101 protein-coding genes (2 of these 101 only partly in view) are annotated in these 115,343 nt (G+C 34.8%); 69 read left to right on the forward strand and 32 right to left on the reverse strand.

The window, feature by feature from the left end:
- Positions 1-784 carry the 3' end of an oligoendopeptidase F gene (gene pepF, locus NCCP28_RS05990; RefSeq protein WP_248560499.1) on the forward strand. The gene continues 1,034 nt to the left of window position 1, outside the view, so 784 of the gene's 1,818 nt are visible here — the last part of the coding sequence; its start codon lies beyond the left edge, outside the window; its stop codon occupies positions 782-784.
- A 349-nt stretch (positions 785-1,133) separates the two neighbouring features.
- On the opposite strand, the gene NCCP28_RS05995 is transcribed toward pepF, so the two are convergent.
- The 4 genes from NCCP28_RS05995 to NCCP28_RS06010 all read right to left on the reverse strand — a co-directional run bounded on the left by NCCP28_RS05995 (position 1,134) and on the right by NCCP28_RS06010 (position 3,994).
- Positions 1,134-2,006, reverse strand: a complete 873-nt coding sequence (locus tag NCCP28_RS05995; RefSeq protein WP_248561099.1) for a ClpXP adapter SpxH family protein — start codon at positions 2,004-2,006, stop codon at positions 1,134-1,136.
- The gene (locus NCCP28_RS06000; RefSeq protein ID WP_248560500.1) at positions 2,006-2,413 is read right to left on the reverse strand and encodes a globin domain-containing protein; all 408 of its coding nucleotides are present in this window, start codon (positions 2,411-2,413) and stop codon (positions 2,006-2,008) included. Before NCCP28_RS06000 ends, NCCP28_RS05995 begins: the two co-directional genes overlap by 1 nt.
- A 316-nt stretch (positions 2,414-2,729) precedes the next feature.
- On the reverse strand, positions 2,730-3,365 hold the full coding sequence (locus tag NCCP28_RS06005; protein WP_248560501.1) for a lytic transglycosylase domain-containing protein: 636 nt from the start codon (positions 3,363-3,365) through the stop codon (positions 2,730-2,732).
- Positions 3,366-3,409: 44 nt separating this feature from the next.
- Positions 3,410-3,994: a CYTH domain-containing protein gene (locus NCCP28_RS06010; RefSeq protein ID WP_248560502.1), complete on the reverse strand. Its 585-nt coding sequence runs from the start codon at positions 3,992-3,994 to the stop codon at positions 3,410-3,412.
- 157 nt (positions 3,995-4,151) lie between these two features.
- Between NCCP28_RS06010 and NCCP28_RS06015 the strand changes: the two genes are divergently transcribed.
- The 4 genes from NCCP28_RS06015 to NCCP28_RS06030 all read left to right on the forward strand — a co-directional run bounded on the left by NCCP28_RS06015 (position 4,152) and on the right by NCCP28_RS06030 (position 7,129).
- Entirely contained in the window at positions 4,152-4,526 is a 375-nt protein-coding gene (locus NCCP28_RS06015; RefSeq protein WP_248560503.1) for a UPF0738 family protein, read from the forward strand.
- Between the two features lie 70 nt (positions 4,527-4,596).
- Positions 4,597-5,226 (forward strand): GTP diphosphokinase, encoded by a 630-nt coding sequence (yjbM, locus tag NCCP28_RS06020; RefSeq protein ID WP_282579527.1) that lies wholly within the window; start codon positions 4,597-4,599, stop codon positions 5,224-5,226.
- Positions 5,227-5,433: 207 nt separating this feature from the next.
- Positions 5,434-6,228 (forward strand): NAD kinase, encoded by a 795-nt coding sequence (locus NCCP28_RS06025; RefSeq protein ID WP_248560504.1) that lies wholly within the window; start codon positions 5,434-5,436, stop codon positions 6,226-6,228.
- 25 nt (positions 6,229-6,253) lie between these two features.
- On the forward strand, positions 6,254-7,129 hold the full coding sequence (locus NCCP28_RS06030) for an RluA family pseudouridine synthase (RefSeq protein WP_248561101.1): 876 nt from the start codon (positions 6,254-6,256) through the stop codon (positions 7,127-7,129).
- A 67-nt stretch (positions 7,130-7,196) separates the two neighbouring features.
- Here the strand turns inward: NCCP28_RS06030 and prpE are convergent, their stop codons facing one another.
- Positions 7,197-7,934: a bis(5'-nucleosyl)-tetraphosphatase PrpE gene (prpE, locus tag NCCP28_RS06035; RefSeq protein WP_248560505.1), complete on the reverse strand. Its 738-nt coding sequence runs from the start codon at positions 7,932-7,934 to the stop codon at positions 7,197-7,199.
- 276 nt (positions 7,935-8,210) lie between these two features.
- Here prpE and mgtE point away from each other — a divergent pair, with 276 nt between their 5' ends.
- The 4 genes from mgtE (at position 8,211) to NCCP28_RS06055 (ending at position 13,216) form a co-directional block, all read left to right on the forward strand.
- Positions 8,211-9,581, forward strand: coding sequence for a magnesium transporter (gene mgtE / locus NCCP28_RS06040; protein ID WP_248560506.1), 1,371 nt, complete (start codon positions 8,211-8,213; stop codon positions 9,579-9,581).
- Positions 9,582-9,681: 100 nt separating this feature from the next.
- Entirely contained in the window at positions 9,682-11,502 is a 1,821-nt protein-coding gene (locus NCCP28_RS06045) for a monovalent cation:proton antiporter family protein (protein WP_248561102.1), read from the forward strand.
- A 201-nt stretch (positions 11,503-11,703) separates the two neighbouring features.
- The gene (gene fabI, locus NCCP28_RS06050) at positions 11,704-12,477 is read left to right on the forward strand and encodes an enoyl-ACP reductase FabI (protein WP_248560507.1); all 774 of its coding nucleotides are present in this window, start codon (positions 11,704-11,706) and stop codon (positions 12,475-12,477) included.
- A gap of 190 nt (positions 12,478-12,667) precedes the next feature.
- Positions 12,668-13,216 carry a CotO family spore coat protein gene (locus NCCP28_RS06055; protein ID WP_248560508.1) on the forward strand — a complete coding sequence of 183 codons (549 nt, stop codon included), beginning with the start codon at positions 12,668-12,670 and terminating at the stop codon, positions 13,214-13,216.
- Between the two features lie 483 nt (positions 13,217-13,699).
- Here the strand turns inward: NCCP28_RS06055 and NCCP28_RS06060 are convergent, their stop codons facing one another.
- Positions 13,700-14,197 (reverse strand): CotY/CotZ family spore coat protein, encoded by a 498-nt coding sequence (locus NCCP28_RS06060; RefSeq protein ID WP_248560509.1) that lies wholly within the window; start codon positions 14,195-14,197, stop codon positions 13,700-13,702.
- 169 nt (positions 14,198-14,366) lie between these two features.
- On the opposite strand from NCCP28_RS06060, the gene NCCP28_RS06065 reads away from it, so the two are divergent.
- The 8 genes from NCCP28_RS06065 to spoVIF all read left to right on the forward strand — a co-directional run bounded on the left by NCCP28_RS06065 (position 14,367) and on the right by spoVIF (position 18,945).
- On the forward strand, positions 14,367-14,726 hold the full coding sequence (locus tag NCCP28_RS06065; RefSeq protein ID WP_248560510.1) for a DUF1360 domain-containing protein: 360 nt from the start codon (positions 14,367-14,369) through the stop codon (positions 14,724-14,726).
- Between the two features lie 406 nt (positions 14,727-15,132).
- Entirely contained in the window at positions 15,133-15,612 is a 480-nt protein-coding gene (locus NCCP28_RS06070) for a YhcN/YlaJ family sporulation lipoprotein (protein WP_248560511.1), read from the forward strand.
- Between the two features lie 13 nt (positions 15,613-15,625).
- Positions 15,626-16,105: a stage V sporulation protein AC gene (spoVAC, locus tag NCCP28_RS06075; protein ID WP_248560512.1), complete on the forward strand. Its 480-nt coding sequence runs from the start codon at positions 15,626-15,628 to the stop codon at positions 16,103-16,105.
- 1 nt (position 16,106) lies between these two features.
- Positions 16,107-17,126, forward strand: coding sequence for a stage V sporulation protein AD (gene spoVAD, locus NCCP28_RS06080; RefSeq protein WP_248560513.1), 1,020 nt, complete (start codon positions 16,107-16,109; stop codon positions 17,124-17,126).
- A 55-nt stretch (positions 17,127-17,181) separates the two neighbouring features.
- Positions 17,182-17,538, forward strand: coding sequence for a stage V sporulation protein AE (gene spoVAE, locus NCCP28_RS06085; RefSeq protein ID WP_248560514.1), 357 nt, complete (start codon positions 17,182-17,184; stop codon positions 17,536-17,538).
- A gap of 26 nt (positions 17,539-17,564) precedes the next feature.
- Complete coding sequence (locus NCCP28_RS06090; RefSeq protein ID WP_248560515.1) at positions 17,565-18,266, forward strand: DUF421 domain-containing protein; 702 nt, start codon at positions 17,565-17,567, stop codon at positions 18,264-18,266.
- A 100-nt stretch (positions 18,267-18,366) separates the two neighbouring features.
- Positions 18,367-18,486 (forward strand): YjcZ family sporulation protein, encoded by a 120-nt coding sequence (locus NCCP28_RS06095; RefSeq protein WP_248560516.1) that lies wholly within the window; start codon positions 18,367-18,369, stop codon positions 18,484-18,486.
- Between the two features lie 204 nt (positions 18,487-18,690).
- Positions 18,691-18,945, forward strand: a complete 255-nt coding sequence (gene spoVIF / locus NCCP28_RS06100) for a sporulation-specific transcription regulator SpoVIF (protein ID WP_248560517.1) — start codon at positions 18,691-18,693, stop codon at positions 18,943-18,945.
- Between the two features lie 587 nt (positions 18,946-19,532).
- Here the strand turns inward: spoVIF and NCCP28_RS06105 are convergent.
- Entirely contained in the window at positions 19,533-21,803 is a 2,271-nt protein-coding gene (locus NCCP28_RS06105) for a UvrD-helicase domain-containing protein (RefSeq protein WP_248560518.1), read from the reverse strand.
- A gap of 216 nt (positions 21,804-22,019) precedes the next feature.
- Between NCCP28_RS06105 and NCCP28_RS06110 the strand changes: the two genes are divergently transcribed.
- Positions 22,020-22,292, forward strand: coding sequence for a hypothetical protein (locus NCCP28_RS06110; RefSeq protein ID WP_248560519.1), 273 nt, complete (start codon positions 22,020-22,022; stop codon positions 22,290-22,292).
- 43 nt (positions 22,293-22,335) lie between these two features.
- Here the strand turns inward: NCCP28_RS06110 and NCCP28_RS06115 are convergent, their stop codons facing one another.
- The 4 genes from NCCP28_RS06115 to NCCP28_RS06130 form a co-directional block, all read right to left on the reverse strand.
- A complete protein-coding gene (locus NCCP28_RS06115; RefSeq protein ID WP_375709378.1) occupies positions 22,336-23,028 on the reverse strand; it encodes a DUF421 domain-containing protein in 693 nt (230 codons plus the stop codon).
- Between the two features lie 329 nt (positions 23,029-23,357).
- The gene (locus tag NCCP28_RS06120; RefSeq protein WP_248560520.1) at positions 23,358-23,786 is read right to left on the reverse strand and encodes a GNAT family N-acetyltransferase; all 429 of its coding nucleotides are present in this window, start codon (positions 23,784-23,786) and stop codon (positions 23,358-23,360) included.
- 7 nt (positions 23,787-23,793) lie between these two features.
- Entirely contained in the window at positions 23,794-24,309 is a 516-nt protein-coding gene (locus NCCP28_RS06125; protein WP_248560521.1) for a 2'-5' RNA ligase family protein, read from the reverse strand.
- A gap of 169 nt (positions 24,310-24,478) precedes the next feature.
- On the reverse strand, positions 24,479-25,204 hold the full coding sequence (locus NCCP28_RS06130) for an alpha/beta hydrolase (RefSeq protein ID WP_248560522.1): 726 nt from the start codon (positions 25,202-25,204) through the stop codon (positions 24,479-24,481).
- A gap of 372 nt (positions 25,205-25,576) precedes the next feature.
- Here NCCP28_RS06130 and NCCP28_RS06135 point away from each other — a divergent pair, with 372 nt between their 5' ends.
- From NCCP28_RS06135 to NCCP28_RS06155, 5 genes are all read left to right on the forward strand, one after another.
- Entirely contained in the window at positions 25,577-25,858 is a 282-nt protein-coding gene (locus tag NCCP28_RS06135; RefSeq protein ID WP_248560523.1) for a class II aldolase/adducin family protein, read from the forward strand.
- Positions 25,859-26,131: 273 nt separating this feature from the next.
- Complete coding sequence (locus tag NCCP28_RS06140; RefSeq protein WP_248561104.1) at positions 26,132-27,934, forward strand: anaerobic ribonucleoside triphosphate reductase; 1,803 nt, start codon at positions 26,132-26,134, stop codon at positions 27,932-27,934.
- Positions 27,931-28,416: an anaerobic ribonucleoside-triphosphate reductase activating protein gene (nrdG, locus tag NCCP28_RS06145; RefSeq protein ID WP_248560524.1), complete on the forward strand. Its 486-nt coding sequence runs from the start codon at positions 27,931-27,933 to the stop codon at positions 28,414-28,416. Before NCCP28_RS06140 ends, nrdG begins: the two co-directional genes overlap by 4 nt.
- 105 nt (positions 28,417-28,521) lie before the next feature.
- Positions 28,522-28,950 (forward strand): SRPBCC family protein, encoded by a 429-nt coding sequence (locus NCCP28_RS06150; RefSeq protein WP_248560525.1) that lies wholly within the window; start codon positions 28,522-28,524, stop codon positions 28,948-28,950.
- Entirely contained in the window at positions 28,943-29,269 is a 327-nt protein-coding gene (locus tag NCCP28_RS06155; RefSeq protein WP_248560526.1) for an ArsR/SmtB family transcription factor, read from the forward strand. The genes NCCP28_RS06150 and NCCP28_RS06155 overlap by 8 nt, the downstream gene beginning before the upstream one ends.
- 136 nt (positions 29,270-29,405) lie before the next feature.
- Here the strand turns inward: NCCP28_RS06155 and NCCP28_RS06160 are convergent, their stop codons facing one another.
- The 4 genes from NCCP28_RS06160 to NCCP28_RS06175 form a co-directional block, all read right to left on the reverse strand.
- Positions 29,406-29,924, reverse strand: a complete 519-nt coding sequence (locus NCCP28_RS06160; protein WP_248560527.1) for a DoxX family protein — start codon at positions 29,922-29,924, stop codon at positions 29,406-29,408.
- Between the two features lie 240 nt (positions 29,925-30,164).
- Entirely contained in the window at positions 30,165-32,006 is a 1,842-nt protein-coding gene (locus NCCP28_RS06165) for a DHA2 family efflux MFS transporter permease subunit (protein WP_248560528.1), read from the reverse strand.
- 8 nt (positions 32,007-32,014) lie between these two features.
- Entirely contained in the window at positions 32,015-32,665 is a 651-nt protein-coding gene (locus NCCP28_RS06170; protein WP_248560529.1) for an HlyD family secretion protein, read from the reverse strand.
- The gene (locus tag NCCP28_RS06175; RefSeq protein ID WP_248560530.1) at positions 32,665-33,114 is read right to left on the reverse strand and encodes a MarR family winged helix-turn-helix transcriptional regulator; all 450 of its coding nucleotides are present in this window, start codon (positions 33,112-33,114) and stop codon (positions 32,665-32,667) included. Before NCCP28_RS06175 ends, NCCP28_RS06170 begins: the two co-directional genes overlap by 1 nt.
- A 390-nt stretch (positions 33,115-33,504) precedes the next feature.
- Here NCCP28_RS06175 and NCCP28_RS06180 point away from each other — a divergent pair, with 390 nt between their 5' ends.
- A complete protein-coding gene (locus NCCP28_RS06180; protein ID WP_248560531.1) occupies positions 33,505-34,836 on the forward strand; it encodes a GntT/GntP/DsdX family permease in 1,332 nt (443 codons plus the stop codon).
- A 154-nt stretch (positions 34,837-34,990) separates the two neighbouring features.
- Here NCCP28_RS06180 and NCCP28_RS06185 read toward each other — a convergent pair whose 3' ends face one another.
- Positions 34,991-35,836 (reverse strand): MurR/RpiR family transcriptional regulator, encoded by an 846-nt coding sequence (locus tag NCCP28_RS06185; protein WP_248560532.1) that lies wholly within the window; start codon positions 35,834-35,836, stop codon positions 34,991-34,993.
- Positions 35,837-35,980: 144 nt separating this feature from the next.
- Between NCCP28_RS06185 and gnd the strand changes: the two genes are divergently transcribed.
- Positions 35,981-36,877, forward strand: a complete 897-nt coding sequence (gene gnd / locus NCCP28_RS06190; RefSeq protein ID WP_248560533.1) for a phosphogluconate dehydrogenase (NAD(+)-dependent, decarboxylating) — start codon at positions 35,981-35,983, stop codon at positions 36,875-36,877.
- Positions 36,878-37,472: 595 nt separating this feature from the next.
- On the opposite strand, the gene gntK is transcribed toward gnd, so the two are convergent.
- On the reverse strand, positions 37,473-39,017 hold the full coding sequence (gene gntK / locus NCCP28_RS06195) for a gluconokinase (RefSeq protein ID WP_248560534.1): 1,545 nt from the start codon (positions 39,015-39,017) through the stop codon (positions 37,473-37,475).
- 631 nt (positions 39,018-39,648) lie between these two features.
- Here gntK and NCCP28_RS06200 point away from each other — a divergent pair.
- The 6 genes from NCCP28_RS06200 (at position 39,649) to NCCP28_RS06225 (ending at position 46,556) form a co-directional block, all read left to right on the forward strand.
- Complete coding sequence (locus NCCP28_RS06200; protein ID WP_248560535.1) at positions 39,649-40,695, forward strand: LacI family DNA-binding transcriptional regulator; 1,047 nt, start codon at positions 39,649-39,651, stop codon at positions 40,693-40,695.
- Positions 40,696-40,818: 123 nt separating this feature from the next.
- Entirely contained in the window at positions 40,819-42,048 is a 1,230-nt protein-coding gene (locus NCCP28_RS06205; RefSeq protein ID WP_248560536.1) for an ABC transporter substrate-binding protein, read from the forward strand.
- 193 nt (positions 42,049-42,241) lie between these two features.
- Positions 42,242-43,078 carry a carbohydrate ABC transporter permease gene (locus NCCP28_RS06210; RefSeq protein ID WP_375709379.1) on the forward strand — a complete coding sequence of 279 codons (837 nt, stop codon included), beginning with the start codon at positions 42,242-42,244 and terminating at the stop codon, positions 43,076-43,078.
- Positions 43,078-43,896, forward strand: a complete 819-nt coding sequence (locus NCCP28_RS06215; protein WP_248560537.1) for a carbohydrate ABC transporter permease — start codon at positions 43,078-43,080, stop codon at positions 43,894-43,896. Before NCCP28_RS06210 ends, NCCP28_RS06215 begins: the two co-directional genes overlap by 1 nt.
- Positions 43,897-43,916: 20 nt before the next feature.
- Complete coding sequence (locus NCCP28_RS06220) at positions 43,917-46,106, forward strand: alpha-galactosidase (RefSeq protein ID WP_248561106.1); 2,190 nt, start codon at positions 43,917-43,919, stop codon at positions 46,104-46,106.
- A gap of 207 nt (positions 46,107-46,313) precedes the next feature.
- Complete coding sequence (locus tag NCCP28_RS06225) at positions 46,314-46,556, forward strand: hypothetical protein (RefSeq protein ID WP_248560538.1); 243 nt, start codon at positions 46,314-46,316, stop codon at positions 46,554-46,556.
- A gap of 37 nt (positions 46,557-46,593) precedes the next feature.
- Here the strand turns inward: NCCP28_RS06225 and NCCP28_RS06230 are convergent, their stop codons facing one another.
- Positions 46,594-47,463 (reverse strand): helix-turn-helix domain-containing protein, encoded by an 870-nt coding sequence (locus NCCP28_RS06230; protein WP_248560539.1) that lies wholly within the window; start codon positions 47,461-47,463, stop codon positions 46,594-46,596.
- Positions 47,464-47,824: 361 nt separating this feature from the next.
- Between NCCP28_RS06230 and NCCP28_RS06235 the strand changes: the two genes are divergently transcribed.
- From NCCP28_RS06235 to NCCP28_RS06260, 6 genes are all read left to right on the forward strand, one after another.
- Positions 47,825-49,015, forward strand: a complete 1,191-nt coding sequence (locus NCCP28_RS06235) for a galactokinase (protein ID WP_248560540.1) — start codon at positions 47,825-47,827, stop codon at positions 49,013-49,015.
- Between the two features lie 27 nt (positions 49,016-49,042).
- On the forward strand, positions 49,043-50,035 hold the full coding sequence (gene galE / locus NCCP28_RS06240; protein ID WP_248560541.1) for a UDP-glucose 4-epimerase GalE: 993 nt from the start codon (positions 49,043-49,045) through the stop codon (positions 50,033-50,035).
- A 55-nt stretch (positions 50,036-50,090) separates the two neighbouring features.
- Positions 50,091-51,611, forward strand: a complete 1,521-nt coding sequence (galT, locus tag NCCP28_RS06245; protein WP_248560542.1) for a UDP-glucose--hexose-1-phosphate uridylyltransferase — start codon at positions 50,091-50,093, stop codon at positions 51,609-51,611.
- Positions 51,612-52,166: 555 nt separating this feature from the next.
- A complete protein-coding gene (locus NCCP28_RS06250) occupies positions 52,167-55,145 on the forward strand; it encodes an EAL domain-containing protein (RefSeq protein WP_248560543.1) in 2,979 nt (992 codons plus the stop codon).
- 118 nt (positions 55,146-55,263) lie between these two features.
- The gene (locus tag NCCP28_RS06255; protein ID WP_248560544.1) at positions 55,264-57,600 is read left to right on the forward strand and encodes a PAS domain-containing protein; all 2,337 of its coding nucleotides are present in this window, start codon (positions 55,264-55,266) and stop codon (positions 57,598-57,600) included.
- Positions 57,579-58,079, forward strand: a complete 501-nt coding sequence (locus NCCP28_RS06260; protein WP_248560545.1) for a GGDEF domain-containing protein — start codon at positions 57,579-57,581, stop codon at positions 58,077-58,079. Before NCCP28_RS06255 ends, NCCP28_RS06260 begins: the two co-directional genes overlap by 22 nt.
- Before the next feature lie 108 nt (positions 58,080-58,187).
- Here NCCP28_RS06260 and NCCP28_RS06265 read toward each other — a convergent pair whose 3' ends face one another.
- The 5 genes from NCCP28_RS06265 to NCCP28_RS06285 form a co-directional block, all read right to left on the reverse strand.
- Positions 58,188-58,658 carry a hypothetical protein gene (locus NCCP28_RS06265; protein WP_248560546.1) on the reverse strand — a complete coding sequence of 157 codons (471 nt, stop codon included), beginning with the start codon at positions 58,656-58,658 and terminating at the stop codon, positions 58,188-58,190.
- A 48-nt stretch (positions 58,659-58,706) separates the two neighbouring features.
- A complete protein-coding gene (locus tag NCCP28_RS06270) occupies positions 58,707-59,198 on the reverse strand; it encodes a MarR family winged helix-turn-helix transcriptional regulator (RefSeq protein WP_248560547.1) in 492 nt (163 codons plus the stop codon).
- A gap of 217 nt (positions 59,199-59,415) precedes the next feature.
- A complete protein-coding gene (locus tag NCCP28_RS06275) occupies positions 59,416-61,020 on the reverse strand; it encodes a glycoside hydrolase family 43 protein (protein WP_248560548.1) in 1,605 nt (534 codons plus the stop codon).
- Between the two features lies 1 nt (position 61,021).
- Positions 61,022-62,365, reverse strand: coding sequence for a glycoside-pentoside-hexuronide (GPH):cation symporter (locus NCCP28_RS06280; protein WP_248561107.1), 1,344 nt, complete (start codon positions 62,363-62,365; stop codon positions 61,022-61,024).
- Positions 62,366-62,942: 577 nt separating this feature from the next.
- Positions 62,943-63,989, reverse strand: a complete 1,047-nt coding sequence (locus tag NCCP28_RS06285) for an aldose epimerase family protein (RefSeq protein ID WP_248560549.1) — start codon at positions 63,987-63,989, stop codon at positions 62,943-62,945.
- Between the two features lie 303 nt (positions 63,990-64,292).
- Here NCCP28_RS06285 and NCCP28_RS06290 point away from each other — a divergent pair, with 303 nt between their 5' ends.
- From NCCP28_RS06290 to NCCP28_RS06315, 6 genes are all read left to right on the forward strand, one after another.
- Positions 64,293-66,032 (forward strand): sensor histidine kinase, encoded by a 1,740-nt coding sequence (locus NCCP28_RS06290; protein ID WP_248560550.1) that lies wholly within the window; start codon positions 64,293-64,295, stop codon positions 66,030-66,032.
- On the forward strand, positions 66,033-66,806 hold the full coding sequence (locus tag NCCP28_RS06295; RefSeq protein ID WP_248560551.1) for a response regulator transcription factor: 774 nt from the start codon (positions 66,033-66,035) through the stop codon (positions 66,804-66,806).
- 121 nt (positions 66,807-66,927) lie between these two features.
- The gene (locus NCCP28_RS06300) at positions 66,928-68,244 is read left to right on the forward strand and encodes an extracellular solute-binding protein (protein WP_248560552.1); all 1,317 of its coding nucleotides are present in this window, start codon (positions 66,928-66,930) and stop codon (positions 68,242-68,244) included.
- A gap of 65 nt (positions 68,245-68,309) precedes the next feature.
- On the forward strand, positions 68,310-69,188 hold the full coding sequence (locus NCCP28_RS06305; protein WP_248560553.1) for a carbohydrate ABC transporter permease: 879 nt from the start codon (positions 68,310-68,312) through the stop codon (positions 69,186-69,188).
- 17 nt (positions 69,189-69,205) lie between these two features.
- Positions 69,206-70,102, forward strand: a complete 897-nt coding sequence (locus NCCP28_RS06310; RefSeq protein ID WP_248560554.1) for a carbohydrate ABC transporter permease — start codon at positions 69,206-69,208, stop codon at positions 70,100-70,102.
- A gap of 212 nt (positions 70,103-70,314) precedes the next feature.
- Positions 70,315-70,980 (forward strand): YesL family protein, encoded by a 666-nt coding sequence (locus tag NCCP28_RS06315; RefSeq protein WP_248560555.1) that lies wholly within the window; start codon positions 70,315-70,317, stop codon positions 70,978-70,980.
- 387 nt (positions 70,981-71,367) lie between these two features.
- Here NCCP28_RS06315 and NCCP28_RS06320 read toward each other — a convergent pair whose 3' ends face one another.
- Positions 71,368-72,543: an ROK family transcriptional regulator gene (locus NCCP28_RS06320; RefSeq protein ID WP_248560556.1), complete on the reverse strand. Its 1,176-nt coding sequence runs from the start codon at positions 72,541-72,543 to the stop codon at positions 71,368-71,370.
- Between the two features lie 472 nt (positions 72,544-73,015).
- Here NCCP28_RS06320 and xylA point away from each other — a divergent pair, with 472 nt between their 5' ends.
- From xylA to NCCP28_RS06335, 3 genes are all read left to right on the forward strand, one after another.
- Positions 73,016-74,347, forward strand: a complete 1,332-nt coding sequence (gene xylA / locus NCCP28_RS06325) for a xylose isomerase (RefSeq protein WP_248560557.1) — start codon at positions 73,016-73,018, stop codon at positions 74,345-74,347.
- A 93-nt stretch (positions 74,348-74,440) separates the two neighbouring features.
- Positions 74,441-75,940, forward strand: coding sequence for a xylulokinase (gene xylB, locus NCCP28_RS06330; protein WP_248561108.1), 1,500 nt, complete (start codon positions 74,441-74,443; stop codon positions 75,938-75,940).
- Between the two features lie 27 nt (positions 75,941-75,967).
- Positions 75,968-76,951, forward strand: coding sequence for an aldo/keto reductase (locus NCCP28_RS06335; RefSeq protein ID WP_248560558.1), 984 nt, complete (start codon positions 75,968-75,970; stop codon positions 76,949-76,951).
- A gap of 77 nt (positions 76,952-77,028) precedes the next feature.
- Here NCCP28_RS06335 and NCCP28_RS06340 read toward each other — a convergent pair whose 3' ends face one another.
- Entirely contained in the window at positions 77,029-78,594 is a 1,566-nt protein-coding gene (locus tag NCCP28_RS06340; protein WP_248560559.1) for a glycosyltransferase family 2 protein, read from the reverse strand.
- Positions 78,595-78,845: 251 nt separating this feature from the next.
- On the opposite strand from NCCP28_RS06340, the gene NCCP28_RS06345 reads away from it, so the two are divergent.
- The 7 genes from NCCP28_RS06345 (at position 78,846) to NCCP28_RS06375 (ending at position 86,415) form a co-directional block, all read left to right on the forward strand.
- Positions 78,846-79,841: a LacI family DNA-binding transcriptional regulator gene (locus tag NCCP28_RS06345; RefSeq protein ID WP_248560560.1), complete on the forward strand. Its 996-nt coding sequence runs from the start codon at positions 78,846-78,848 to the stop codon at positions 79,839-79,841.
- Positions 79,842-80,419: 578 nt separating this feature from the next.
- Entirely contained in the window at positions 80,420-81,625 is a 1,206-nt protein-coding gene (nagA, locus tag NCCP28_RS06350) for an N-acetylglucosamine-6-phosphate deacetylase (RefSeq protein ID WP_248561109.1), read from the forward strand.
- Positions 81,626-82,360: a glucosamine-6-phosphate deaminase gene (nagB, locus tag NCCP28_RS06355; protein WP_248560561.1), complete on the forward strand. Its 735-nt coding sequence runs from the start codon at positions 81,626-81,628 to the stop codon at positions 82,358-82,360.
- Complete coding sequence (locus NCCP28_RS06360) at positions 82,357-83,082, forward strand: GntR family transcriptional regulator (protein ID WP_248560562.1); 726 nt, start codon at positions 82,357-82,359, stop codon at positions 83,080-83,082. The genes nagB and NCCP28_RS06360 overlap by 4 nt, the downstream gene beginning before the upstream one ends.
- Positions 83,079-83,987 carry an N-acetylmuramic acid 6-phosphate etherase gene (murQ, locus tag NCCP28_RS06365; protein ID WP_248560563.1) on the forward strand — a complete coding sequence of 303 codons (909 nt, stop codon included), beginning with the start codon at positions 83,079-83,081 and terminating at the stop codon, positions 83,985-83,987. Before NCCP28_RS06360 ends, murQ begins: the two co-directional genes overlap by 4 nt.
- Positions 83,988-84,120: 133 nt before the next feature.
- On the forward strand, positions 84,121-85,572 hold the full coding sequence (gene nagE / locus NCCP28_RS06370) for an N-acetylglucosamine-specific PTS transporter subunit IIBC (protein ID WP_248560564.1): 1,452 nt from the start codon (positions 84,121-84,123) through the stop codon (positions 85,570-85,572).
- Positions 85,573-85,875: 303 nt separating this feature from the next.
- On the forward strand, positions 85,876-86,415 hold the full coding sequence (locus tag NCCP28_RS06375; protein WP_248560565.1) for a sigma-70 family RNA polymerase sigma factor: 540 nt from the start codon (positions 85,876-85,878) through the stop codon (positions 86,413-86,415).
- A gap of 441 nt (positions 86,416-86,856) precedes the next feature.
- On the opposite strand, the gene NCCP28_RS06380 is transcribed toward NCCP28_RS06375, so the two are convergent.
- On the reverse strand, positions 86,857-88,350 hold the full coding sequence (locus NCCP28_RS06380; RefSeq protein ID WP_248560566.1) for a peptide MFS transporter: 1,494 nt from the start codon (positions 88,348-88,350) through the stop codon (positions 86,857-86,859).
- Between the two features lie 471 nt (positions 88,351-88,821).
- Between NCCP28_RS06380 and NCCP28_RS06385 the strand changes: the two genes are divergently transcribed.
- Positions 88,822-88,938 carry a DUF4023 domain-containing protein gene (locus tag NCCP28_RS06385; RefSeq protein ID WP_101175344.1) on the forward strand — a complete coding sequence of 39 codons (117 nt, stop codon included), beginning with the start codon at positions 88,822-88,824 and terminating at the stop codon, positions 88,936-88,938.
- A gap of 304 nt (positions 88,939-89,242) precedes the next feature.
- On the forward strand, positions 89,243-89,563 hold the full coding sequence (locus NCCP28_RS06390) for a YnfA family protein (protein ID WP_248560567.1): 321 nt from the start codon (positions 89,243-89,245) through the stop codon (positions 89,561-89,563).
- Between the two features lie 36 nt (positions 89,564-89,599).
- On the opposite strand, the gene NCCP28_RS06395 is transcribed toward NCCP28_RS06390, so the two are convergent.
- Positions 89,600-90,796 carry an AGE family epimerase/isomerase gene (locus NCCP28_RS06395; protein ID WP_248560568.1) on the reverse strand — a complete coding sequence of 399 codons (1,197 nt, stop codon included), beginning with the start codon at positions 90,794-90,796 and terminating at the stop codon, positions 89,600-89,602.
- A gap of 392 nt (positions 90,797-91,188) precedes the next feature.
- On the opposite strand from NCCP28_RS06395, the gene NCCP28_RS06400 reads away from it, so the two are divergent.
- Positions 91,189-93,258 (forward strand): bifunctional aldolase/short-chain dehydrogenase, encoded by a 2,070-nt coding sequence (locus NCCP28_RS06400; RefSeq protein WP_248560569.1) that lies wholly within the window; start codon positions 91,189-91,191, stop codon positions 93,256-93,258.
- A gap of 83 nt (positions 93,259-93,341) precedes the next feature.
- On the opposite strand, the gene rpe is transcribed toward NCCP28_RS06400, so the two are convergent.
- From rpe to pepT, 3 genes are all read right to left on the reverse strand, one after another.
- Entirely contained in the window at positions 93,342-93,986 is a 645-nt protein-coding gene (gene rpe, locus NCCP28_RS06405; protein ID WP_248561110.1) for a ribulose-phosphate 3-epimerase, read from the reverse strand.
- 197 nt (positions 93,987-94,183) lie between these two features.
- Complete coding sequence (locus NCCP28_RS06410) at positions 94,184-94,603, reverse strand: hypothetical protein (protein ID WP_248560570.1); 420 nt, start codon at positions 94,601-94,603, stop codon at positions 94,184-94,186.
- Between the two features lie 213 nt (positions 94,604-94,816).
- Entirely contained in the window at positions 94,817-96,052 is a 1,236-nt protein-coding gene (pepT, locus tag NCCP28_RS06415; protein WP_248560571.1) for a peptidase T, read from the reverse strand.
- 211 nt (positions 96,053-96,263) lie between these two features.
- Here pepT and NCCP28_RS06420 point away from each other — a divergent pair, with 211 nt between their 5' ends.
- From NCCP28_RS06420 to NCCP28_RS06475, 12 genes are all read left to right on the forward strand, one after another.
- Positions 96,264-96,872, forward strand: a complete 609-nt coding sequence (locus NCCP28_RS06420; protein WP_248560572.1) for a hypothetical protein — start codon at positions 96,264-96,266, stop codon at positions 96,870-96,872.
- Positions 96,873-97,116: 244 nt separating this feature from the next.
- A complete protein-coding gene (locus tag NCCP28_RS06425; RefSeq protein WP_248560573.1) occupies positions 97,117-98,085 on the forward strand; it encodes an AraC family transcriptional regulator in 969 nt (322 codons plus the stop codon).
- 265 nt (positions 98,086-98,350) lie between these two features.
- Complete coding sequence (gene rhaB / locus NCCP28_RS06430) at positions 98,351-99,772, forward strand: rhamnulokinase (protein ID WP_248560574.1); 1,422 nt, start codon at positions 98,351-98,353, stop codon at positions 99,770-99,772.
- A gap of 16 nt (positions 99,773-99,788) precedes the next feature.
- Entirely contained in the window at positions 99,789-101,081 is a 1,293-nt protein-coding gene (rhaA, locus tag NCCP28_RS06435; protein ID WP_248560575.1) for an L-rhamnose isomerase, read from the forward strand.
- A 193-nt stretch (positions 101,082-101,274) separates the two neighbouring features.
- A complete protein-coding gene (locus tag NCCP28_RS06440) occupies positions 101,275-102,039 on the forward strand; it encodes a DeoR/GlpR family DNA-binding transcription regulator (RefSeq protein ID WP_248560576.1) in 765 nt (254 codons plus the stop codon).
- Positions 102,040-102,392: 353 nt separating this feature from the next.
- Complete coding sequence (rhaD, locus tag NCCP28_RS06445) at positions 102,393-103,229, forward strand: rhamnulose-1-phosphate aldolase (RefSeq protein ID WP_248560577.1); 837 nt, start codon at positions 102,393-102,395, stop codon at positions 103,227-103,229.
- An 82-nt stretch (positions 103,230-103,311) separates the two neighbouring features.
- Positions 103,312-104,463, forward strand: coding sequence for an iron-containing alcohol dehydrogenase (locus tag NCCP28_RS06450; RefSeq protein ID WP_248560578.1), 1,152 nt, complete (start codon positions 103,312-103,314; stop codon positions 104,461-104,463).
- A gap of 208 nt (positions 104,464-104,671) precedes the next feature.
- The gene (locus tag NCCP28_RS06455; RefSeq protein WP_248560579.1) at positions 104,672-105,709 is read left to right on the forward strand and encodes an autoinducer 2 ABC transporter substrate-binding protein; all 1,038 of its coding nucleotides are present in this window, start codon (positions 104,672-104,674) and stop codon (positions 105,707-105,709) included.
- Positions 105,699-107,543, forward strand: a complete 1,845-nt coding sequence (locus NCCP28_RS06460; protein ID WP_248560580.1) for a cache domain-containing sensor histidine kinase — start codon at positions 105,699-105,701, stop codon at positions 107,541-107,543. Before NCCP28_RS06455 ends, NCCP28_RS06460 begins: the two co-directional genes overlap by 11 nt.
- Entirely contained in the window at positions 107,530-109,182 is a 1,653-nt protein-coding gene (locus NCCP28_RS06465) for a response regulator transcription factor (protein ID WP_248560581.1), read from the forward strand. The genes NCCP28_RS06460 and NCCP28_RS06465 overlap by 14 nt, the downstream gene beginning before the upstream one ends.
- Before the next feature lie 311 nt (positions 109,183-109,493).
- A complete protein-coding gene (gene rhaM / locus NCCP28_RS06470) occupies positions 109,494-109,814 on the forward strand; it encodes an L-rhamnose mutarotase (RefSeq protein WP_248560582.1) in 321 nt (106 codons plus the stop codon).
- Positions 109,815-109,853: 39 nt separating this feature from the next.
- Positions 109,854-111,128, forward strand: coding sequence for an MFS transporter (locus NCCP28_RS06475; RefSeq protein WP_248560583.1), 1,275 nt, complete (start codon positions 109,854-109,856; stop codon positions 111,126-111,128).
- A 386-nt stretch (positions 111,129-111,514) separates the two neighbouring features.
- On the opposite strand, the gene NCCP28_RS06480 is transcribed toward NCCP28_RS06475, so the two are convergent.
- The gene (locus NCCP28_RS06480; RefSeq protein ID WP_248560584.1) at positions 111,515-112,369 is read right to left on the reverse strand and encodes an STAS domain-containing protein; all 855 of its coding nucleotides are present in this window, start codon (positions 112,367-112,369) and stop codon (positions 111,515-111,517) included.
- Between the two features lie 475 nt (positions 112,370-112,844).
- Positions 112,845-113,954, reverse strand: a complete 1,110-nt coding sequence (locus NCCP28_RS06485) for a GntR family transcriptional regulator (RefSeq protein WP_282579528.1) — start codon at positions 113,952-113,954, stop codon at positions 112,845-112,847.
- 569 nt (positions 113,955-114,523) lie between these two features.
- On the opposite strand from NCCP28_RS06485, the gene araB reads away from it, so the two are divergent.
- Positions 114,524-115,343: the 5' portion of a ribulokinase gene (gene araB, locus NCCP28_RS06490; protein ID WP_248560585.1), read on the forward strand. Its footprint extends 875 nt past the window's final position; the window shows 820 of its 1,695 coding nt (coding positions 1-820); it begins with the start codon at positions 114,524-114,526; its stop codon lies off the right edge, out of view.

Here is a 115,343-nt window from a genome sequence, read left to right on the forward strand (position 1 = left end):
TCTAAAAGAAGGTTTTGAGAATAGATGGGTAGATGTGCATGAAAACAAAGGAAAAAGAAGTGGTGCGTACTCTTCTGGGGCATATGGCACAAATCCTTATATATTAATGAATTGGCAGGACAATGTAAATAATTTATTTACATTGGCACATGAATTTGGCCATTCTGTTCATAGCTATTACACACGTAAATTTCAGCCATATCCTTATGGGAATTATTCCATTTTTGTCGCAGAAGTTGCCTCTACATGCAACGAGGCTCTATTAAATGATTATTTGTTAAAAACGATTACAGATGAGAAAAAGCGATTATATTTATTGAACCATTACTTAGAAGGGTTTAGAGCAACAGTATTCCGTCAAACTATGTTTGCTGAATTTGAACATTTAATTCATGTGAAAGCGCAAAATAACGAAGCATTAACTGCCGAGTTGTTTACACAAGAATACTATGCCTTAAACAAAAAATATTTTGGTGAAGAAAATATTACAATCGATGAGGAAATTGGTTTAGAGTGGTCAAGAATTCCTCATTTCTACTACGATTATTATGTTTATCAATATGCGACAGGATACAGTGCTGCAACTGCATTAAGTAAACAAATATTAGAGGAAGGGCAGCCAGCAGTCAAACGCTATATTGACTTTTTAAAGGCAGGCAGTTCTGATTATCCAATTGAAGTGCTTAAAAAAGCAGGTGTAGACATGACTAGCAAAACGCCGATTATTAATGCATGTAAGGTATTTGAAGAAAAACTCAATGAAATGGAAAGTTTATTATCTTAAATAATGATGGAAAAGAAAGAAGGCATACGGAAAATTTCGTATGCTTTTATTTGCGAACATTAATTTTAATATTTGTCTATTTTGTGAACAGAATCACAAGTTGTTGAAAACACTAAATTACTGTGATAATATTACGTTGTGAAGTTAATCACAAACAAACTTATACCCCTTTGTTTGACCGTGAAAAATTTCTCCCATCCCCTTTGTTCGTAATAAAAATGAAAAAAGGCCTTGCGCTGTGACGTCAAGCCCTTTTTTTATTGTGTGCCCCTTTTGAATACATTAACAATAGTAAACATCATACATACGGTTAGGGAAGGATAAGTATTTTTTTCTTATCCTTTTTTTGCTAATCTATATATTTCCAAAACATGCCGTACTTTGCAGGGATTTGTTCTACTAGCTGTTTTAATTGTAATTTTTTCATTTCTCTTTCGATTTCTTGAATAGATTTATTATATACAACGGAAAGTTCCTTTGAAGCAACAAGCTTAAAGCACTTTAAAAAAGCTTCAAGTGATGGCGGTTCTGCCTTTTCCGGAACCATTTGGAGCATTTCCTCTATGATTTGAACATATATTTCATATGAATAATAGCCTGTAATTTTAATTCCTTCTTCTTCAATATTTTCATTAAAAAATACAAGTGTTGGACTTTCTGTCACTTCCATTTCTGATGTAATTCTTAAATCACACTGAAATGCTTTGGCGGCAGTTTCAGAATGGATATCTGCGACAAACTCGACTACATCAAGGCCAACATCTTTAGCGCATTCTTTTAGCACGCCAAATGTTGCTACATTTTGTTTTTCCAGAAAAAGCATTTCTTGGAGCTTTCTTAAAAAACGCAAACCTGATTTTCTTCCTTGGAGTTCTGCGGCTTTAAGCGCAATAGAAGCTAAATAGGGTGAGACAATTGGATTTTCAAACCAGACAGAACCGTCACAGGACATGCCAGTTCTGCTAGCTGTTTTTTCCCATAATTCTGCAATTGTGCTGTAATTGTTCTTTTTACATGAGTTAAGTGCAGACAGTCTTCCGCTTACAACATGCTTTAAAGAAAAATATTGTCCATATTCAATTTGCAGTTTTTTTATAATGGGCTCAAGTGCCCAGCACTCAGGGCATAGCGGATCAATAAATAAATATATTTCAAGTGGTTTGCTGTCATGGCAACTGTCATAAGCTGTGTTCGGGTTGGATGTGAATAATTCTTTTTCTATCACGTGTTATCACCTTTTTTATTTTCATTTTCCACCGAATTAATCATGTGTTTTGCTGTTAAAGCAAGTCTTGAAAATAATCCTTCGCGGATAGATGCATCCAGCTCTATTTCATTCATTGCATCATACATACAGGATAACCAGGCATTTGCTCGTTTTTCTGTGATGGGGAAAGGCAAATGTCTAGCCCGCAGCATCGGGTGGCCATGCTCATTGGTGTAAAGAGAGGGCCCTCCTAAATATTGAGTAAGAAATTGCTTTTGTTTACGGGCAGTTTCTGTTAAATCTTTAGGAAAGATAGGAGCCAGATCAGGATGGCTTGCTACACGTTTATAAAAAGCGTCTACGAGTTTACTTAATGTGTCTTTACCAATCATTTCATAAGGTGTGGGCATTTTTTCAACCATCAAAAAAACTCCTTTATTCATACAAGTAGTTACTATTAATACGGATATTGCGACGAATAGGATAGCAGTTAATTATTGCTGTATATTTTATATTTTAGCAATGGTGATTTCTTTGTACAAATAAATAGCTTGTGGAGAATAGAATAAGTTTCAAAATGCATCCAATATCTATCAGGAAATCTACCTTGATTTTTGGATTTAAGCGGTGAATGAAATAAAATGCAGTTCCAAAACCTTCTTGCTACAGTTTATAAATTTCCATAGCAGAAGGAGTCTTGGAATATAAAAATTTATTAGTCCTCTAAATGATGAGAGATTATGCAAAGTAATGGTTTGTCACTTTTTCAACATAGTTTTGTGTTTCTTTAAATGGAGGGATTCCACCGTATTTGTCAACGTTCCCCGGACCGGCATTATACGCTGCCAACGCCATTTTGACATTACCGTTATATTTATCCAGCATTTGGCTTAGGTACTTTGTTCCTCCCATAATATTATCTTCTGGATTAAAGGCGTTGGTTACGCCTAGGGATTTGGCTGTGCTAGGCATAAGCTGCATTAATCCTGAAGCTCCAGCATAGCTGGTAGCATTTGGGTTAAAGTTGGATTCTACCTTAATAACAGATTCGATCAGCTTTGCCGGCACATTATATTTTAAAGCAGCCTCTTGAATAATCTTTTGATAGTCTGAATTCGTGCTGGATGAATTTGTTAATTTTGTTAAGCTCTTTGGCAGCAATGCCACACTATTTGCATTTGTGTTGGATAACACAGCAGAACCAAGAGTGTTTTCCAAGATATTGTTTGTTGATAGTGATGCATCTGTTGTCATGTTTCCAAGCAATTCCTGAAATAGAGATGAGTTTGCGCTATTTGTACTGTTGCTGTTGCCTAATGAAAAATTTTGCATGGCTTGTAGTTCCAATAAGGCTTTTAATTGATCAATTTTCATGAACATCCTCCAAATAGTTAGCGAAGATATGTTTACAGCAGTTATTAGCTTTGCTGTTCGTATTTTTTATCATAAAAGCGCTGAACTTTATTTTTTGTTTGGCGCTTTGGTATCTGGAATTTTTGTAGAATTCGCTCGAAATCCGTTAGTCCTTTTTGTCGATTAGTCACTTCATATTCTAACTCAAAATCTTCTTCATTTAAATAAAAACTATGATCTAAAACAAGTAAACCATTTCCAATTTTTTTTTCTGCCCGAATAGTAGACAAAGAACCGAAATATTGGATATTGTGTGAGGGAATATCCATTTGTGCTAATAAATTTATTATTTGATTCTCTTTAATGGCACCTGTTTTAAAGATATCCTCACTTTCTTGTGGTGTAAGTGTTTTATTTGTTTCTAGCAGACCATCCTTATGTGGTTGTTTTAAAGTTAATTCGTAAAAATCTTGTTTTTTTCGAATTCTTAGTGCTGCCTTATTTTTTTTAAGGAGAAAATCACTTGTGTCAAAATAATGATTTTCTTGTTTGAATAAATCCTCATCTTTTATGTCAAAATGGCTTTTTAATTGTAAATATTCCTTTTTCGTTAATAAATTTTTAAATTCTATTTCGATATTTTGCGTCATATTTTTAAATCCTTTCTTGGATGAATAAATCCTTTTTTTGCATTGTTGAAGAGTAGGCTTCTTTATCCTTTATTATCGCGTTGTTTCTATTTAACTTCAATGTTTAGGAGAAATTAAATGGATGTGGTAAAATAGTGCGTAGTATGGAGGGTGAAAAATGAATAAAAAATTACAAATTATAAAAGCAGAATTAATGGAAAAAGAACTAATTTTAAGTGTGGATCAGTCGATTCCATTTGATCATATAAAGCCAGCGGGACAGATGTTAGTGGATTCTGATGATCTAAGTTTTATCTATTTATTAGAAACAGATGATCATTATGTTTATTTGGTGATTGGAAAAGAATATTGGAATGAAATAAAAGAAAGCAAAGATTCTGAGCTCCTTGTTTATATAAGCAATGGCAGCAAAAAAATAGCTTTAGAGAAATTTTTTGAAGAATTAGACTATCTAATTCAGAATATAGAAGGAAATGGAAATTATGGAGAGGAAATGGAGAAGGCTGTAGAAGCGGCATTTCTGCAAAAATAACGGATATTTTATCAGAAAAACGCAATAAACATCGATCTAGGGGAGCCTATGAAAATGGGGTGTTATACATATGAAGAATTGGGAGCAGTTTTTGGCCCCTTACAAACAAGCGGTTGATGAGTTGAAGGTAAAGTTAAAAGGAATGCGCAGCCAATTTAATCAGGAAGATGAGCATTCTCCCATTGAGTTTGTGACAGGACGAGTAAAACCAATTGCAAGTATCTTAGATAAAGCGAATGTAAAGGGTATTCCATTAGATAAGCTAGAAACAGAGATGCAAGATATCGCAGGGCTGCGTATGATGTGTCCATTTGTTGACGATATTATAAGAGTAGTAGAACTATTAAGAAAAAGAAATGATTTTGAGATAGTAGAAGAAAGAGATTATATTTTACATAAAAAGAAAAGTGGATACCGATCTTATCATGTTGTCATTACATATCCTGTACAAACGATAAAGGGAGAAAAAAGAATTTTAATGGAAATACAGATTCGCACACTTGCGATGAATTTTTGGGCAACAATTGAACACTCTCTTAATTATAAATATAAGGGCCAATTTCCAAAGGATATTCAAATGAGATTGCAAAGTGCGGCAGAAGCGGCATTTCGTTTAGATGAAGAAATGTCTACTATACGAGGAGAAATCCAAGAAGCCCAGGCAATTTTTAATAGAAAAAAAGAAACAAAAAAAGACTGATTTTAAGGGAAGCAATTGTTGGATAAAAATGATTAGCAGTTTTGTTGAGACTGACAATTGTATAAAGCAAATGATTGTGGAAAGTTCTTGCTATAAGGTTTTTTATGAGCAAGACTTCTTCCTTGAACTTTCTCCTAATTTATTTAGGCAGAAGGTTTTGCTGTCCGTTGCATAAGGATAAATTGTTGAAAGAGGAGCTATAGTACAATGAAATTTGCCGTAACCTCAAAAGGGGATTCAAAATCAGATAAATTAATGGATTTGATTAAAACATATTTGCTTGATTTTGAACTAGAATATGATGAGGAAGAGCCAGACATTGTAATATCTGTTGGTGGTGATGGAACCCTTTTATATGCATTTCACCGATACAGCAGCCGTTTAGATAAAACGGCTTTTGTAGGCATGCACACTGGCCACTTGGGATTTTATGCAGATTGGACGCCAGATGCATTGGAAAAATTGGTCATTGCTATCGCAAAAACTTCCTATGAGCCGGTGGAGTATCCCCTTTTAGAAATAGTTGTTCATTATGAAGGGGAAGAAAAGGAAACAAGGTATTTAGCATTAAATGAATCAACGGTTAAAAGTATTGAGGGAACTTTTGTGATGGATGTGGAAATAAGAGGAGAGCATTTTGAAAGATTTCGAGGAGATGGGTTATGCATCTCTACACCATCTGGCAGTACGGCTTATAATAAAGCGTTGGGCGGTGCAATTGTCCATCCAGCCCTTGAAGCCATTCAATTAGCAGAAATGGCATCCATTAATAATCGTGTTTTCCGGACGGTAGGATCGCCATTAATATTGCCTGCACATCATAAATGTGTTCTAAGACCAGTAAATGGGCAAAAACTCCAAATTTCTGTAGATCATTTAACGCTGCTGCATAAAGAAGTTAAATCAATACAGTATCGTGTGGCAGATGAAAAGATTCGATTTGCTAGATACAGATCTTTTCCGTTTTGGAAAAGAGTGCATGATTCGTTTATTTCAGAGTAATGGCAAAGGATGAACAAAATTGTCAGTGTTTAAGCTAGAGTGGATAGTCGGAGAAAAAGAAAAAATGCTGCTCCGGGATTTTCTTAAAGAAAAAAATGTATCGAAAGCAGCATTAACAGATATTAAGTTTAAAGGCGGAAAAATATTGGTGAATAGCATGGAAGAAAATGTTCGCTATTTGCTAAAAGAACATGATCATGTGACGATTCTTTTTCCTCCTGAAATACAGAGCAGCGGACTATTGGCAGAGAAGTTGCCTTTAAATATTTTATATGAAGATGATTGTCTTTTAGTTGTAAATAAAGAGCATGGCATGAGCACAATCCCATCAAGAGAGCATCCAAGAGGGAGTCTCGCCAATGGGTTAGTTGGCTATTATAACAGCAAAAGCCTTAATGCGACTACCCATATCGTGACAAGATTGGACCGAGATACATCCGGAATTGTCCTTATTGCAAAACATCGGCATATTCATCATTTGTTGAGCAAGCAGCAAAAGATAAAAACAATCAGCAGATGTTATATTGCTTTTGCAGAAGGTCAATTTCAAGAATTTAAGGGAATAATTGATAAACCGATAGGCCGTTCGGACGACAGTATCATTAAAAGAGAGGTAAGAAGCGACGGACAAACCGCTATTACACATTTTTCCGTACAAGGAGTCCATGATGATTTTTCAGTAGTAGAACTATCTTTAGAAACTGGCAGAACCCATCAAATCAGGGTTCATTTGTCAAATATGGGCCATCCCTTATTAGGAGACGATTTATATGGGGGAAAAAGGACGCTTATCAGCAGGCAAGCACTTCATTGTGCCTCTCTTGAATTTATTCACCCTGTTACGGGGAGAGGCTGCTCTTTTTCTGCTCCCCTTCCTAAAGATATGCAGCGCTTATTGTAAGAGCATTTCCAGGTTTTGAGATAAAGTGAAGTTTCCAGCAATAGGGGATGAAAACTTCACTTTATCTTTATGCAAAAGTTTTAAATTTTTCCTCTGCAAAAGGCATGGTGGAAGAAACAGATAAGGTTGTCAATTCTGGATAACGAAGTGCTGTGAGCTTCCCTCCAAATACTGCGCCTGTATCAATATTGTAAGTATTATTTATTGTCCGCACTTCTTTAACTGGAGTATGTCCGTAAACGATGCAAGCTTTTCCATGGTAATTTTTGGCCCAATCTCTACGAACAGGAGAGCCATCTTCATGTGTTTGACCTGTAATATCTCCATATAATACAAATGTTTTCACCTTATTGGTATACTTGCCGATATAATCTTCGCGAATTCCTGCATGTGCAATAATGCATTGGCCATTATCCAAAAGATGATATAATGGGGCATTTTCATACAGTTCGATAAACATTTGCTTTATTTTTTTTTGCTTCTTTTCGTTTAAAGATTTAAGTTCTGCAACGGTTGTTTCTAGTCCATGCGTAATTTGAACCTTATTTCCCAATAAATAACGGTAAAGCTTATTGCAATGATTGCCAGGCACATAAAAGGCTTGCTCCTTTTTGCTTAGGTTCCAAACGGTTTCAATTACTGCTAAAGAATTAGGGCCGCGATCTGTTAAATCCCCAACAAAAGCAAGTTTTCTTCCTTCAGGGTGAATAGGATAGTTTTGCTCCCAACGATATCCTAACAATTTAGTCAACTGTTGAAATTCAGCAAAACAGCCGTGAATATCTCCTACAATATCTAATTTCATTAAAAATCCTCCGTTTAATTTTCCAATTTATTAAGCTAAATTAAAATATATTTTCTATTTTATCCTTAATTGCACAAAGAACACCTATATAAAAAAACAGATGATATAAAAAAGAAAAATGTAAAAAGGGTTTTACTTATTTAAATAAGGGGAAAATAATCTGGTCCATCAAAAAATATTTATTTAAAAAAAAGATAATTAATAGGTTATTCACGACAAATGACGTATGTTTTGTTACTATAAAAAACATATCAATTTTGGAAGGAGGAAAAAAATATGCCAGAACAAGGAACTGCACACACCTATAAATTTGAGGACTTGCTCCATTCTTTACAAAATGAATACTTAAGTGCATTTAGAAAAGAATTTTTAGAACTTCATCCTTATGATCAAGCTTCATTTTTTAAGGAATTGGAGAAAGAAACAAAAGAAAGGGTTTTTTCCTATTTATCCCCAAATGAAATGGCCTATTTGTTTGAAAATCTAGAAATGAACGACTGGGAATATCAAGAGCTATTAGCTACTCTAATTCCATCTTATGTTGCCGAAATGCTAGCAGATATGTCTGCCGATGATGCTGTTGATATATTAAATGCTTTAGAGAAAGATCAGGCAATTAGCTATCTGGCGATTATGGAGAAAGAGGCTGCAGATAATGTGAAGGCATTAATGGATTATGAGGAAGATACGGCTGGCAGTATTATGACTCTGGAATATATCAGCATTCCTACAGATCAAACAGTTGCTTCTTCCATGAATATTTTAAAAAGAGAAGCACCAGATGCTGAAACTATTTATTATATTTATGCAGTAGACAAGAATAAGCGTCTAGCCGGTGTTGTATCTTTAAGAAGTCTTATTGTTAGTGATGACCATGTGCTAATTGCTGATATTATGCAGGAAAGAGTATTTTCTGTTGGCGTAAGTGAAGATCAGGAAAATGTCGCCAGAAAAATGCGAGACTATGACTTTTTAGCATTGCCAGTTGTTGATTTTCAGCAAAGATTGCTTGGAATTATTACTGTGGATGATATTCTTGATGTATTAGAAGAAGAAGCATCCGAGGACTATTCAAAATTTGCTGCAGTATCGAATATGGATTTTATTGACCAGCATCCATTTTCAGCAGCAAAAAAAAGATTGCCTTGGCTGATTATTTTATTGTTTCTTGGAATGTTTACAGCAAGCCTTATTGGCAGATTTGAGGAAACATTAAATCAAGTAGCCATTTTGGCAGTATTTATCCCGCTGATTGGCGGCATGGCAGGAAATACGGGAACGCAAGCACTTGCTGTTGCGGTTCGGGGGCTTGCAACAGGAGACTTAGAAAAAGAAAACAAGTGGAAGCTGATTGCAAGAGAAGCTGGAACAGGAATTATTACTGGATTGGTATGTGGAGTGCTGGTAGCGATTATTGTATTTATTTGGCAACAGGATATTTATTTAGGAATGCTTGTGGGGATATCTATTTTAGGAACATTAATTGTGGCGACAATCGCGGGTGCCATTATTCCCATTGTCATGAATAAATTTAACATTGACCCAGCTGTAGCCTCTGGTCCATTTATTACAACGATAAATGATATTATCAGCATTTTTATTTATTTTGGAATGGCCACTATGTTTATGAGCTATTTAACTCGATAAAGAGAAACGACAGTCAGTGCTGTCTTGCCATTAAATGAGGATAAAAAAATATAATGAAAAGGGGGAATGAGGTGTGCACGGGGCATCGATCATTTCTTTAATGATAGTTATTGTTGTGGCGTTGTTGACGCCTATTCTGCTTCATCGATTAAAATTAAATGTAATCCCAATTGTTGTGGCAGAGATATTAATGGGACTGATTATTGGGAAAAGTGGATTGAATGTTGTGAGTGAGGATATGTGGCTAGAGACATTATCCACTTTAGGATTTATCTTTTTAATGTTTTTAAGCGGCCTTGAAATTGATTTTTCTGCATTTTCTAACAAGAAAAAAAGAGAAAAGCTTCCTAATGGAAAATCAGAGCCAAACCCATTTAATGCATCTATGCTTATTTTTGTCGGCATCTTTATTCTTTCTATTTTGCTTAGCTATTGTTTTGTATGGGCAGGGTTTGTTGATAGTATTTTCCTTATGACCATCATTATCTCCACTATTTCTTTAGGTGTAGTGGTGCCAACCTTAAAAGAAGCAAATATTATGAAATCAGCAGTTGGCCAAATTATTCTGCTTGTTGCGGTAATTGCTGATTTGGCTACCATGATTATGTTAGCTATATTTGCTTCTGTTCATGAGAGCGGCGGAAATACATGGCTGCTTCTAGTATTATTTGCAGCAGGTGTTTTATTATATGCAGCAGGGAGAAGATTTAAAAATAATAAAATAATGGATTCTCTTTCACGTGGAACCGTTCAAATTGGCACAAGAGCTGTATTTGCCCTTATTATCTTTTTAGTGGCATTATCAGAAAGTGTTGGGGCAGAAAATATCCTTGGAGCTTTTTTGGCAGGAGTGTTGGTGTCCTTGCTATCGCCGAATGAGGAATTAGTGCATCAATTGGATTCCTTTGGTTATGGTTTTTTAATTCCCATTTTTTTTGTAATGATTGGTGTGAAAATGGATATATGGTCTTTGTTTACAGATCCAAAGCTGCTTTTATTTATTCCTCTTTTATTAGTCGCATTATTGGCAAGCAAGCTAATCCCTATTTTTTATTTGAAAAAATGGTATGATATGAAAACGATTGTTGCTTCAGGGTTTTTGTTGACTTCGACATTATCCTTAGTGATTGCAGCCGCTGCTATTGGAGAAAGAATGAATATTATCTCAGCGCAAATGAATGGCATTTTTATTTTAGTTGCAATCATTTCTTGCATTATTACACCAATTGTATTTAAAAAACTTTTTCCAAAAGAAGCGGTGGGAGAAAAGGTTATCCATGTTTCCATTATTGGGGTAAATCAAGTAACTATGCAGGTATATCAAGATTTAAAGTCTTCTTTATATAAAGTTACTTTTTATCATAGAAAGCAGGAAAAACAGGATTTCACCATTGCTGATTCACTTTTTGAAATAAGTGAGCTAGATCAATATTCACAGGAATCTCTAGTACAAACAGACATCCTTTTATCTGATATTGTAGTGGTTTCTACTAGTGATACTGAAAAAAATGCAGAGATGGGCTTATTTTTTAAAGAAGCAGGAGTGGATCGAGTAATTTGTCGTGCAGAAGATATAGAAAATGAAGAAGCACTAAGAAGAGAAGGAATTGAAATATTCTCTATGCTGTCATCTACGAAAACATTATTGAGTGCATTGATTCAATCTCCAAGCATTTTTTCTTTATTAGGAAACAACGAAACAGCTTTGCATGAAATTACGCTTAAAAATAAAGATTTTGAAGGCATAACATTAAGAACATTCCCGTTTACAGGAGATGTCATTTTTGTCCGAATTTTTCGAGGAAATGATTCGGTTGTCCCACATGGGGATACAGAACTTCATTATAATGATCATTTAATTGTTACTGGATCAGAAGAGTATGTAAAAGAGTTGAAAAACAAGCTGGAATTTTGTCGATAAAAAATGCAGTTATCCAATAAGTTGATCTTCAGTTATTGGATAGCTTATTTTTGTTTTCATGATGGCTCCTTCTTTATCTTAAATTTAGAATAGGAAAAATAAGTAAATGGACTATAGGACAAGGCTTTTCTTTTTTGCTTCTTTGTAGTAAAATTAGTACTAGGTACTAATAACTTGTAATAGTATATAGGAGGAAACAGAATGACTCTTTCGTTAAAAGGCAAAACCTTTGTTGTGATGGGTGTTGCAAATAAAAGAAGTATTGCGTGGGGGATTGCTACTTCCCTGAATAAAGCAGGCGCACGTTTAATTTTTACGTATGCAGGAGAAAGATTGGAAAAAAGTGTTCGTGATCTTGTTGCAACATTAGATACAAAAGATAATATTGTTCTTCCTTGTGATGTAACAAATGATGCAGAAGTAGCAGCTTGTTTCCAAGAAATTCAAAAAGAAGTGGGTGTTATTCACGGTGTTGCCCACTGTATCGCGTTTGCCAATAAAGAAGAATTACAAGGCGATTATATGAATACAACAAGAGAAGGATTCCTATTAGCCCATAATATTAGTTCTTACTCTTTAACAGCGGTGGCAAAAGAGGCAAAAGGGTTAATGACAGAAGGAGGAAGCATTGTTACATTAACATATCTTGGCGGCGAGCGTGCAATAAGAAATTATAATGTAATGGGTGTTGCCAAAGCTTCATTGGATGCAAGCGTCCGCTATTTAGCATCTGATTTAGGAAAAGAAGGCATTCGTGTAAACTCTATTTCTGCAGGGCCAATTCGTACACTTTCTGCAAAAGGAATCAGTGATTTTAATTCCATTCTGAAGGAAATTGAAGAACGTTCTCCACTAAGAAGAACTACTACTCCAGAAGAGGTTGGAGATACAGCAGTATTTTTATTTAGTGACATGGCAAGAGGAATTACTGGCGAAAATATTCATGTGGATTCTGGATATCATATTATTTCATAAGACATGCTTTATGTACTAACGTTACTTTTCCATATGGAAAAATAACGTTTTTTTTGTTGGAAAAGAAATAAGCATCCATGTTTTTTAATAAAATGAAGCAAAGGCACTTATTAACTTATTGAGTGATTTATGCATACATTAAGAGAAATAAGATTATAGAAAAATAAGTGCTTTTTAGGAGGTGAAAAAAATGCCTAAGAAGAAGATAGAAGATAAGAACTCCCCAGCATTTATTCAAAAACCTAATCCATCTATTGTAAATAATACGATGCAGAAAACTTTTTCTTCCAAAAAATTTAAGGAAGAAAAACAAAAAGCGAATTTAGAATCTAAAAAAAGAGAAGAACAGCTGCAGCAATTAGAAAAGCAAAAAAAGATTTTAGAAAAAGCTATTCAGGTACCGACAGAAAAATTTACAGACAGCAATTCTTTGGATGTGCAAAAGCAAATTATCGAATATAACGAGTCGCAAGGAAAAGAAGAAAAACAACATAAACAATCTGCATTTAAACGACTAAAAAGCTTTAAAGAAATGTCCATAGATGAAAAGCTTATTTATTTGCTGAATTTTCCAAAGCAGCTTCCACCTGTGCCTTGTATTGTGATTACAGAAAATCAGAATGTAAGAGGATTTGTTTTGGAAAAAGATGATAATTATGTTCAATTGAAGCTAATGAATGAATCTGTCATGAAAATATCTTTAGCAAAGATACAGGAAGTAAAAATGATTGGTTTGTAATACTTCCAATAAAAAACCTCTTCTAGCAGGAAGAGGTTTTTTATTGGAATATGAATTTTTTGTGAAGTATGCTGAAAAGCTATGCCTTTTAACATGAAGCGATATAATACTGCATAAAATGAAAAAGAGTCAAACCTAGGTGGCAGCCAACATAAAAGGAGTATTTCCAGTATAGGAAAAGGCTGTTTTCGTAAACTTTGTTGCTTTTAAAGGATTAGGTTATTTCTATGGAGCGGACGGTGAGCCTTTTCGACGTAGCGCCTGTCCAAAGGAGTCTCGCACTTTTCGCTTCATTCAATCTATTTTAACCATGGATTTACTCATGGAAATTATCCGATAAACAACACTCTTTTAAAAAACAGCCTAAGAAAAAAATCAGTATTCATAAAGGAGATGTTACAAATAAAATAACCAGCCGAAATCGACTGGTTTTATAAGGTAAAAGGAATAACCGCTTGCTTTTCCAGTTTGCTTAGGTAATTATTAGTCACAAATATCTAAGTCTACGTCAGCAATACATTGAACTGCACAGAAGCATTTTAAATCAACTGTAATACAGTCACTTGTACGGCGGAATCCATCTAATTCGCAAATTTTTCCTAAATCAATGCCTTTATGACCAACAATATCAAGTGTTTCTCTGCCATGTTCTGTTCTTTTTATAGGAGCAAGAACTCTTAATACTGCACAGCAGTTGTCAAATACTTCTTCTACTCGGAAGAAAATAGACACACATGCACAGTCGTCCCCTCTAAAGAAAGCATGGAATGGTGAACCGTCAGCAGTTTTTAAAGTGAATACACGAGTATCTGCTTTATGGCGTTTTGTCGGAGAGACAAGGGAGCCTAATGGTTCAGAGAAACAATTTGTTTCACACTCGCAATTATCTTCTGCATTATCTTGAATATCTTTAATGGCGCGAACCACTTCACAAACACAGCTAGATGTACCTAAAACATCATCTTTTTTTCCACAACCCATAATTTATTTCCTCCTTATTTGTTTCTTTCTTTTTCTTTTTCGATACTACACTACTAACATATTGTCAAAGGGGCTTATGGGTTACGGACAAACGCCTTTTTTCTTGAAATTTGGGCATTTTCCCTAAATATTTTATAGCTTTAAGCAACCGATGAAAGAAGGGATAAGAGTGGATATCAGCTTAATGGATTTTCTTTTACTTGTATTGGCAAGCTTTCGAATAACCAGACTGCTTGTGTATGACAGAATCACAGAGTTTATTCGAAGTTTGGTGCTTGAGGAAGTAACGGAAAAAAATGAAATGGGAGAAGATACAGTATATTATGTGCCAAGATCAGGCAGGGTTAGAGGATTTTTTGGAGAATTAATCAGCTGCTACTGGTGTACAGGGGTTTGGTCCGCAATTTTTCTTATTTTGTTGTATTATTTATTTCCATCCATCTATGCACCATTTGTATTAGTTTTCGCTATAGCTGGAGCAGCAGCTTTTATCGAAGTGATATTGCAAAAATTAATGATGACAGAATAAAAAGGGAAAATGCCTGAAGTAGGCAAGTTGTTCACACAGGTATATTTATAAAAACATACTATAGAAGTAGTATCTATTACTACTTTTGGAGGGATATGGAGTGTTTAATCAAAAAACAGAAAAAGTTGCAGAAACTGTTAAGCCAGTGGCAAAGAAAAAAAAGAAAATAAAAAAATCAGGCTGTGGCTGCGGCAAAAAAACATCTAAATAACTTTTATGATCATATGAAATAATAAAAAGAATCCTTTTGAAAAAAAGGGTTCTTTTTGTATGATTCAAATAATTTTATACAAATGAAAAATGCGTTTTACAAAAATTGGTTTATAGGAAGTGATGGAAAGTTTTCATAAAAAGGCAATTAATCGAGGACAATAAAAATACTACTATATACATAGGAAGGGATATTATGAAAAATAAACAAAAAATAGTCTATTTCCTTTTTATATTAAGCTTTTTGCTTGCTGGCTGTGAAAAGGAATATTCAAGCATAAGCAGATGGGCTTTGCTTAAAACTATAGATCCAAAGCCAATTGTAATTGGAGATACTAGCAGTGGAGCAAATCAGCAGGTGGTAGAAGAAATAAAAAAAGAAACAAGCAGCACAGACGGAATATATGATGTGGCCGTTGTAAAAGGGGCAAAAGATATCATTGTTGCTTATAAGGTAGAACATATGCATCGCCTTAAGATGAAAAGCATTGAAAAGAAATTAAAAGATAAACTAAAAGATCATTTCCCAGAAGAAAAGTTTACTGTATCGAGTGATTTTAAAATCTTTTTAGAAACAGTAAGGCTATACGACCGCGTGGAGCATAATCATTATTCGGAAAAAGAAGCAAATAAACGAGTGAAACAAATTATTGCCTTGAAAAAAGAATTAACATAAGGGAGGCAGAAAAGTGGCCAATAAAAAAAATAAACAAAAAACACCTCAACAGCAGCAATATGAACAATTAGAAAAAAAGTTTGAAACAAAACGCCCGGTTTTTAAAAATTGTTTAAAAGCATTTTTTGTAGGCGGGCTTATTTGTACAATTGGTCAAGTTATATCCTATTTCTATATTTATTTTTTTCACTTTACAGAGCAGACATCCGGAAATCCAACAAGTGCAACAGTTATCTTTTTTTCCATGCTATTAACTGGTTTTGGCATATATGATCGGCTCGGCCAATTTGCTGGAGCAGGAAGTGCAGTTCCTGTATCTGGTTTTGGAAACAGCATTATTTCAGCAGCTATTGAACATCGTACAGAAGGATTTGTTCTTGGAGTGGGGGGAAATATCTTTAAACTGGCAGGATCGGTAATTTTATTTGGGGTTTTTTCAGCTTTTGTTGTAGCACTCATCAAAACCATTATTATTGAATTGGGGGGATTATAAAGTGCTGAAGGGAAAACAATCATGGATTTTTCCTAATCATCCAGTTATTTTGTCAACAGGCGTTTCTGGCGGCCCATTTGAAGCAAATGGCTATTTGTCCGATGATTTTGACATTCTTCATGATGATTTATGGATGGGAAAAGATTCTTATGAACAAGCGCATCGTTTATTATTGGAGGAAGCGGCTCAAACTGCGTTACAGAAAAGTGAAATAAAACCAGAAGATACACAGTTTTTTATAGCGGGTGATTTAATCAATCAAATTACTCCAACAAGTTTTGCAGCAAGGGATTTAAAGATTCCCTATTTTGGTTTGTTTGGTGCATGCTCTACTTCTATGGAAGGATTAGCTTTAGCCTCTTTTCTCATCAATTACCAAGGTGCGACAAAAATTTTAACAGGCGCTTCTAGCCATAATGCTGCAGTGGAAAAGCAGTTTCGCTACCCAACAGAATATGGGGGACAGAAGCCTCCTACTGCTCAATGGACTGTGACAGGGGCAGGAGTTGCCTTATTGGCTGCCAATAATAATCAGCTAAATCTACCTTATACTACATCAGCAACCATCGGAAAGGTAATGGATATGGGCCTCTCTGATCCCTTTAATATGGGAGGAGCAATGGCACCTGCCGCCGCTGATACGATTTCCGCACATTTTAATGATTTAAAAAGAGATGCTTCTTATTATGATTTAATTGTCACAGGCGATTTAGGGAAGATTGGTCGTGAAACAGCCATTGCTTTGCTTACAAACAGTGGGTGGGACATTAATCCAGATAAATTTAAAGATTGCGGACTCCTTCTATATAAAGAAAATCAGCCTGTTCAATCAGGAGGAAGTGGAGCTGGCTGTTCTGCAACTGTATTATATGGTCATTTATTAAATGAAATGAAAAAAGGAAAATATAAGAAGATATTACTTGTGGCAACAGGCGCTTTATTGTCGCCATTAACGGTACAGCAAAATGAATCGATTCCATGTATAGCTCATGCAGTATCGATTGAAATAAACGGAGGGTAAAAAATGGCCCTAATCATTTCTATGATCAGTAAAAAATAAAAAGGAGGAATAAAGTATGCTCCCCATGTTTTTTTGGGCGTTTATTATTGGTGGAATCATCTGTGTAATTGGACAGCTCATGTTTGATGTGGCTAAACTTACTCCAGCTCATACATTATCTACCTTAGTCGTTGCAGGAGCTATTTTGGATGGTTTTAATTTATATGAACCTTTTGCAGATTTTGCTGGAGCGGGTGCGACAATTCCAATCACAAGCTTTGGAAATGCTCTTGTGCACGGGGCTATGCAAGAAGCTGAAACACATGGTTTAGTTGGTGTTTTAACGGGAATGTTTGAAGTGACAAGTTCAGGAATTTCAGCTGCTATTATATTCGGTTTTATAGGTGCATTGCTATTTAAGCCAAAGGGATAATAAACTAATTTAGGAGAGCGCATCTTATGTCTGAAACCGTTCATACAATTATTCGAGCCCTGTTAGTTATCGTCAGCCTGTTTTTTATTACCAAACTTCTTGGAAAAAAACAGTTGTCCAAATTATCCTTTTTTGAATATATTGTCGGAATTACAGTTGGAGATATTGCTGGCAGCATTTCAATGGATTCTGCATTAAATATGAAGGAAGGGGTCATTTCTATTATTGTATGGACAGCTATTCCGCTAATTATAGGCTTTTTTTCCTTAAGAAGCAAAAGATTTCGTGACTTTGTTGAAGGTACACCTACGATTTTTATCAAGGACGGCAATTTGATAGAAGAGCATTTGAGGAAAGAGAAATATAGTTTAGACGAATTATTAGAGCAGCTTCGAACTAAAAATATTTTTCGGGTGGAAGATATTGAATTTGCAACACTTGAAGCTAATGGAGAATTAAGTGTGCTTCTCAAAAAATCGAAACAGCCACTTTTAGTGGAAGATATGATAGATGCTCCTCCTGTTGAAAAGGAGGTTTATTCTATTATAATGGATGGAAAACTAAATGATAAAGCTATGAATAAATGCAATTTAAGCAAAAAATGGGTAGAAAATGCATTAAAAAAAAGAGGTCTGCTATTAGAAGAAGTGTTTCTTGCACAAGTAGACCATAATGGAACCTTAACTTTTGATTTTTATGATGATGCAAAAACCGAGCCTAAGACATAGACAATCGTACATTCTATTTATTACTGGTAGCTTGCCTATACATTATAGGAGATAAGCCATATGCTATTAAGGAAAACGGCATAAGTGAGGTGAAGATATAATGTGTTACGGCGGATATGGTTATGGTGGTAACGGCGGTGGTTATGGTGTGTCCTCTTTTGCTTTAATCGTAGTTTTATTTATCCTTTTAGTTATTGTTGGTGCTAGCTTCTATAACTAATAAAAGATTATACTCTAATCCACGAGGAAAATTTTCTTCGTGGTTTTTGTTATTATTTAAAATCTTGGCTGCTAGCTAATTGTTGCAAAATAGTCGCAAATTAAACCGAAGTGTAGGTTCATGGTGGATTTTTTGCTTTCTGCTCACCTTTTTTCTTAATTCTCATACTATGTAAAATAGCTTAAGAAGGAGGAATATACGAATATGAACAACAACTTCTTTAAAAATATAGAGTCTAAAACTGGTGTGAATATGAAGGATATTTTTGAACTGGCAAATTCCCTGCAGAATGCTAATTTTAAAGATGAAAAAACAGTAAGAGGCGTAATCCGCAAAGTTTCCCAAATTGCTGGAAAATCAGTGCCGAAAGAAACAGAAGATAAAATTGTTAAATCTATTGTCGCAGACGGCAAACAATTAGATTTTAATACATTGTCTAAAATGATTAACAAAAAATAATGAGACAACTCTTAATTCTATTTGGATAAAACAATAAAGTGAAACTTCAATCCTTGGGGTTTTCCATCCTCCATAGATTGATAGTTGAATAAATCGGGCTTTTACGGACTAGTTTCTTCCCACCTGTTTTCTTTTATCATTTTCTTAGATGGGGATCAAAAGCTCGTTAATGCGTAATAAAAATGGGTCGCTCAAAGAGAACCCATTTTTATTGTTTGATCTTAAAGCCCTGTTAAACTTGCCTTGTGATTGGAGTGAGAGGCGTTCGCGGAGGCTGTTGAAATATATGATGGAAGGGACATTAAAGGAAATTTCACTATTGTTTGAATATGCATCTATTTGCCCTCTTTGGAAAGCGAATGGTAACACTCAAAAAAACGATTCATTTATTGATTAAGGGCCAATTTCAAAATAGTCCCATCCAGTAATTTAACTTTTTCAGTAGCTTACACGTGCATTTGCGGATTTTCTTTTGACTCGCTTCTCTAAGCAGGAGTCTCACCTAGGCACTCCAAGCAATAAAATGTGTCTCTAAATCAACAATAAGCTTTAACATAGCCTATCATAAGGAAACAGAATGATGAATCTTATAAGAAATTTAAGAAGCGAGATATTTTCGCTTTTTTTCCTTTGTTTTGCATAGGAACAGAAACGAATAGCTCTTTTTGTGCTCTTGTCATGGCAACATACAGAAGACGCCGTTCCTCTTCAAGGGGAAAAGTATCGTTATTTCTTTGTGCCTCTAATGCATAATCATGAGGGATAGAACCATCCACTGCCCCTAGAATATAAACTGTTTTATACTCTAAGCCTTTTGCCCGGTGTATGGTACTTAATGTAATCGTATTATCTGTATGCATATATTGTTTTTTCATTTCTGCGTTCATTGCAGTCATATGATCTGTATGTCCGATAAAATCGATAATAGAAGCGAATCTTTTTGCCACCACTTTTAAATCACGAATATCATCAGAACCTTTATCCCACTGATTTCCTTCATTTCCCCGTTTTTTTATAAACTCTTGAAAGCCCAGTTCCTTTTCAATAACAGAGATGGCATCCACTGCTTGCTTTTGTTTTAAAGAAGCAAGAACAGCAGGGATTTTTTTTAGTTTTGCTTCTTGGAAGGCAAAACCTGTTTTCACTTTTGCCACTGCTTCTAATAGAGTGCAGTCCTCTAATATGCTAGCAGCCTTTATATCTTGGAGAATTGACTTTTTTAGAAAAAGAGATGGAAAGACGTCTTTGATTGCTTCTCCATGATCAGGATGAATAATTAGTTTTAAATATCCAAGCATGCTTTTAACAATAAAACGACTATAAAAGGATCCACTGTCAGCTTCTAATTTAAAAGGCAGACTGGAAGATGTCAGACGTTCAAAAATAGCTCGGCTGCTTGTATTCGTTCGATAAAGAATGGCGAAATCCTTTGGTTTATATCCTTGACTGATTTTCTCCAGCATATCTGTGACAATCATTGTTGCCTCTTCCTCTTCATCATAAGGGTAGAAAAGAAAAGGGGCCTCGCCTGTAAAGGCCGCAATCATTTTTTTTGTGCGTCTTTTTTTATTTTTGCTGACGACTGCATTAGCAGTGGCGACAATTTCATGTGCTGAGCGATAATTATGATCCAGAATAATGATTTTGGCATTTTCAAAATCTTTTTCAAAATCTAGAAGGTATTTAGGATCGCTGCCGCGAAATGCATAAATAGACTGATCATCATCCCCAACTGCATAAATGCTTTCTGCCTTAGCAGCAATCAACTTTACCCATTCATATTGAACTTTATTAATATCCTGAAATTCATCTAATAAAATATGGCGGAAGCGATTTTGGTAGATTTCCAATATAGAAGGATTTTCTAGAAAATAATAATATCCGCCAAGAAGCATATCATCAAAGTCATAAAGATTGCGTTCGTGTTTTTTTTCTTCGTACCATTTATACAGAAGGAGTATAGCTTCTTCCCAATCGCTGGATGCAGTAATATTGTTTGGAAAAAGCATCGAGTTTTTCCAGGCTCCAATTTGCTGTATAGCCCCATCATAAGGGAATTCCTTTGTATCCAATTTTAATTGGTGGGCTCCTTCTTTTAACAAAGCTTCTTTTTGCCAATCTTTGCTGATTAAATTTTGCCGCGGCCATTTATCTGGCTGATGAAACAGTAAAATTTGATAGAGAATGCGGTGAAAAGTGCCTGTTACTATTTTATTGACGACTGAACGGGACATATTTGGATATTTCAGCAAACGCTCCTTTAATTCTGCCGCAGCTTTATTAGTAAAGGTAACAAGCATAACCGATGAAGGTTCAGCATGTTTTTCATGTATTAAATAAGCAGCTCTTGCTGTTAATACACGAGTTTTACCGCTTCCTGCCCCTGCAATAACTAATGCATGGCCAGCATCTAAAGAAACAGCGTCTGCTTGGGATGAATCTAAAGCTATTCCTGACTTAAAAAGCTTGTGAAGGTAATTTTCTTTGAAAGAAGGTTTTGCTGCAGTTGGCTGAAAATTAGCCTGTACGGTTAATTGTTTTGTTTTTTTATATTCTGTTCTAGCTGATTCATTTATGATGGCGCGTGATTTAGGAATTCTAAATCCATTTCTTTCTTCATATTCTATGGCAGCAGCTGTTTCGCTGCTTAAGGTTGCAGCATCTTCCTTGCAATCTACCTTCTTGGAATAATGATAGAAATGGGGAATGTCTTTTATTCCTAAGTAAAGCCTTACTGCTTCCCCGCAGGCTGGGCATGCAAGCAGCCCTTTTTTTCCATCTTCATATATTTTCTGTAGATTTTCTCTATTAATGGAATGTAAATGAATAAGTGTATTTACGTAAAAAGCAGATAACATATCTAACCTCAAATCTATTGTTTTATAACGTTTATAGGCTATCGAAAAAAGCAAGGAATACATTCTATCATATCAAAATCATAGGAGAGAAGAAAGAGTGCCCAAGGTTTAAACCTATTCCTATAGTGGAAAATATTAATAAATAGTTAACAGTATCCATAAAGACAAGATTATATGTAAAAGATAGTTGAAACTATATGTCAAGGGGGAAAAAGGATGGGCTATATTCTTCCAGTAAATAATTATCAATATGAGCAATATACATTACGTGACATCGGCAGAAAAACGAATCCCTATAAACAGCAGGAGGTTTTTCGGCTATTTCCTATACCTGATTCTTTGGAGAAGAGAACAAGCATGCAAACAGGCGAGGAATATTTGCAAAAAGAGGAATCAAAAGAAAAGCGAGAGACAGCCAAAAATAAAGAAGTGCAGGAATTAATAGCGAAAGCAACAGGAAAAGGGACGCATATCGATCTGTTTGTTTAAAAAAAGGAACTCACTTTTTAGAAAATGAGATCCAATAGGTATATTACGTGTTTTCTTCATATTTTTGTATATACAAAGGCATATTTTCTTGCCATTCCGCATAAAGGACCTCTTTATGTGAAGCTATACCTAAACGCTTGAGCTCTTGACTTAATTTATCCTTATCATATTGGGCAAAAGGCAAGTTCTCCTGTATAATTTCTCCATCCATTATCACGCTGATCGGCAAGGCTGTATGCTGCAAGGGAAGGTTTAAATCTTGTTTTGTAGGAGTTGAAAACATTTGCTTCTTCATTGCACTGATCGTACCGTCTGTTTCTAAAATAGCATAATAACACTCACTGAACGAAAATATATCTTTAGCACGCAAAAGATGCTGCAATTGATTTAAGTCTAAGCGATTTTTTTTAACTTCATTATAGTCGATTTTACCTTTGTTTATAATAATGGCTGGCTTTCCTTCTAAAAGCGATCGGGATGAACGGAATTTTTGCGTTAAAAGTTCTGTTAGATAAATAAGAAATCCCCATACGCCAACAGCAGATAAAATTTCAGGAATGCCAATTTTATCATCATATAACGCATTTCCCACCAGTTCACCAAGAACCAATACCGATACGAAATCAAAAGTAGTTATTTGAGTAATCTCTGTTTTTCCTAATACTTTTGTCAAAAACAGCAAAGCGATAAAACCAATCAATAGTTCCGTAAAAATATGAAAAAAGTTCAGGTCAATCCCCCCTTCTCTACCATTTTAGGCAAATGGCGAAAATTTAAACGAAAAAAGATGGGGTTACATATGGAAAAAATTTATCACGCATCCAGGCTTTTGATCTCCGCCTAAGAGATGATAAATGAAAGCGAGAAATTTAGATAGAAAGAAACTTGCCCGTAAAATTTTGATTGCTAGTTTAACTTTATTAGGGAGAAAATAGCGGAAGGACTGATTTATCTATCCAATTGCTAAAAAGAAGGGAAGGATGAGTAAAAGGAAAGTGCAGGGAAGATAAAGAAGCTGTCCATAGCAAACAATTTATGTATTGGACAGCTCCTCTTTTTCGGTTATTAATAATTGAATATTTTTGTCATTGTTTTGTGGGGAATGCCGGCATCTAAAAATTCTTCTGAGACGGCTTTATATCCAAGCTTTTCATAAAAGGGAATGGCTTGGGTTTGCGCATTCAATTTCAGCGCAGGCACGCGACAAGAAAGAGCATAGGCTTCAATGGCATCCATTAGTTTTTTTCCAGCGCCGCCTTTGCGGTTTTCTTTAAGGATACAAATTCTCTCCACTTTGCCATAATGGTCGATTAAGCGATAGCGGCCTGCGCCAACTGGCTTTTTATTATCATATAAAACAAAATGGGTGCTCTCCTTTTCAAAATGGTCCATTTCTTCTTCCAAAGGGACGTGCTGTTCATCAACAAAAACAGTCCGGCGAATGGAAAAGGCATCTTCCAATTCTTTTTCAGTTTTTACGATATTAACTTCCATGTATATTTCACTTATCCTTTCCTAAACGAAATGTTTCAAAAACAGTCCAAGAACCGTTCTCTAATTCGTACAATAAATGAAATCGGTCTGCTGTTTCTTCATAGTTAAACTTTCGCATACGCAAACTGCTGTACATATCCAAATGCTGGTCATGGGATAACTCTTGACCCAGTGTGATATGAGGGACAAAAGCATGAGTTGGCTTTTCTAAATGAAGTGTACTAAAAAGCTCTGTATGCAAATCTGCTAAATCAGCATTAGGCTCAATTTTTAAATAAACAACATTATTTACAGGCTGAAAGGTGCTTATTTTTTTTATTTTCAAGTCAATACACTGAAAATGGCTGGCTACTTGCTCTAACTTTTTAGTGATTTCTTTGATTTCCTTATTATTGGCTTCAAAATCACTTACAAGTGTAATATGTGGGGGAATTAATGCATACTTAGGATCAAACCGTTTTCGTAAAGAATTAGCTAAATCTTGCAACTCTTTTCCTGGAAAAATAGCAATACCGTATTTCATATTTATAACCTCCATTTTTTTGATGAAGCGTAAAGGATTAGATAAACAAAAGACAATTTATAGCATTACAACCTGTCAGCTACTATGTAAGATATTATAACAAAATAATGAAAATTTAGTTTAATATTTATACCATTTTTATCGTGAAAACATAAAATAGCAAGTGCATTTATGTGTACATTGCTTCAAGCATTGTTTTTACATAAGGCTGCCAATATTTCCACGTATGATCTCCATTAAATTCTTCATAAAAATAATCGGCATTTGTACGAGTCAAATAATCAGCCAGCTCTTGATTTGGCGTTAAAAAATCTTCAATTGTTTGTGCTGTTGTTTTTACCGCTGTTTCTTCTTTTCCTATAGTATGGAATATTTCAAGAAGATGAAAGTGTTTAAAGCCGCGGACCATTGCCAAAACATCATTATTTACTAATGGTGATTGAAGCATTACTTTTCCAAATGTATGGGGGTATTGCAGAGCTGTCATAAGCGATACGGTCGCACCTAATGAGTCGCCGATTAAACCTCTGCTAAGCCCCATAGATAGTGTTGGGAAATTTTCATCTATATATGGAACAAGCTCATGTGCTAAAAAGCGGATATATGCTTTATTTTGGCTGCCTTTTGGATGATATTTTTCCCATCTATCATGCACACTTTTATATGGAATACCAACAATAATAGTATTTTCCATTTTATTTGCTGTATGCAGTTCATCTGAAGCTCTTCCAATTCGACCAAATTGAAAATAGTCTTTCCCATCTTGGGCAATCAGAACATTGTATTTGTATAGTGGAGAGTAGGCGGGAGGAAGGTATACAAGCAATGTCACTTCTTCCTGTAATTCCTTGCTTTTAAAAATCAATTCTTGAATAGTGCTTTTTGAAGTTTTCATAAAAAAACCTCCTTAGTTATCCTTTGTTTTTTTTAGTTTAACATAGTCACTGCCATTAACTGAATATCGAGTATTTATTGATGAATTTGAATTAGGGGAGATCTAGGGATAGCCTCTAATTATATTGCATGCGCTAGATAATAAGAACTCAAAAGTTAAAATGCATAAAAATTTTTAAAAGGCTGTCAAGATTCGCCTTTAGAAAGTTCTATTATATAAATAGGAGTTCTTGAGTGGACACTTTATAGAATGGAAAAGTATAAGAATAGAATATTTTCATCCCAACAGTATACATATTATAGAGTAAATATTGTGATGTAAACGTATTCATATTTTTGGTTTTGGCAATATGATAGGAGTTATATAATCTACATGAAAGAAAGACAGAATCTTTGTGAAGTAACACAAATGATGTTTGATCGGTTTATCACAAATGCCGCTGGGGGAAATATCACAGCGAAAGTAAGTGAGGAACATTGGATTATGACTCCTACACTAATGTCACAAGCAAAATTTTGTCGGTTAGAACCAGATGATATTCTTATAATACGGAGGAATAAAGATGGAAAAAAATTCACTATTATGGAATTTGGGTTTATTCCTTACGCTGCTAATATTAATTATAGGAATTATAACTGGACATTTATGGATTAGTATTGTTGCATTGGCGAGTAGTTTGCTTATAAAAAAAGGGGAGAAATTGAGTCAGAACAAAAAAAGTTTATCTCTTAAATCATAATCAAGGAAAAGAAACTGAACTTAGATAAAAGTTCAGTTTTTTTCTATATATTGTGTACATTTAATGAAAAATGCACAATATATAGTATTTATCGTGTCGTCTTCCTTTATAATGTCATTAGGGAAAAAAATATGGAGGGGTAAAAAGTGACTAATTATACAGGACTTATTAGGGAATTTGAAGAGATTATGAAGAGTGATAATCCAGACTATATTCAGGAGAATGCGAATGTGGATGGCCTCTCTCCAATGGGGCATATGATGCATTTTGCTTCTTCTTCGTCAAAACATTATACGATTGAAAACCTTCTGTCTGAGGAAGCAAAAACTGCCTATAAAGAGGGATATATACATATACATGATCTCGATTTTTATTCTTCTGGCACAACTACTTGCTGCCAGATTCCTTTGGGAAAACTACTAGAAGATGGATTTAATACAGGACATGGATATATGCGAGAGCCAAATAGCATTATGAGTGCAATGGCGCTAACATCCATCATTTTGCAGGCAAATCAAAACCAGCAGCATGGGGGACAAGCAATTCCTATGCTAGATTACGATTTGGCTCCATATATAAAAAAGACATATGAAAAACATCGAATGAATTTGCAAAATCTTATAGAGGTAAAAGAGGAATTAGAAAAGCAGGCATGGGAATGGACAAAAAGAGACACATTTCAAGCGTGTGAAGCTTTTATTCATAATTGCAATAGCATGAACTCCCGGGGCGGGGGGCAAACTCCTTTTGTGTCTGTTAATTTAGGAACAGATACTTCAAAAGAGGGAACAATGCTCACAAGATGCTTATTAAAAGCTGTACAAGCAGGATTGGGAAAAGGAGAGACGCCAATTTTTCCAATTGTTGTATTTAAAGTAAAGGAAGGCATTAATTATGCACCACAGGACCCAAACTATGATCTATTTGATTTGGCTCTTGAAACAACCAGCAAAAGACTTTTTCCTAATTTTGTTTTTTTGGATGCCGCGTTTAATGCCAAATATTATGATGGCACTCCACAATCGGAAATAGCTACGATGGGATGCAGAACAAGAGTAATGGGAAATATTCATGGAAAAGAACAAGCAGTAGGGAGAGGGAATTTATCTTTTACAAGCATTAATTTGCCTTTGCTTGCATTAGAAGCAGGTTCTATTGAACAGTTTTTTATTGATTTGCAGAAGTACTGCCAAGTTGCGGTTAGACAACTATGGGAGCGATATAGATATCAAAGCACAAAAAAGGCAGCAAATTTTAAGTTTCTTTACACACAAGGAGTATGGGCAGATGGAGAAAAGTTAAAATTTGATGATCATTTAGCAGAAACATTAAAACAAGGCACATTATCGATTGGATTTGTCGGTTTAGCAGAATGTTTGGTAGCTTTATTAGGTGTACATCATGGGGAAAGCATGGATGCATATGAGTTAGGGGTTCAGATAGTCAAAAAGATGAAAGCATATGCCGATGAAGCAACAATAGAGTATGGACTAAACTATTCTTTGATTGCGACACCTGCAGAATCATTTGCTGGAAAAGCGCTGCGAGTGACACAAAAGAAGCATGGCTATATAAAAGGAATAACAGATCGAGAGTATTTTACAAATAGTTTTCATATTCCTGTCTACTATCCTATTAAAGCATTGGAAAAAATTCAAAAAGAGGCTGCCTTCCATGAATTAACAGATGGAGGACATATAACATATGTAGAGTTGGATGGAGATGCAAGCAAAAATATAGACGCTGTAAAAACGATTGTTTGTGCAATGAAGGAAGCGGGCATTGGTTATGGAAGCATTAATCACCCAGTTGATCGATGTCTATCATGCGGATATTCTGGAATTATTAATAAGGATTGCCCAAGCTGCGGGGAAAAAAATGAACGGAATATAGAAAGAATCCGCAGAATTACCGGATATCTTGTTGGATCATTGGATAAATGGAATACAGCAAAACGTGCAGAAGAGCGGGAACGAGTGAAACATCAATGAAAGTAATAACGATTATTCATGATAGTATTGTAGATGGTCCAGGCTTAAGAAGCACGGTCTTTTTTGCTGGCTGCCCTCATCATTGCTTTGGCTGCCATAATCCTAAAAGCTGGGATGAAAACATTGGTACAAGTCGTTCGGTGGATGACATTTATGAAGAACTGATGATGAATACATTAACAAATATTACATTCAGCGGGGGAGAGCCGCTTATCCAATTAGATGAACTTATTGTTTTGGCAAAAAAATTAAAGCAAGGTGGAAAAAATATCTGGTGCTATACAGGATATACATGGGAGAATCTGGTGAAACTACATGGGGCAAAATTTATGGAGTTTTGTTCTGCAATAGATATATTAGTCGATGGTCCATTTATTTTGCAAAAAAGAGATTTAGCGCTTTTATTTAAAGGAAGCAGCAATCAGAGGTTGATTGATTGCCAGAGAAGTTTGCTTGCAAATCAACTTGTCTTCTATGAATAATGATATTAAGGAAATTAGGAAGAATAAAAATTTGATATAACACAAAAAGGTGTTATAATAAATGTAACCAAAAGGTGTTATATTAAAAAAGAGTAGGTGTTTGTTTTGAGTGTAAAAGCACAGGATATTGTTCAGAAGATAGTAATAAATGCATCAATAGACAAGGTATGGAAAAAAGTTGCAACATCTGAAGGGATAGCAGCATGGTTTATGCCAAATGACTTTCAGCTGGAAGAAGGGTATAAATTTCATTTGCATGGTCCATTTGGGCCGTCCCCTTGTAAAGTAATAGAAGTAGATCCACCGAAAAAATTAACCTTTGCTTGGGATCTGGATGGCTGGATTGTGTCTTTTTTATTAAAAGAATTGGAAAACGATAGCACCGAGTTCACTGTTATTCATGGAGGATGGAAAGAGTCTAATACAATTGTTGCAAAAGCGAATGAGAAAGTTTCTGTTATCCGCAATCGCATGAATGGGGGATGGGAGCAGATTGCTGCTAGGTTGAAAGCGGCTATAGAGAGCAATGGATAATACAGCAAAAAAACATGATGTTTATCAGGCGATAGCAGACCCGACAAGAAGAAAGGTAATGGAATTATTAGCAAAACAAGATTTGGCGATTACAGATATCGCGAAACAATTTCCAATAAGCCGAACAGCAATTGTTAAACATCTGCATATTTTATCAGAAGCAAAACTTGTCACTTCGCAAAAAAACGGGCGGGAAAAGCTTTATACACTTTCTCCTGAACCATTGGCGGATATAAAAGAATGGATTTCATATTATGAACGTTTCTGGGGAAATAAATTATCCATGCTAAAGCACTTAGTTGAGAGTGATGAGAATTAGGGCATTTACAATGATAAGGAACTAGCCATCAAAAACGAACACTCAGTGGCTTTACTGAGTGTTCGTTTTTTACGTATTAATGGGCTTTTGGCCTCATCGAAGGGATTCGAAGTGAAATGACTGATGAAGTTTCGCTTTATAAAGGAGTATTCGTTATTTTATCAGAAGAACGTTTGCCCATAGTTTTTCGTACATAAGGAATGACCCATCTATCTAATCCATAATATCCTGCATTTAGGCCAGCGGTTAGGAGAATAGTGCTTAGTAAAATATCTGTTGGATTGTGAGAAATGGTGCCAGCAAGCAGAAAGGAGAAATTCATTAAACATCCAAAAAAAGCAGCGGCAGTTGTTAAACATCCGAGTATTAGTCCTAATCCAACTAATACTTCACCTATAGGAATAAGGGTATTAAAAAGTTCTACATTTGGAAGTGCAAAGCTATCAAGAAAAGTAGTGTACCAGCTATATACTGCAGTGCCATCAGGACCTTTCACAGGATTATTCACTGCATTGGCCAAAAATCCTCCAGCATCAAAGCTGCCCCCCGTTAATTTTCCCCAGCCAGAAGTAAGCCAAGAATAGCCTAGATACAAGCGAAGAAGCGTTAAAATCCCTGCGGCAATTTTATTTTCTCTAATAAAAGAAATGAACATAAAATATCTCTCCTTTTTAAAAGGTATGGTAAATGATGATTACAAGTTAAATATAACAAAAAAAGAAGAAAATAAAATAAAATTGTGATTTATTTCACAAACAAGCCATATTTTTTTGAACAAATTGTGAATCTCTTTTTCGTTTTGTTCCAAATGAGTGGTGCAATGCATAGAATAGAGGCGTTTTAGCATAAAAAAACGCTCTTTTATAACTATTATAGTTAAAAAGAGCGTTTAGGTTTATTTAGTTGTTTTTGCAGTAGCAGATCTTCTAATGAAAAAAGCTAATATCAAAGCAACTACTGTTATTCCTGTTGCGACAATAAATGCATCATTTATGCCATTAATGGTAGACTGTTGTGCAGCTTTTCCATAAATAGTGGAGATAGCTAATGCATTGCCTGAGCTTGCTGGCAGACCTGCAAGTGCAGCAAATCCTTGGCCAAGCTGTGCCATTTTTTCCGCAATATAAGGATTATCGCTTGTAATAATATTATGATAGTTGGCTGTATGAAATTGAGTCCGATTGGTCATTACCGTAACCAAAAATGCAGTTCCGATACTTCCAGCAACTGTTCTTGCTGTATTAGAAGCAGCTGTTCCATGACTTGTTAAGTGGAGAGGCAGCTGATTCATGCCTTCTGTCATAACAGTCATCATAATAAAGGACATGCCGAACATCCGGAAAATATACAGCATCATAATATGGGCATAAGTTGTTTGCATGGTTAATTGTGTAAAGCCCCATGTTGTCAGAACCGTAATAATCAGACCAAAGATTGCAAGTGGTCTAGCCCCCATTTTATCAAACAATTTACCAGCAATAGGAGACATAATCCCCATAATTACTGCACCAGGCAGCATTAATAAACCGGACTGAAGTGCTGTAAATCCTCTGATGTTCTGCAAATAGATAGGAAGCAATAGCATCCCAGCAAACATCGCCATATTTACAACCATGCTTACAACAGTCGTTAAAGCATAAATATCGTATTTAAATACACGCAAATCCAGCATTGGTGTGTCTGTATTGAACTCTCTCCAGACAAATAAAACTAAAAATACAATCCCTATAAGAAGGGAGATAACAACTGTTTTGCTGTCCCACCCATCATTTCCTGCTTCACTGAATCCATAAAGCAGGAAACCTAATCCGATAGTAGAGGTGATAAACCCCAAAGTATCAAATTTAGGATTGGTGATTTTTGTAACATTTTTCATCCAAAGAACAGCAATGATAATATCAATTATTCCAAATGGAATAACAATATCAAATAAGACTCTCCATGAATAATGGCCAATTAGCCAACCAGATAATGTTGGGCCGATTGCGGGCGCAAAAATCATTGCTACTCCCATGATACCCATTGCTGTCCCTCTTTTTTCTGGAGGAAAGATAGTTAAAAAAACAGTCATTAATAGTGGCATAATAACGCCTGCTCCTGCTGCTTGAATAATGCGGCCAATCATCAGCATAGAAAATCCCGTTGAAATGGAACATACTAAAGAGCCAATTGTAAAGGCAGTCATAGCCAAGATTAAGAGTTTTCTTGTTCCTAACTTGTTTATTAGAAATGGTGTAATGGGAATGAAGATGCCATTTGTCAGCATATAGCCAGTAGACAGCCACTGAACGGTACTTGTTGATACACCCAAATCATTCATAATATGAGGAATAGCTACATTTAATAAGGTTTGATTAAGAATAGCTACAAAAGCGCCAAGCATTACTGCTGCAATAATTTTGCCGCGGCCGCCCTCAAAATCCATGCTGAAATCTTTTCGTTCTTTTTGCTTAGCAGAAGCGGTATTTATTTTTTCTTCTTCCGCATCACTAGGATCACTGACATATTCTAATGCAGGTTCTGTTATGGCAGATGTCTGCATTGTTTCTTTAATTGTATCATCCATTGATTGAATGGACTCAGGTTCTGCTGTGTCGTTATTTGGCCATTCCTCTTTGACTATACTGGGCTGAGCTGAATCGAATGCGGTGCGTCTATTTCTTTTTCGAATCATGTAGTTCACTACAATTAATAATAAAACACTAATTACAGCATAACTTGCGATATATATGGTCATGTCATCACCTACTTATGGATTCGCACAGTTACATTCATACCAGGCACTAGATCTAAACCACCGTAATTATCAATGGAGATTTTAACAGGGATAACTTGTGTTTCTTTCGTATAGTTTCCAGAACTATTGCTTGTTGGAAGAAGAGAAAATGTTGCAGATGTTGCTAGACCTAATGAATCAACTTTACCAGTTAAAGTTGTATCAGGATATGCATCTACATATAAGTCCACATCTTGGCCAACCTTTACATCATTAAGATCTGTTTCGTCAACATTTGCTGTAACCCAAAGATTGCTCATATCATAGCTTTTTGCAAGAGCTGTTCCTGCTGCTACATAAGAATTTTCCACTGCACTTGATTGAACGATAGTGCTGTTAGCAGGAACAGCCACACCCATATCAACTGTACCTGTTTCTGTTGTTACTTTAATTGTTCCAATTTTGTCATTTTTGTTGAAATGATCCCCAACGTTTCCATCCCATGCTGTTAATTTTCCGGAAGCTGGTGCAGCAATGTTGATTTGTTGTCCGGCAATTTGTGCATTATCTGTAGAAATATAAGAAACCGATTTGTCATAGAAATAATATCCTGTAAAGCCACCACCAACTAATACAATTAGTAAAATGATGTTAATTAGTATCATGCGTTTTGCATTCATTAATAAATGTCCTCCCTAGCGGTTAAAATAGATAAGATTTGATTGTTTAAAGATAAAAGTTTATTTATATCTTCTTTTCGCATATTCATTATTTCATGCGTTTTTTCGGATACAATAGATTTTCCTTCAAATAGCTGCTTTAAAGTTTTTTGCCCTTTTTCAGTCAGTTTGAGATTAATCGCACGGCGGTCAGTTGATTGAATGGTCCGTTCGACTAAACCTTGATGTACAAGGCGATCAATGACGCCACTAACTGTGCTTTTTGTCAATCGCAGAATTTCTGCAAGTTCTCCTAATCCAGTATTAGGATGAGCCGATATTCGATACATTGTTTTTAATTGGACGACTGTTATTCCCATTCTTTCTGCATCTATTTTAAGAAGCTGAAAATAAGCCTTATTAATATTCGCATACGAACGTAGAAGTTCATTATTTAAAGCGTCTCTCATATCACGTCTCCTTTAGAAATTAATATGGTTAGTTCGAGGGTAAAATATTCGTATACGAACTATCGTGGGAAAATCGTCCTTTAGCCTGATCAGAAAATGGTTCCATTTTCTTCGGATTAATAATAAGGAGGCAACATGAAATAAAAATGAAATAAAAATGAAAATTGGATTAAGAAATTAAGATGTGCAGGAAAATAAGGTAAAATCCAAGAAAAGAAGCAGATAAGCTATATGTAAGAAATGTAAAATCTTAAAAAATGGAATATAATGAAATAAAAATTTTTTTTATTTATAGTTGATTTGAGAAAAATTTTTTCGTATAATACAATTATCAAATGAAAATGCTTACAAAATATATTTGATATACAAATGGACAAAGGTGGTAGTTTTATGGATGCCTATTTATTAATCATCACACTGCTTTCTATTATTCTTGTCATTTTAGGAGTTTCCTTGTTTAAGTGGCATGCATTTATTAGTTTAACAGTTGCGAGTTTATTTTTAGCTATATTTGCAGGTCTATCGTGGGATAAAATTGTAGGTGCTTATGAAACCGGGGTTGGCGGTGTTTTAGGGCATTTAGTCGGAATTCTTGCTCTTGGTACAATTCTCGGAAAAATGTTGTCTGAATCTGGAGCAGGCCTACAAATTGCAAACTTTTTTGTAAAGGCTTTCGGTGAGAAGAAGCTGCCGTGGGCGATGTTTTTTTCAGGATTTATCATTGGAATACCTGTATTTTTTGAAGTTGGTATTTTAATTTTATTGCCGCTTGTTATTTCTATTCAAAAAGCAACGAAAAAAAATATATTATTGATCGCTCTTCCAGGTATTGCTGGACTTTCCATCGTACATGGTCTTGTGCCGCCGCATCCCGGAGCAATTGCTGCAATTGGCATTTACGGAGCAAACTTAGGAAAAGTGCTATTATATTCATTAATTATTGCGTTGCCTGCAGGCATTATTGGCGGACCGTTATTTGCGAAATGGATAAACAAACGAGTAGTTCCAAAGGATGAGCCTGATTTAATTAAGGTAGAGCAAAAAAAGGAATCTGAATTGCCAAATACAGGACTTTCATTTTTAGCTATTCTATTGCCTGTTATTTTAATGATTATTGGAACTGCTGCTCCATATATGAAATTTTTCTCAGGCGATGTTAGAAGCGCATTGGCTTTTATCGGCAGCCCATTAGTTTCTTTATTGATTGCTGTATTCTTCGCTTTTTATTTCCTTGGATTCCGTCAAGGAATGGATAAAGATAAAATTAAAAAGTTTACTGAAGACTGCATTTTGCCTGTTGGTTCCATTGTATTAATCATTGGAGCAGGCGGAGCATTTAAACAGGTATTAATTGACAGTGGTGTAGGTGCAACAATCGGGAATATGTCAGAAAGCTTATCTTTATCACCAATTGTTTTAGCTTTTTTAATTGCTGGATTAATTCGCATCGCAACTGGATCTGCAACGGTAGCATTGACAACGGCTGCGGGAATTGTTTCACCAATTATTGAGCATATGTCTGGGGTTAATTTAGAATTGTTAGTTCTTGCAACAGGCGCTGGATCATTAATGTTCTCCCATGTAAATGATGCAGGATTCTGGATGGTAAAAGAGTATCTAGGATTATCTGTAGAAGAAACATTTAAAACATGGACTGTTTTAGAAACAGTATTATCGTTTGTAGCATTTGGCGGCGTTTTACTTTTAGATTTATTTATTTAAGCACTTGTTAAAAAGGTGCGCTATTAAAAGAATTAGTTTTCTCCTTTATAAAATTGGGGAACTATTCTAGAATAGCGCACCTTTTTATATTATATAAATTGGAATACAAAAAGATCTTCTCAAATGGTAGAGTAAGATCTTTAAGTAAGCTATATTACATTCTTGTATCGGATATGGCACTCCGTATTTTATCAAGGGATCTATTAGCTGTCTCTTTATTTAATATCATCATATTAACATATAGTGCATCTATTAAGCTAAGTTGGGCAATTCTAGAGGATAATGCTTCAGAACGGTACTCTGTTTCTTCTGAACTAGTAAATAGCGCAACATCAGCAATCTGCGCAATGGGTGATTTTGGATAACCAGTAATGCTGATTGTTTTAGCTCCATTGGCTTTTGCGGTTTTTAATATATTCAACGTGTCTTTGTTAGTTCCAGAGTGTGAAATAACCACTGCAATATCAGTTTCAGACAATTGAGAAGCAGACATAAGCTGAAAGTGAGAGTCAATAAATGTAAACGCTTTTATTCCTGTGCGTACAAATTTATGAAATGCATCCATCGCGATAACAGCAGAACCCCCTGTGCCATAAAACTCTACTCGTTTTGCATTTCTCAGTAAATCAACTGCTTTTTGAATAGATGATTCATTGAGAATTTGTAGGGTGTTATCTAATGTTTGTACATTTGATTTAAAAACTTTTTCTGTAACAGTTTTTACTGTATCATGTTCTGAAATTTCTTCATGAATTTGTTGAATGGGCTTAATGATTTCAGAGGCAAGGGCAATTTTCATTGCTTGATAGCCTTTAAAGCCAATCCGTTTGCAAAAGCGAAAAACTGTTGCGTCTGCCACATTTAAATCCTCTGCTAATTCATTAATGGTAGAATGAATAATTTTTTCTGGATTATCTAGAATATAATCGGCAATCTTCTTTTCTTTTTCACTTAATCTCGCATAATAGGAACGAATTTTACCTATACAATTTTGCGCCATAGTATTCTATCCTTTCGATTGTAATATAAAAAGTATAGCATAGTTTCTTTTGAAAAAATATTTTTCAAAAAGGTTTATTTTACGAAAAAAATTTCGTATAATAATAATAAGAAATGAAATAAATTTTCAAAGGGAGTATCAACTATGAATATTGGATTAATCGGCCTTGGAAAAATGGGTTATAATTTAGCAATGAATTTATTGGACCATAAGTATAGTGTAACAGCTTTTGATGTAAATGTAAGCGCTGTAGATGAAATAAAAAAAGAAGGGGCAAATGGCGCTTATTCAATTGCAGAACTTGTAGAAGCATTGCCAAGTCCGAAAGTAATATGGGTTATGGTTCCAGCAGGGGAGATAACAACAGGTGTCATTAAAGAATTAAAGGGAGTTTTATCAGCAGGAGACACTATTATCGAGGGCGGAAATTCTCATTATAAAGATTCGAAGCAGCGAGCAAAGGAACTTGGGGAAAAGGACATTCACTTTTTAGATGTCGGCACTAGCGGAGGAACAAGCGGAGCTAGAAATGGTGCATGCATGATGATTGGTGGAAATAAAGAAATCTTTCAGTCAATTGAGCAGTTATTTAAAGATTTATGTGTCGACAAAGGCTATATGTTTGCAGGTGAAAGTGGAAGCGGGCACTTTTTGAAAATGGTTCATAATGGTGTAGAATACGGTATGATGCAAGCAATTGCAGAGGGGTTTGAACTGCTGCAAAAGAGCGAATACAATTTTGATAACGAAAGTGTTGCACGAGTATGGAATAATGGGTCTGTTATTCGATCATGGCTAATGGAACTTACAGAAAATGCATTTTCTAAAGATCCTAACTTAGAGGGTATTAAAGGGGTTATGCATTCGTCTGGTGAAGGAAAATGGACAGTGGAGACGGCTTTGGATCTGCAGGCAGCTATTCCGGTAACGGCATTATCTTTAATGATGCGCTATCGTTCATTGGAAGAAGATACATTTGCAGGAAAAGTTGTAGCATCCCTGCGAAATGAATTTGGTGGGCATAGTGTGGAAAATGCTTAGGCATATCGATGATATGTAATTATTGAATAATAGGATGATTCAGAATGTAGACAAATTCTCCTTAAAAAGGAAGTTTGTTTACATTTTTTTATTTATTTTTTTTCTTTTAAATGGGAGGTTGATTTCCATAGGGCGAGCGCCGAGCCGCTTTGTCGCTTCGCTCTGCAGGGTGCTCTAGCAGGGGCTCGGACATCCCGTAGGAGTGTTACCCCTTTCACTCTAATCAATCTATCTTCCACCTGTTAAGTATAGAATTTCAAACATTCAGGCTTTAAAATATAGATAAATAATAGAGGTGACACCAAGCTTCCCAAACAGTCTTCTTGCTATTCACGATATAAAGTTGGAGTAGAAAGTAAGTTCAATCATATTAAGAATAATTAGTCATTCCAAATGTTTTGATTGCGGGGACTGGATCAAGCATATGGAGAGTTTTGAGGGGGCATTAGCAATAACATTCTGAAAGTAGTAGGCATCCGCCAGCTGCTCTCAGTGAAAAATCAGAACAAAAGCCAGTGGAAAAACTCGTTTTTTCCACTGGCTTTATATTAAGGACTTATCAGACGGCTCCTACGTTTCTTTATAGCAACGGATTTTATTTTACCCATTTTTTCTGAAAGTCTGCAATTTGATCATATTCATTTTCCAATAAACGAGAAATGCGAATATAAATAGATGTTAAGTCTTGATATATGTCAACATTTTCTTTAATTGGCTCGTGGGAATGGGTGCTTCCAACTAATTCTTGCATGATAGAGAAGTCTTTAATTTCTCCAAGTGCGTACATTCCCAACACAATGGCACCTAAACAAGAGCTTTCAAAGCTTTCTGGAACTGTTACTTCTTGGTCGAATATATCTGCCATCATTTGACGCCATAATGCAGAGCGGGCAAATCCTCCTGTTGCCTGAATTTGTTTAGGCTCTCCAATTACTTCCTGCAATGCAAGCATAACTGTATAAAGGTTTAGGATAACACCTTCTAGCACGGCTCTAACCATATGTTCTTTTTTATGATGCAAACCTAGCCCGAAAAAAGAACCTCTTGCATTTGCATTCCAAAGTGGCGCTCTTTCACCAGCTAAATAAGGATGGAAAAGAAGGCCATCACAGCCAGGTGAGACTCGTGATGCGATTTTTGTTAATACTTCGTATGGATCAATGCCAAGGCGTTTAGCCGTTTCTACTTCAGAAGATGCCAACTCATCTCGCACCCATCTGAAAGTCATTCCTCCATTATTGACAGGACCGCCTACTACCCAATGATTTTCTGTTAAAGCATAACAGAAAATTCTCCCTTTTGGGTCTGTTACAGGCTTATCTGTTACCGTGCGAATGGCGCCGCTTGTACCAATTGTCACAGCAACAACTCCAGGATCAATAGCATTGACGCCTAAATTGGATAATACACCATCGCTTGCTCCAACAACAAAAGGAGTAGTCGGCAAAATTCCCAATTCACTCGCATGCTCTTCTTTTAGATTCTGCAAATAATAAGTAGTCGGGACTGGTGTAGGCAATTGCTCCTTCGATATTCCTGCAACTTCTAACGCTTCTTTGTCCCAATCTAATTCAAAAAGATTAAACATTCCAGTTGCCGATGCAATAGAGTGGTCCATTACATATTCATCAAAAAACTTATAGAAAATATATTCTTTAATTCCAATAAACTTTTTCGTTTTAGCGAAAATCTCTGGAAAATCAGTGCGCAGCCACGCTATTTTAGAAAGCGGTGCCATTGGGTGGATTGGTGTTCCTGTTTTTCTGTAAATTTCCATGCCGTTATATTCTTTTTTTATTTTAGTTGCCCATTCGCTGGCCCTAGAATCTGCCCAAGTGATACAGCGAGTCAGCGGTTTTCCTTTTTCATCTAATGCGATTACACTATGCATGGCAGAACTGAAAGAAACAAGCTTTAATTTTTGATTATTTATATTTCCCTTTTTTAAAGCAGTTTTCATTGTTTCTTTGACCGCTTGAAATATTTCTTCAGGATCTTGTTCTGCAATCGCAGGTGCTGGACTGTAAAGAGGATATTCAACATGATGCATGCTGATTACTTTGCCTGCTTCACCGAATAATACAGATTTTGTGCTGGTTGTTCCGATATCAACGCCTAAATAATAGGAATCATGTGACATATATAAGTCTCCTTTATATAAAAATCTAAGTAAAAGAAAGTGTGAAAAAAATTTAACGATAATAATTTAAATTAAGAAAAAATATTTCTTCTCTTCTATTTTATAGGAAAATGCAAGGTATTGGAACTGTTTTCATAAAATATTTCCATTCTATTTTATAATAAAATGCCCATATTTTCCTTTTAATATGGTTAAGAATCAGAGTTTTTTGTGGGGAAAATAAAATAAAATGAAATTTTTCTTTTCTAGTTTTGATTATTCAACAAGAATTAGTTGTTTTTTTCCTAAAAAAATCCCTTGTTTACTTATTATAAGTAATTATTTTTAGTAAAATAATTACTTGTTTAAATGGGGTTTGAAGAAATGAAATTATTGATTTAATGCCAAAGATAAGGATGTTAAATAAAAAAATATAGTAGTTAAGCTATTTGTAAGCTATGAACACACTATTTATTTGATAGGTTAATTAGTTTTTTAATGCAATAAAAGTAAAAAAAGAAATTAAGTTTACTTTTAAAAATATATTTAATTAAATTTTGAAAAAATATTGTCTGAAAACGTTTTATTTGTTATATTATATTTAATAATTTTACTTAATTTTAGTAAAAACAAGTTAGGCGGTTGATGCATAATGACAAAAATGAAGGATGTAGCAAATAAAGCAGGTGTGTCGAATGCCACTGTATCAAGAATATTAAATGGAGATACTACTTTATCTGTTTCAGAAGAAACAAGAAAAAAAGTATTAGAAACTGCAGAAAGATTAAATTATAAATTAACTAGAAAAAAAGCAAATAAAGAAGAGATAGAAAAAAAGTCTTACAATATCGGACTGATTTTAACAGTTTCACAAGAAGAGGAAATAATTGATCCATATTTTTTATCTATTCGCTTAGGTGTGGAAAGTATCTGTCGAGAACTTTCACTTAATATTACAAACGTTTTGATTATTGGGAAATCAAAATTTCCTCTTGAAGAGCTAAATAAGTTAGATGGCATCATTGTTATTGGAAGAGTTGATGCGGTTGATTTACAAACAATTTATCAGGCAAATAATAATGTAGTTCTATGTGATTTTGACCCGAAATCAGGGCCTTTTGATATAGTGATATCGGATTTTGAACAGGCAACAGAAAAGATTATCGATCGATTACTGGAATTAGAACATGAGAACATTGCCTATCTAGGTGGAAAAACTATTATAAAAACAATCAGCAATAGTGAGATGGAAGAAATCAAGGATGTTAGACTTGAGGCCTTTATAAGAAAGATGCAGGAACACCATTTATATAATGAGGGAAATGTTTATATTGATGAGTGGGGACCAAATGGAGGCTATTCCTCTATTAAGAAAATGCTGGAACAAACAACTAAACAGACACCATTTCCTACTGCAATTATTACAGCAAGCGATCCAATTGCCATCGGAGCAATGCGTGCCCTACATGAAGCAAATATAAAAGTTCCTGAAGATGTTTCCATTTTTAGTTTTGATGATATTGAGGCAGCTGCTTATCTTTATCCAAGACTATCGACAGTAAAAGTGCATACAGAAGAAATGGGAAAAACAGCGGCTAAGCTTTTACTGGATAAGTTAAATGGAAGAGTAGTTCCAATTAAATCAGTTTTACAAACAGAATTAATTGAAAGAGAGTCTATCAGTAGAAAAAGGAGTTAAAAATAAATTTTTATGAGGAAGGAGGCGGATCGTTTTTATTAAGATAAAATGTAATCGAATTCAATTGTTTGAAAATTACTTTAACTAACTATTTTTTAGAGTACTTAAAATGGGGGGAAAACAATGAAGAAAACAATTGCGTTATTGTCTGCAGGGCTATTATCATTGTCTATTTTCACTGGTTGTTCTAAAGATGCATCTAGTGATGATGGAAAAGTAAAAATTGAGTTTTTTCATTATAAAAGAGAAGCGATAGGCTCTTTTGATGAGTTAATTAAAAAATTTGAAAAGGAAAATCCCAATATTGATATAGAGCAAAAAAGTCCGCCAGAAGCAGAAACTGTTTTGAAAACTCGAATCGCTAAAAGAGACATTCCAGATGTTATTGGGATTGGAGGAAACTCCACTTATAAAGAATTGGCCAAGGCAGGAGTATTTGAAGATGTAACCAAAGACAGCAATTTGGAAAAGATCCAGCCAGCATACATACAAATGCTAAAGGATGTTAGTGAACAAGATAAAGTGTTTGCTATTCCATATGCAGCTAATGCAGTAGGGGTTATTTATAATAAAGCAATATTTAAAGAGCTAGGGTTAGAAGTTCCGAAAACATGGGATGAATTTATCGCAACAGCGGAAAAAGTAAAATCTGCTAGCAAGATTCCATTCTATTTTACATTTAAAGATGCATGGACAACGTTGCCTTCCTTTAATGCTTTAGCAGCCAATACTCAAGGTGATGATTTCTATGACTTGCTGAAAGAAGGAAAGGTTGAAGTAGATACAAGATATAAAGAAGCTGCAGAAAAATTTGTTCAGCTTACAGAGCTAGGCCATAAAGACCAATTTGGAGATGCTTATTCTGATGGTAATACAGCATTTGCAAATGGGGAGTCTGCTATGTATTTACAAGGAGTATGGGCAATTCCTGAAATTCAAAAAGCAAATCCAGATATCGAATTAGGAGTATTCCCATTCCCTGCTGTTAATGATACTGCGAAAAATAAATTAGTATCTGGTGTAGATTTACAATTAAGTATTTCTTCTCAAACAAAGCATGCTAAAGAAGCTAAGAAATTTGTTGAATTTTTATTAGAGGAAGAAAATGCAAAAACCTATATTGAAGAACAAAAGGCATTTTCAGCACAGATTGGCATTGAACAAAAAGATGCTATCTTAGAAGGACTTCAAACCAATTTTGATTCAGGTGCATTAACAGATTTTCCAGATCACTATGTTCCTGTAGGTGTTGCTCTTGATAAAAACTTGCAAACTTTAGCGCAGAAAAAAGATATTGATAGTTTCCTAGATACGCTACAAAGTGAATGGAAAAAAGTTCAAAATCGCAAGTAAAATTTAAAGCGTTTCCTCAAACACTGTCTTTGGTAAAGATGGTGTTCGAGGAAACAAGAATTTATCTAAATTATAGGAAGTGGATAAAATGGAAAAAAATTATGTGACCGTTGAAAAAAATGCCATTACTCCTCCAAAAACAATTATTCATAAAAAGCGAAAAAAGATTTCGAAAAATTTAGCCTATTATTTAATGGCTATACCTGCTGTTGTATTATTTGCTGCATTTCACACGTATCCTGCTCTCCAAGGAATCTACTATTCTTTTACCAACTGGGATGGACTGAGCTTAGTTTATAATTTTGTTGGTTTTAAAAATTATATCAATTTATTTAAAGATACTAATGTACTGAACTCTTATTTATTTACTTTTAAATTTGCTATTGTTGCAACCATTCTTGTAAATATATTTAGTTTAGCAATTGCAGTTGGACTTAATTCTAAGATTAAAGGGAAGAACTTCTTTCGAGCAGTCTACTTTTTGCCAAATGTTTTAGGTGTTCTTGTTGTCGGATTCATTTTTAATTATTTATTTGCAAATGTTATTCCAGATCTTGGTGAAAAAATGAATATCGGCTTTTTATCCTCTAATATTCTTGGCAGTGAAAGCTTAGCTTGGATTGGAATTTTAATTGTAGCTGTTTGGCAGGCATGTGCGTTTAACGTCATTTTATATCTATCTGGATTGCAGACAGTGCCGGTTGAATTATATGAAGCATCCAGCTTAGATGGAGCTAATAAATGGCAGTCATTCTGGAAAATTACATTTCCAGTCATTGCACCATTTTTTACAATCAATATGGTCTTATCCATGAAAAACTTCTTAATGGTTTTTGATCAAATTATTGCATTAACAAATGGCGGTCCAGGACGTGCAACAGAATCAATTTCTCTATTAATCTATACAGGCGGATTTATGGGAGGAGAATTTGCATATCAATCGGCAAATGCTGTTATTTACTTTATCGTGATCATGTTAATATCTGTTTTCCAAATTAAAGTACTGCAAAAAAGGGAGATGAACATGTAATGGCAAAGAAAACAAATTGGGGTGTAACAACGTTAATTGCCCTTGGCTCATTGCTGGTACTATTTCCATTATATATCGCATTAACTATTGCACTTAAAACGCCGGATGAATTGGCGAAATCAGCATTAGCGTTTCCAATCGGGCTTCATTTTGAAAACTTTGTACGTGCCATTGAGGCAACGAATTTTTTCCAAGCATTAAAAAATAGTGTTGTGATAACAGTGGTTACACTTGTTTTTACTATATTAACAAATTCGCTTGTTGCATATGCAATAGCAAGAAATATGCATCGCAAATTTTTCAAAGGTTTATATTTTTATTTTGTCAGTGCATTGTTTATTCCATTTCCAATCATTATGCTTCCAATTGTAAAACAAACATCATTACTTGGAATGAATAATACGTGGGGATTGATTTTGCTTTACATTGTGTATGGAATGTCGACAAATGTGTTTATCTATGTAGGATATATCCGCTCTATTCCAAAAGAATTGGAAGAAGCAGCAATTGTAGATGGCTGCAGTACTTGGAAAGTATTCTGGAAAGTTATTTTTCCATTATTATCACCAATTAATGCGACAGTAGGAATTTTAACATGCTTATGGACTTGGAATGATTTTATGCTTCCACTTATTATTTTGAACGATTCAGGAGATTACACGTTGCCGCTTGTTCAATATGTTTTCCAAACTGAATTTGGAACCGATTTTAACTTAGCATTTGCATCCTATATTTTAGCACTTGCTCCAATGGTAATTGTTTATATCTTCGCACAGAAATGGCTAATTGGAGGAGTTGTACGAGGAGCAATTAAATAGAAAGAGAGAGGGAATAAATGATGGGAATACATTTTGATGAGCAGAAAAAGATTTTTCACTTAAGCGCAAAAGACACTAGCTATGCAATGGAAATATTAAAAGAAAATTATTTAGTGCATCTTTATTGGGGGAAAAAAGTGCAGTCGTTTGGAAACAGCAATCCTTTGCAGTTTTTAGATCGGGCCTTTTCCGGAAATCCAAATAAAGAAGATCGCACCTTTTCGTTAGATACGACACCACAAGAATACCCGCAATATGGAAATACAGATTTTCGTAAACCAGCTTTTCAAATACAGCTGGAAAATGGTTCAACAATTACTGATTTACGCTATAAGTCTCATGAAATTAAACAAGGAAAAGAGAAACTGCTCGGGCTTCCTGCAACATACGTGGAAGACGCAAAAGAAGCAGAGACATTGGAAATTTTATTGGAAGATCTAGTTGCAGGATTAGAAGTGAAATTAACTTATACAGTCTTTGCTGATTATAATGTAATCACGCGCTCTGCAGCTATCAAAAATGTAGGAACAGAAAATCTGAAAATCTTACGAGCACTAAGTGCAAATATAGATTTTCGTGAAGCTGATTTTGAGCTTATTCATCTGCCGGGTGCGTGGGGCAAAGAAAGGCAAGTGGAAAGACAGCCATTGCGTCCAGGATTGCAAGGGATTGAAAGTGCTAGGGGAGCAAGCAGTCACCAGCATAATCCATTTATTGCATTAGCAAGAAAAAATACAACTGAAGATTTTGGTGAAGTATTTGCCTTTAATTTAGTGTATAGTGGGAACTTTTTAGCACAAGCAGAAGTGGATCAGTTCCAAAACACAAGAGTTACAATTGGGATTAATCCATTTGACTTTAGTTGGAAGCTAGGTCCAAGTGAGACATTCCAAACACCTGAAGTGGTGATGACCTATTCAGATCAAGGTCTTGGGGAAATGTCGAGAACCTTCCATGAATTGTACCGCAATCGTTTATGCAGAGGAACGTACCGGGATAAAGAAAGACCCATTCTAATTAATAACTGGGAAGCAACATATTTTGATTTTAATGCAGAAAAAATCGAAGAGATAGCAGCGGCAGGTCAAGAACTAGGCATTGAATTATTTGTTTTGGATGATGGCTGGTTTGGCAAAAGAGATAACGACACATCTTCATTGGGAGACTGGTTTGTTCATGAAGAAAAATTGCCAAATGGTTTAAAAGAATTAGCAGAACGGGTAGAAAATTGTGATATGCAATTTGGTCTTTGGTTTGAACCAGAAATGGTGTCTGTTGATAGTGATTTATATCGAAAACATCCAGATTGGTGCCTGCATGTCCCTAATCGCCGCAAATCAGAAAGCCGTAATCAATTAATACTTGATTTCTCAAGAGAAGATGTTTGCGAAGAAATTATCAAACAAGTGAGTGCTATTCTTTCAAGTGTACCGATTTCTTATGTGAAATGGGATATGAATCGCCATATGACAGAAATAGGATCTGCTTTATTGCCAAGCGATCAGCAGCGAGAAACAGCTCATCGTTATATGTTAGGCTTATACAAAGTAATGGAGGAAATTACAACTGCATTCCCACATATTTTATTTGAAAGCTGTTCTGGCGGCGGTGGCCGATTTGATGCAGGAATTCTTTATTATATGCCGCAGACATGGACGAGTGACAATACGGATGCCATTTCCCGTTTGAAAATTCAGTATGGAACAAGTCTAGTGTATCCAATTGTATCAATGGGATCCCATGTTTCAGCTGTTCCTAACCACCAAGTACATCGAATTACGTCCATTGAGATGCGTGGAGATGTAGCGATGTCTGGAAACTTAGGCTATGAACTTGATTTAACGAAATTGACGGAAGAAGAAAAAGAAGCAGTAAAAAAACAAACTGCTTTTTATAAAGAGCATCGCCATTTAATTCAATTTGGAGATTTTTATCGTTTATTAAGCCCTTTTGAAGGGAATGAAACGGCATGGTTGTTTGTAAATAAAGAAAAAACGGAAAGTCTAGTTTTCTATTTCCGTGTATTGGCAGAGCCTGCTGCACCATTACGTTCTATTCGATTAAAAGGCTTGGATGCCAAAAAGAAATATATAGTGGAAAATTTGGGGCAGGTTTATGGCGGCGATGAGTTAGCGTATGTTGGATTAAGTGTGCCACATGATATCCAAGGAGATTTTCAAAGCTATGTTTGGCGTATAAAAGAGGTTTAATTATCTACATAAAAAGTCTGCAGAATAATTCTGCAGACTTTTTATGTAGATAAAACAACTCGAAGACTTTGGCAAATAAGTTCTATCTAGCAAGGGTGCAAGGAGAGAAATTTTTGCTGTTGATTTCATTAATAAAGAGCAAAAATATGCTATTATTAACATTATTTAAGATATTTGCGAAATAGAAAGGGAGTATGTAAAAGGAATATGGAAAAATTATATGATCAAATTTATCAATCTGTTTATAATCATTTAAAAAGTGTGGAGAAGATTAATAAGGAGGAATTAACAGAAGTTGATGCAGAAAAAGTAGAGAGAATGGAAATGGCATTGCAAGCATCAAAAGATATTCTAGAAAATATGCTGACTCCAGGCAAAAAACTAAATTTTATCTATGAAAAGGGTTCCTTGCATCTTGAAATTTTTGCTGAAGAAAAAGAAGATGAGTAAATCACTATCTTATTTTCGGTGATTTAAGCATCTTCTATTAAAGAAAGATATCATTAGAGGGAATTTGATTGCTTTTTCGAAATTCACCTGGAGTCATCCCAGTAGAACGGCGGAACACTTTTGTAAAATAATTAGCATTAGCATATCCGATATTTTTAGCAATATCCTCAATGGAATATTTCGTTTCATATAATAATTCTGCCCCTTTTAAAATGCGTAAATTTGTTAAATATTGTATGGGAGTCATGCCAGTTGTTTTTTTAAATAGACGGGTAAAGTGAAATCTCGAAAGAGCAGAAGCTGCGGCCATTTCATCAGGGCCAATTTCTTCATGATAATGATGCTGGGCAAAAAGAGTAGCATTTAATATGCCCTCAGGCAGATCTTTGTTGCCTGAATTTTTTATATATTGGTAAAGATCCATTACAAATTGATAAGCAAAACCGGAAGCCTGGTAAGCATTTTTTATATTTTTTTCACTAGCCATCTGATAGATTTGCAAAAGATGAAGAATCGGATTTGCTTCTGTATGCAGATGAATGACTGGTTTATCATGTGTGTGAATGAAATCCCAGCATTTTTTTACTGCATCACCATAAAGGGTAATAAAAATAAATTCCCAATGCTCACTGTTTTTTGGTAGATAATAGCAATATTCTTCAGAGATATCGATTAAAAATGCTTTCCCTGCGTTTAATTTATATTCCTTTCCTCCAAACTCAAGAATTCCAAAACCAGAAACTGTATATTGAAAAACAAACATGCTGTCTTCTTTACGTTTTTTTCCTTTCCAGTTGTAGAGGGAGCTTGTTTGCTTTTCCCAGCCAATAGACCAGATCTGCGCCACTTCTTTTGTCAATTGCTCGCTAAAGCGATAGGCAAAAATATTATAATCTTTTTTTTGCAAAATATATCCCTGCTTTCTATGGAAGAGTAGAAAAGGCAGATTCTATGGAATTGGAAATAAAGTAAAACTTCAATCCGTAGGACGGCCACGTTCTCACTGATTATTGGGAGAGGCATATATCAGGATTTTATGAGCAAGTTTCTCCCCATCTAGATGGAGATTTCTCTTTTTTTCTTATCATTCCTTAGATGGGAACAAAAGCCTGTTAATACGTAATGAAGCATTTCCATCCCAATAAATCAACAGCAAAATAATACCCTTTTATACGTTTAATTTTACCATTGAGCAGATAAAGTAAAAACCATAAAATAAAAATATGTAAACGCTTAATATAAAAATACGAATAGATGGGTGATATTAGATGACTAAGGAAGAACTAATAAGAAAATTTGCAGATGTGTTTCAAACAAATGCAGAAGGTGTGCGCACTTTTTTTGCGCCAGGCCGTGTTAATTTAATTGGCGAACATACAGATTATAATGGAGGGCATGTATTTCCATGTGCTCTGACGATTGGCACATATGCGATTGCCAAAAAAAGATCAGACAATCTTGTCCGCATGTATTCAGCCAACTATGAAGAGATTGGTTTAATTGAATTTTCATTAAATGAATTAAAATATGAAGAGAAACATGATTGGGCCAATTATCCAAAAGGAGTTATCCATGTTTTTGAGCAGCAGGGAATGGAGCTTGATACAGGCTTTGATGTTCTATTTGCAGGAGAAATACCAAATGGAGCAGGTCTTTCTTCTTCAGCCTCTATTGAAGTAGCGACAGCAACTTTATTAAAAAATCTCTATAGGTTAGATGTGAATCCGCTTAAGCTTGTCCAGCTTTGCCAGCAGGCGGAAAATGAATTTATCGGTGTAAGCTGCGGGATTATGGACCAATTTGCAATTGGAATGACAAAAAGCGAGCACGCGGTTCTGCTAAACTGCCAAACATTAGAATATATGCATAGTCCACTAGAATTAAAGGATGCATCACTTGTTATCGCTAATACTAATAAACGAAGAGGACTTGCAGATTCCAAATATAATGAGCGACGCAGTGAGTGTGAAAATGCATTGGCTGATCTGCAAAAAGAAATGGCAATTCAATCATTGGGAGATATGACGCCAGAAGCGTTTGAGAAGAATAAGCATCTAATAAAAAATGAGATTGAGAGAAAAAGAGCAAAACATGCTGTTTATGAAAATGCAAGAACAAAAGAAGCAGTCGTGAAATTAACTGGTGGAGATATTAAAGGCTTTGGCCAATTAATGAATGAGTCCCATATTTCTTTAAGGGAGGATTATGAAGTAACAGGAAAAGAATTGGATGCATTAGTGGAGGCTGCATGGACAAAACAAGGAGTTATTGGGTCGCGCATGACTGGAGCGGGATTTGGAGGCTGCACTATTAGTATTGTAGAGAATAGCCAGTTGAATTCATTTATCGAGGAAGTGGGAGCAGAGTATACTGCCAAAACAAGCTTGCAAGCAGATTTTTATGTGGTTCAAGTAGGAGAAGGAGCAAAAGAAATTATTCAAAAAGAAATGACAAAATAATAAAAAGCAATAGAAGGAGGAATAGGATTGGCCATTTTAGTTTGTGGTGGGGCAGGATATATTGGCAGTCATACTGTTTCTGAATTATTGGACCGAAATGAGGAAGTAATTGTTGTTGATAATTTACAGACAGGACATAAAGAAGCAATTTTAGAAGGTGCAGCATTTTACCAAGGAGATTTGCGAGATGAAAAGTTTTTGCAGGAAGTTTTTGCACACAATGAAATAGAGGCAGTCATTCACTTTGCGGCAGATTCACTAGTCGGCGAGAGTGTTGTAGAACCGTTAAAATATTATGACAATAATGTAAATGGGGCATTGGTTTTATTAAAAGTAATGAAGAGGCATAATGTGAAAAAAATTGTCTTCTCTTCTACAGCAGCAACCTATGGGGAAGCAAAAAACTTCCCTATTCAAGAAAATGATCCAACGGTTCCAACCAATCCTTATGGGGAAACAAAGCTGGCCATTGAAAAAATGCTGAAGTGGTCAGAAGCTGCTTACGGCATTCGCTATGTTGTATTGCGCTATTTTAATGTCGCAGGCGCCCATATGGAAGGCAAATTAGGAGAAGATCATTTTCCTGAAACGCATTTAATTCCTATCATACTGGATGTAGCCTTAGGAAAACGAGAGAGCATCAGCATTTTTGGCGATGACTATGATACAGAAGACGGCACGTGTGTTAGAGATTATATCCATGTAACAGATTTAGCCGCTGCTCATTTATTGGCAGTAGATAAATTACATCGTGATGAAACAAGCGGCACGTATAATTTGGGGAACGGAAATGGATTTTCTGTGAAAGAAGTAATTGATGCAGCAAAAAAAATAACAGGCCATGCTATTCCAGCAGCAGTAGTTCCGAGAAGGGAAGGAGACCCAGCAAGGCTTGTGGCCTCTGCTGAAAAAGCAAAACAAGAGCTTGGCTGGCAGCCAAAATATCCATCATTAGAAACTATCATCAATAGTGCTTGGAATTGGTTTCAAGCAAATCCAAACGGCTATCAAAATAAATAATAGGAAGAGACTAGGAAATAAAGAAACTCTCTTTTTTAAAAGGCGAGGGATAGATGTGAATATATATAATGAAGTAGAACAACTCATTCAATATGGCTTGAAGAAAAAATTAATAACAGAATGGGACATTGAAGTAGTTCGCAATAAAATATTAGAAGCGCTCGATTTGACTGAATTTGAAGAGTCCAATCAACTGGCAGAACAAAGGGGTATGCTGCAGGAGATTATGGCGAATATTTTAGATTGGGCAGCTGATAATGGCAGACTTTCAGAAAACACGATTACTTATCGGGACTTATTGGATACAAAAATAATGGGGTGCTTTGTTCCATTGCCATCAGAAATCAACCGTAAATTTTATGAAACATATGATAAAGAGAGTCCGGAGAAAGCAACTAATTGGTTTTATGAATTATCGAAAAACGCAGATTATATCCGCACAGACAGAATCGCCAAAAATGAAGAATGGCTTGTTGGAACAGATTATGGCGAGATAGAAATTACCATTAACCTATCCAAACCTGAATTGGATCCAGTGGCAATTGCTGCGGCAAAAAAACTAGCGCAAAACAATTATCCTAAATGTTTATTGTGTAAAGAAAATGCGGGATATGCAGGAAGAGTCAATCATCCAGCAAGGCAAAACCATCGAATTATTCCAGTAGAACTAAATAAAGAACAATGGTATTTTCAATTTTCACCATATGTTTATTATAATGAACATACCATTTGTTTTTCTGCTGAACATAAACCAATGCAAATTACAAAGGAAACATTTAAAAGATTATTGCAGTTTGTAGAGAAATTCCCCCATTATTTTATTGGCTCCAATGCTGATTTGCCGATAGTCGGAGGCTCTATATTATCCCATGAGCATTATCAAGGAGGCAGTCATGAGTTTCCGATGGCTAAGGCAGAAATAGAAGAATATTTTCCACTGGAGGAGTTTCCTCATATTTGCGCTGGAATAGTAAAATGGCCGATGAGCGTTATTCGATTACAAGGAGAAGCAATCCAAGACTTAATTGATGCTTCAGATTATATTTTGCAGAGCTGGATTGCTTACAGTGATCCTAGTGCGGAAATTATTGCATATACAGATTCTATGCGCCATAATACGATCACTCCTATTGCTCGCATGCGTGAGGGCCTGTTTGAAATCGATTTAGTTCTTCGAAATAATCGTACAAGTGATGAGCATCCTCTAGGGATATACCATCCACATGAGGAAGTGCATCATATTAAGAAAGAAAATATTGGGTTGATTGAGGTAATGGGATTAGCGGTGCTTCCTGGCCGATTGAAAGAGGAAATGGCTTTACTAGAACAGCTTCTGCCACTAGCAGATTATAAAGAATCGATACGAAAACATGCAGAAATTATAAAACATTTAGAGTGGGCAAAGGAAATAAAAGCAAAGTATCCTGATCTATCAAAAGAAAATGCGGAAGAAATTATAAAAAAGGAAATTGGCATTGTATTTGAAAAGCTTCTTCATCATGCAGGCGTTTTTAAAAGAAATGAGACAGGAAAAATTGCATTTTTGAAATATATTAAAAGTTTAAATATTAATTAAATTAATAAGAAATGCCCTTGAAAATTATTTCAAGGGCATTTCTTATTAATGCTATTGTAGAAGATAGAGAATTTTATCTCTATCCAATCGGCTATCAATTGATTTGACGGGAAATTTGCCCATCTAAAGTTTTCTTAATTTCAAGAAATAGTGTTACTCCCGTTTAATGAGGGATAAAATCTACATTATTATACAAAACACGCTAAATATTGGGAAAAATTATATGTTGGAAACAGTTGGTTTTTCCTATATCCTTAGTGTATATATAAGAATAATGTAGGTGTTCGATAAAAAAATAAGGAGAAAAGTAATAGAAGTAGATTAAAAAGAAAGTGTCTAAAATAGGGAAATGTTCCTAATTTTTGTTAGGGGAAATAGGGATAGGCACTAATACCTTTATTCTGCTTAAATGGGAAAACTTTATTTAGAAAACAAACATAGTGCTGCTAAGCAGTTAAATATTTAATAATAGAATCAGAAAAATAAAATAATTATTCGGAAAAACCAATAAAAATCAGTAGTTTATATATGCATATAGGTAAGGAGGGCATTTTTATGGAAAGATTTAAGTTCTTAAAGCGAAAAAAGAAAAACTCCTCTATAGAGAATCCTTATTCTATTCATATAGATTATGATTCTTTACTTAATAAAAACAGTGTTACAACATTATTTCAAAATCATCCGGATAGCGTATTTATATTAGACACAAAAGGAAATTTAATAAATTTCAGCAATTCAATAAAACGAATTTTTGGATATGAGAAAAGCGACTTGGTTGGAGATTTAGAAAAATATTATGCAGATGATTATCAGCCTTTAAGAAGAAAATATCTAAAGGAGGCTCTTAAAGGTGAATGTCAAAATTTCATTGCTGAAGTTTTTCACAAAAATGGTCAAAAACTACATGCTGAAATCAATTTTATTCCCATAATAGATGAAGAGAACCAGCAAGTGATAGGCATATATGGAGTAGCAAAGGATATTACATCAAAGATAGAAAATGAAAAGGAATTATCAAAAATAAAAGATAGTTTGGAATTAGCACAGCAGATAGCCAAAATTGGAAGCTGGGACCATGACCTTATTGAAGATGAGTCGTATTGGTCGAATCAAACCTTTGAATTGTACGGCATTAAAAATAAAAAGGAATTTGTGCCAACTTATAAGAAGATTTTGTCCAGAATTCATCCAGACGACCGAGAACACTTTGATTTCACTTTTAAAAATGCAATCAAAAAACGCCACAGCTATAATATAGAATTTAGAATTATGCGTGCAGACGGTACTTATATATATGTATATGAACAGGCGGATGTTATTTTAGATGAAAATCAGGTGCCCGTCAGGTTTATTGGAACTATCCAAGATATAACGAAAAGAAAAATAGCTGAAATCAAACTTAAAGAAACAGAACAAAAATTGAGAAATATATATGATAACTTGGAGGTAGGAATCTGGTCCTATGATATGGTTAATCATATTTTTAAACTGGCTTCACCAGGAGTGGAAGCCGTTTCTGGTTATTCATCAAAGGAGATTATAAATAGAACTTGGGAATCAATTGTACATCCAGAAGATCTTTTTGAATTTAATAATCTGCAAAAAAAGCTCTATTCAGGAGAAACTCTTCATCAGAATTATCGCATTGTTGCAAAAAATGGGGAGATAAGATGGGTTCAAGATCAGAAAATTCCAGTACTCAATAGCGAAGGGAAATTGGTCAGAATTGATGGTATTGTTTCAGATATTACGAAAATAAAAAAAGCGGAAGAGCAAATTGCTTATTTAGCTTATCATGATTATTTAACGAACTTGCCGAACAGAAGAATGTTCGATGAGAAAATGGAAGAACTAGTAAATCGTTTTGAAATAAATAAAAATGATTTGGTTATGATGTATCTAGATCTTGATCGGTTTAAAAATATTAATGACACACTTGGGCATAGTATTGGCGATAAACTATTACAACAATTTACAGTAAGAGTCGGCGAATTATTAAAGGGCAATTCTTTATTTGCAAGAATCGGAGGAGATGAATTTGGGATCCTTCTTTGGGACTATAAAGTTTCTGATTTTCCTATTTTGGTTGCCAAAAGCATTATTGATTGCATGAATAAACCATTTTTAATTGATGATTTTGAATTATATATAACTACAAGTGTTGGTATAAGTACTTTTCCTCTTAATGGAGAAACTGTAGAAAAACTAATGAAAAATGCAGATGCTGCTTTGCATAGAGCAAAGGAGATGGGGAAAAACAATTATCAAATATATTCCTCTTTATTAAATCTTTCTTCTTATAAGCTTTATGCTCTTGAACGGGATTTGCGGAAAGCGATTGAAAAGGAGGAACTATTTCTTCATTTTCAGCCTAGGATAGATGCTTCTACAGGGAAAATCGTAAGTGCAGAGGCATTGCTGCGATGGAGACATCCTGAATGGGGAGTTGTATCTCCGAGAGAATTTATTCCACTGGCAGAGGAGAATGGATTAATTATAAAAATTGGAGATTGGGTATTTCAACAAGTATGTCAGTATATTAAAATATGGCAAAAAATGAAACTTCCTGTCATTCCGATATCCATTAATATCTCTGCGCAAAGATTTTTAAAAAATGATTTTATTGATACAGTTGAAAAAGTGCTAACAGAAACAAACGTCAGCCCAAGGCTAATAGAATTTGAAATAACAGAAACTACACTAATTCAGCATGAAGAGGCTGTAAGTTCAGCTATACAATTATTAAAAGAAAGGGGAATCAGTATAGCTCTGGATGATTTTGGAACTGGTTATTCTTCGTTAACCTATTTAAAGCAATATCCGATAAATACAATTAAAATTGATAGATCCTTTATCAGAAATATTTCAGTTTCAGGAAAAGATGAAATGATTGTTAAATCGATTATCTTTTTGGCAAAAGGATTGGAAATGAAAGTAGTGGCTGAGGGGGTTGAAACCAAAGAACAACTTTCCTTTTTGCGTGAACAAGAGTGCAATGAAATTCAAGGGTATTTATTTAGTAAGCCTGTTGAAAAAGAAGAATTTCAATCCTTATTAAAAAAATCAATCCTTAAACCTGATTGCGAGCCGTCCAAAACAGGTGAAATTTCCGATAGGAGGAAACACAACAGAATACAACTACATTATCCGCTCAGCGCTAAAATGTCTGTTGCTTCAATAAAGGGGAAAAAAGTTGATTTGGGAAAAACAGAGGTGTTGTTGGAAGATTTGGGTCTTGAAGGCATAAGATTTCTTTCCACTATCGATTTGCCGGTGCGTCCTGAAATCCTGCTGCAATTTGAAACAACTATAATGAATGAACAAATAAAAATGGCTGGATATGTTGTATGGAAACAGGAAGTGCAGGATATTCATCAATATGGCCTTCAGTTTTTAATGAATGGGGCAGAAATAGATGAAATATCTTCAATACTAAATAAGTTCTTAGTCAAGTATCACAATAGCCCATTAGTTCCAGAATGCAGTTTTGTCACGGAAGATAAAATCAATTATCTAATGAATTTTGATGGATAGAGAAGGTATATAAAAATAGGTTATAGAGCTAGTATAAATAACTAACATACAATAAGCTAATCCTATATTGAATATTACATTACAACATAAGAACGTTCCTAAGGATGGTAGAAAGAGCATGGAATTAGATCAGATTATTAATAAACTTCAAGGTGATTTGCCTAAGGTTATTAAATTTTTTATGACTGCATTAAACTCATTACAGGATCTGATTTATTTAGTAGAAGTAAAGAATGAGCAATGCAAATATTTATTTGCAAATCAAGCTGGATTATCAATTTTAGGTGCTGATGAAAGTGTGTTTGGCAAAACCTTTGAAGAAGTGTTAATTCCCGAGGAAATAGAATTTATTGCACATCATTATTTGAAAGCTTATTCATCCAAAAAAGTAGTAACATTTGAGGATCAAGTTATCCTTCCAAACGGCAATATAATGATTAATGAAACAGTGCTAACTCCATTTATAGATAAGGAAGATGTCTATATTATCGCAGTAGTTCGCGATATCTCAGAGAAAAGCAAGCAACTAAAAGAACTTCAACAATCCCGCAATCGTCTACAAGAAAAAGAGCAGCTATTAGCTTCTCTTTTAGATCATAATGAAGACGCTATTTTTATGTTAGATACAGATGGATATTTTCTTGAAGTGAATAATGCGACGGAAAATATTACCGGATACAGAAATGAAGAAATAATTGGAACGAATTTCTCCCAACTGATGTCAACAAAAGAATTGGAAAGAGTACAGGAATTATTTCAGAAATCTGTTCAAGGGGTACCTGTGCGATATGAAACATCTATTTATCATAAAGCGGGATATGAAGTTTTTCTAAATGTAAAAAATATTCCTATTATTATAGAAGAACAAATAAAAGGTGTATATGGAATTGCAAGGGACATTACATCGGAAAAAAAAGCATCGGAAGAACTTAGTCTTTTAAAATCAAGACTAGAATCTTTTATAAATGACAGTACTGATTCTATATCTATGACAGATTTAGAAGGGAAAGCTATATTTATTAATGATGCATTTACAAAAGTATATGGTTTTACAGAGAATGAAGTAATTGGAAAAGAACCTCCTATTATCCCGAATTGGATGAAAAAGGAAACAAATAGCTTGAATGAGCAAGTATTGCTTGGAAAGAAAATGCAAGGAATTCATGTTAAGAGACAGAAAAAGACGGGTGAATTGCTTGATATGAGCATCTCTTTATCTCCTATTTATAATGAATTTGGACAAGTAGAAGGAATTTCCGGCATTGCTCGTGATATTACAGAAGAGAAGAAAATGGAAATGGAAATAACAAACACAAAGGAAGAATTAGAGCTTGTTTGGCATAATACTTCAGATGCCATATTTATGATTGGACAAAATGGAAGGATTTTTAAAGCCAATCCAGCTTTTGAAGAGATGCTTGGATGGACGGCAGAAGAAATGAATAATTTGCCTGTATCTCCAATTCATCCTGAATTCCATTTAAAACAGCTAGATAATTTCATAACAAGTTTAAGAATGGGAGAAAAAATCCCTCATTTTGAAACACAGCGAAAGCATAAAGATGGAACCATTATAGATGTAGTAGCAGCATATCGGCCAATTAATAAAGGAAATATTGTAGCTGTGGGGACCTATAGAGATGTCACAGAATACATCAATACATTGAAGGTGATAAAAGAAAAAGAAAAAAAATTCAGAAATATTGCAGAAGCTTCTCCTGAAGCAATACTTGTACAAACTGAAGGAAAAATAACTTTTATCAATGAAAGGGCATTATCTCTTTTAAAAGCAAAAAGCCAAAGTCAGGCTATCGGAAAATCAATTTTAGATTTTGTTTATCCAAGTGACCATAAACAAGTGGAAGAACGTATGCGGGAGACCATTTGTAAAGGGGAGAAAGGAGAATTTATTGAAGAAAGGTTTCTTAATCTTGAAGGAGATATTATTTATGCAGAGGCAGCCTTTGCACCAATCAAAGATGGCGGGAAAACATCTGTTGTAGTTATGTTTAGAGATGTGACAACAAAAAAAAGAGCCGAAAAGGCAACAAGTGAAAGTGAAGAACGTTTCCGAATCATAGCAGAATATTCGATGGATATTATTAAAGTGCTGGATCCACAAGGGAAAATTATTTATGCATCACCTGCTATTGAGAAGATTTTAGGCTATCCAGTAAGAAAAATGATAGGCAATTCATTGTATGCCACAATACACCAGGATGACATGGAAGAGATTAAAAAGAAATTTGAAGAAATGCTTAAAACAAAAAAATACTTCCAGATTAATTTAAGGCGTATACATCAAGATGGTCATTATATTTGGCTAAATACAGATTTTGTGCCTGTTTTAAATCCAGAAGGGGAAATAGAAAAAATTGTAGCTATATCGAATGATATAACAGAAATAAGAAAAAATGAAAAAAACTGGCTAAAATGGCGTATTCAGATCATCTAACTGGCCTGCCGAACAGGCGGAAATTTGTAGAGTGTCTTCAGCAATCTATATATACTTCAGAGCGAACAGGGAAAATAACTGCTTTAATGGTTCTGGACTGTGATAAACTCAAGCAGATAAATGATACATTTGGACATGATATAGGGGATGAAGTAATCAAGGAATTTGCAAAGCGTGTGCGGAGCTCTCTTCGAAAGATGGATACGTTATCTAGAGTTGGAGGGGATGAATTTACCGTTGTACTTCCAGAATTATCAAGTGAACAAGATGCTGCCGCAATTTCAAACAGAATATTTGGAGCCGTGCGTAAACCAATGTATATAAAAGGCAAGAAGCTGCAAATTACTGCTAGTATAGGTGTATCGTTTTACCCTGCTAATACTGGTAATATGGAAGAATTATTTAAAGAAGCAGATATTGCTTTATACAAAGCAAAAGAGAGCGGCAGGAATAAATGCTGCTTTAATTGGAAAAAATAATTGCCCTTTTTGAGAGAGCTATGGTGAAAAATATAAAAAAGAAAATTGTCATTGAATTGATGACAATTTTCTTTTAAGCTTTTTAATTTAAATAGTGATCCAGCAAGGCTATTGCATTTGGTTTTGCTTGAATTTTAACAACAGCTTTTTTACTAAAATCAAATTACCTATTAAAATAGAGAAAATAATGGGGTAAAGTATTGCTGAGTACCATAATTTCCATTCATTGTAATAAAACATATGTGTGTGAACAATAAATGCTTCATAAGCTATCGACAATAAAGTCCACAATAAAATGTACAGTGTTTTATGAAGCGCTTTTAAAGAAAAAGGGAAAAAATTAAGATACAGTATATTGATGGAAAAGTAAACTAGTATCAGACATATCGTCGTGTATATTTGAGCACCTTCTTCTCCATATCCATACCAATCATATTTGAAGTTTAGAATAATATCTGTTGTAATTCCAAAAGAATAGGCAAAAAAAGAAGTTGCATAAATCTCTATCATAGATATTCTTTTAGGAACAATAATAGATAAAAAAACCAGTATAAAAATGCTGATATAAACTAATGTCATTTTCTTCGCCTTAAGTTAAAATTTATTGATTTATTCACAAAGAATAATTTAAGCATAATCAACACCATCAATTTTGGCATTAAATATCTTTTCTCTACAAGATAATCCTCGATTTACGTCTAAAATTTTTTGTCCACACTTTAAAAAAGAATCTAATTCCTCCTTGCCCAACGGTCTTATTTGAAAAGGAAAAAAATCATTTTTCGCAATATCATCAATAATTTGAAGGAACAGTGTTTCCCCATCTTCGGTTATCGTCACTTTTTTAAATTTTAACTGTACAGGATCTTTTATAATAGTAATAAATCCTCTCTCTTTTAGCGGTTTCAGCAGTCTAGTGACTGTAGACAGATGCCAACAGCCAATTGCACTGATTTCCGAAGGAGTTAAGGTTTTATTATTTGTGGTTAGGATAAAAAGAACATGCTGCTGGGCAGGGGAAATATCATATTTTCTCCCTAGTTCTGACCATTGTTCCTCCATGCAAAAATATAATGATCTGATTAAAAGAACTAGGTTTTGTCTATAAATAAAATTCATGGCGGCCTCCTTAGTTGTATCTACAATTGCATATGCAACTAACAGCCATTATAGACAATTCAGCACAAAAGTATGCAAGGAGTTTAAGCGGATTTTTATGTATAAATAAAATTATATTTCTGAAAAATTAAAACGGCAATGCAAACAACTTTACCACCATGCTGTTTTAGTAAGCATGGTGGTAAAAAGGGCAGAGAATAAAACATCATATACAATTTTACAGCTCTTTATAAGTGAAATAGTCAAAGTCAGCTGGTTTATTTTTTCCAGATATATCAATACAATTGATTCCAACAAATGCTCCGGTAAAAAATCCGCCGCCGCGAATATAATCATCAGAAAGTTTTCTGGATTCAAAGGTTACTGGAATCAAAATCCAATTGATTCCATCGAATGAATAAGAATATTGATAGGTTTCAACTCGGACTTCCACTTTAAAATGGACGTACTCTACATTATCAGGCACTGAAATAACATTTTCCTTCAATGGCTGTGAGAACTCAAAATTATCACATACGATTAAATCTATCACTTTTCCCTTATTTTCATCCCAAGTCACTTGAAGAGTTGTCCAATTTTCCGTATTATAATAGCAAGTCAGTCCTGCCGCTTGCTGAAAGGTATCAGGAGAAAAGGAAATGCTGGTGGATGCATCAAATGAGAAAGCTTGCCAACGTCTTGCAACAAATGCTTGTGTAAACTTGGATGTCAGTGATTCTTTTCCATATAATCTTAAATGTCCTTTTTTGCTTTTTAAGGATGCAATATCCTCTGTTAAAGGAATGCGCAGAGATTGAAAGTTAATATTCAGCTTTTCACTATCAAAATCATCAATCTCGGGGAATGTTTCCTCCCATTTCACTTCTTCCATTTTTGGAGCTTCTACTGTCATGGAACCTTGCTTGCCGCCGACAACAACAGGCCATTCATCTACCCATTCAATTTTTTGAAGTGCTGTTTCGCGCCCTAAAGGACAATATCCTCTTTGTTCAAGTACAGGCTGGTCGCCAACAGGAAGTGGTCTGCCTGTTAAATGAGCGATATACCATTCGCCTGTATGTGTATGAAGAAGAGAAGCATGCCCGCATTTTTGCAGGGTATTTCGGGGATCATGCCATGATGTCAATAATGGATAATCCGGTTGAGTCTCATAAGGCCCAAAAATGTTTTTAGAGCGGGCAACTGTTTCAGCATGCTGATAGGTTGTTCCTCCTTCGGCAGTGAATAGATAATAATAATCGCCAATATTATAAAGATGTGGACCTTCTGTATACTTAATATCTGTTCCTTTATAGATGATTTTGCTTTCTCCAATCAGCTGCTGTTTCTCCGGACAGTATTCTTGCAGGGCAATGCCATAAAAATTGTGGTTATATGTACGATGATCCCAATACATATTCAATAAATATTTTTTTCCATCATTATCATGAAATAAAGATGCATCAAATCCAGATCCAGTTAAAGGAATAGGTTCAGACCATTCACCATTGACTGTTTCACAAGTTGTCAAATAGTTTGTGCAATCTTTCCAAATCCCTTCTGTTACTTTAACATCTGTATAAATCAGCCAGAACTTCCCATCGTGGTAGCTAAGGTCTGGAGCCCAAATGCCGCCTGAATTTGGATTTCCCTTCATATCCAGCAAAGAGATACGGTTTAATGGATGTGCAACTAATCGCCAGTTTACTAGATCTTTAGAATGATGAATCTGTACTCCTGGGAACCATTCGAAAGTAGAAGTGGCAATATAATAATCTTCACCAGCACGACATATACTTGGGTCAGGATTAAATCCTTTTAAAATAGGGTTTTGAATTTTCATATTAATAACCTCCTTTAGTTTTTAATGAAGCTCGTTTTTTTAATGTATCCGTAATTTCTGCCAATTTCTTATCATCTAATTTATAAAAATTAATATTTATTAATGCGAGCAGCAAAATAATCGCTGGTATGACGGAAGTTGTAATAAGGATGCCTAATAAAGCAGCCGGTGTTTGTATCTGGTTTGCAGTATATCCAAATTGTGCCAATACAAGCCCGGGAACAGCTCCTCCTAATGCCATTCCACATTTGAAAAAGAAACCAATGATTGCATAGATTAAACCGCTTAATCTTTTTCCAGTAACATATTCACCATATTCAATGGTTTCCGGTATCAATGCCCACATAAATGCCCCAGCAGTCAAAGTGCCTAAAGCGGTTACAATTCGTGAAATTAAAATTAAGGCTACCATGTTTGGCGGTATAAGCAAAAGAGAAAATGTGCCAAGTATACTTAATAGAAGAGAATAATTCAACAATGCTTTTTTGCCTATTTTTTTATTGAGTATTGGAATCAATGGGATGCAGAGAAAGGCTGGTATAGAACCTAAAACGGTATACCATTTTACCAGATCTGTACGATCCATATTATATGTTACATAATAAATGCCTATTGAATTACTAATAGAGTTGACACCAAAAATAAGAACAAAGAAAATGCTTAAAATGACTAAAGGACGATTTTTTTTGAACTGTTCAAACAAGTCTGTGAAGGAAATTTTTTCTTCATTAACTGGCTTTATTCGTTCTTTTGTACTGAAGAAACAAAATAGCAAAAGCAATGCGCCCACAATACCTATAGTTCCCATTGTAAGCTGCCAGCCTCTTGAGGGATTAGTTATTTCTCCAAAGTATTCAGATAAAAAAGGCACAAAATATGCAACGATAACCCCGCCTAAATTAGCAAAAATCATACGAACAGAAGTCATGCTGACAATTTCCGTATTATTATTTGTGATGGCGGGTGTCAATGCCCCATATGGAACATTAATAAAAGTATAAATGACAGAAAGCCCAGTGTATGTTATGTAAGCATATATTAATTTGCCGTTTTCAGAAAAATCAGGTGTAGTAAAACAAAGTAAGGCCAAACCAGCAAATGGAATTGCTCCATACAAAAGATAAGGTCTGAATCTGCCGAAACGTGTATTTGTTTTATCAACTAGTGTTCCTACAATCGGATCACTGATTGCGTCGATAATACGAACGACAAGAAACATAGTTCCGGCTGCTCCTGCAGACAAGCCATAGATATTTGTATAGAAGAAAAGCAGGTAGATGGATATAGTTTGATAGATTAAATTGCTCGCTAAATCTCCGGAAGCATATCCTATTTTTTCCCCCATTTGTATTTTTGAGCTGTTGTGTTGCTCATAAGCAGGTCTTTGCTGCACACTTTCCAACTTTAATCAACTCCTTATAGCTATGTAGAATTTTCATGAATAAAGGGCTTACAAAATATGATAGTTAACTAGTAGGTCTACTTGTCGATAAAAGCACCTCTTTTATTGTATTTAAAACTTTGTATATCGAATAAACTAACTTTAGATAAAAAATAACATAGTTTTTTTAGAAAATCAATGTCTAAAAAATGAAAAAAAAAACTTTGTATATCAATCGAACAAAGTCTGCTGCAATTTTGGCATGCATTTATCCCTATTTAACGGAATCAAATAGTAAACTGTAGCCCAAAAGGATATGGAATTTTTAAGAAATGAGTTAGCTGGATATGGAAATGAATAAGGGAGGAATATCTGATTAAGCTTTTAAAGTTTTTTGTGGAAAAAGCTTAAAATCCATATTGTTTTATCTACCATAAATAATCCCTTTATTGAGAGCGTATTTTATATAATTTCTCTAAATAAAGGGATTTAATAATATAAGTGATAAAAAGGAGCAGCCAAAAAAATTATAGGGAAATGTCTAAACTAAAGTAAATCTATAGCTTGTTTTAGATTGATAGGTTTCATTCTTATCCAACACAATAGAAGGGAATTCTGGATGATTCATAGCATCTGGCGGCAATTGTGTTTCAAGGCATATTCCCAAATGCTTTTCGGGTGAGTTTCCTCGAATTTGAAAGTTGCCCTCCAGCATATTTGAAGTATAGACAACAACACTAGGCAAATCTGTTTGGACTACTAGTTTTCGGCCGCTGAAAGAATCTGATAGGGAAATTTGATCTAGCGTATTGGCATTTAATAAAAAAGGATGATCATATCCGCCGCCAACAAGTTTGTTTTGCGGGTGATCAGATTCTGCTGCTTCGAGTATCTTTTTTCCTTTTCTTAAATCGAAGGCAGTGTCAGCAACTTCCATAAATTTTCCTGTAGGGAGCAAGGATTGATCCAGCTCCAAAAACTGGTCGCTGCTAATCTTTAATTCATGTTCAAGAATGTTTCTTCTTAAATTGCCGCTTAAATTAAAATAGGAGTGATTTGTTAAATTAACAAGTGTTTTTTTATCGGTATTGGCTTTATAGGCAATGACTATTTCGTTATTATTATTGATGGTGTACTTTACATCAACCTTCAGATTTCCAGGATAGCCTGCTTCTCCATCAGGACTTGTATAAGAAAATATAATGCTTGCCTCGTCTGCTTTCTCTTCTATAAAGGATTCCCAAATAACATGATGGAATCCTTTGGGACCTCCATGCAAATGATTTTTCCCCTCATTTTCAGGAAGGTGATGAGTAATCCCATCTAATTCAAATTCCGATTGACCAATTCTTCCTGCAACACGGCCAATTATAGAACCAAAATAAGGAGAATAATGAATATATTCTTCCAAGGTATCGAAGCCTAATACTACATTTTCTATTATTCCCTGTTTATTGGACACCATTATTTCTGTAATAATGCAGCCATAATCAATACAAGTAACTTCCATGCGATTGGCATTTCTAATGGTGTAAGATGTTATTTTTTGTCCATTAAATTCTCCAAATAATTTTTTTTTCACTTCCATATTGATCATCCTTTTAAATTAATAGTTTAAACAGCTAATTTCTGAAAAACAGTCTATCTTTATAGCAAACTTAGAAAAAGCTATTTTGATCGATTTAGTTAACGCTTTCATTTGGGTGGTTAAAAATAGTTTCTTCTAATCTATCATTCATTATACCAGTAATAAATTTGTTTGTATAATGGATAAACAAAGATTGCGCATTTTGTTATAATAACAATGTGAATAACGAAATATCCTCTTTTTGTTTCATTTCATCGTTCGTTACCTATTAAAATTATTTTTTACACAGAAAGGCGACAAAAGATGCTTAATCTATTAAAAAAGTGGAATACGCTGCGCAACCAAATTTTATTTGTATTTTTGTTTGTTATGTTTATTGTATTGGTGATAGTTAGTATACTTACTTTTCATCAGGTTTCTTCTTTGCTGAAAAAAAATGCGGAAACGCAAATTCAACAGGTAGCCATTGAGGCAAGCGGCAAAATGGAATCTCTTTATGAACAAATAAATATGGCATCAAAGCTTGTTACTACAAATGATAAAGTCCAAAAAATGCTTACAAGAAAATATCAGAAGAAACCAGTGGCATTTTCTGAACTCCAAGAACTAATGAGCACGGTAAATACAATTACAGCAAACTCAGATGGCATCTTTTCCTTTCAGCTTTTTGCACATGACCAGAAACGAGTTTTGCCCCTTGATGAGGCAAGCCTTCAGCCTCGATTGGATAAAAGTTGGATAAAAAAAGCAGACAAAGCTAAAGGAAAATTTGTTTGGATAGGACAAGATCCTAATGACTCTAATTACTTCCTGGCTATCAGAAGAGTTAATTTAATGGATCAGAGCTATGCGAATGGAGGATATTTGCTGATTAGCATTTATCATAATTATTTTCAATTTGCCAATCAGGATTTTTCTAAGGAAGCAACACAGTATTCCATTCTTTTGGATAAATCAGGAAATTCAATCATTTCAAATTATCAGCATTCAATTGTTCCAATCGTCAATAATCAAGATTCCATTATTCAAATAAATAAAAGGGATTATATGGTCACGAAACATTCTTCTAATGTGACTGGATGGAGTGTGCTTATCTTAACGCCTGTCAGTGCTCTTACTGAAGGCATAACTGTTTTGCGCTCGATTATTCTTATTTCTGGAATAATCGGATTAGTGATTTATTTTATAAGTTCTTTATTTCTTTCAAATATTATTACAAAGCCTATTTTAAGGCTGACCAAAACAATGCAGTGTGCCAGTGAAGGTTCCTTGTCATTAAATCCTAATGTATCATCGGTAAATGAAATCAATAAATTAAACAGCACCTACAATCAGCTTGTTAAAGAAACAAATCATTTAATCACTATGGTATATCAAAAGGAAATTATAAGAAGCCGCAGTGAATTAAAAGCTTTGCAAGCACAAATCAATCCCCATTTCCTCTTCAACACATTAGATGCGCTGCATTGGGCGCTTGAAGATAAGAATGAGGAAGAGTTGGCCGAACTTGTTGTAGCGATGTCCAACTTGTTTCGTTATACGATAACGAATCAAAACGAGGATGAATGGGTTTTTATTAAAGAAGAGATTAAACATATTGATGATTATATGGAAATAATGAAGATGCGTTTTGGAGAACAGCTAAAGTGGGAAATCACCCTTCCTCCTCAGTTCGAGTATGTAAAAATACCTAAATTTTTGATTCAGCCATTAGTAGAAAATTCAGTTCTGCATGGTGCAGGCAATAAATTAGATCAATGTAAGATATCCATTAAAATTGAAGCAAAAGATGTTTCCCGCATCAAAATTATCGTTCAAGATGATGGTTTAGGCATAGAGAAGGAAAAACTTGAGGAAATTATGGCTTCCCTGGAAAAAGGAAAAATAGCATCCAAAAGCGGCAAAGGAATGGCTATAGCCAATGTATATAAAAGGCTTAAGCTTTATTATAAAGAAGAGCAGCAAGGTCTTGTCATTAAAAGTGAGTTAAATCAAGGAACATTGATTTCATTTGACATTCCAATAGATGGGGGAGAATGGTAAATGCATAAGAAAACAATATTGATTGTAGATGATGAACCAAGATCAAGACAAGGAATAAAAAAAATGCTGGAGGCATGGGCAAATAGTGAATTTGAAATTATGATGGCTGCGAATGGAAAGGAAGCCATTCAAATAATCCAGCAACAAAAAGTCAATATTCTTATAACAGATATTCGTATGCCACAAATTACAGGTTTAAACTTGTTAACACTCATAAAAGAACAGAATATGTCCCCTGTTGTAATAGTGATTTCTGCATATTCTGAATTTGAATATGCTCAAGCATCCATCCGTTTAGGAGTCATCAATTATTTGCTTAAGCCAATAAGCAAAAAGAAGTTGATTGAAGCGGTTGAGGATGCTGTTGCAATTGAAAAAAAGCAAGAGAGAGCAGGAATAATTGAAAAAGTGGTGGATGATAAATTAATAGATGCAAATGCGAAGAATCAATCTTCAAGGGGGATTATACGTGAAGCCATGCTTTATATTGATAACCACCTGAAGTATGAGTTGACACAAAAAGAAGTGGCAGAGCATATTCATTTAAACCCAAGCTATTTTAGCGTTTTATTTAAGGAACAAGCTAAACTAACTTTCAGTGAATATATAACAAGGCGAAGGGTTCAGCATGCAAAAAACTTGCTAATATCTACAAGTTTATCGGTAGGTGATGTTGCGGAGGAATCAGGTTATAAAACAGCAAAATACTTTATTAAGATTTTTAAAGAATTAGAGGGCGTTACACCGAGTGCTTACCGAAAAAATCAGAAATGAAAGGGTTTTCTAAAAAAAGTAGTATTTTTTCTAATCGTTGTAGCCTTTTATGCCCTTTATTTAAATGTTAGACTTTGGTTGTAATTAAAAATTAATGAAATAGCTAAGGGGGTAGCAAAAATTGTTTAATAAGAAAGTATTTTCATCCATATTATCACTTGCATTAATTGTTGTTTTAGCCTTAACAGGATGTTCTTCTTCTACTTCATCCAATAATGAAAGCGCTTCAAACGGTGATAAAACAGTTGTTAAATTTATGCACTTATGGCCTGAAGGCAGTTCAAAGGCACAGTATACAATTGTCAATAATATCATTAAACAATATGAGAAGGATCATCCAGATGTAAAGATTCAAACAGAGATTTTAGGCAATGAACAATACAAGGACAAAATTAAAGTATTGTCAGCTTCCAATGAACTTCCAGATGTTGGAGTGACATGGGCAGCCGGCTATTTAGAGCCATTTGTTAAAGGAAATATGTTGGCGCCGCTAGATGATGTAATTGAAAGCAATCTTAAGGATTCATTTGTAGCAGGAACAACAGAAGCATATGCTTTTGATGGAAAAACTTATGGTCTACCTCTTGAATTGAATATTACTCCTGTGTATTACAATAAGGAAATTTTTAAGAAGTATAATTTAGAAATTCCACAAACATACGATGAATTTTTAAAAGTAGTTAAAACGTTAGTAGATAAAGGCGTGACGCCAATCACATTAGGAAATAAAGATCGTTGGACAGGTTCTATGTGGTATATGTATCTTGCAGATAGAATTGGCGGTTCTGAAACTTTAACCAATGCAATTAATCGTTCAGGCAGTTTTGAAGATCCATCCTTAGTAAAGGCAGCAGAGGAAATCAAAAAACTTGTGGATATGAAAGCGTTCGTTAAAGGATTTAATGGACTGTCCAATGATGAAGCAAAAGGATACTTTATGAATGAGCAGGCAGCTATGTATATGATGGCAACTTGGGAGCTGCCTAATTATACGACAAGTCCTGATGTTACGCAAGAATTTAAAGATAAAGTTGGGTACTTCAAGTTTCCTACATATGAAGGCGGAAAAGGAGACATCAACAGCTATGTAGGTGGACCTGGTGTGGGATTATTTGTATCAGAAAACTCCAAGGTAAAAGATCAAGCGAAAGATTTCGTCGCCTATTTAGTAAAAGAATGGGGCAAAAACTCTGTTAAAGATGCTGGAGTTATTCCGGCAACAGTTGTAGATACCTCTAATGGGGATCTAGATCAAATGTATATTGATATTCTTAATGATTTAGCAAATGCATCAAATCTTACTCTATATGCTGATGTGCAAATGAGTTCAAGTGTTGCCCAAGTTCATTTAGATATGATCCAATCATTATTTGGCGGTCAAGCAACACCTAAGGAATTCACCAAAAAACAAGAACAGGCTTTAGAAGATGACAAATAAAAACTAAGTTAGTAAGGGGGCGTTCTATATGCCCTCTTATTAATAAAGGGAAGGAGCTTGGAAGAATGAAAAACGTTATGTCCAATAAATTTGCAATTGCTCTATATGTACTTCCTTCGTTGCTTCTTATTCTAGTTCTGATTTATATTCCAATTGTATTAACAGGCTATTATGGCTTGATGGATTGGGATGGGATAGGACAAATGAAGTTTATCGGATTAGAGAACTATATCCATTTGCTTAAAGATAAGATGTTCTGGTCCAGTACGTATCATTCTATATTATTAGCTTTATTTTCCACTATCAGTTTAATTGCTTACTTGATCATCTCTATTATCTTAGCAAGCAAAATTAAAGGAGCCAATTTACTGAGAAAAATTTATTTAATTCCAATGTTATTATCTTCTGTTGCAATTGCCCAGCTTTGGCTGAAAATTTTTGATCCGACAAATGGAATGCTTAATAAGCTTCTTGAAATGTTTGGAGTAGAAAATACACCACTTTGGCTGGCTGATCCTAAATTAGTGCTGTTTGCCATCTTTATTCCAATTGTTTGGCAGTATGCTGGATTTTATATCATTATTTATTATGCTGCATTAAAAAACGTTCCTGAGGAAATTATTGAAGCAGCTAAAATAGATGGCGCCAATTCAGCTCAAATAGCGTATAAAATTAAACTGCCTTTAATATCAGGTGTAATTAAAGTGACAATTGTTCTTGCGATTGTCGGTTCATTAAAATATTTTGATTTAATTTATGTAATGACTGGCGGCGGACCTAATGGATCAAGTGAAGTTATAGCATCACTTATGTATCGTGAAGCATTTAAATCTTATAACTTTGGGTATGGAAGCGCCATTGGTTTTGCTTTGTTAGTAATATGTCTAGTTATGACATGGGTAATTAGAAAATTAACAGTATCTAAAGAAGATGTTCAGTTTTAAGAAAAGGAGGGATAAAGATGAGTGAGACTGTTACACAAAAACAAACAAAAACTACCTTATCTGCTTCGCCTAAAATCAAAAATTCTTTTGGCAAAAGAGTGGGATTCGGCATTCTTTACCTATTTTTGGGGATTATTGCTATATTTCAAATTTATCCATTGATTTGGCTATTTTTCTTTTCATTAAAAACCAATCAAGAGGTATTTGGATTGTCGCCATTTGCTTTGCCGAAAGATCCACAATGGGGTAATTATGTAAAGGTCTGGACACAAGGGAATATTAGTCTTTATTTTTTCAATAGTGTATGGATTACAGTAATTGCTGTTATCTTAACTGTAATCTTGGCAAGTTTAGCTACATTTGCTATTACAAGAATGTACTGGAAATCAAGTAAACTAGTACTTGGATTATTTATGGTCGGTATTATGATTCCTCTGCATTCGACCTTAATACCTTTATTTAGCTTTTTTAATAATTTACATTTAATTGATAATCCAATCTCCATCATCTTATCCTATACGGCATTTAATTTGCCGCTGACGATTATGATTTTGCTTGGTTTTTATCAAACGCTTCCACGGGAAATTGAGGAGGCAGCTGTAATGGATGGCTGTTCCATCCATCGAATTTTCTTCCAAATCACACTCCCGATGACGACGCCGGTGATGGCAACCATTGTCATTATCAATATGATTTACAATTGGAATGAATTCGTATTTGTGAATACATTTATTAGCTCAGATAAATGGAAAACGTTAACTGTTGGAGTGAATAACTTTGTTGGCCAATATTTGACAGATTGGGGAGCAATTGGGGCGACGCTAATGATCAGCATTATTCCAATATTAATTGCTTTTATTGCATTGAGCAATCGTATTGTGGAAGGAATTGCGGCTGGTTCGGTAAAAGGTTAAGCCAGTTGAGAAAAGATTCTGGCTCTATCTTTGATATGGATTTAGAAAATAGGATATTGTGTTCCAATTAAGCAATGATAGAGCATATAAAAAAAGGGTTATATGTCCAGCCATTGGTAAAATGGGCATAATATAAAAGTTGTTCCGGCAATTCAGGGACAATCTTTATGTACTTTGCAAATGGTAAAGAAGCAAAAAAGAGGTGATAAGGCATGGTAGGAAAATCACTGGGAAAACTTTTTACACTATGTGATTGGATAGCGAAATTAGCGTATATCAATCTATTATGGTTTCTTTTTATGGCTGCAGGATTATTTATTTTTGGATTTATGCCTGCTACAGCAGCATTATTTGCAATTGTCCGCAAATGGCTTATGAAGGAAACTGATATTCCTATTTGGAAAACTTTCTATACAGTATATAAAGATGAATTCCGAAAATCGAATATATTAGGACTGATATTGGCGGCTTGGGGTGCATTGATTTATGCTGATTTTCAATTCCTGCTAAGTACAGAAGGAGTTATCCGATTGGCAATGACCACCACGCTTCTTCTTATTGCCTGTTCGCATTTCATTATTTTAATCCTGATATTTCCGGTTTATGTGCATTATAATCTAACAATAATCGGCTACTTAAAATATTCACTGCTATTGGGCTTGCTGAACTTCCATATAGTGCTTTTAATCTTGGCAGGATTGTCAGCTGCTGTTTTCTTACTGTTGTATTTTCCAGGACTTATCCCAATTTTTGCTGCTGTTTCCATTTCATGCATACTAATGTCAGGTGGTTCTTATTGCATTATCCGAGTGCAGAAAAGACAAAATAAGCAGCAACTTTACAATACAAGCAGTAGAAAAAAGTATTTAATTGTTTAGATGATTTGTTTTTTTGATAAGTTCGAATCTACTGCTCAAAGAATTATCTGCAAAAGAGATAAAAAAGCACCAAAGTTTTTTAAACATGTCAGTTAAAAAACTTTGGTGCTTTTTGTTTTATATGCAGTCTATATGAAAGAATAGAAACACAATTTTATTCGTTAAAGAAGAGGAGTGGGAATACTCCTTTTTTAATTTTGCCTATTTTTGTATAACTTGCTGCTTTTTTAAACGCAGCCTGAATACACTTTGCCTTCCAGCAGGAGCATACAGTACATGTAGTCAGGCTGCTAAGAATCCTCTATTGGAATTTGGTTGTTTTTAACAATAAAATTTGAGGAAATAGCTTATTTTATTTGAAAACTTCTTGAAAATAATTAATTTTTCCTACTGTACTTGAAGTTTGGACTTAAGAAAATTCTCTGATGAAAAGGCTGACACACCTAAAGCAGAAATAGGAAGTGATAAATCTGAAAAATTAACGTTAATGTCTGTTTGGTGGAAAGGTAATGTGAATTTTTGTATTGTGTCCTGAACTTGGGGTTCAATCCATTTTTTAGCAGCAGCGAGACGATTTCCTATAATAATTTGCTGAGGATTAAACGAATGGATAATATTGATAATTCCATAGGCAAGATTTCGGCCGATTTCTTCTAATAATACAAGGACAGACTGTTCTTCTTTTTCTGCAAGCGACAATATCTCTCCTAAACTAATGTCCCCTTTATTTCCTAATTTTAATTCATTTGCTTTGGATAATAGCGATTGTTCAGAGGCATAAAGTTCCCAGCATCCTTTATTTCCGCAGCGGCACTGCATTCCGTTTTTATCGATTGTCATATGTCCTACTTCTCCTGAATGCCCATTAAACCCACTATAAAGTTCTCCGTTGATAATAATTCCTGCACCAATTCCAATCCCGACACTCACATATATAAGATTATCAAATTGCTGCCCAATTCCAAATTTTTTCTCTCCATAAGCACCTGCATTTGCCTCATTTTCGATAATAACAGGCAAATGGAATGCCTCTTCAATCTCTGCTTTTAAGGACACATTTTTCCAGCCAAGATTTGGAGCAAGCAAAACATCCCCTTCTTTATTGACTATTCCTGGCGCACCGATTCCAATTCCGACAATTCCATATGGGGAAGGGGGAGCAGCGTTTATTAGAAAAGAAATAACCTTTTTTACATGATTAAGAGTCTCTTCATAGGTAGTATTTTTGTATTTTTCATTTTTGCTGAAAACAACATTTCCTTGAAGATCTGTCAAGACTCCAAGTATATAGTTTACGCCAAGGTCAAGACCAATGGAGTAGCCGGCCCCTTGATTAAATAAAAGCATGACAGGACGCCGCCCTCCACTAGATTCTCCTGGACCGGATTCATAGATCAATTGCTCCTCAAGAAGTTCAGAAACTAATGATGAAACAGTTCCCTTATTTAATCCGGATTGTTGGGCGATATCAGCGCGGGAAATGGGAGAATGGTTAATAATTAAGTTCAATACGAGTGATTTATTTTCTTTTTTTACTAACTGCTGATTCCAAGTAACATGCATAATATGATTAAACCCCTTTTTGTCTTTTGTCTATTATTTTAATTTTATCACGAAAAAATGAATTTAATAATGAATATATAGTTATTATACACTTAGTTCGTCTAGTAAATAAACTAAGTTTAAAGAAAATATAAACTACTTCTAGAAAGAAGCTAACTATAAGCAAAGTATATTTACGAAATAATATTCCTAAAAGAAGCAATCAGTGATTTGTTCCATTTATGCCAGCCATATAAATAATGGAAGGCGCATAAGGTCTTTTCTGTTCGACGGTTAAGGCAGCTATTAAATTATGAAAAAACTTTGTTTATCCGCTAGACAAACAAAGTTTGTGTTGCTATAATAAGTTCATAGGAATTGCAGCTGAGAGGAGCATTTACATAGTAAATGAAAACAAGCTTTTTTCAGTAAGTTGTAAGCGATAACAAATTGGAAGTTGAAAAATATTTTAATTAAGTAGGAGGAAACTCACATGACTTATTTCCAAAATATCAACAAAATCAAGTATGAAGGACCAACTTCAAAAAATCCATTTTCATTTAAGTACTACAATCCAGAAGAATTGATTAATGGAAAAACAATGGAAGAAACACTGCGTTTTTCTGTAGCTTATTGGCATACATTTACTGCAGACGGATCAGATCCATTTGGTGTAGGAACAATGGTTAGACCATGGGATCGCTTTCAAGGATTGGATTTAGCCAAAGCTCGTGTAGAAGCGGCATTTGAATTATTTGAAAAGCTTAATGCACCTTTCTTCTGTTTCCATGATTCTGATATTGCACCTGAAGGAAATACATTAAAAGAAACGTATGATAATCTTGATCCAATTGTTTCTATGATTAAGGAATATATGAAAACAAGCAAAACGAAGCTGCTTTGGAATACAGCCAATATGTTTACACATCCACGATATGTCCATGGTGCTGCAACAACAAATAATGCCGATGTTTATGCTTTTGCTGCTGCAAAAGTGAAAAAAGGATTGGAAATCGGAAAAGAGCTTGGTGCAGAAAACTATGTATTCTGGGGCGGGCGTGAAGGATATGAAACATTATTAAACACAGATATGAAATTAGAACAAGATAATTTAGCTCGTTTCTTCCATATGGCTGTAGACTATGCAAAAGAAATTGACTTTAATGTACCTTTCTTAATTGAGCCAAAACCAAAAGAGCCAACAAAACATCAATATGATTTTGATGTTGCGACAGGACTTGCATTTTTGCAAAAATATGATTTGCAAGACTACTTCAAATTTAATATTGAGGCAAACCATGCAACACTAGCGGGACATACATTTGAACATGAATTAAGAGTTGCCCGCATTAATGGAATGCTTGGATCTGTAGATGCAAACCAAGGTGATACACTAATTGGCTGGGATACAGATGAATTTCCGACAGATTTATATTCTACGACACTAGCAATGTATGAAATTTTATTAAACGGCGGTCTTGGCAAAGGAGGACTTAACTTTGACGCTAAAGTAAGAAGAGCATCTTTTGAACCAGAAGATCTTTTCCATGCGCATATTGCCGGAATGGATGCTTTTGCAATTGGCCTAAAAGTAGCCAATAAACTTCTGCAAGACAGAGTATTAGAAGATGTAATCGCTGACAGATACAGCAGCTTTAAAGAAGGAATCGGCTTAGAAGTGGTAGAAGGAAAAACAGATTTCCGCAAGTTGGAACAATATGCATTGCAGCTTGGAGAAATCAAAAATGTTTCTGGTCGACAAGAAAGGTTAAAAGCAATTGTGAATCAATACTTATTGGAAACATTATCTACTGTGTCTGTATAACAAAAAACTGGAATTAATATAATCATAGAAGTGTGCTGGAAATGCAAAAAAATCCAGCACATTTTTTGAATAGAAGAAAAGAGGGTGAATATGATGAAGTATGTAATCGGTGTTGATCTTGGAACAAGTGCTGTGAAAATTTTGCTTGTAAATATGACTGGAGAGGTTGTTTTTGAAACATCAAAAGCATATCCATTGTTACATGAAAAATCAGGATATAGTGAACAAAATCCAGAGGAATGGATAGAGAAAACGATAGAAGGACTTGCAGAGTTGATCGAAAACTTTAATGGAAGTCCTTCAGATATTGAGGGAATTAGTTTCTCCGGACAAATGCATGGACTTGTTCTGCTTGATAAAGGAAAAAACGTATTAAGAAATGCCATTCTTTGGAATGATACAAGAACGACAGAGCAATGCAAGCAAATTTATGAAACAGTTGGAGAAGAGAAATTGCTTGCCATTACGAAAAATCCGGCACTAGAAGGCTTTACATTGCCTAAACTTTTATGGGTAAAACAATATGAGCCGGAAATTTTTGAACAAGCAAGTGTATTTATGCTCCCTAAGGATTATCTTCGTTTCTGTTTAACTGGCAAAGTACATAGCGAGTATTCAGATGCAGCTGGAACACTTCTTTTAAGTATAAGTGAAAAAAAATGGAGCAATGAAATTTGCAGCTTATTTGGAATACAGCCAGATATTTGTCCTCCTTTAGTGGAGTCTCATGATTTTGTTGGAGAAATTACCTCTGATATCGCAAGTAAAACAGGCTTAGCAGCAACGACAAAAGTTTTTGCTGGCGGCGCTGATAATGCCTGCGGTGCGATTGGAGCAGGCATTTTGTCTGAAGGAAGGACATTATGCAGTATTGGTACATCAGGAGTTGTTCTTTCTTATGAAGAAAAAAATGATCAAGATTTTCAAGGGAAAGTCCATTATTTTAATCATGGAGAAGAAAATGCTTATTATACGATGGGCGTAACATTGGCTGCAGGCCACAGTTTAAGCTGGTTTAAGGATACTTTTGCAAAGGATGAAAATTTTGAGAATTTATTAAATGATGTTGATTTAGTTCCAATTGGTGCAAATGGGCTTCTTTTTACACCATATTTAGCTGGTGAAAGAATGCCATATGCGGATGCGAATATTCGCGGCAGCTTTATTGGAATGGATGCTTCCCATAAAAGGAAAGATTTTGTTCGAGCTGTATTGGAAGGAATAACCTTTTCACTAAATGAATCGATTGAAATTTTCAGGGGAAATGGGAAAAAGATTGATACGATTATATCAATCGGAGGAGGAGCTAAAAACGAAGCATGGCTGCAAATGCAGGCAGATATTTTTAATGCGAATATTGTCAAACTTTCAAGCGAACAAGGGCCTGGAATGGGAGCGGCGATGCTAGCTGCATTTGGAGCTGGATGGTTTTCGTCATTAAAGGAATGTGCGGATAAATTTGTTTCAGCAGTAAAAACATATGAACCTGTTGCTGAGAATGCAGAACAATATCAAAAGCTATTCCGAATATATACACAAGTCTATCAGCAAACCAAATCAATCAATGATGAATTGCTACAATTTAGAAAGTAAAATGTACAGCTAATCTGGAGGTGTGTGATGAAATACAGAGATTTAGGGAATACAGGAATGAAGGTTAGCGAAGTAAGTTTTGGCACCTGGGCAATTGGCGGTGCCTGGGGGAAAACAAATGATGAAGAAGCATTAAAATCGTTAGACCGGGCGATTGGAGAAGGAGTCAATTTTTTTGATACTGCAGATGTGTATGGGGACGGCCACAGCGAAGAGCTTCTTGCAAAGGCAACAAAGGGAAAAGAAGATCAAATTCACATTGCTACTAAATTCTGCCGTAGGGGATATATTGCATCGAAAGAAAATTATTCATATGACAGTGTCCGCACATATTGTGAAAATAGTTTAAAGCGTTTAAATAGAGAGGCAATTGATTTATACCAGATTCATTGTCCGCCACTTGAAATTTTAAAAGATGGCAAAGTTTTTGAAGTGCTTGATAGATTGCAGCAGGAAGGAAAAATCCGGAATTATGGCGTCAGTGTTGAATCGGTTGAGGAAGGCTTAGTGTGTCTTAAAAATCCAAATGTGAAAGCATTACAAGTGATATTCAATGTTTTTCGTCAAAAACCATTAGAAAAGCTGCTGCCGGAAGCAAAAAATAATGGGGTTGGCATTCTTGTCAGGCTTCCTTTGGCAAGCGGACTGTTGACAGGGAAATTCAGGGAAGACCATAGATTTGAAGAAGACGATCATCGTAAGTTTAATGAAAATGGAGCTGCATTTAATGTAGGGGAAACTTTTGCAGGCTTGGGGTTTGCAAAAGGGAGAGAATTGGTCAATCAGCTTTTTTGGATTGCAGAGGGTAGAGGGTCAATGGCTGCTGCTGCTTTAAGATGGATTTTAGATCAAGAGGGGGTTTCTTGTATTATTCCTGGGTTTAAAAATGAACATCAAATTATGCAAAATTTGCGGGCGCTAGAGGAAAGACCGTTTACAGAGCAAGAATTGCAGAATCTGCGGGAATTTTACGAGCAAAAAGTGAAAGAACATATTCGAGGTCCATATTAAATGATTAAAAAAATAGACTTGTACTATCAAACAATTTGTTTTTAGTACAGGTCTATTCTAGTTAGAGGGCTGCCGTATTATTGAACTTTTAAAGCAAGATGCTGGTGAGTGGTTGTATAAAAATAAAAGTTTTTCTTATTTTTGCAAGAAGCCTTCATCTTTGTACTGGGCACCGCAATATGAATTTTTTGGTACTCCCTATAACGGAAAAAAACACTGTAAACGGAAGAATTGAATGCGTGCAGCCAAGAGATTGGCAATTCCACAGCTAAACCTCCAATTGGATAAGGTGGAAGTTTAAATACAAATTCATTATTAAAATTCTTTTGATCACGGAAGAGCAATTCGGCAGGAGTGTCTAGAAAATCACCAGCAATCTTAATATGCAAATAAAATTTATTGTCTAATGCGTGTGCTTCGATAAGTTCTGCATACATTGGAACTGGAATTAAATGATAAGGTTCCATTAGTGGAGTTATCATATATGGTTTATTGGCTTTCATAACATATTGTTTAATTTTTTCTTCTTTATGCCATTTGAAAAGTTCTTCTATTTTTTTATACTGTTTTTTTTGAAAGAGTTCGTAGCAAATATGATTAATTGGCTCGCTAACATAATTTGCAATATCATCATTAAGCTTTGCAGTCGTTTTTAAGATTTTGCGAAATGTACGTATATAAGCAATCTGTTTAAGCAAGTCTTTTGTTCTTTCAAGATAAGAGGGTGCATCGCTTCTTAAGGTATAGTATCGATGCATAAATTGATTAAAGCAATCAAATTCATATAACCGGTTCATTACCATTTGTTTTAATTGGGGATCGATTTTTTTTTGATGAAAATAATGTATTACTTTCATATTGCAATGCATTTTCTTTAAAACATTGGTTTGTTTGGTCAAAGAATGCTCATTGTCATCCAATCGGTTTAAGTAATAAATCGTGCTAGTTGTAGTAGAGATTTTTTTTGCATGTAAAAGATAGTCGATAAAAAACTGTTTGTCTTCTGCATATTTCATTTCAGGAAAGGCGAGATTATGCTTTTTTACAATACTAGATTTAATCATTCTCGCTCTTGGGCCTAAGTGATGAAAAATATGAGGAATAGAGATTGGCGATATACTTCGCCTATCGATGCATGATTCATGCTCTGCCATTACTTTTGGCTGCTTCATTCCCATTTTAATCGTTCTGCCGACCACATAATCATCGCCTGTTTCTTCCAGTACAGAATAGAGTTTTTCCAAACCTGTTTTTTCCAGCCAATCATCAGCATCAAGAAATGTTAAATAGGGAGCAGTGGCTAACTTCATACCAAGGTTTCTGGGAAATGCCGGATTTCCTGTATTGCTTTTTAGAAAAGCAAGGGTGATAGAGGGAAATTCTTTTGCATACTTTGTTAAAATATTGCGAGTGCTGTCTGTTGAGCCATCATCTATAAGTATATATTCTAGATAATCATGGCCGATAGACTGGTTCAGCACAGATTGCACAGTCTGATGGATGGTTTTTTCATTATTAAAAATTGGTGTAATAATAGAAACCAATGGCTTTTGTGGGGAACGATTACGCTGAATGATTTCATACGTCATCCTGCTTGTTTTGGGCTTTATTTTAATAGGTAAATTAAATGGAATAATATTCATCGCAACCCTTTCTTTCTCTATATTGTTATTTATCATTATTTATAGATTTTTCTTCCACTATACATGTAGGGATGAATTCTTTTGCAATATATGGCTGATTGAACTAAGCAGGCAATTATTATGGACATTCTTATTCTTCGACTAAGCTTTTTTTGCCTTTAATGCTAATAGGGATATTATAGTGAAAGTTTTTCCCGGAAAAATTGGTCATATAGTATAATAAAATTACTATTTATTTTATGGAGGGAATCATGACAACAATCGCAGATATCGCAAAACTTGCAGGTGTTGCAAAAAGCACAGTTTCCCGTTACTTAAATGATGGCTCTGTTAGTGAAGCAACCAAGAAGAAAATTGAGAGAGTAATTACTGAAACGGGCTATACTCCTAATGCATTTGCACAAAGTCTAAAAGCAAAAAATACGAATATAATTGGCACAATTGTTCCAAGGCTGGATTCTTATGCTACATCTCGAACATTAATTGGAATTGACGAACAATTAAAAGAGCTAAATTATCAAATGTTAATTTCTAACTCCAATCAGCATTTGGAAACAGAAATAGAAAATATTTATACATTGGCAAAACAAAAAGTTGCAGGCATTATACTGCTTGCGGCAGAACTAACAGAAATGCATTTAGAAGCATTCTCTAAAATAGATGTTCCGGTTTTATTAGTGGGGCAGCAGCATGAAAATATATACAGCGTAATTCATGATGATTATCATGCAGCATATGAGATGGGAAAATATATTTTGGATAAAGGGCATAAAAAAATCGCCTACTTAGGTGTAACGGAAAAGGATATTGCTGTTGGAGTGAAGAGAAAACAAGGATTTAAAAAAAGCATGAAATCTGCTTTAGACTGTGAAGTAAGGTATTATGAAACAAGCTTTAATATAGCTGAAGCTCTTGAAAAAGTTCCGGAAATTATTGATTCGTTTCAGCCTTCCATCCTTGTTTGCGCTACTGATAATATTGCACTTGGTGCGATGAAGGCAGCATCTATAAAAGGATTAAATATACCAAAGGATTTATCGATCACAGGATTTGGAGGCTATGAAATTACGGAAATGATTCATCCTGGTTTAACTACAGCTAAATTCTTTTATCGGGAGGCAGGACAGCTTGCAGCACGGAGTATTGTAAAGTTAGTCCGGACAGAAGAGGTGGAATTATTAAATGTTTCAAACTTTCAATTGATTTATCGAGAAAGCGTTGACAATTTAAGCTTGCTTAAAAAATAGCCAATCAGCCGAATATAGTAGACGTGATCAATCAATATCAAGAAGACATATTAGCAGTGCTAATCGAAGTGGGCTATTACCAATAAAGAGGAAAATGCTGCATTTTAACAGCCGACTGCTCAAGGCGTCCATTTACTTAGAGTTTATCACGAATTAACGGGCTTTTGCCCTTCACTGATTATATAAGTTTTTAGAAGATACATTAGCCAACCACTCATTTAACGGATGGGGGAGAAGGTTCTTCTAAGAGCTTTTTATTGCAGACAAATAATAAAAAAGAAGAATTGACACTTTATAGAAGATGATTTACAATAGTTTTGTAAACGGTTACTTTTGTTTATGGGCTATGTTAGCTCATTGGTGAGTTCGACACTGTATTGATTGGAACGGACACCTTTCGCTGCAATCAAAAGGAAGTTTAGCAGAGCCTATTTATAAAAACTGTGTTAAATAATCTAACAAAACAAATGCTTTTTTTCTTATCTTTTAATAAGATAAGAATTACTTATAAAACAACTGGTATAGACATCTAGTCATATAGTTGTTTTGCTATAAGCGAAATAGGAAAGGAAATGAAAATGAAACAAAAAGACAGAAAATCTATGCTGATTTCTAATATTTGCATTTATGGAGAAGATGCTATCATTTCTCGCGGCTATTTAAGAATAATAGATGGTGTGATTGAATCATATGGTTCGCTGCAGGAGCTATCTCCTGATAAAAAGCAGGTGGATAAAATAGTAGAGTTTCCTAATTCCTATAAGTTAATTCCTGGTTTGATCGATATTCATATACATGGTGCATGTAATGCTGATGTAATGGATGGAACTCTCCAAGCTTTAGAAAAGATGGCAGAAACTTTGCCAAAAGAGGGAACAACAAGTTTTTTGGCAACAACGATGACTCAACAAGAACAGGAAATTGAAACAGCTTTAGAAAATGCAGCTTCCTATATCGGAAGTCAAACGAAATTTGGGATAGCAGAAGTATTGGGAATTCATTTAGAAGGTCCATTTATTGCAGCAGCTAAAGCAGGGGCGCAACCCCTTCAAGCAATCAAAAAACCAAATGTAGAATTATTTAAAAAGTGGCAGAATATTGCAGGAGATCACATAAAATTAGTAACACTGGCACCAGAAGAAGAAAATGGCCTAGATTTAGTTGCCTATTTAAAAGAGGCAGGGGTTGTTGCATCAATGGGCCATACGGATGCTCTTTATGAAGAAGTTGTAAAAGGAATAGAAGCAGGAGTAAGTCATGTTACCCATTTGTATAACGGAATGAGAGGGTTGCATCATCGTGATCCAGGAGTCGCTGGAGCAGCTTTGCTTCATAAAGAATTACTGGTTGAAATGATTGTAGATGGCATTCATATTCACCCTCAGGTTGTCAATCTGACGTATCGGCAAAAAGGAAAAGAAGGCATTGTTTTAATAACAGACAGCATGCGTGCCAAATGGATGGATGATGGAATTTCATCATTGGGCGGACAAAAAGTGATAGTGAAAGATGGGAAAGCATTATTGGAAAATGGTTCACTTGCTGGAAGTACGTTGAAAATGGATGAAGGAATACGCAATATGATGAACTATACAGGATGTTCTTTGGAAGAGGCTGTTTATATGGGTTCCTATAACCCGGCCAAACAATTGGGAATACTCCATAAAAAGGGTTCAATAAAAAAAGGCAAGGATGCAGATTTAGTTGTGTTAAATAAAGGAAATGAAGTAGTAATGACTATTTGCAATGGGGAAATTGCTTATAACAAATTGGAGGGAATGTAAATGAAACTAATTGAAACAGCAAACTATGAAACGATGAGCCAAACAGCAGCTGCATTAGTAATCCAACAAGTAAAAAGCAAACCAAATACAGTGCTGGGCCTTGCTACAGGGGGAACTCCTGTTGGAATGTATCAATATTTAAAAGAAGATTATGAACAAAATCAGACTTCTTATCAAAATGTGCATACAGTAAATTTAGATGAATATGTCGGTTTATCAAAAGAAGACTCTAAAAGTTATGCTTATTATATGAATGATCATTTATTTAAGCATATTCACATTCCCCTTGAACAGACTTTTTTGCCAGTTGAAGAACAGGGAGACAACTATGAAGAACTAATTGCATCACTCGGAGGTATTGATTTGCAAATACTGGGAATTGGAGGGAATGGACATATCGGCTTTAATGAGCCTGGTACACCGTTTACTTCTAAAACAGGAATCGTTCAATTAACGGAGTCTACTAGAGAAGCAAATGCAAGATATTTTTCCAGTATGGATGAAGTTCCTACACATGCTATTTCGATGGGGATTTCGACCATTATGCAAAGCAAAAATATATTACTGCTAGTTTCAGGCAGCAAAAAAGCAGAAATTCTTTATCGGCTGTTAACAGAGGATGTAGATGAAGCTTTGCCGGCATCTATATTAAAAACACATTCTAATGTCACCATCATAGCAGATCAAGATGCGTTATCTGTACTAAAGGAAAAAGAAGGAAGTGTTTTTCAGTGATTATCAAGGATTCGCATATCCCTATTTATTTCCAGCTGGAAATGGAGATAAAAGAGCTGATTAAAGGTTTGAAGCCAGGTGATCCAATAAACTCTGAAAGAGAGTTTGCAGAAAAATATGATATTAGCAGAATGACAGTGAGACAGGCCATTAATAATTTAGTAAACGAAGGCGTATTAGTTCGTAAAAGAGGGAAAGGGACGTTTGTTGCTGCCCCTAAAGTAGAGCAGCCGTTATCTGGATTAACAAGTTTTTCCGAAGATATGCGTTCAAGAGGAATGACTCCTCAAACAAAAATACTTAATTTTCAAGTGATTCCTGCTGATAGAAATGCAGCAGATAAATTAAAGATAAAAGAAGGAAGTCTTGTTTATGAAGTGTGCAGATTAAGGCTTGCCGATAATATTCCAATGGCACTGGAGACATCTTATTTGCCTTGTGAGTTAATTAAAAACTTAACAACAGAAATTGTTCATGCTTCTATCTATGAATATGTAGAAAACTCTTTGCAGCTAAAAATAAGTCATGCAACACAAACATTAGAATCATCTCTTTCGCAAAAAAATGAAAGTCCCCTGCTAGAGTTAAAGGATGGATCTCCTGTACTGCTTATTGAACGATATAGCTATTTGGAAACAGATACTCCTTTTGAATATGTGAAATCAATATATCGTGGAGATCGCTATAAATTCATAATCGATATGAAGAGGGGACAAGAATGAGCAAAAAAAATGCTACAGAACAGACAAATCAGCAGAGTGTTCAGTTAGATGAATGGAGTTCATTAGAAATTATTAAGTTTATGAATCAAGAAGATGAAAAGATAGCGAAAACAGTAAATGAAGCTCTGCCGATTATTGCACATGCAGTAGATGCCATTGTAGAAAGATGGAAAATGGGTGGCAGATGTTTTGTAGTTGGTGCAGGTACAAGCGGCCGCTTAGGAATGGTTGATGCAGTTGAATTAGGGCCGACTTTCTCTATTGAACAAGATAGCTGGATTGGTCTTGTAGCTGGGGGAAAGGAAGCGATGCTGCAATCGCTAGAACAAACGGAAGATGATGAAAAAGAAATTGTCGCAGAATTAAAGCGCTATTCTTTTGGAGAGTCGGATGTCATTATAGGCGTCACAGCAAGCGGATCTACACCATTTGTTCTTGCAGCTGTTCAATATGCGAATGAATTGTCCGCTTTAACGATAGGAATCAGCAATAATAAAGATACAGCACTTTCAGCTATTTGCGATTATGGCATTGAAGCAGCAACAGGAGCAGAAGTAATCAGAGGGTCAACTAGATTAAAAGCAGGAACTTCCCAAAAAATGATATTAAATATGCTATCTACCGCAACAATGGTTCGATTAGGAAAAGTCTATCAAAATGAAATGGTAGATATGAAGCTTATTAATAAAAAATTAGTGAAACGTGCTGTTCAAGCAATGATGAACATAACGGATATTCCAGAACAAGCTGCTTTGAAAGCACTGAGGGAAAATGCATTTGACTTAAAATCGGCCCTTTTTACGGTGCTTACAGATGGAACAACTAAAGATGCATCCTATTATTTGGCGCAGGCAAATGGACATTTAAAAAAAGCAGTTCAGCAATATTTTAAAAAAGGGATGTAGAAGCAAGAAAGGTGGAATGTTGAAAAAATAATAAGGTATGTGATGTGCTTCGTAAAATGAAATATAATGCAGCAGGATTTTAGTAGTGCATGTATTAAGAAGCAGAAAATACTTGGGTAAAGGGGAACTCTTTATGAAATCATATTTGCAAAAGATAGGTCGTGCGCTAATGCTGCCTGTTGCTGTTTTGCCAGCAGCAGCGATACTTATGGGGATTGGCTATTGGATTGACCCCGCAGGATGGGGAGCTGGAAGTCCTATTGCCGCATTTTTAATCAAAGCTGGATCTTCGATTATTGATAATATTCCATTTCTATTTGCAGTTGGAGTAGCACTGGGAATGTCTAAAGATAAAGATGGTTCTGCTGCATTAAGCGGGCTAGTTGCATTCCTTGTTGTAACGACATTATTGTCTACAAATACAGTTGCAATGCTGCAAGGCGTTGATCCAGAAAACGTCAATATGGCATTTTCAAAAATTAATAATGCCTTTATTGGGATGCTGTCAGGTATTGTCGCTTCTGTCATGTATAATCGTTTTAGTCAAGTTCAGCTGCCGCAAGCTCTAGCGTTTTTTAGCGGAAAAAGATTAGTGCCGATTATGAGTGCTGTTTCGATGCTGGCTATTTCTGCTGTCTTATATTTTGTTTGGCCTCTTGTATTTTCGGGATTGGTTAATTTTGGAGAAGCAATCAGTAAACTAGGTGCAATTGGGGCTGGACTTTATGGTTTCTTTAATCGATTATTAATACCTACCGGTTTGCATCATGCATTAAATGCAGTGTTTTGGTTTGATTTAGCAGGAATAAATGATATCGGGAAATTCTGGGCTGGTGAAGGGACAAAAGGAGTTACTGGCATGTATCAAGCTGGATTTTTCCCTGTGATGATGTTTGGTTTGCCAGCAGCAGCCCTAGCGATGTACCATACAGCAAAAACAAAAAGAAAAAAACAAGTGGCTTCCTTAATGTTGGCAGCAGGGTTTGCCGCATTTTTTACAGGAGTAACGGAGCCCCTTGAATTCGCCTTTATGTTTGCTGCACCCATGCTGTATATTGTGCATGCGATTCTTACTGGTCTATCTTTAACTGTGGCGGCTGCCTTTCACTGGACAGCAGGCTTTGGATTCAGTGCAGGCCTTGTTGATTTTGCATTAAGCTCTAGACTTCCATTAGCCAATAAGCCGTTTATGCTGATTGCGCAAGGTTTAGTGTTTGCTGTTATTTATTATTCTATATTCCGTTTTTTAATTACGAAGTTTCAGTTAAATACACCAGGAAGAGAAGAAGAGATTGAGGAAGAGAATGCACAAGCAGAGGCAGCAGCATCTGCTGAAAATAAATTTGCTTATATGGCTTCTGAGATTTATAAAGGACTTGGCGGTGACAGCAATGTTGTTTCTGTCGACAATTGTGTTACTCGTCTGCGCTTGGAAGTAAAAGAGATGGAGAAAGTAAACCAGCATAAAATCAAAGCGACAGGTGTTCCTGGCATCAATATTGTTGGACCAAAAAGCATTCAAGTAATTGTGGGGACACAAGTGCAGTTTGTAGCAGATGAAATAGATAAAATTAGGAGAAAATAGTTCTTGCATCCTACATGATAAAAAGACGATAAAACAAAAATACATTGTTTTATCGTCTTTTTTTGTTTTAAAACAGACGAATTCTCCTAAATATGGTATAAATATTACATAATAGTTACAATAAGAATAAAATAATGTTACTTTTTTGTAACTTTTTATGTGGATATCAAGATAATGATAGTAATAGCGAGTGATGATTAGTGTTTAAAAAATAATGGCATAAGCAGATATAGAACACATATGTTTTTTAGAGTTTTTTCCTATGCGATAAATAACAATGAAATAATTATAGGGGTGGGGGAATTGTCTTCTATTGAAGATCTATATATAAGATATAGTCGTGATGTTTTACATTTTTTGTTATTTATGGGTGTGAAAAAAGAACAAGCTGAGGATTTGGTACAAGAAGTATTTATGCGTGTATTAAAAACAGAGAGTGGCTTTAAAGGCAAAAGCAGTGAAAAAACTTGGCTTTATACAATAGCTAAGAATATTGCAGTAGATCATTTTCGCAAGCAAAAATCTTTGGGAGTTTACGATTGCAGCCCACAGCTTGAGGAATTGGCAAAAATGCCAGATGAAAGCGCGCTGCCTGAAGAAATTGCTTTGAAGAAGGAGAAGCTATTTTGGATTAATGATTCCCTAAAATATTGCACAATCGACCAAAGACTTGTGATTTTATTTCGGTACATGCATGAATTGTCCATTGTGGAGACAGCGAAGTATTTAGGCTGGTCGGAAAGCAAGGTGAAAATAACGCAGCACAGAGCATTAAAGGTGCTGCGAAGATATATGAGCAGCGAGCAAAAGAAAAACAATGAAGAGTCTTTTTCGGCGGTATAATAGGCAAATATTAATGGGGAAGTTAATCAAAATTGTTTGGGACTGTCTGTTTTTTCTTTTTGCAGTGCTAGCAAAAGAAAAAAATGAACAGCAAAAGGAAACTAACCTGGTTAGCGATTTGTGAAAAAGTTATTGTGAGGCATAAATAATCTTTTGAGCTTTTCAGTGAACCAAAAAAGAATAATGAGAGGAGTGCTATCATTAAAAGCATTCAATTTGAGCAGCTAAAAGGGAATTTGGAAGAAAAAATCGATGCTCAAAAAATCAAATGCAGCGGTAAAAAATATTGGCATACGGTAGGGAGATAAAAGAAAAAAAGGATGATTGAAGTTTTTCGTTATCAAAATATAGATCATCGTTTTTTCTATTTAGATGGAGAGTTGGATAAATGAAAGAAAAGGACAAAATTCAAATAGATTTTGAATTTTGTCCTTTTGGTTATTATTTAATGCCTTTCATATGTTTTTGTATGATTGGGGAAATGGCAAATAAAATAATACTTAAAACAATGGAAGCCCCACCAATAATACCAAAATACATCATTTCTGTTTGAGGTGTATAGAATTTAACAATTTGTGCATTTAATGCTTGTGCTGCAGCATTTGATAAGAACCAAAGACTCATTGTTTGTGCTGAAAATGCTGCTGGAGCTAATTTTGTTGTAGCGGATAATCCAACAGGAGATAAACAAAGTTCTCCCACTACGACAATAAAATAGCTAAGTACAAGCCATAATGGATTTACTAAAGAATCTTGACCACCTAAATAAGCTGGCAATAGAATGACTAAAAAAGATAGTCCAGCAAACAATAAACCAATGGAAAATTTTTTCGGAATAGATGGCTGGCGATCGCCAAGCTTCATCCAAATCCATGCAAATACAGGTGCAAAAATAATGATAAACATTGGGTTTAATGATTGAAAAAAGGCTGGTGAAATGCTGAACCCAGCTATTTCTAATTGTGTGCGTTTATCTGCATAGCTGGCTAGGATAGTTGAACCCTGCTCTTGAATAGCCCAGAACATAACAGATGCTAAAAATAGTGGGATATAGGCAAGCAATCTTGAACGCTCTACAGCAGTAGTTTTTGGACTGCGATACATTACTGTAATATATATAGCAGGAATTAAGAATCCTAAAATTCCAATTAATGCTATAAAAGAATTAAATGTTAAATAGCCAGCTGGAATAGTAATGGAAAGAAGTATTGCTATTACCACGATTGCGGCGCCAAAAATGCCATAATATTTTTTCTTTTCTTGTGGTGATAAAGGATTTGGAACTATTGTCCCCGCAAGACCGAGATTTTTTTTCTTTGTAGTGATAAATACTATTAGACCAAGGAGCATCCCGATGGCTGCCAATGCAAATCCCGCATGGAAATTATAATCCATTCCGATTTTTCCGACAACTAGAGGCGAAAGAAAACCACCGAGGTTAATACCCATATAAAAAATACTGAATCCAGAATCGCGGCGATTATCTTTTTCACTGTAAATTTCTCCAACAATGCTTGATACATTTGGTTTTAATAAACCTGTACCAATTACAATCAGCACCATACTGGCAAAAAATAAGGAAACACTTCCAGGGATAGCAAGAACAATATGTCCAAGCATAATAAAAATTCCGCCATAAAAAACAGCTTTGCTTGTCCCAAATATTCTATCAGCTAACCAGCCGCCAATAATACCTGACATGTATACTAGTGACCCGTAGATAGACATAATGGCAAGTGCTGTGTTTTCTGGAATGCCTAATCCGCCTTTTGTTACTTCATAATACATATAGTAAACAAGGATGGCGCGCATTCCATAATAGGAGAACCTCTCCCAAAATTCTGTAAAGAAAAGTGTGAATAATCCTTTAGGATGTCCGAAAAAACCCTTTTGAGGAACACTGTCCACAATTTTCTGTTTATTTATTCCTGACATGATGAAACCTCCTCTATTATTCTAATATAATACTTGTAATGGTTTTGTTTTGTCAAAATAAATTTTTAATTGTATATAAAATTAGGAAATAATATGATTATTTATTTAAAAAATAGAAAATTCTAATTTGGAAGATAAATGGGGGTGAATCGTACTGATTTCTAAGCATGAATTATTCCATTAGCATACTTTTGAATGCAGCTTATAGATATACATTATATTTAGGGGCAATTATTTGAGGATTAATTGGACTTATTAGCGGCATAATAAACGTTGTATTATTGGATTTGCTTAAGAAAAAGAGTAGATGAAAAATCATTGGCAACTAATAATGCAAATAGCTACAGATGAAGAAATACAGCTTGGATTTAATGAAAAACGATGTTTAAAAATCATTAAGCAATTAGAGACATAAAACGATGGAACATAACAAAATGAATTTTTCGCAAATGGAGAAAAGGAGAGAATAAAATGGAAAATACACATGAGTTTGTGGAAGAATTAAAGGAAAATCAAAAAAAACAAGAAAAAAATAAGAATCATGGAAAAGGACATCCAGAAAAAAAACTTCCTAATAAACAACATTAGGCTGTTCAGGCTTTCGGCAAATACTGGTTTGTTTTATGGCTACAAATCCTCAGTTCTGATTTTATGATGGTGCAACCATTTCCAATCAGTCCGAAGGCTGAGCAAAATGAAAGTTTGTTTAAATTAGAAGGATTTGTTGCAAAAGGACAAATCCCATAAAAAGGGGCATCTAATAGCTAGGAAATCGGCTTATTGGATGCCTCTTTAGCATGCTTATTATTTGGATATATGGGACATTTCTAGTTTTCAAATTAATAAAAAATAGTATGATTGTAGATATCATAAAGGAAAGCGAGAGGATACAATGACCATCTTTTTATTTTTGCTGGCAGGTCTGGCCGAGATTGGCGGCGGCTATCTTATATGGCTTTGGCTGAGAGAAGGCAGATCTGGTTTATTTGGTCTATCAGGAGGAATTATTTTAGCTCTTTATGGCGTTATTGCAACATTTCAGACATTTCCTTCCTTTGGGAGAGTATATGCGGCGTATGGCGGGGTATTTATTATTTTGTCTATATTATGGGGATGGGGAATAGATAAAAAAACACCAGATTTTTATGATTGGCTTGGAGCTGCCATTTGTTTGGCTGGTGCTTCGATCATTTTATTTGCCCCAAGAAATTAGAAAAAAGGCTAAAGACCGCTATATGCAAAGTGGTCTTTAGGAAAGGGCTCGTATAGCCTCATAACAATTGGCAATCGGATGATAATCTGTTTTATTCACAGGACTTTTTATATTGCTGTAACGTTTATTCTGACGGTTTAGTAATGGATACCAGCCTCCATATTTATGGTCTACAAAATGATTCCAAATATAGTGGAAAAGATGAAGATAGTTTGCTTGATAAAGGGATAAATCAGTTTTCTCAGCAAGCAAGATGGAAGCTCCAATAGCTTCTGCTTGAACCCAATAATTTTTATCACTGTCAAGAATAGACCCATCTTTTGCAAAGGAGAAAAAAACGCCGCCAAATTGTTGATCCCATCCTTTAGATAATGCTTTATTATATAATTGAATAGCTTTATCTATCAGCCAATGTTCATGGATATGCCGTTCTACCATTAAAAGAAGTTTGCTCCATTCGATTGTGTGACCAGGAATAAATCCATCAGGTCTAAATTCTTTTAGGCTGTTTTTTGTTTCTTTGTATGACCAATCAATGGTCCAATCATCTGTATAATGTTCCCAAATCAATCCAGATGATTGTGGAGCAATTTCTAGAATAAGGCGTTTGGCAATAGTATATGCCTTTTCTAGATATTTTTTATCCCCTGTAGCTTCATATGCAGCTAATAATGCTTCACACATATGCATATTGGCATTTTGTCCTCTATAAGGAGAAGTTTTACTCCAATCTTCGCTGAATTTATCGATGTATAGTTGATGTTCCTCATCCCAAAAATGGGTCTCAATGATGTTATAAATATATGCAATCAGGCCAGAAGCTTTGTGTATTCCAGATTGATAAGCTTTTGATGCAGCTAATAATGCAAAAGCATGACCATATGCAAGTTTGATTGGTTTATTTACTCTCTTGCCATGAAGAGACCAGAAAAAACCACCGTGCTTTTTATCTAGAAAACAGTCTTCCAAAAATTTTAGTCCATGTTGAGCGGCACTTATGCAAGAAGAATTGCCTAGGAGAGAGCCAATGCTGAATATATAGATAAAACGAGACGTTCCAACAAGTGTTTTTGTTGTTTTATCACAAATGTACCCATTATCAAAAAAGCATTGATAATATCCCCCCATTTTTTTATCCAAGCAAATAGGGGAATAAAAGTGAAGAATATCTTTTATATGTTTTTTTACCCATGCTGGATCTGTGAATGAAGGATGAGATAGTTTTGTTGTCATGTTTACACCGCCATTTTAACTGTTTATTTATCATTAACCTTTCTATTTTAGGCTGAAACATTTCTATACTATTAGCGTTTTTTGAAATAAGTGACAATGTCTTATAAATAGCAGGTGAATTCTTTGTTGAGTTTTTGTTTCGGGAGGAAAACCAATAAAATTTTTCTGTTTTTAAATATAAGTAAAAATAAACAAAAAAAAATGGTGTAATTAAAATATATTTATATTATAATATAATTTAGAAAGGGGTTTCATTTTGTTTTTGTTTCTTATTTTTAAAAATAAAGTAGATTTATAGCTTAATTATATTTGGAATGTAGGGAAACAAAGGAAATCCATAAAAATAAAAAAAAACGCAGGTGAAATTCAACGAACATTTGGAGGTCAATACAATGGTCAAAAGCTTATGGGAGAATAAAAAGGCTTCGCAATTATCTAAGGGGTTAGATGAATTGGTATATCGCTCCAATTTAATTGGAACAGATAGAGCAGTATGCAATTGGGGCGGCGGGAACACATCGATGAAAACAATTGAAAAGGATTTTCGCGGCCGCGATGTGGAAGTAATGTGGGTAAAGGGAAGTGGATCGGATTTAGCTACAATGAAAGCGCAAAACTTCACAGGGTTAAAAATGGATGATATTCGCCCATTAATAGAAAAAGAGGAAATGCCTGATGAAGAAATGGTATCGTATTTAGCACATTGTATGATCGATAGTACACATCCTCGTGCATCTATTGAAACACTATTACATGCGTTTTTACCATATAAACATGTGGATCACACACATCCTGATGCGATTATCAGTTTATGCTGTGCAGATAATGGAAAACAAATTGCAGAAGAAATCTATGGTAATCGTTTTGTATGGGTTCCATATATCCGCCCAGGATTTACTTTATCAAAAATGATTGCAGAAGGAGTAAAAAATAATCCAAATGCAGAATTAGTATTGATGGAAAAACATGGATTAGTAGTATGGGGAGATACGGCTCAAGAAAGCTATGAAAAAACTATTGCTGTTATTAATGAAGCAGAAAACTATATTAATAGTAAGATTGCTGCTGGCAAAGTATTTGGCGGAGCAAAATTTGAATCATTAGAAGAGGAAGAAGCAAAGGATATTTTGGCTGCTGTGATGCCAGTAATTCGTGGTGCAGTAAGCGATGAAAAGCAAATGCTGTTAACATTTGATAGAGGAGAAGATATTCTGGAGTTTGTAAATAGCTATGATGCTCCAACTCTTTCACAAGTAGGCGCAGCTTGCCCAGATCATTTAGTCCATACTAAAATGAAACCGCTATTTATTGAATGGGATCCATCAACAAAAGATGTGAATGCATTAAAAGGTAGCATTAAAGCTGGAGTTCAACGTTTTAAAGAAGAATATGCAGCATATTTTGACAGAAATAAAAATGAAGGCGATAAAATGTTTGAACCGGCACCACGTGTTATTTTAATTCCAGGTATTGGAATGGTGAACACAGGAAAAAATGTTCCTATGGCAAATGTAAGTGGTGCATTATATCAACGTGCCATTTCTGTGATGAAGGGTGCTACGACTTTAGGGGAATTCGTCTCTCTTAATGAAAATGAGTCTTTTAATGTAGAATACTGGCCATTAGAGCTATATAAATTATCTTTAGCTCCGGCTGAAAGCGAATTTTCAAGAAAAATTGCTTTTATTACAGGTGGAGCCGGCGGAATTGGCAGTGAGACGAGCAGATTGTTCGCTTCTGAAGGAGCACATGTTGTACTTGCGGATTTAAATCTTGAAGGCGCTGAAAAAGTTGCCGCAGAAATTAATGAAACATACGGAGAAGGCAGAGCTCTTGCTGTAAAAATGGATGTGACAAGTGAAGAAGCGGTACAAGAAGCATTCAAAAAGACTGCACTTACTTTCGGCGGTGTTGATATTATTGTCAATAATGCTGGTCTTGCAACATCTAGTCCATTTGATGAAACAACATTAAAAGAGTGGAATCTGAACATAAATGTATTAGGAACAGGCTACTTTTTAGTAGCAAGAGAAGCTTTTCAACATATGAAAGAACAAGGAATCGGCGGAAATATGGTATTTATCGGCTCCAAAAACTCTGTATATGCTGGGAAAAATGCAGCTGCATACAGTTCTGTAAAAGCAATGGAAACACATTTGGCAAGATGCATTGCAGCAGAGGGAGGAGAGTTTGGAATTCGTGTAAATTCCGTGCTTCCTGATGCGGTGCTTCAAGGCTCAGCGATATGGGGTTCAAGATGGCGTGAAGAAAGAGCCGCAGCTTATGGCATTGAACCAGATCAATTAGAAGAACATTACCGTAAACGTACAACATTATTAGTGAATATCTATCCAAGAGATATTGCTGAATCCATTGCCTTTTTTGCTTCCTCAAAGGCTGATAAAACAACTGGATGTATGTTGACAGTAGACGGCGGTGTACCGGCAGCGTTTACGAGATAATCTGATCTTTATAGATAGAAAAAGGGACAAAGAAACTATTTTATATAGTTTCTTTGTCCCTTTTTTACTGTTATACATAATCCTTAGCCTCTTATTGTTTTGATCGCCTCTGCACGATCAGAGCTTCCATAAATAAACGAACCAGCTACTAATACGTTAGCTCCTGCTTCTATACATATTTTTGCCGTTTCTTCATTTATTCCCCCATCTACTTCAATATCCATTTCTGGGTTTAATTCATTTGCCATTTTTCGGACTTCTGTAATTTTTGGAACAACGCTTGAAATAAAGGCTTGTCCCCCAAAACCAGGGTTTACCGTCATTAATAAAACCATATCGATATCTTGGATAATATGTTTAATTGTATCAACAGGAGTGCTTGGGTTAAGAACAACACCAGCTTTTATTCCTTGTTCCTTAATCAGCTGAATGGTGCGGTGAAGATGGCGGCATGCTTCTACATGAACAGTGATGATATCAGCGCCGGCCTTTGCGAATTCAGAAATATATTGATCGGGATTTTCAATCATTAAATGGACATCTAAGGGCAATTTAGTAATTGGACGGATTGCATCTACAACTAAAGGGCCAATTGTAATATTTGGCACAAAATGACCATCCATCACATCGACATGAATATAATCAGCGCCGCCAAGTTCTACATCTTTTATGTCTTCTCCAAGCGCTGCAAAATTTGCTGAGAGAATAGATGGAGCAATTTTAATCATCATAAGAAACCTCCAAGTTTATGTATGTTTGTTGCTGCTTTTGAAAAAACTTAATAGGAAAACATAAGTGCATATCTAAAATTATAGCAGATGGAAAATAAGACACCAAGAAAATATATAGATAAGTGTTTTGTTTTAGAAGAAGAAAGAGACAGTAAAAAACCCTATCTTAATAACGTAAGATAGGGTAATCACAATTAGGATAATAGATTTGCAATTTCTTTTTGAATAGATAGTGAGCTTGATTGGAAACTAGTGGAGATGCATGCGATAAGCAGTTCTTTATTTTTGTACTGTTCTGGTTTGTTTTTATTATAATAAAAACGAATAGCGTCTTCTTCTTTAAAAAACTCTTTTCCTAATTTTAATAAAGTGGTAACAGGCAAAACAGAAAAATCTATTGGGCTAGCTTCTTCTTTAGAAGCACCTTCTGCATCTGCTTCTTGATGGAAATCTTTTACTACTTTATTTAGCAAAGTTTCTTGTTCCAATACTTGTTTAAATAGTTTTTTACGGACTCTTTTCTTTTTGGAATGAAGTCCAAATACATCTAAAATATAATGATGAAGTTCCCTATTTTGGATAACGTCTTCTTGTTTTTTATAAATGGTATTCATTATATAACTCCTTTTCTCGATAAACTGCCAATCCATTTTTTCCGAGCTGGATTTTACGCACGGAAACTATTATATACTAAACTAGGGAAAGTACAAAATCTATCTTTCATAATAGTAGAATAATGAATAAGGAAATCCGTGAAACTTTCAGCTGAAAGTCCCTTAAATGCTTTAGTCACTTTAAGTGTTTTATCAGAAAGTTCATCAGGATTATTAAAGAGGCTTCTTTTCAAATAATTGGACAATTTCCACTAATACAGCTACTGCTTTTAGCATATTATCAACAGAAATGTATTCATACTTTCCATGGAAATTTTCTCCGCCTGTAAAAATATTTGGAGTAGGCAATCCCATATACGATAATTGTGACCCATCTGTACCTCCGCGAATTGGCTGTACAATTGGTGTTATCCCTAAATTTTCCATTGCTTGATAAGCTATATCCACAATTTCTTTGACTGGTTCAATTTTTTCCCGCATATTGTAATACTGATCATTCATTTCTAAAAGAATGGTATTTTTCCCGTATTTACTATTTAGTTTTTGGATAATTGCAGTTAGATTTTGTTTGCGGTTTTCAAATACTTCTCGATTGAAGTCGCGGATAATATAATATAGTTTGCTTTGTTCTACATCTCCGCTAAAAGATAATAGATGGTAAAACCCTTCATAACCCTCTGTATATTCAGGTGCTTCTTCTTTGGGAAGCTGATTTTGTATTTCCATGGCGATTTTGATGCTGTTGACCATTTTCCCTTTGGCAGTTCCAGGATGGACATTTGTGCCGTGAACAGTAATTTTGGCAGCAGCTGCATGAAAACTTTCATATTGAAGTTCCCCAAGAGGTCCGCCATCCACTGTATAAGCAAAGTCGGCTCCAAATGCTTTTACATCAAACTTATGCGGCCCTCTGCCAATTTCTTCATCTGGAGTAAAGGCTACACGTATTTTTCCATGCTTTATTTCTGGATGCTGAATAAGATAAATAAGCGCTGTCATGATTTCTGCTATACCTGCTTTATTATCAGCGCCAAGCAATGTAGTTCCATCTGTTGTCAGCAGAGTATGCCCTATATAATTTTTTAGCTCAGGGAATTCTTTTGGAGAAAGCACAATATGTAAGTTTTTATTTAATAAAATGTCTTCTCCATCATAATTTTCTATTATTTGCGGACGCACATTTTTTCCTGTGAAATCAGTGGCCGTGTCTAGATGGGCTAAAAAGCCGATGGTCGGAAGCGGCTTGTCCGTATTTGCTGGCAATGTTGCCATAACGTAGCCGAACTCATCGATTGTCACATCTTTCATGCCAATTTCCTTCAATTCCTCTACCAATAAATTTCCCAGTGTAAGCTGGCCAGGCGTCGAGGGACACGAATCATTATTTTCATTCGATTGTGTATCAACAACTGCATAAGAAATAAACCGGTCAATAATGTTGTTTCTCAAAAAAAAATCATCTCCTTTTATTCTTTATTTAATTTTAACATGGAGAATAGGGGGATTGGAATTTTTAGCAGCTTATAATCTTTCTGCATTTTTCGAGCGTCTTCCCGAGAAATGTCACTATTTCCCGAGAAATGTCCAATAAATGCACAAAAATTTTTCTCTCCTTTTTCGATAAAATAATAGATAGAAAATAATAAAAAGGAGAGAGCAAATGAAAAAAAAACCAATCGTTATAATTAGTATCATAACAGCAATTATTTTACTTTGTTTTTTAGGAATATGGCTGTTGAATTTGAATAAGCCCCATTCAATTGAAGATATAGAGAAAATAGAGGCAGCTGATACCTTTTCGCAAACAGGAAATAAAGAATATATTGTCTATTTTTGGCAGTCTACTTGCACCTATTGCAAACAGATTGAAAAAGATGTTGTTTCTTTTTATGGAAATGGAAGCATTCCTATTTTTATCGTAGATATGCAAAATTCAGCAAATGTGGATAGCTGGTATGATTGGGAAAGGCATCATAAGAAATATGATAAAGTAATTGGAAAAGTGGTAAATGGCAAAGAGGTGCTGAATAAAGGAGTAAATATTGAAGAGTACATGAATAATAAAGAGATAGCTTGGAGCATTGAATCGAATGAAAAGAACCAACTTATTGCAAAACACAATACGGCATATGGAAATACATCACCTGTTAATGCAAAGGAAATAGAAATTACAGGAACGCCTACAATGATCAAAGTGAAAAATAGGAAAGTAGACCGCTATGCAGTAGGGGTGGAGGAAACGCTTGAGCTGATGAAAAAAAATAAATAGCTGGAAGAATAGGATATTTTTAGTAGAGTATTTTGTTTTGTATCAGAGGAATATATTTAAATGGACTAGTGATGGGGGATTTCGCCACAAACATTTATATGAAAACAGCGCTCTGTATAACATTCAGGAATATTGGCTGCTTTTATTATTGCATTTTAAAATTTTTCCACCCATAATGTGAATAAAATAAGACGGAATTTCTATAAGAAATCAATCTTTTGGATATGGAGTGGGAGAGAAAACAATGGAGAGCCTGCTTTTACAGCAATTAATGGAATTAACAGAAGAAGAACAATTGATATTAGAACAGAATAGTGAAGTAAGAAAAGATATTTATACAAGCCAAACCAATTTTATTATTGAAAGCGAAAAATTTCTAAATAAAAATAGAATGATTGCAGCCCGCAAACATACGAGATTTATTGATTTTCCCAAACATAAGCATAATTATATTGAGATTAACTATGTATTAAACGGCGAGCTGAAACAAAGGGTCGGGAATGAAAACATTATATTAAAAAAAGGAGAATTGCTATTTTTAAATCAGCATATTGAACATGAAATTAAGGCATGCGGAAAACAGGATATTATTATTAATTTCATTATCCAGCCTCACTTTTTTGATTATATTTTTCATTATTTAAATGGAGAAAATATCATTACGGATTTTTTAATGAACAGTTTATATAACCATACACAAAATGGCCATTATCTTTATTTTTCTGTAGCAGATGTACAAGAAATCCAGGAAATGGTGAAAAAAATATTAATAGAAGAGCTAAACCCCTCCATTTTTACTGATGCTGCCATTAAATTATACATGGGGCTGCTAATTATTGAGCTAGTCAAAAATACGGATAAAATTAGGAGCAATGAAAATTCGCCGCTGCAGCATTTTATTGTGGTGGAGTCATTAAAATATATTGAGGAGAACTTTCAATTTGGGACGCTGAATGAATTGGCTGCAATGCTAAAACAATCAAGTTCTTCCTTAAGCAAACAGATAAAAAAAGCAACGGGATATACCTTTAAAGAATTGCAGCAAGAAAAAAGGCTAAAAAAGGCAAAAGAGCTATTGCAGACAACAGATCTGCCTATCCGCATTATTGTCGAAGAAGTCGGCTATGATAATATCAGCTATTTTTATCGCATATTTAAAAAAAAGTATATTGTGACGCCTAAACAATATCGCAGAGAGGAATCAGGCGAATAGACCCAAAAGCACCGCTAATTTTTAATGTCATTGATTAAAAATTAGCGGTGCTTTTTTGATTAAAGTGCATGGCCAGGGGAGAAAAGGAAAATTTCCTGTTTTAACAAGGGAAAATCTGCAAGTAGCGGCCCATTTTGCTAGAAATTTATAAATAGGAAAATAAGGACAATAAAAAAGATAAATAACGTCATTTTTTTATCCGCTTCCACAAGTTAATATGAAAATAAGAAAACGTTTTCTATAAAGCTTCAAGGAGAGGTGGAAAATGAGGAAATATACACTGGCTGTAGATATTGGTGCATCCAGCGGAAGGCTGATTTTAGGTTTTTCAGAAGATGGCCATTTGCAGCTTGAAGAAATTCACCGATTCAGTAACAATATTGTCAAAAAAGGACAGCATTATTGTTGGGATGTTAATAAATTATTCGCTGAAATAAAAATAGGCATAAAAAAATGCAATGATTTAGGGATTAAACCAGAAAGCATTGGCATTGATACATGGGCAGTCGATTTTGTTCTGCTTGATGAAAATGGAGAATTGCTGACAGAGGCAGTAGCTTATCGAGATGACAGAACAGATGGCATGATGGAGGAAGTTTTTCAAAAAATCAGCAAGGAAAGATTATATTTAGAAACAGGAATTCAATTTCAGAAGTTTAATACAATCTACCAACTATATTCTATTAAAAAGAATAATCCGGAAATTTTAGATAAAGCAAAAACATTTTTAATGATTCCAGATTATTTTAATTACTTGTTAACTGGCAAAGCAGCAAATGAATATACAAATGCATCATCTACACAATTATTAAATGCATTTACAAAAAAATGGGATAAAGAGTTGTTAGAGACATTAGGCATAAATGCAAGCATGTTTCAAGACATCAAATTGCCAAACACTGTATTAGGCAATTTGAGAGAGGAGCTTGTAGAGGAATTTGGATTTGATATGAAAGTAGTCACGCCAGCAACTCATGATACAGGATCTGCTGTGATATCTATTCCAGAGCTTAACGAAACTATCTATATCAGCTCAGGAACATGGTCATTGATTGGAGTGGAGAACAGATTTCCAATCTGCATTAATAAGGCATTGGACTATAACTTTACAAATGAAGGAGGAATAGACTATCGCTACCGCTTCTTAAAAAATATTATGGGTCTTTGGATGATTCAAGAAGTAAAACGGAATTATGATAATCACTATTCATTTGCACAATTTGTTGACTTGGCAAGGGAAGCAAAGGATTTCAATTCAATTGTGGATGTCAATGATAACCGTTTCTTAAAGCCGGAAAACATGATAGAAGAAATACAAAAATACTGTGCCGAAACTAATCAAACTATACCAACTGCCCCAGGCGAAGTGGCAAAATGTGTCTACAGTAGTTTAGTAGACAGCTATATAAAAGCGATTAGTGAAATAGAAGAAATTTTCGAAAAAACATTTCCTAGCATCAACATTATTGGTGGAGGCTGCCAAAATGAAATGCTGAATCAATTAATTGCAGATGCTACGAAAAAGTGTGTATATGCAGGTCCTATTGAAGCAACGGCAATCGGCAATATTGTTTCCCAACTTATCGCGTTGGGAGAAATAAAAGATATATTGGAAGCTAGAAACATTATAAAAAATTCATTCGAAGTAGAAAAATACGAAGCAAAAGAAAATGAACCAGTTAAATAAAAGGAGCGTGCCAAATATGAGTATAAAAGAAAATTATGGATTAGCAAAAAAACAATATGAACAATGGGGAGTGAATGTAGAAGAGGCACTAGAAAAATTAAAGAATATCCCTATTTCTATCCATTGTTGGCAAGGTGACGATATTGCAGGTTTTGAAGTAAATCAAAGTGAGCTTTCTGGCGGCATTGATGTAACAGGAAATTATCCTGGCAAAGCAACCAATCCACAAGAACTAAGAAGCGATTTAGAGAAAGCGCTATCATTGATTCCAGGCAAACATCGAATAAATCTGCATGCCATTTATGCAGAAACAAATGGGAAAGTAGTAGAAAGAGATGAATTAGAACCAAAACATTTTGAGAACTGGGTAAATTGGGCAAAGGAAAATGGTTTAGGTCTAGATTTCAATCCAACATTATTTTCACATGAGAAAGCATCAGAAGGTTTAACATTAACACACCCAAATGAAGAAATTCGTGAATTCTGGATTCAGCATTGCATTGCCAGCAGAAAGATTGGCGAATATTTTGGCAAAGAATTAGGAACACCAGCATTAACAAATATTTGGATTCCAGATGGCTATAAAGATATTCCAAGTGACCGTCTAACTCCGAGAAAACGTTTAAAAGAATCATTGGATAAAATTTTTGCTGTGGAAACAGATGAACAATATAATTTAGATGCGGTTGAGAGTAAGGTGTTTGGAATTGGTTCAGAATCTTATGTTGTAGGATCCCATGAATTTTATATGGGGTATGCGCTGAAAAATAATAAACTGTGTCTGTTGGATACTGGACATTATCATCCAACAGAAACCGTTTCTAATAAGATTTCTTCTATGCTGCTGTTTTCTGATAAATTAGCATTGCATGTTTCTCGTCCTGTGCGATGGGATTCTGATCATGTTGTTATTTTAGATGACGAGCTAAAAGAAATCGGTATGGAAATTGTCCGCAATGATGCATTGAATAAAGTAATTATTGGACTAGACTTTTTTGACGCAAGCATCAACCGTGTTGCTGCATGGACAATTGGAACAAGAAATATGATTAAATCGCTATTAAATGCATTATTGCTTCCACACGATAAATTAAAGCAGCTTCAAGAAGAAGGGAACTTCACTGATCGTTTAGCATTAATGGAAGAGTTTAAAACATATCCATTTGGTGCAATTTGGGATTACTATTGTGAACAAATGAATGTACCTGTACGTGAAACATGGCTGACTGAAGTGAAAAAATATGAAGAAGATATTCTTTCTAAAAGAACAAGCAAAACAGATGACAGCATGCCTGTTAATGCAGGATAATGAATAGTAAAAAAAGGCGAAAGTCCAAAAACGGATCTTTCGCCTTTTTTAGTTTTATTAAGATTTATGCTGTATCTGCAAATAAATTAAAGATAAACCAAAAACAAACGAAGCTTTTATACGGAAAAGAATAAAAATATGATATAGTAAAAAGTAAATATAAAGAAAAAGATAATAGAAAGGGCGACTTTAGGTGCTTGTAGCAGAACGGCGAAGAAAAATTGTTGAATTAGTAAATGAAAGGTTAAGCATTCGTGTTACTGAATTAAGTGAAATTTTTTCAGTAACAGAAGAAACAATAAGAAGAGATTTAGAAAAGCTGGAACAAGATCAGCTATTAAAAAGAAGTCATGGCGGAGCTGTCAGCTTAGACAAAGAACCAACTGAAATACCGTATATGGTAAGAGAGGTTACAAACGCAGCAGAAAAACGAGCGATTGCTATGGAAGCGGTTAAAACTATTCAGGCAGGGGAACAAATTGTATTAGACGGCAGCACAACAGCATGGTATATGGCAGCAGAATTGCCTAATATGCCTTTAACTGTGATAACTAATTCCATAAAAGTAGCATTAGAATTAAGCAAAAAAGACCAAATTAAAGTAATTTCAACAGGCGGCATGTTAGTATCAAATTCTTTATCTTTTGTTGGTCCACTTGCAGAACGCTCCTTAGAAAAATATCATGTAAATAAATTATTTTTGTCTTGCAAAGGTGTGGACTTATCTGGCGGTTTAAGTGATGCCAATGAATGGCAGGCATTATTGAAAAAACAGATGATGAACATTGCTTCTTCTGTTATATTATTAGTGGATTCTTCGAAATTTGGAGCGAGAACATTTGCCCATATTGCAGAATTAAAGGATATTGATCAAATTATTACGGATACAAATATACCCGCAGCATATAAAACTTATTTTGATGAAAAAGAATTGGATATGAAGCTAGTGCAAATATAAAATCATTTCATAGTAAACTGCTTCTAATTGTTAGATGAAAAAAGCTAACAATTAGAAGCAGTTTTTTATATGGATAAACTTATCAATTTTTAATGGACTTTTGCTTTCACCTAAGGGATGAAGAAACGATCAGCAGGGATGGGAAAAATTTCTGCTGATGGAAGTTTTACTTTATTGCTTAATATAAACAAAACAAATCAAATTATAAAAGACAAAAAAAGTTCATAAACTTATCTGTTTTTATTTGTTTTATGTTGATTTATTTTTGTTTTGGTCTTATTATAAAAGTATAAACAAAATAATATCCAGCAGATTTATAAAAAAATAGATAAAAACAAAAGGGAGAGTTAAAAATGATTACTGCCATTCAAAAAGAAAATATTTTAGAAGCGCCATTTGTAAAAGAAATGCGTGAAGCAACATTTAATCTGTGGAAATTAGGATGGGATGAAAGGAATGGAGGAAATATTAGCTATTTGCTGCAGGAAGAAGAAGTTTCTAGATATTTAGATGTAAATCAAGTTAAACGCACACTTCCACTGCAATTTCCTGTAGCAGAGTTGGCAAATAAATATTTTATTGTGACAGGTTCAGGAAAATATTTCAAAAATGTCAAAGGAGATCCGAAAAATACGTTAGGAATTGTAAAAGTGGATGAAAGTGGAAATAACATTTATGTTCTTTGGGGATTTGAAGATGGATCCAATCCTACAAGTGAGCTGCCATCTCATTTTATGAGCCATATTGCGAGATTAAAAGTAGATGCAAATCACCGCATCATTATGCATAACCATGCCACCAATATTATTGCCATGACATTTATGCATGATTTAGATGAAGCAAGCTTTACAAAAACGTTATGGCAAATGTGCACGGAATGTATTGTAGTTTTCCCAGACGCAATTGGAATTCTTCCTTGGATGGTTCCAGGTACAGAGGCAATCGGCCAGAAGACAGCGGACAAAATGAAGGCGCACCGTTTAGTATTATGGCCGCATCATGGTATATTTGGCGCTGGAACAACAATGGACGAAACGTTTGGTTTAATTGAAACAGCAGAAAAGGCAGCGCAAATTTACACAATTATAGGAGACTCATCTAAAATTAAGCAAACCATTTCTGATAAAGAGTTGGATGCATTGGCAAAGGCTTTTCATGTAGAGCCAAAAGCGGGAATCTTAACTATTTAATAAAGTGGTGGGGCAGTATTGCCCTTCATTTTATTAAATAAATATGTGAAATGATGAACAATATATTCAGGGAGGAATAACAATGAGTTCACATGTATTTTATGTTCCAAGCACTAATTTAATGGGAGCTGGCTGTTTGGCAGATGTGGGCCCGCATATTCAAGAGTTAGGATTTAAGAAGGCACTTTTAGTGACTGATAAATTTTTAAATTCAAATGGCATTGCAGACAAAGTAAAGAATGTGCTTGAAATAAGCAATGTAGAATATGCAGTCTATGATGAAGTGCAGCCAAATCCGACAACAGTAAATGTTCACAATGGAGTTTTAGCATATAAAGAGAATGAATGCGACTTTATTGTATCTGTTGGTGGAGGCTCACCGCAGGATACTGCAAAAGCAATCGGTTTGGTAGTGACAAATGGAGGACATATAAAGGGTTATGAAGGAGTCGGAAAAACAAAAAATAAATCGGTGCCAATTGTAGCAGTTAACACAACAGCAGGAACTTCTAGTGAATTTACTATAAACTATGTTATTACTGATGAAGAAAGACAAGTAAAAATGGTAATGGTAGATAAAAATAGTTTAGTTGCCATCTCTGTGAATGATCCTGAACTTATGATAAATAAACCTGCTGCCTTAACAGCGGCTACAGGAGTGGATGCCTTAACACATGCGATAGAAGCAATTGTTACACCTGGAGCTTATTCAGTAACAGATGCGACTGCACTAGCAGCGGTAAAGATAATATTTGAATACCTTCCCCGTGCAGTAAAAGATGGCCATGACATAGAAGCAAGAGAACAGATGACTTATGTAATGTTTTTAGCTGGAATTGCCTTTAATAATGCAGGATTAGGTTTTGTTCATGCAATGGCCCATCAATTAGGAGGAGTATATGATTTGCCTCATGGTGTTTGCAATGCGATGCTTCTGCCGATTGTAGAAAGAGAGAATGCTAAGCGTGATCCGAAAAAATTCTCTGCTATCGCAAAGGCTATTGGGTTAAATATAGAAGGGAAAACAGACGAAGAGTGTGCAGAAGAAGTAGTTGAAGCGATTAAAGAATTATGTAAGACAGTTGGCATTCCTAGTAAATTGTCTGAACTAGGAGTAAATGAAGTAGATTTGGATAAACTTGCTGATTTTGCATTAAAAGATGCATGCGCTTTAGGAAATCCATATGAGCCTACGAAAGAAGAAGTGATAGAAATGTATAAGGAAATACTGTAATTTTAATAGATTGATGGGCTGTCGATAAACACCGCTTTCTTCGTTGCTCAGCATTCTTGCTGTCTGCACTCTGTAGAGAGGATTTAATCCTCTCTTATTTGCTTTTGTTTGAAAAAAAAGAGAAGTGCGGGAAAATAAAAAAAAACAAAAGCTATTTTTTTGTACTTGTTTTTTATATATAATAAAAGAAAAAGATTAGGTGAGATTAATGCCCTATAAAATAATGATTATTTTGTCGCTCTTATTTTTTGTAAGCGGATGCAACGGTAGCCTCAAACAAAATTATGAAGTTATTTATAAAAGTGAGGGAAAGCAAACTGAGCAATCGGATAAAAAAGAAACAGAAAAATATACTATTGCAGTTATCCCGAAAGTAAGCGGCATCCCCTATTTTAATGCAGTAGAAGCAGGAGCAATGGAGGCAGGAGAAGACTTAAACGTCCATGTCTTCTATTCAGGCCCATTAATAGCAGATTGGAAGCAGCAAGAAAAAATAATAGCCGATTATATTGAGCAAGGTGTAGATGCCATCGCTTTATCAGCAAACGACCCTGAAAAGTTGGGCAATGTATTAAAACAAGCGAAAGCAAAAGGAATAAAAGTGTTTACATGGGATTCAGATACAAATCCATTATATAGACAGTACTTTGTAAATAGTGTAGATCCAGAAATTTTAGGAAGACATGTAATGGACACACTCTCATTAAGAATGAATGAAAAAGGAGAATACGCCATTATAACTGGCACTGATAATGCAGCAACATTAAAAGAGTGGATAAAATGGATGATTATACAGCAAAAAGAAAATTATCCAAATATGAAATTATTAGAAATTGCAGAATCAAACGATGATCCACAAAAAGCATATATGATTACAAAAAAAATAATGAAGAAATATCCAAATATAAAAGGGATTATCGGCAGTTCCTCTGTAGGACCTCCTGCCGCAGCGCAAGCGATTATAGATGCCAAGAAAGTAGGAGAAATTTATGTTGTCGGATTATCCAGCCCCAATCTTTTAAGAAGTTATATTCAAAACGGAACCATTGAAGTCGGTACACTTTGGAGTCCCAAAAAGCTTGGATATTTAACTGTTGCCATTGCAAAAGAAATTTTGCTTGGAAATAAATTGTCTGATAATATGTCGATTTCTAATGTTGGTGTTATTCGATTGAAGGGAGACAGCATCATTATGGATCAACCGATTGATTTTACAAAGGAGAACATCAATCAATATGATTTCTAAACTTTATCAATTGCTGCGATTAAATCAGGCTCCGTTAAAGATAAAATTAATTATTACTTATATTATATTGACGGCTATTCCAATGGCGATTATTGGATATTTTACGTATATCGAAAATACAAAGGCGATAGAAGAGCAGGTTGGCGAATATATACCAAGACTATTAAATCAAGCAAATAAAAATATAGAAAATGAGATTAGCCAGCTGAATGATCTGTCTAATGCCATCTATAATTCCAGTGATGTGATGGCCATTCTTAGAACCAGCCCGTATAAGGAGAAATCTGCTTTTTTGCAGGATGAATATACGGTCGAAAGCTTCTTGTCAAAAACATATCTTGACAGCAATAAATCAGAAATAATTGGGGCGTTTTTATTAACAAATAACGGAAATTATATTAGCGCCAAAATCCCTTATACTGGTTTTAATATGTCTAAATCCATTATTCCCTTTGGAGAAATGCATGATTTATCTGGAGCCTCTCCGCTTATTTTGCCTAATAAAACAAATCTACGCTTTGAAGACCATTCTCCATTTATCTTATTAGTAAATGAAATTGATGATATGGAGAATAGAGGAAGTTTAGGAACACTGATTTTAGCGGTAAAAGTTGCATTTATAGAAAAACTGCTAAATGATATTGATGAAGAAGAAAGAGCAACAATGTGGCTGATGGATCAAAATGGGTATATTATTTATCATCCAGATCAAACGTTAATTGGAACTAAAGATGAAGAACTAAAGAATTATCCGCTGATAAACGGCAGCTTTCGAACAACGGAGAATAATCAAGGGAAAATTTTATTCAGCATTAATCAATCCAGCGCAAATAAGTGGATACTAGTCCATAGCATCCCAATGAAATATTTAACAGAACGAACAGATGCCGTAAAAAATGTAGTGATTATTATCTTTATTTTACTTGTTGTTGTGACAACGGCTTTATCTATTTTTATTGCATGGTCTGTGACGAAGCCAATAGGTTCATTAGGCAAAGTAATGAAGGAAGTGGAAAAGGGAAACCTTTATGTGAAAATTCCTCCCAGCAATAAGGATGAAGTAGGAGAGTTGGCAAATAGTTTTCAATCAATGCTTGTTCAGTTAAGAGAATTGATCAAAAAAAATTATGAAATTGAACTGCAGCAGCGTGATGCGAAAATATATGCTTTGCAGTCGCAAATAAATCCTCATTTTATGTATAACACATTGGAAACAATAGGTGCCGTGATTGAAGAAGAAGAAGCAGAAACAGCAACAGATATGATTGCTATTTTAGGGCAAATGCTGCGATATTCTTTAAGTGACGGCAAGAGTTTAGTGGCTTTAAAAATGGAATGGGTTCATATTAAGAATTATTTAACATTGCAAAAAATTCGTTTTGAAGATAGAGTAACCTATCAAATGGAAGGGGAAAAGCTGGTAGATTCTTATTTTACCCCTAAATTTATTATTCAGCCAATTGTCGAGAATTCCTTTAAGTATGCAATGTCTAAAAGAAATATTTTGCATATTTCAATTAAAATAACAATATGCAAGGATAGATTGCTAATTGTTATTAAAGATAATGGACCAGGAATGGATAAAGAAACACTTCAAGCCCTTCATAAAAATCTGGATTCTAATGATTATTTTACAAAAGAGTCTGGCTTAGGTCTAACAAATGTTCATGCCAGAATTAAGATGATGTTTAACGAGAATTATGGACTTAGAATAGATAGCCAACAAGGAAAAGGCACGCTTGTTGCATTAAAGCTTCCATTAATAGACCAGTCAAATATAGAGAAGTTCATTAATATAGGCGATGAAGGAGGGGGAAAAAATGGAGAGAGTTAAAACGGTTATTGTCGATGATGAACCGAAAATATTAAATCGACTCATTCGCATTGTACAATCATGTGGAGACGAATGGGAAATTGTCGGCACGTTTTCAGATGGCAAAGAAGCATATGATGGAATAAAGCAGGGATTCCTTTCCTTTGACTTGCTGTTGACAGATGTTCAGATGCCAGAGATGAATGGTCTAGAGCTTGTCCATTCATTAAAGGATGATGGATGGGAATTCGAAGCGATTATCATTAGTGGATATGATCAATTTTCATATCTACAAACTGCTATGCGCCAAGGGGTATCCAACTATTTATTAAAACCGATTAATAAGACGCAAATGGCAGCAGAATTAGGGGGGATAAGGGAGAAAATTGAGAAAAAAAGAGCAGAGCAGAAGGAAATAAAGAATCTAGAACATAAAGCTTCTGAACTAAATTATGCAAAACAGGTCCAATTCTTAACCCAAAGCCAAGTATATATGGCAGAACCGAATGAAAAAGAATGGGTTTACTTATTTGGAGATAAAAGATATCAATTGCTGTATTTAAGCATTGATCAAAATATCAAGCAGTCATTATCAAAAGATTTAAAGAGGTGGATTCGATCAGTAAATCAGGAAGTGGAAGCCATTTTAAGAAGCTGTTTATCCAATTTCGCTGCCTCTGCTCAAGCTGATACTTGGCTGTGGAAAGAGGATCTTTTTTCTTTTTGGCTGCTGGTTGCTGTTTCGCAAGAAGGAGAGATTCTGTCCATTACAGAAGAACTGGTCCATCTTATAAGGGATAAGGCAAAAAAGGAAGCGGGAAATACCATTTCTATGGCAATCGGGGAATCTTTTTTTGCATTAGATAAATTTATTGAAAATAAAAAAAGGCTAGAAGAGTTAATGCAAAATAGAATTGTATATGGCAGCAATAAAGTGTTTTGGCTAGAAAAATTAGAAAGGGAAGAAGGAAAATATGTAAAAAGCATTGGCAATGACTTGGTTAAAGATGTTCAGCAAATTATATACAGTTTGGAGAATGGAACAAAACAGCAGCTAGCAGAGACATTAGAACAGTATTTTAAAAACCTTCATCATCTTAAATCAGCGAGATTTATTGAGGAGGCTGTCCAATTATTAGGAATACGAATGATGAATAGATGGATTGAATTAGACGCCTTTCGAGAAAAAAGGGAATTATTTCAAGAGGTATTAACATTGACGAAAAATACAGCAAATTTCTATCAGCTGACAGATAAAATTAAAAATTGGGTGTTTACTGTCAGGGAATTGATTAATCAAGTGAAGGAAGATGAAACGGATCCGATTCATAAAGCGAAAATGTATATTGAAGAACATCTTGGCGAAAGTATTACGATTAAAATTATTGCTCAGCATGTTTATATGAGCCCTACCTATTTCAGCCATTATTTTAAAGAACAAACAGGTGAAACAGTTCTCGACTATATTACCAAGTGCCGTTTAAAGAAGGCGCGTGAAATGCTGGAGACAACAGATGCTAAAATTTATGATATTTCCTTTTTGCTAGGGTATCAAGATACAAAGTATTTTAGTCGTTTATTCCGGCAATGGTACGGCTACAGTCCCTCACAGTACAGAGAGAATTTTAATAAAACATATAATGAAAACAAAAGTAAATAAAGATATGAATATTTTGTTTGGTTTATAAAACATGGCTGGTTAAGGGAATGTTTCAGTATATTTATAGGTGAAAAAAGAAAGGTTATTCGCAAAGAATAACCTTTCTTTTTTTTAAAAGTGTCTATTAATGAAGAGGTTGTAAGGGTTATCTTGAATGTTTTTGAAAACCTTTACAATAACCTTAGAATTCACCCCCCTTCCGTTGTTTTATCACCTAGAAATAGGTTGGGAATTCCTTTATATTTTAACTATGAAATAAACATTCAAAAGAAAAACAAAATAAACAGAAGATGGGGAAAGGTGGGAAATAAATGAGTGTTTCAAGAATAGCAAGTGTCATGTATCTGTATAAAGATAAGTATGAAGAATACAAGCGCCGCCATGATGAATTATGGCCAGAAATGAAAGAAGCATTAAAAGCTCATGGTGTTCACAACTATTCTATTTTTCTAGACGAAGCATCTGGCAGATTGTTTGCCTACTTAGAAGTAGAAAATGAAGAAAAATGGAGCAAGATGTCTGAAACAGCAATATGCCGAAAATGGTGGGACTATATGGAGCCGTTAATGGAGACAAATCCAGATAACAGTCCTGTATCTACTGAATTAAAGAATGTATTTTATTTAGCTTAATTCCTTAATAAGCAAATGGAAAAGAAGGGAATGATTAGAATGGCAACAGCTACCAAAAAGGGTGGAAGAAAAGCGACAATTACAGTAGCCATGTCCAATTACTTGGAAGCAGGATCCATTGTTGCAGGTGCAGGTGGATTAACGCTTTGGATGGAATATTTAAATCTTGATGACTTTAAATTAGGTTTGCTCGGTGCATTAAGTGCAAATGGCTTTGGATCTGCAATTGGTGCATTGCTTGGTGGTATATTAGTAGATAAGTATGGTCGTAAGTTTATTTATAAATATGATTTATTAGTATATATGTTAGGGATATTATTAATAACTTTCTCCTTTAATTTCCCGATGCTTTTAATTGGCTACGTAGTGACTGGTATAGCAGTTGGTGCAGCAATTCCTGCAGCTTGGACATATATTGCGGAAGAAGCTCCTGATAATGAAAGAGCAGCAAGAATTGGGTATGGACAGCTTGCATGGTCTGTTGGTCCAGCCATCTCATTATTACTTTCTGTATTATTGGCTCCACTAGGTTTATTAGGAAGCAGAATCATTTTTGCGCAATTATTTGTAATCGCTTTAATTACATGGGTTATGCAGCAGCAAATCAATGAATCTACTATTTGGGAAGAAGAAAAGCAAAAAGAAAAAGAGCAAATTAAAAAAGGCGAAAAAATTGCAAATCCAATTAAAGAATTGTTCAGCATTAAAGCGAATCGTAAAGCGATCGTCCTATTATTAGGGATTTATGTTTTCTGGAATTTGGTTGCTGGTGTAATGGGATACTTTATGCCATTTATTTATGAAACTGTTGGTGGATTATCTGCAGCACATGCCAACCTATTGCAAGCATTCTTATGGATACTAACAGTTGCTTCCACGTATTTTATCTTTATCAAATTTGGCGACAAAATGAATCGAAAAATACTTTATACAATTGGAGCAGTATTAGGAATTGCAGCATGGTTAGTGTTGTCCCTGGGCTCTATGGGAATGTTTGAATTGTTCACATTCGTTATTCTTTGGGGCATTGCTGCAGGATTCGGTGCACAAGCGTTCTACGGATTATGGTCTAGCGAATTATTCCATACAAAATACCGAGCAAAAGCACAAGGATTCTTATTCGCAACAGCACGTGTCTCTGTAGGATTAATTTCCTTAGTAGTACCATTAATGATTTCGGCGCTTGGATTCAAGATTGCAGGATTAATTATGGTAGGCTTCCTATTAGTAGCCGCATTAGTAGGATTCTTTATGGCACCTGAAACAAGAGGGAAATCATTAAAAGAAATTGAAAAAGAACGATATTCAGCATAAATTAAAATCAGTGGAATGAAACCAAGATTTTGGGGGCAAGTTTAAATCTTTTGTTTTCTCTTGTACTCCCGTAGGCGGGGACAAAATCCCTTATCTCTTCTTGGAATAGGTGTTTTTGGCAATAAGAGATAAGTGTTTTTAGGAGCAGCAGAAGTTCTATGATTAAATGTTTTCTGTAAAAAAACAGAAGATTTCCCCTTATATTCAATAATTATCTACCATCGACTGCAGCTAGGAGTAATGGCTGAAAACATAGAATGGATCTAGGTTCCGTTTCCTTAGTAGAAGCAATCAAGAACTAAATAAGTTAAAAGTGATTTAAGCAGCTTTAAATAATGTAGAAAAAGACCAACATTTAGAAATGAATCTAAATGTTGGTCTTTTTATTAGTCTTGCACTCTTTTTAATCCGATGCTTGCCAATGCAGTCTGCAAATTGGCGCACGTAGTAATTTTATGGAAGTTTATTCCTAAAGAAATAACAGTTTGGGCGATTTCTGGCCGAATTCCAGAAATAATTGTTTTGACTCCAATTAAATCAAGGGCTTGCACTACTTTAAATAAATTGTCTGCGACCATCGTATCAACAATCGGCACACCAGATATATCCAGGATTAAATATTCAACTCGCAATTTGGCCGCTTCTTCTAAAGCAACTTCTAGAATCAGCTGGGAACGGTCTGTATCAATTGCTCCAATTAGTGGGATGATTGCTGTTTCTTTAGCAACTGGAACAACAGGCACCGATAATTCTTCCAATGCAGTATAAGCTATTTTCATTAAATTTCGATTATGCTCTTCATATACGTGACCGATAATGGCGCTGATTTCATCAAGAAGAGGATCAATCAATTTCCCTACATCAAGCATGGTAATGGCAGCAAAAGATTTTTGTTCTAGTTCTTCTGTGAAAACATGCCAAATCACATTTCGGAAAATGGAGAAGGAACGAAGAGAAACGGATAATGGAATGTGATTTCTAACAAGAGTTTCTCCTGTTGTTTTGGCCCAATTAGCCAGTTCATTTTCTTCTATATTATCACCTTTTAGTGTTGCTCCTATTATAGAAAAAAATTTTGAATTCCACTTGTTGTTGTTTTCCTTATCACTGTCTGTATAAATATTGAGATTTTCTTCTGTATAAAATTTTTTTAATAAAAGAAAGGTTTTCTCAGAAAGTATATATTGACTCTCTATCACTTTACTTCCGATATATGCTAATTCATCTTTCAAATGAATCATCTCCTAAACTTGTATGTCTACTAGCTTCATTATATCATTTTACGGAAAGAGGAGAGGGGGAGGAATTTTACTTTGTTATCATTGTATGCATTTTTAGAAATATCCGATTGCATAGAAAGTATGTATAAAAAGCATAAATGCTGAAAATAAACATAGAGGTGATAGGCCATTTTACTGGCATAATTATCATAAAGAAAATAAAAATTGATATGGTAGTCAAAAAATATCTTAAAGAAAGAAATATTGCATATTGTAAAGCTTCTTTCAATGCCAATTTAAAGTTTGCAAGAATAGGAAATCTATAGGTTGTCATCAATAGAAAAAGTATTCTTGCTACGATGAATGGATATTGTGGAATATTTTGGTGAATTTCGTATTGAGGAATGAGATCTGCTTGTTTGATAAAAGTAATCGCTTACTATAAATCCCCCCATGCGATATCTTATATAATCGCATGGATTTTTAGCTGGATTTTTTATTTGATGGCTCGAGTAGATTCTCTGATGATTAATTCTGGTTCATAAACAATGGAAGGAGAAGCATTTCCTTTCTTTTCAACTGCGTTTACAATCCATTTGGCCGCTTCTATACCCATTTTTGTTTTTGGATGGGCGACAGAAGTTAGTTTGACATCAGAGGTTTCTGTCAGGAAGGAATCATCATATCCAACAAGGGAAAGATCCTCTGGAATACTTGCGCCGATATTTCTTGACATATTGATTACTTTAATAGCTAATTGATCATTATAGCAGACAATTGCTGTAGGTTTATCCTCTTTAGATAATAGTTTTTCTAATTGTTCAATAGGTGTGCTGTCTTGATCTTCTGTCGAGTAAGTAATGACCATATCAGGGAAAAAAGAGAGATTAAACTCCTTGTATGCCCGAATAAACCCTTTCATCCGATTGACTCCTTGCAAGTCATCTGTTTTAAATAAACCGATAATTTTTTTATGGCCCAGTTCAATTAGATGTTTTGTTGCAATGTATCCTCCATGTTCATCATCAATCATAATATGGGGAGGGGATAGCTGTGAATAGAACTGGTTGATCATTAAGTAAGGTATTTGATTCTGCTCTAATTCCAAATAATAATTAATATTTGGATTATAGTTGCTGCTTTTTGTAGGCTCTACTATCAAACCATGTATATTGCTGCTTAGCATAGTTTGCAAGCATTGTTTTTCTTTTTCCACATCATTGTCCGTACAGGCAAAGGTTAGCGAATAACCTTTTGTTGTTAAATAGGATTCTATCCCTTTAATGATGGAAGGGAAGATATAGTCAGAAATGTATGTTGTAATTACACCGATATTTCCCTTGTTTTTTATAGCTGGAAAAGAGGATGCGGAACCTGGTGAAGGATTATTTCCTCGGGAGCAAAAAGTGCCAGCTCCTTGTTCTCTGTAAAGCCATCCTTCATGAACTAAATCTCCAACAGCCTGCCTGATAGTATGGCGGCTGACACCGAATAATTTCATTAACTCATTTTCAGAATGAATTTTTTCTCCCGGCTTTACTTTTCCGCTAGTAATCCATTCTGTAATTTCTTCTTTCACCATAGTATATTTTGTTTTTTGTGCCACTAAACCACCACTTTCAAAGTTGTATATATATAAAGATACTCGTACGTACAATGTTATATAAAATATAGTAACAAAAAAATTGGAATTTTACTATGACTATTTATAGAGAGTATATGTAATAAGAAAAATGATTATAAGATTATTACCTGTAGAATCGCTAAGGATTTAGTTGTTAAATAGATAAAGTTGCAGATTTGGGAAGAAAGTGACGAAGAATATTCAAATAGAAAATATAATCAGTGAGAATCTGGTCCGAAAACAGAAATACCTGTGAAAATAGTTTCGATAAAATATTTTCACAGGTATTTCAATAAATGAATTTTTAAAATTTTATAAAAGATTTTCTAAAAAAGCATTGAAAAAACGGAGATAGGTGGTAGAATTTAATTAATGTTATACGTACAAGTTTATAGGGTGTTGATTTAGTTGTAAGTATGAATGATAAGGTTTGCAAAGTAGTAATAAAATCATCTTGTACGTAATAAAAAATGTTAAGCAGCTATTTCATTTCGATATATAATTAAAAGTTATTTTGTAAACGTATTCTTAATGAGGTGGGAGGAAAAAAGATGAAAAAATATTCTATTGGAGTAGACTATGGAACACAGTCAGGAAGAACGGTTCTAGTAGAAGTTGGAACAGGGAAAGAGATTGCCACTGCTGTAAAAGAATATACACATGGGGTTATGGATGAATATCTGCCAGACGGAAAAACGAAGCTTGAGCATGATTGGGCTTTGCAGCATCCTGAAGATTATTTAGAAGTATTAAAGGTTACCGTCCCAGAAGTATTGGAAAAAGCTCAAGTTTCAAACGCAGATGTTATTGGAATCGGCATTGATTTTACAGCATGCACTATCTTGCCGATTGATAAAAATGGTATTCCTTTATGTATGCGTCAAGATTTTAAACATCATCCACATAGTTATGTAAAGCTTTGGAAACATCATGCAGCGCAAAAAGAAGCAAACCGTTTAAATGAAATAGCAGAACAGCGAGGAGAAGAGTTTCTGCAGCGTTATGGAGGAAAAATCTCATCTGAATGGATGTTTCCAAAGATTTGGCAAATTTTAAATGAAGCTCCAGAAATCTATGCAGAGGCAGACCAAATATTAGAAGCAACAGATTGGGTCATTTCGGAGTTGACAGGAGAAGTTGTCCGCAATAGTTGTACTGCTGGATATAAAGCGATATGGCATAAAAAAAATGGCTATCCTTCGAAAGAGTTTTTTAAAGCACTTGATCCCCGTCTTGAAAATGTAGTGGAAGAGAAGTTGTCGACTCGGATTGTTTCTATTGGATCAAAAGCAGGAGAATTGACGGAAAAAGCAGCAAAATTAACTGGATTGAAGCCAGGCACTGCAGTAGCTGTGGCGAATGTTGATGCAC

The organism is Niallia sp. NCCP-28 (assembly GCF_023168165.1).
Taxonomy (GTDB): Bacteria; Bacillota; Bacilli; order Bacillales; family Cytobacillaceae; genus Niallia.

Excerpts from the sequence above, each read along its gene's own strand:
- NCCP28_RS06450 (WP_248560578.1), top strand. The coding sequence starts at position 103,312 with ATGAGTTCACATGTATTTTATGTTCCAAGCACTAATTTAATGGGAGCT.
- NCCP28_RS06225 (WP_248560538.1), top strand. The coding sequence starts at position 46,314 with ATGGAAAAATTATATGATCAAATTTATCAATCTGTTTATAATCATTTA.
- NCCP28_RS06395 (WP_248560568.1), bottom strand. The coding sequence starts at position 90,796 with ATGACAACAAAACTATCTCATCCTTCATTCACAGATCCAGCATGGGTA.
- NCCP28_RS06320 (WP_248560556.1), bottom strand. The coding sequence starts at position 72,543 with ATGCATGTTACTTGGAATCAGCAGTTAGTAAAAAAAGAAAATAAATCA.
- NCCP28_RS06310 (WP_248560554.1), top strand. The coding sequence starts at position 69,206 with ATGAGTGAGACTGTTACACAAAAACAAACAAAAACTACCTTATCTGCT.
- NCCP28_RS06280 (WP_248561107.1), bottom strand. The coding sequence starts at position 62,365 with ATGGGGGAAAAAATAGGATATGCTTCCGGAGATTTAGCGAGCAATTTA.
- NCCP28_RS06045 (WP_248561102.1), top strand. The coding sequence starts at position 9,682 with ATGATAGTTATTGTTGTGGCGTTGTTGACGCCTATTCTGCTTCATCGA.
- gnd (WP_248560533.1), top strand. The coding sequence starts at position 35,981 with ATGAATATTGGATTAATCGGCCTTGGAAAAATGGGTTATAATTTAGCA.
- NCCP28_RS06425 (WP_248560573.1), top strand. The coding sequence starts at position 97,117 with ATGGAGAGCCTGCTTTTACAGCAATTAATGGAATTAACAGAAGAAGAA.
- NCCP28_RS06005 (WP_248560501.1), bottom strand. The coding sequence starts at position 3,365 with ATGAAAATTGATCAATTAAAAGCCTTATTGGAACTACAAGCCATGCAA.
- fabI (WP_248560507.1), top strand. The coding sequence starts at position 11,704 with ATGACTCTTTCGTTAAAAGGCAAAACCTTTGTTGTGATGGGTGTTGCA.
- NCCP28_RS06480 (WP_248560584.1), bottom strand. The coding sequence starts at position 112,369 with ATGATTCATTTGAAAGATGAATTAGCATATATCGGAAGTAAAGTGATA.
- NCCP28_RS06455 (WP_248560579.1), top strand. The coding sequence starts at position 104,672 with ATGCCCTATAAAATAATGATTATTTTGTCGCTCTTATTTTTTGTAAGC.
- NCCP28_RS06160 (WP_248560527.1), bottom strand. The coding sequence starts at position 29,924 with ATGTTCATTTCTTTTATTAGAGAAAATAAAATTGCCGCAGGGATTTTA.
- NCCP28_RS06090 (WP_248560515.1), top strand. The coding sequence starts at position 17,565 with ATGTCTGAAACCGTTCATACAATTATTCGAGCCCTGTTAGTTATCGTC.
- NCCP28_RS06460 (WP_248560580.1), top strand. The coding sequence starts at position 105,699 with ATGATTTCTAAACTTTATCAATTGCTGCGATTAAATCAGGCTCCGTTA.
- NCCP28_RS06185 (WP_248560532.1), bottom strand. The coding sequence starts at position 35,836 with ATGGCGCAAAATTGTATAGGTAAAATTCGTTCCTATTATGCGAGATTA.
- NCCP28_RS06260 (WP_248560545.1), top strand. The coding sequence starts at position 57,579 with ATGGCGTATTCAGATCATCTAACTGGCCTGCCGAACAGGCGGAAATTT.
- rhaD (WP_248560577.1), top strand. The coding sequence starts at position 102,393 with ATGATTACTGCCATTCAAAAAGAAAATATTTTAGAAGCGCCATTTGTA.
- NCCP28_RS06210 (WP_375709379.1), top strand. The coding sequence starts at position 42,242 with ATGGCTATACCTGCTGTTGTATTATTTGCTGCATTTCACACGTATCCT.
- NCCP28_RS06060 (WP_248560509.1), bottom strand. The coding sequence starts at position 14,197 with ATGGGTTGTGGAAAAAAAGATGATGTTTTAGGTACATCTAGCTGTGTT.
- NCCP28_RS06200 (WP_248560535.1), top strand. The coding sequence starts at position 39,649 with ATGACAAAAATGAAGGATGTAGCAAATAAAGCAGGTGTGTCGAATGCC.
- rpe (WP_248561110.1), bottom strand. The coding sequence starts at position 93,986 with ATGATTAAAATTGCTCCATCTATTCTCTCAGCAAATTTTGCAGCGCTT.
- NCCP28_RS06265 (WP_248560546.1), bottom strand. The coding sequence starts at position 58,658 with ATGACATTAGTTTATATCAGCATTTTTATACTGGTTTTTTTATCTATT.
- NCCP28_RS06235 (WP_248560540.1), top strand. The coding sequence starts at position 47,825 with ATGACTAAGGAAGAACTAATAAGAAAATTTGCAGATGTGTTTCAAACA.
- NCCP28_RS06165 (WP_248560528.1), bottom strand. The coding sequence starts at position 32,006 with ATGACCATATATATCGCAAGTTATGCTGTAATTAGTGTTTTATTATTA.
- NCCP28_RS06340 (WP_248560559.1), bottom strand. The coding sequence starts at position 78,594 with ATGAATATTATTCCATTTAATTTACCTATTAAAATAAAGCCCAAAACA.
- NCCP28_RS06095 (WP_248560516.1), top strand. The coding sequence starts at position 18,367 with ATGTGTTACGGCGGATATGGTTATGGTGGTAACGGCGGTGGTTATGGT.
- NCCP28_RS06270 (WP_248560547.1), bottom strand. The coding sequence starts at position 59,198 with ATGAATTTTATTTATAGACAAAACCTAGTTCTTTTAATCAGATCATTA.
- NCCP28_RS06215 (WP_248560537.1), top strand. The coding sequence starts at position 43,078 with ATGGCAAAGAAAACAAATTGGGGTGTAACAACGTTAATTGCCCTTGGC.
- spoVIF (WP_248560517.1), top strand. The coding sequence starts at position 18,691 with ATGAACAACAACTTCTTTAAAAATATAGAGTCTAAAACTGGTGTGAAT.
- NCCP28_RS06345 (WP_248560560.1), top strand. The coding sequence starts at position 78,846 with ATGACAACAATCGCAGATATCGCAAAACTTGCAGGTGTTGCAAAAAGC.
- nagB (WP_248560561.1), top strand. The coding sequence starts at position 81,626 with ATGAAACTAATTGAAACAGCAAACTATGAAACGATGAGCCAAACAGCA.
- NCCP28_RS06120 (WP_248560520.1), bottom strand. The coding sequence starts at position 23,786 with ATGGAAGTTAATATCGTAAAAACTGAAAAAGAATTGGAAGATGCCTTT.
- NCCP28_RS06400 (WP_248560569.1), top strand. The coding sequence starts at position 91,189 with ATGGTCAAAAGCTTATGGGAGAATAAAAAGGCTTCGCAATTATCTAAG.
- NCCP28_RS06305 (WP_248560553.1), top strand. The coding sequence starts at position 68,310 with ATGAAAAACGTTATGTCCAATAAATTTGCAATTGCTCTATATGTACTT.
- rhaA (WP_248560575.1), top strand. The coding sequence starts at position 99,789 with ATGAGTATAAAAGAAAATTATGGATTAGCAAAAAAACAATATGAACAA.
- NCCP28_RS06175 (WP_248560530.1), bottom strand. The coding sequence starts at position 33,114 with ATGAGAGACGCTTTAAATAATGAACTTCTACGTTCGTATGCGAATATT.
- NCCP28_RS06180 (WP_248560531.1), top strand. The coding sequence starts at position 33,505 with ATGGATGCCTATTTATTAATCATCACACTGCTTTCTATTATTCTTGTC.
- NCCP28_RS06285 (WP_248560549.1), bottom strand. The coding sequence starts at position 63,989 with ATGGAAGTGAAAAAAAAATTATTTGGAGAATTTAATGGACAAAAAATA.
- NCCP28_RS06275 (WP_248560548.1), bottom strand. The coding sequence starts at position 61,020 with ATGAAAATTCAAAACCCTATTTTAAAAGGATTTAATCCTGACCCAAGT.
- NCCP28_RS06105 (WP_248560518.1), bottom strand. The coding sequence starts at position 21,803 with ATGTTATCTGCTTTTTACGTAAATACACTTATTCATTTACATTCCATT.
- NCCP28_RS06140 (WP_248561104.1), top strand. The coding sequence starts at position 26,132 with ATGAAGAGTGATAATCCAGACTATATTCAGGAGAATGCGAATGTGGAT.
- NCCP28_RS06380 (WP_248560566.1), bottom strand. The coding sequence starts at position 88,350 with ATGTCAGGAATAAATAAACAGAAAATTGTGGACAGTGTTCCTCAAAAG.
- NCCP28_RS06110 (WP_248560519.1), top strand. The coding sequence starts at position 22,020 with ATGGGCTATATTCTTCCAGTAAATAATTATCAATATGAGCAATATACA.
- NCCP28_RS06385 (WP_101175344.1), top strand. The coding sequence starts at position 88,822 with ATGGAAAATACACATGAGTTTGTGGAAGAATTAAAGGAAAATCAAAAA.
- NCCP28_RS06335 (WP_248560558.1), top strand. The coding sequence starts at position 75,968 with ATGAAATACAGAGATTTAGGGAATACAGGAATGAAGGTTAGCGAAGTA.
- NCCP28_RS06420 (WP_248560572.1), top strand. The coding sequence starts at position 96,264 with ATGAAAAAAAAACCAATCGTTATAATTAGTATCATAACAGCAATTATT.
- NCCP28_RS06220 (WP_248561106.1), top strand. The coding sequence starts at position 43,917 with ATGGGAATACATTTTGATGAGCAGAAAAAGATTTTTCACTTAAGCGCA.
- NCCP28_RS06465 (WP_248560581.1), top strand. The coding sequence starts at position 107,530 with ATGGAGAGAGTTAAAACGGTTATTGTCGATGATGAACCGAAAATATTA.
- NCCP28_RS06010 (WP_248560502.1), bottom strand. The coding sequence starts at position 3,994 with ATGACGCAAAATATCGAAATAGAATTTAAAAATTTATTAACGAAAAAG.
- nrdG (WP_248560524.1), top strand. The coding sequence starts at position 27,931 with ATGAAAGTAATAACGATTATTCATGATAGTATTGTAGATGGTCCAGGC.
- NCCP28_RS06000 (WP_248560500.1), bottom strand. The coding sequence starts at position 2,413 with ATGGTTGAAAAAATGCCCACACCTTATGAAATGATTGGTAAAGACACA.
- NCCP28_RS06290 (WP_248560550.1), top strand. The coding sequence starts at position 64,293 with ATGCTTAATCTATTAAAAAAGTGGAATACGCTGCGCAACCAAATTTTA.
- NCCP28_RS06390 (WP_248560567.1), top strand. The coding sequence starts at position 89,243 with ATGACCATCTTTTTATTTTTGCTGGCAGGTCTGGCCGAGATTGGCGGC.
- NCCP28_RS06250 (WP_248560543.1), top strand. The coding sequence starts at position 52,167 with ATGGAAAGATTTAAGTTCTTAAAGCGAAAAAAGAAAAACTCCTCTATA.
- NCCP28_RS06135 (WP_248560523.1), top strand. The coding sequence starts at position 25,577 with ATGAAAGAAAGACAGAATCTTTGTGAAGTAACACAAATGATGTTTGAT.
- xylA (WP_248560557.1), top strand. The coding sequence starts at position 73,016 with ATGACTTATTTCCAAAATATCAACAAAATCAAGTATGAAGGACCAACT.
- rhaB (WP_248560574.1), top strand. The coding sequence starts at position 98,351 with ATGAGGAAATATACACTGGCTGTAGATATTGGTGCATCCAGCGGAAGG.
- NCCP28_RS06015 (WP_248560503.1), top strand. The coding sequence starts at position 4,152 with ATGAATAAAAAATTACAAATTATAAAAGCAGAATTAATGGAAAAAGAA.
- NCCP28_RS06125 (WP_248560521.1), bottom strand. The coding sequence starts at position 24,309 with ATGAAATACGGTATTGCTATTTTTCCAGGAAAAGAGTTGCAAGATTTA.
- nagE (WP_248560564.1), top strand. The coding sequence starts at position 84,121 with ATGAAATCATATTTGCAAAAGATAGGTCGTGCGCTAATGCTGCCTGTT.
- NCCP28_RS06205 (WP_248560536.1), top strand. The coding sequence starts at position 40,819 with ATGAAGAAAACAATTGCGTTATTGTCTGCAGGGCTATTATCATTGTCT.
- NCCP28_RS06475 (WP_248560583.1), top strand. The coding sequence starts at position 109,854 with ATGGCAACAGCTACCAAAAAGGGTGGAAGAAAAGCGACAATTACAGTA.
- NCCP28_RS06130 (WP_248560522.1), bottom strand. The coding sequence starts at position 25,204 with ATGAAAACTTCAAAAAGCACTATTCAAGAATTGATTTTTAAAAGCAAG.
- NCCP28_RS06255 (WP_248560544.1), top strand. The coding sequence starts at position 55,264 with ATGGAATTAGATCAGATTATTAATAAACTTCAAGGTGATTTGCCTAAG.
- NCCP28_RS06315 (WP_248560555.1), top strand. The coding sequence starts at position 70,315 with ATGGTAGGAAAATCACTGGGAAAACTTTTTACACTATGTGATTGGATA.
- NCCP28_RS06070 (WP_248560511.1), top strand. The coding sequence starts at position 15,133 with ATGAAAAATAAACAAAAAATAGTCTATTTCCTTTTTATATTAAGCTTT.
- murQ (WP_248560563.1), top strand. The coding sequence starts at position 83,079 with ATGAGCAAAAAAAATGCTACAGAACAGACAAATCAGCAGAGTGTTCAG.
- NCCP28_RS06295 (WP_248560551.1), top strand. The coding sequence starts at position 66,033 with ATGCATAAGAAAACAATATTGATTGTAGATGATGAACCAAGATCAAGA.
- NCCP28_RS06410 (WP_248560570.1), bottom strand. The coding sequence starts at position 94,603 with ATGAATACCATTTATAAAAAACAAGAAGACGTTATCCAAAATAGGGAA.
- NCCP28_RS06025 (WP_248560504.1), top strand. The coding sequence starts at position 5,434 with ATGAAATTTGCCGTAACCTCAAAAGGGGATTCAAAATCAGATAAATTA.
- xylB (WP_248561108.1), top strand. The coding sequence starts at position 74,441 with ATGAAGTATGTAATCGGTGTTGATCTTGGAACAAGTGCTGTGAAAATT.
- spoVAE (WP_248560514.1), top strand. The coding sequence starts at position 17,182 with ATGCTCCCCATGTTTTTTTGGGCGTTTATTATTGGTGGAATCATCTGT.
- yjbM (WP_282579527.1), top strand. The coding sequence starts at position 4,597 with ATGAAGAATTGGGAGCAGTTTTTGGCCCCTTACAAACAAGCGGTTGAT.
- nagA (WP_248561109.1), top strand. The coding sequence starts at position 80,420 with ATGAAACAAAAAGACAGAAAATCTATGCTGATTTCTAATATTTGCATT.
- NCCP28_RS06055 (WP_248560508.1), top strand. The coding sequence starts at position 12,668 with ATGCCTAAGAAGAAGATAGAAGATAAGAACTCCCCAGCATTTATTCAA.
- NCCP28_RS06170 (WP_248560529.1), bottom strand. The coding sequence starts at position 32,665 with ATGAATGCAAAACGCATGATACTAATTAACATCATTTTACTAATTGTA.
- prpE (WP_248560505.1), bottom strand. The coding sequence starts at position 7,934 with ATGAAATTAGATATTGTAGGAGATATTCACGGCTGTTTTGCTGAATTT.
- rhaM (WP_248560582.1), top strand. The coding sequence starts at position 109,494 with ATGAGTGTTTCAAGAATAGCAAGTGTCATGTATCTGTATAAAGATAAG.
- gntK (WP_248560534.1), bottom strand. The coding sequence starts at position 39,017 with ATGTCACATGATTCCTATTATTTAGGCGTTGATATCGGAACAACCAGC.
- mgtE (WP_248560506.1), top strand. The coding sequence starts at position 8,211 with ATGCCAGAACAAGGAACTGCACACACCTATAAATTTGAGGACTTGCTC.
- NCCP28_RS06155 (WP_248560526.1), top strand. The coding sequence starts at position 28,943 with ATGGATAATACAGCAAAAAAACATGATGTTTATCAGGCGATAGCAGAC.